Raw genomic sequence first — 114,856 nt, forward strand, 5'->3', positions numbered from 1 at the left:
CGCCCGCCCGAAGCCGCCAACTCCCCGCCCACGCACCGGTGATGCGTCAAGCGACAGGCCGCCTTGTTCCCTTTTCGCGGCAGTGCGACCCTTTAATTGACGATCTTCACCCCACTGTCGGCTCGCGGCTCCCCCAAGATTATTGATTCCGGCAATTCGGGCAAAGCGCCACGCTCGTCGATATCGGTTCGAGCGGTGGATCCCCGCACCGGTAGCCTTGAGGGGTGATTGACCTTCGCCTGCTCCGTGAGGACCCCGACCGTGTTCGCGCCTCCCAGCGCGCCCGTGGAGAGGACGTCGCACTCGTCGACGCCCTGCTCTCCGCCGACGAGCTGCGCAGGTCGTCCGGCATCCGCTTCGACGAACTCCGCTCCGAGCAGAAGTCGCTCGGGAAGCTGATCCCCAAGGCCACCCCCGAGGAGCGTGCCGAGCTCCTCAAGAAGGCCGATCAGCTGAAGTCCGAGGTGAAGGCGGCCGACGCCGCACAGGACGAGGCGGACGCCGAGGCCAAGCGGCTGCTCCTGCTGCTCGGCAACATCGTCCACGAGGACGTGCCGGTCGGCGGCGAGGAGGACTTCGTCGTCCTGGAGACGCACGGCACGATCCGCGACTTCGGCGCGGAGGGCTTCGAGCCCAAGGACCACCTGGAGCTCGGCGAGGCGCTGGGCGCCATCGACATGGAGCGCGGCGCCAAGGTGTCCGGCTCACGCTTCTACTACCTGACCGGCGTCGGCGCGTTGCTCGAGCTGGCCCTGGTCAACGCGGCGATCGCCCAGGCCACCGAGGCCGGCTTCGTCCCCATGCTGACCCCCGCGCTGGTCCGCCCGCGCGCCATGGAGGGCACGGGCTTCCTCGGCCAGGCCGCGGAGAACGTGTACCACCTGGAGAAGGACGACTTCTACCTGGTCGGCACGTCGGAGGTCCCCCTCGCGGCCTACCACATGGACGAGATCCTCGACGCCGACAAGCTGCCGCTGCGGTACGCGGGCTTCTCGCCCTGCTTCCGCCGCGAGGCGGGCACGTACGGCAAGGACACCCGGGGCATCTTCCGCGTCCACCAGTTCGACAAGGTCGAGATGTTCTCGTACGTCGACCCGGCGGACGCCGAGGCCGAGCACCGCAGGCTCCTGGACTGGGAGAAGCAGTGGCTCACCGGTCTCGAGCTGCCGTTCCAGGTGATCGACGTCGCGACCGGCGACCTGGGGTCCTCGGCCTCGCGGAAGTTCGACTGCGAGGCCTGGATCCCGACCCAGGGCAAGTACCGCGAGCTGACCTCCGCGTCGAACTGCGACGGCTTCCAGGCACGCCGGCTCTCCGTCCGTATGCGCGACGGGAAGAAGGTCCAGCCGCTGGCCACGCTGAACGGCACGCTCTGCGCCGTACCGCGCACGATCGTGGCGCTCCTGGAGAACCACCAGCTGCCCGACGGTTCGGTGCGGGTACCGGAGGTCCTCCGTCCGTACCTGGGCGGGCGCGAGCTTCTGGAGCCGGTCTCCAAGTGACCTTCGCGTACAAGCTCGTAGCGACCGATCTCGACGGCACCCTGCTGCGCGACGACCACACCGTCTCCGACCGCACCCGGGAGGCGCTGGCCGCGGTGACCGCGGCCGGCGCCGCGCACATCGTCGTCACCGGACGCGCGGTGCCGTGGACCCGGCACATCCTGGACGACCTGGGCTACGAGGGCCTGGCGGTGTGCGGTCAGGGGGCACAGGTCTACCACGCGGGTGAGCGCAAGCTGCTGACCTCCCTCACCCTGGACCGGCAGCTCGCGGGCCTCGCGCTGTCCAAGATCGAGGCGGAGGTCGGCCCGCTCGCGCTGGCTGCGAGCCGTGACGGCCTGGAGGGCGAGGTGCTGGTCGGGCCCGGTTATCAGGTGCAGGAGGGTCCGCTGCCCGCCGTCTTCATGGCCGACCCCGCCGAGATGTGGACCGCTCCGCTGAACAAGGTCTACATACAGCACCCCGAGCTCGACGACGACGCACTGGCAGAAGTCGCCCGGCAGGCCGTCGGCAGCCTGGTGAACGTCGTCATGGCGGGCCCGGGGGTCGTGGAGATCCTGCCCCTGGGGCTGAGCAAGGCGACCGGCCTCTCGCTCGCCGCCCGCCGGCTGGGACTCAAGGCGGCGGACACCGTGGCGTTCGGTGACATGCCGAACGACATCCCGATGTTCGGCTGGGCGCAGCACGGTGTGGCCATGGCCAACGCGCACGACGAACTGAAGGCCGTGGCACACGAGATCACCGCGTCGAACGAGGACGACGGGATCGCGGTGGTGCTGGAGGAGCTGCTCCGGACGACCACACGCGCGTAGGCGGGGCTCTTCTTCAGGCTCCGGTCTTCGGACTTCGGTCTTCCAGCTCCGGCGGAGGATGCGCGGATCGAACGCGCGCGGGGGTCGCGCCCCGACGACGGCTTAGCAAGCCGCTGCCTTACCACTCGGCCAATCCTCCGGGGGGTGGCCACGCGCGCGACGCGCGGCGGAGGCCACCCGGGGGTCCTGCCGCGGGCGACCGCGGGCAGCTGATGAGGCTACCGCGGTGCCGGCTGCGGACCGCCCTGTCGGGAACACGACGGACTCGGACTCCTGGTCATCGCCGCGCTCCTCTCCCGGTCCTCGTGAACGGCGCCTTCCCGCGCCGTCCCCCTCACTGTGCCGGATACCGGACTCCGGGGGCCAGCCATTTTCCGGTGGCCCCCGGACGTACGTCAGCCGCTCGTACGGCGGCCCAGATCCCTCAGCCGGTGCCCGAGGTCGTCCATGCGGGCATCCAGGCGGATGACGTCGTGCGAGACGTCGGTGAGCCGGATGCTGATCGCACCGACGACCTGGTGCGTGACATCGAGCTTCCGGTCGAGCGAGTCGAGCCGCTGCGACATCCGGCCGAGCACGGGGCCGAGCTCTTGGAGCGCGCTGCCCACGTCGGCGAGGCAGCCCTCGATGCGGGTGACGCGCCGGTCGAGCGAGACGTAGGAGGTCCTGAGGCCCTCCTCCGCGTCCAGCAGGTGCGTCCGGACGCTGCGCGCGATGTCGCTGTCGCGAAGAAGCATGGCGACGTTGAGCACGGTCCTGCGGGTGTAAAGCGTGAGCTGGGTGGGCGCCTGTGGATAACTTTCCGGCCCCTCACCCTTCCATAGGGACATCATGTCCCTATGGAAGGCGCGCAGCTCAGCGCCGCGCACCAGCCTGAGGCCGTTCTCCTCCACCTCGGCGCGGTGGCGCTGGGTCAGCTTCCTGATGACCTCTGTGGATACTTCGAAGTACCGGGCCACCTCCTCTGTGCGAAGGTGAATTCCGTCCGGAAGCATGACAAGGCTCTTGACCTTGTCGAGGACTTCGACGCGCCCCATCTGCTCGACCCGGAGGGCTTTGGATTCGAGCAGGGCGACTTCCGTGGACATGGGTATGCCTCTCGTGCGTGGGAACGACAAGGACAGCCCTGTCCCCGGGCCGAGAGGGCGGAGGTCGCTCATGGTTGCCACTCACTCGATGACCGGCCGGGTGGGCGCTGCCTCACCGCTGCCGGCATTCCCCGAATTCACGAAAGCTCGACGCCACAGATTCCAGTTGCCTCCACGCATCCTGTACAACGAGCCGACAAGCGTACAGTCACGCGACCCGACCGCCCCCGCGCATGGAACAACCCCCGCCCGGTGGGCGGGGGTTGCAGAGGGTGCGGGGCGGTCTCACTCCTCGCCGGCGAGCTTCAGCGCCCGCAGCTTCTGACCCGCGTACCACGTCGCCACGACCGTCACGCCGACCAGCAGGAGGGTCGCGAGCGGCAGGCCGACGTCCGAGGTGATCACGCCCTCCCCGGCGACCTTCTCGGCGACCGAGAGGGACCACTGCTGCACACTGAGCGTCCTGGCCCCCGGCACCAGACTGCCGAAGAGCGCCTCCCACACCAGCGCGTACACGAGTCCGAAGACGACCGCGTGCCGGCTGACCGTGCCGAGCAGCAGGAAGAGCGCGCTGTACGCGATCGAGGCGACCAGCGCCGCGATCGTGTAGGCCACGGCGATCTGACCCCCGTTGCCGTTGAGGATCAGGCCCGCGACGAAGGTGGGCAGCGCCGAGAAGAGCATCGTCACGGCGATGGCGACGATGAGCTTGGTGAAGACGATCGTGGGCCGCTTCACCGGCTTGGCGAGCAGATAGACGATCGAGCCGTCGTCGATCTCCGGCCCGATGGCACCGGTGCCGGCGATGACACCGATGAGGGGGACCATCGTGGCGATGGCGAAACCGCCCAGCACCCCGGAGGCCACACCGTCATCGGCACCGGCGAACGCCCGTACCGCCACGGCGATGGCCACCAGCAGGACCGGCAGGACGAACAGGATGGCGGCCCGGCGCCGGCCGAGCAGGGCCCGGTAGGTGAGCCGGGCGACTGTGGGGTCGTACATGACGCTTCACAGCTCCTTTCAGGCCACTACTCAGGCCGCTACGAGATAGGAAAAGACCGATTCGAGGGACTCGTCGGACGGGGAGACGGTGAGCAGCCGGATGCCGTGTTCGCGCGCGACCTTCGGCAGCAGCGTCGTGAACCGCCCGAAGTCGACCGCTTGGATGCGCAGGGCCTTCTCCGTGACGTCGACCTCGATCCCCGCCGTCGAGGGGTCCGCGATCAGTGCGGCGGCGAGGGCCCGGTCGTCACTGGACCGGACGAGATAGCGGTGCGGCCGGTCCGTCATCAGCCGGCGGATCTTCCGGAAGTCGCCCGACGCCGCATGGCGGCCGGCCACGATCACCTCGATGTGCGAGGCGAGCTGCTCGACCTCCTCGAGGATGTGGGAGGAGAAGAGCACCGTGCGCCCCTCCGCCCCCATCCGGCGCAGCAGCTCCATGAGCTGCATCCGCTGACGCGGGTCCATTCCGTTGAACGGCTCGTCGAGGAGCAGCACCGAGGGGTCGTGGACCAGCGCGGACGCCATCTTCACGCGCTGGCGCATGCCCTTGCTGTACGTCGAGATCTTGCGGTCCTGGGCGTACTCCATCTCGACGGTGGCCAGCGCCTTGTGCGCGGCGGCGTCGCCCAGCCCGTGAAGCTCGGCATTGGCGACGACGAACTCGCGGCCGGTCAGGAAGTCGTACATGCCCTCCCGCTCCGGCACGATCCCGATCGCCTTGTAGACCGCCTCGTTGCGCCAGATCTGTGTGCCGTCGAGCGTCACCTTGCCGGTCGACGGCGCGAGGAACCCGGCCATCATGTTGATCAGCGTGGACTTCCCGGCCCCGTTGGGCCCGAGCAGCCCGGTGACTCCGGGGCCCACGGTCATGCTCACGTCGTTGACGGCGACCACGTTGCCGAACCAGCGGGAGGTGTGGTCGATCTCTATGGTGGTCACAGGCCGACCCTCCGGTAGCGGCGCATCAGTACGGCGTACGAGCCGGCGACGAGCGCGAGAACAACGATCAGATAGACCACACCGGCGGCGGCTCCGGGCCCTTCACCGCCCGGGAAGGCGGAGGAGGCCCCGAGGAACGCGGTCTGCACCCCGTCGATCAGCGTGATGGGCGAGAACAGCCCGAGCCAGGTGACGGCACCGGCCGAACCCGTCTCCCAGGCGATCGCCTGGACCGTGGAGACCGCGCCGTAGGTGATGGTCAGTACGGCGATGACGGCGGCGACACCGAAGCCCCTGCGCGGCGTCAGCGCGGCGACCACCAGCCCGAGCCCGGCGAACAGCACGGAGAGCAGTGCCACCGAGACCATCCCCTGCCCGAAGCCCTTGGTCTGATCCGCCAGGTCGAACTCGGCCAGCAGCGCGCCCACATAGAGGATGACGAGGGGCAGCCCGGTGAGGATGAGCAGGGCGGAGGCCATGGCGGCGAACTTGGCGACGACGTAGTCGACGCGCTCGATCGGCCGCGAGAAGTACAACGGCACGCTCTTGAAGCGGAGGTCCCTCGACACGGACTGCGGTGCCTGGGAGGCGATGAAGAGTCCGATCACGGCCTGCAGGTAGACCGCGAAGTCCGTGTAGTCGATGGGAAGCTTCGTCATGCCGGGCGCGTAGATGGCGACCGCGACGAGGATCAGCGCCACCAGGCACATCACCCCGCACAGAAGCATCGGCAGCACCTTGGACTTGGCGGACCTGCCCAGTCCGAACGAGCCCCGCAGGGACTGCGAGTACAGCGAGCGGCGGGCGTAGGCCCGGCCGAGCCGTGCGCCGTCGTAGGAGCGGTATCCGATGTTGTGGATCCGGGAGGTGTCGCTCCCGGCCGCGGTCCCGGTCTCAGTGCTCATCGCGACCGCTCCCCTTCTGCTGTCCGGCACCCGCTGTCGCGGCCACGGCCGCCCGCAGTGCCTCTTCGGTGCGGAAGACCTCGGCGATGTGATGGCGCCGCTGTTCCATCCGGATGAGACCCAGCCCGAGGCCGGCGACGCTGTCGCGGACCACGTCGTACGTCTCCTCGCCCGTCGCCTCCACCAGGAGGATGTGCCCCGCACCCGGCAGGCCCTCGGCGTCGAGACCGTCGTGTCCGACGAGCTTGATCCCGGCCCCGGTGAGGGCCCGGCGCAACGCGTCCGTACCGTCGGGGTGGGCGTCGCTGTCGGTGACCTCGACGGCCAGCGTCGTGGTCGACTGGGTGAAGTCGCTGGTGGAGCTGGAGCGCAGCAGCGCACCGCCGTCGATGACGACGACGTGGTCGCAGGTCCTCTCGAGCTCTCCGAGGAGGTGCGAGGTGACCAGCACCGAGATGCCGAAGTCGGTGTGGACACGGCGGATCAGACCGAGCATCTCGTCCCGGCCGACGGGGTCGAGGCCGTTGGTCGGCTCGTCGAGGAGGACCAGCTTCGGGTCGTGGACCAGTGCCTGGGCCAGCTTCACCCGCTGCTTCATACCGGTCGAGTAGCCGCCGATGGGGCGGTAGCGCTCCTCGTACAGCCCGACGTGGCGCAGGGTGTCCGCGGTGCGTTCGCGAGCCGCGGTGGGCGGGAGCCCGGACATCCGCGCCATGTGCACGACGAACTCGGTCGCCGAGACGTCGGGGGGCAGGCAGTCGTGCTCGGGCATGTATCCGACCCGCTCCCGGATGGCGCCGCCCTCGGTGGCGACGTCGAGCCCGAGCACCGCGGCCCGGCCTTCGGTGGCGGGGGACAGACCCAGCAGGATCTTGATCAGTGTGGACTTGCCGGCCCCGTTGGAACCCACCAGTCCGGTTACGCCCGGTCCGATGTCCAAGGAGAGCCGGTCAAGCGCGGTCACCCTCGGGAACCGCTTGCTCAGGCTTTCGGTTGCGATCACAGTCACGTCATCGACCGTAGTGGCGCCCGCCACAGGAGTCGTCAGACCAGGCGGCTGGATCCGCGTCAGACTCCAGGAGTACGGACCCGTAGGGGCACGGTACGCGAGGCCCCCTCCGAGGCCGGTACATCCGCACGGCGTTGTCCACAGGTTCGGGGCATCCCTTGACGCGGCCGTCCGTCGGTTGCCACATTCAGCGGTGTCACGTTACGGGCGCGTACCGCAACGCCGGCACTGGACGAGGAGGCGGCGTGGATCTGCGAGGCGCGCGTGAGCGCTGGGTGCGTACGGGCGGGATCGAGCTGTGTGTGGCCGAGCTGGGCGACCCCGCGCTGCCGACGATCGTGCTGGTGCACGGCTATCCGGACAGCAAGGAGGTCTGGTCCGAGGTCGCGGGACGGCTGGCGGAGCGGTGGCACGTGGTGCTCTACGACGTGCGGGGCCACGGCAGGTCGACGGCGCCCGAACCGCTGCGCGGCGGATTCACGCTGGAGAAGCTGACCGACGACTTCCTGGCCGTCGTGGACGCCGTGAGCCCGGACGGGCCGGTCCATGTCGTCGGTCACGACTGGGGTTCGGTCCAGTCCTGGGAATTCGCCACGGTGGAGCGGACCAAGGGCCGCATCGCCTCGTTCACCTCGATGTCCGGGCCTTCCCTCGACCACTTCGGGCACTGGATCAAGCGGCGTGTGTCCCACCCGGACCCCCGCGGCGTGGGGCAGTTGCTCGGCCAGGGCGCCAAGTCCTGGTACGTGTACGCGCTGCACACACCGGTTCTCCCCGAAATGGCCTGGCGCGGGACGCTGGGCAGGCAGTGGCCGCGGATTCTGCGGCGGATGGAGAAGGTGCCCGCGGACGGCTATCCGACGGCATCGCTGCCACGGGACGCGGCGCACGGGGCCTGGCTCTACCGTGACAACATCCGGGCCCGCCTGCGCCGGCCACGCCCGGACGCGTACGCGCACGTGCCCGTGCAGCTGATCACGCCCACTGGGGACGCCTTCCTCTCACCGTCGCTCTACGACGAACTGGACGCGTGGGTGCCCCGGTTGGTCCGGCGCACACTCCCCGCGAAGCACTGGGTGCCGCGCACCAGGCCGGACCAGCTGGCCTACTGGATCAGCGACTTCGTCGGCCAGGAGTCCGGGCGGGAGCCCGCAGGAGAGTTGGCCGGGGAGTCCGGCGGCCAGGGCGCTCCCGCCGGGACCGGGCCGGCGAGGACGCCGACGGCGGGCGCCCATGCGGACCGCTTCTCCGGGCAGTTGGTCCTGGTGACGGGTGCCGCGTCGGGCATCGGGCGGGCCACAGCACTGTCCTTCGCCGAGGCGGGGGCGCGGGTGGTCGCCGTGGACCGGGACGCGGAGGGCGTCGCACGGACGGCGGAGGCGGCTCGGCGAATCGGCGCGACCGCCGCATGGGGCGAGGTGGTGGACGTCGGGGACGAGCAGGCGATGGAGGACCTCGCGGCGAAGGTCGGAGCCGAACTCGGCGTCGTGGACGTCCTGGTGAACAACGCGGGCATCGGCCTGTCCGGATCTTTCCTCGACACGACGAGCGAGGAGTGGAAGAAGGTTCTCGACGTCAATCTGTGGGGAGTCATCCACGGCTGCCGGATCTTCGGCAGGCAGATGGCCGACCGGGGACAGGGTGGCCACATCGTCAACGTCGCCTCGGCGGCGGCCTATCAGCCGTCCCGGGCGCTGCCCGCATACAGCACGTCCAAGGCGGCGGTGCTGATGCTCAGCGAGTGCCTTCGCGCCGAACTGGCCGAGCGGTCGATCGGAGTCAGCGCGATCTGCCCGGGCTTCGTGGACACCGGCATCACCGGAGCGGCACGCTTCGCAGGAGCCGACGAGGGCGAGGAGGCGCGCCTACGGAAGCGAACCGCTCGGCTGTATTCGATCCGCAACTACCCGGCGGAGAAGGTGGCGCAAGCCATTCTCCGGGCCGTGGTGCACAACCGGGCCGTGGTGCCGGTGACGCCTGAGGCGCGTGTCGCGCGACTGCTGTCACGGTTCAGCCCTCGCGTAGTGCGAGGCGTCGCCCGACTGAAGCCTCCCTTGTGATCCGGCGCGCGACTCGTGCCCCCGACTGCCGCGACTCCGCTCTGTGGACGGATTGTTGATCGCGCCCGCGCGCTGCGGTGTCCAACGTCGCCGCTGTCGAAGCTGGTTGCTCATGTGAGGCTTTCTGCACTTCACTTGTCGAGCACCGAACACTCGAATGCTACCAAAGGGCGCCGGTGACAACTTAGTTGACCAAAGCGCTTATAACGTCCGGCATTTGTCCACAGAAGCGCCAAAGACCCTGTGGATAACCGGTGTTGGCTGTGGATCAAACCTGGTTGCGCCCATGGGTGCTGCGAACGCCGGGAGAAATCGACGTGCGCCCGAGGAGATGGCGCGGGCACTCTGTCGGCATGGACGAACGACGCACCGTCAAGGTGTCCAAGTACCTCTCGAAGCACCTGCGGCATGAGCCGGACCGGATCGGGATCAGCCTCGATCCCAACGGCTGGGTGGCCGTGGACGAGCTGCTGCCGGCCTGTGCCGATCACGGATTCCCCCTCACCCGCGACGACCTCGATCACGTCGTGGCAGTCAATGACAAGCGGCGGTTCACCGTGGAGGGCGACCGCATCCGCGCGAATCAGGGCCACTCCGTCCCGGTCGATCTCGGCCTGCCTCCGGCCGAACCGCCGGCGTACCTCTATCACGGCACCGTTGCACGGGTGCTCGGCACGATCCGCGCCGAGGGACTCCGGCCCATGAACCGCCACCACGTCCATCTGTCGCCCGACCGCGAGACGGCGGTCCGTGTCGGCGCCCGGCGCGGCACCCCGGTCGTCCTCACGGTGGACGCCGGCGTCATGTACCGCGCGGGTCACCTCTTCCACGTCAGCGCCAACGGGGTCTGGCTCACCGACTCCGTACCGCCGGCCTACCTGCGCCTGCGTGGATGAAGCGGGTCAGCGTTCCATGCCGCCCAGGCCCGCACGCAGATCACCGAGATTCATGACGGGCTGCAGCGCGACCTTGGAACCCGCGCTGAACAAGGGCTCCATGAGCGGCGGCATCTGGGCGGAGTCCTGCATGTCGAAGACGATCAGGCAGGTGCGCTGACCGTTCTGGATGGTGAAGTACGCCGCTTCGGGCCTGAGCTGCTCGACGACCTCCTCGATGATTTTCGGCATGGTTCCGTCGGCCACCGAGCGGTTCGCGGTCTCGGTGTCCATCTGCGCGGTGAGCAGCATCCTCATGACGACTCAGTCCTTCCGGCGGACCGCACCCGGTGCCGTGGCACACGCGCGGGCAGGCCGACTGCGGATTCCTCTCCAGCGTCGCCCCCACCCGGCAGCCCGGCAACCACTGCCACCCGCCCGGGACAGTGTTCCTCCCCGGCACCGTCCGGCTCCGGGCCGATCAGGCCAACTGCCCCAGGCCCTCGGTGGCGATCGTCTCGAATACGTCGAAGTCCGCGGCGAAGTCCGAGTCCGGGATCGGCCAGTGGAGCACGATCTCGGTGAAGCCCAGCTCCTGGTGGCGACCGGCGAAGTCGACGAAGGCGCCGACAGATTCCAGGGGCCGGCCACGGTCCGGGGTGAACCCGGTGAGCAGCACCTTGTCCAGCTCGGCCACATCCCTGCCGGCGTCGGCACATGCTGCGCCGAGCTTGTCGATCTGGCCGCGTACGGCCTCCACCGACTGCTCCGGAGTGCCCTCCTCGTACAGCTTCGGGTCCCCCGTGGTCACCCACGCCTGCCCGTACCGCGCGGCAAGCCTCAAGCCGCGCGGGCCGGTTGCGGCGACGGCGAAGGGCAGTCGGGGGCGCTGGACACAGCCCGGGAGGTTACGCGCCTCCTCGGCGGAGTAGTGCGTGCCCCGCTCGCTCACCGCGTCCTCGGTGAGCAGCCGGTCGAGCAGCGGGACGAACTCCCCGAACCGGTCCGCACGCTCCTTCGGCGTCCACGGCTCCTGCCCCAGGGCGGTCGCGTCGAAGCCGTTGCCTCCTGCCCCGATGCCGAGCGTGATCCGGCCGCCCGAGATGTCGTCGAGCGAGATCAGCTCCTTGGCCAGCGTCACCGGATGCCTGAAGTTCGGTGATGTGACGAGGGTGCCCAGACGCAGCCGCTCGGTCGCCGTGGCCGCCGCGGTGAGGGTGGGCAGGGCCCCGAACCACGGTCCGTCGCGGAAGGTGCGCCACGACAGATGGTCATAGGTGTAGGCCGCGTGGAAGCCGAGCTCCTCAGCCTTCCGCCACTTGGCGCGGCCTCCCTCGTGCCAGCGGTCGACGGGCAGGATCACGGTGCTCAGGCGCAGGCTCATGCCCCCGACCCTACGTCGGCCGGGAGGGCCTCCCCGGAGGTACGGGAGGCGTCCCTCCGGGGAGACCCTCCCGCCCCTCCACGGCCCGGATTCTCACGACGAGCCGATGGCATATGCCGTTGCCATGTTCTGCAGCTCAAGGACTCGCACACTCAGATGTGCGCCCCTCTGCACGCCCGTGCGACTCCGTACGGGAGAATGGGCGGGTGACCTCAGCTACCGACTCGCCTCTGCCTGCCGTGACCCGGCTGATCGCCACCGATCTGGACGGCACTCTCCTACGCGACGACAAGACGTTGTCGGACCGTACGACCGCCGCCCTGGCAGCCGCCGCAGAGGCCGGGATCGAGGTCTTCTTCGTCACCGGGAGGCCCGCTCGCTGGATGGACGTCGTCAGCCCTTACGTGCAGGCCCACGGCATGGCCATCTGCGCGAACGGAGCCGCTGTCGCCGATCTCCACGAGGGAGAGCTGATCAGGGTCTACCCGCTGGAGCGCGCGGTCGCCCTGACCGTGGTCGAGATCCTGCGCGAGGCCGCCCCGGGGGTCTCGTTCGCCGTCGAACTGACCACCGGCATCCACTACGAACCCGCCTATCCCCCGTTCCACCTGGACCCGGGTGCCACGGTCGCGGTCGCGGAGAAACTGCTCCACGAGGAGGCTCCGGGCACCGGTACGCCGGTCCTCAAGATCCTCGCCCACCACCCCGAGATGGCCCCGGACGCCTTCCTCGCGCTGGCCCGTGAACTGGCGGGGGAGCATGCGTCGTTGACCCGGTCCAGCCCCACCGCGCTGCTGGAGATCAGCGGCCTCGGTGTCTCCAAGGCCGCCACGCTCGCCGCCTGCTGCGCGGAGCGGGGTATCGCTGCCGCCGAGGTGGTCGCGTTCGGGGACATGCCCAACGACGTGGAGATGCTGAGCTGGGCCGGCGCCTCGTTCGCCATGGGCAACGCCCACCCGGCCGCCGTGGCCGCCGCGTCCGGTGTGACGCTCACGAACGACGAGGACGGCGTCGCGGTCGTCATCGAGCGGATCCTCGCCGCTCGCTGAGCCGCCGGCCGGGACGGCCGGGACGGCCGGGACGGCCGGGACGGCCGGGACGGATGTCAGAGCGGGACCTGCCAGGTGACCGTCGTGCCGCTGTCGCCCTCCCCGGCACCCGGGCCGAACCAGCTCGCGCCGCCCAGCGACTCGGCACGCCGTGCGAGGTTGCGCAGGCCACTGCGCCGGCCGCCCTCCGGGATGCCCACCCCGTCGTCGGCGACCGTCAGCCGTACCGCGTCCCGCCCGTCCGGCAGCGCCGCCGTCGCGTCCACCCTCACCTCGACGCGCGAGGCCCGCGCATGGCGGAAGGTGTTGGACAGCGCCTCCCGCAGAGCCGCGATGAGGTTCTTGCCGGCGAGCTCCCCCACCAGTGAGTCGACCGGGCCCACGAAACGGTGCGCGGGCATGAAGCCCAGCGGCACGGCAGCCATGTTGATCTCCCGCAGGACACGGGTCCGCAGCCCCGACGGCGCCTCGGCCGGTTCCTGCTGCAGAGCGAAGATGGCCGTACGGATCTCCTGGATGGTGACATCCAGTTCGTCCACGGCCCGCCCGATCCCGGCCTGCACCGCAGGCACCGGCGAGCGCCGCTGAGCACCCTCAAGCATGATCCCGGTGGCGAACAGGCGCTGGATGACCAGGTCATGGAGGTCCCGGGCGATCCTGTCCCGGTCCTCGTAGACGGCGAGCCTCTCGCGGTCCCGCTGGGCTTCGGACAGCTTCAGAGCCAGCGCGGCCTGGGCCGCGAAGTGGGTGGCCAGCGTCCGCTCCGCACGGGTGAAGGGCCGGCCGCCCCGGGCCCGTGGGATGGAGAGCGCCCCGAGCACCCGCCCACCGCTGCGCAGGGGGAGCAGCATGTGCGGGCCGAACCGGTCCGCCAGGCCGGTCATCATCCGGGGGTCGGTCGCCGAATCGTCCAGGAACACCTCCTCGCCCCGCAGGAGTGCCGCCACCACGGGACTCTCCGGCGGGATGATCACCCCGAGGGAAGCCGACGGCTTGTCCCCGGCGACGGCGACGATCTCCAGCCCTCCCTCCGCGGCCGGAAGCAGCACGATGCCGGCCGCGGCGTCGGCGAGGCGACGCGCCTGTTCGGCGACGACAGCGAGTGCCTCGTCGGCGTCCCCGGCCGAGAGCAGGGCGGTGGTGACGGCCACCGAGCCGTCGATCCACTGTTCACGCTGTCGTGCGGCGTCGTACGTCCGCGCGTGGCCGATGGCGATCCCGGCCTCCGTGGCCAGCACGCGCAGCATGTGCAGTTCGTCGTCGCCGAACGCCTCCCCGCCCCGCTTCTCCATCACGTAGAGGTTGCCGAAGATCTTGCCCTGGACCCGGATCGGGACCCCGAGGAACGTACGCATCCTCGGGTGCGCGGCCGGGAACCCGGCGAAGCGGGGATCCGCCTCCAGGTCTTCCAGCCGGATCGGCACGCCCTCCTCGATCAGTGCGCCCAGCAGACCCGTGTGCCCGTCGGGCGGCCGTCCGATCGCCCGGGCGACCTCCTCCGGCACTCCATGGGTGATGAAGTCGCAGAGACTTTCCCCCGGCCTCTCGACGACGCCGATGGCGGCGTAGCGGGCATGGGCCAGTTCCGCCGCGGTCTCGCAGATGCGCTCCAGTGTGGAGTGGAGCTCCAGGCCGGTGCCGACGGACCTCGTCGCCTCCAGCAGTCGCGGAACCCGAGCGGTCAGCTCCGCGGAGAGCCCGCGCAGGCTGCCGGAGTTCCGCTGCGCGGCTCCCGGCGGGGCGTTCGGATCCTGCTCGGCCATGGCTCGAGCCTAATGAGCATCGAATGGTCCGGAAAGTCGGAACCTGAGCCCGCTCGGCCACGCTCAGGCCCCTGCTGGAGCCACTCAGGCCCGTACGGGAACCACTCAGGCCCCTGCTGGAGCCACTCAGGCCCGTACGGGAACCACTCAGGCCCCTGCTGGAGCCACTCAGGCCCGCACGGGAACCACTCAGGCCCCTGCTGGAGCCACTCAGGCCCGTACGGGAACCACTCAGGCCCGTGCCCGCACCGCCGGCCGCCCTCAGACCCGTACCGGAAGCGGCCGCCCGCGCTCCGGCTCCGTACGCACCGGCTCCCGTTCCCGATCGAGCATCCGGCGCAGCGGTCCGTCCTGCGCGGCCAGAACGGCGTACGGCCCCTGCTGCACCACTCGGCCCCCGTCCAGCACCAGGACCTCGTCCACCGCGTCGAGCCCGGCCAGCCGATGAGTGATCAGCACGGTCGTACGCCCTTCGGTGGCAGCCAGCAGATCAGCGGTGAGGGCGTCCGCCGTCGCCAGGTCCAGGTGCTCGGCGGGTTCGTCGAGCACGAGCACGGGGAAGTCGGCGAGGAGCGCGCGGGCCAGTGCCAGCCGCTGGCGCTGACCCCCCGAGAGCCGGGCCCCGTGCTCACCCACCAGCGTGTCGAGGCCCTCGGGCAGTGAGCGGGCCCACTCCAGCAGCCTCGCCGCGGCAAGAGCCTCCCGCAGCCGGTCGTCCGTCGCGTCGGTGCGGGCGAGCCGCAGGTTCTCGCGGATGGAACTGTCGAACACATGGGCATCCTGGGCGCACAGCCCGACGAAGGTCCGGACCGTGTCGCCGTCCAGCGCGGACGCCTCGACGCCACCGAGGCGGTACGTCCCCTCCCGGGCGTCCAGGAAGCGGAGCAGCACTTGGGCGAGCGTGGTCTTCCCCGAACCGGACTGGCCCACGACGGCGACCCGCTTGCCGGGGTGGAGCGTGAGGTCGACGGAGTGCAGCGCGTCGCGCTCCGCGCCGTCGTACCGGGCCGACAGTCCTCGTACGTCGAGCGGGAAGGGCGAGGCGGGGGGCTCGACGGGGTCCGCCGGCTCCTCCACTGGGACGGGAGCGTCCAGCACCTCGTAGACCCGCTCCGCACTCCGCTCGACCCGCTGGCGGTACTGCACAGCGAGCGGCAGTCCCGTCACGGCCTCGAACGCCGCCAGGGGCGTGAGGACGACCACGGCCAGTTCCACCCCGGCCAGCCGTCCGTCCGACACGGCGGGCAGCGCGACGATCGCCGCGCCCACCACGGTGAGTCCGCAGATCAGGGCGGAGAGCCCCCCGCCCAGCGCGGTGGCGGCCGCCGCGCGTGCGGCGATCCGCGCCAGGACGCCGTCCGCCGCACGCACCTGCTCCCTACGGGCGGGCAGCGCGCCCGCGACGGCCAGCTCGGCGGTCCCACCGAGGAGATCGGCGATCCGGACGGCCAGCGTGGCCCGGGCGGGGGCGAGCCGGCGCTCGGCCCGCCGCGCGCACGCGCCACTCAGCCACGGGACGCCCACGCCCGCGAGGAGCAGCCCCGCCGCCAGCACGGCCCCCGCCTCCGGCAGCAGCCAGCCGGTGAAGGCGACAGCCCCGGTCCCGACCAGCAGCGCGGTCGCCGCGGGCAGCAGCCAGCGCAGCCAGTAGTCCTGCAACTCGTCCACGTCGGAGACCAGCCGGGACAGCAGGTCGCCCCGCCGCGTGGTCCGGAGACCGGCCGGCGCGATGCGCTCGAGCCCGCGGTACACCGCGACCCTGAGCTCGGCGAGCATCCTGAGCACGGCGTCGTGGGACACCAGCCGCTCCGCGTAGCGGAAGACGGCCCGGCCCATGCCGAAGGCCCGCGTCGCGGTCACCGCGACCATCAGATACAGCACCGGGGGCTGCTCGGAGGCGCGCGAGATCAGCCATCCCGAGACGGCCATGAGCCCGACCGACGACCCCACGGCGAGGCTGCCCAGCAGCAGTGCGAGACCCAGCTTCCCGTGCTGGGAACCCGCGGCCTCCCGCACCCGCGCCAGCACTCGGCCCCCGGCCCGGGGCGCGGTGTCCCTGAGCAGCACCGGCTCCGCCGCGCCCGGGCGCCCGCCGCCGTCCGGTCCTCCCGGAGTGCGCTCGGCCTCATCGGGCCCGCGTGTGGCGTCCGTACCGGAAGCCCCCGGCTCCGCTCCGGACTTCCCCGGTTCCAGCGTCACCACCCGGTCCGCGACCGTGAGCAGAGCCGGCCGGTGCACGACCAGCAGCACCGTGCGCCCCGCTGCCAGCCTCCGCACCGCGTCGACTATGCCCGCCTCCGTCTCACCGTCCAGGCTCGCCGTCGGCTCGTCGAGCAGCAGCAGAGGCCGGTCGGCGAGGAAGGCCCGGGCCAGCGCGAGCCGCTGACGCTGCCCCGCCGAGAGCCCCGCGCCGTCCTCGCCCAGGGCCGTCCCCGCCCCGGCCGGCAGCGCGGCCACGAAGTCGTACGCGCCCGCCGCCCGCAGCGCGTCCATGACCGCCGCGTCGTCCGCGTCCGGCCGGGCGAGGCGTACGTTCTCCGCGATCGTCCCGGCAAAGAGGTGAGGGTGCTGAGGCACCCAGGCGATCTGCTCGCGCCAGCGTTCGGGGGAGAGGGCGGCAAGATCGACACCCCCGACCCGGACCCGCCCCTCGTCGGGCGCGGTGAATCCCAGCACCAAGCTGAGGAGCGTGGACTTGCCCACTCCGCTGGGGCCGACCAGCGCGACGGTCTCCCCCTGCTCGACCACGAGGGAGGCGGCGTCCGGAGAGGGCTCGGCGCGGCCCTCGTGCCGGACGGTCACCCCCTCCAGCTCCAGCCGCAGGGACGGGGGCACGTCCTGGCTGCCACCGGCCGGGGGCTCGGTCTCCAGCACGGCGAAGATCTCCTCGGCGGCCGAGAGCCCTTCCGCGGCCGCGTGGTACTGGGCACCGACCTGGCGGATCGGCAGATAAGCCTCCGGCGCCAGGATGAGAACCACCAGCCCCGTGTAGAGGTCGAGCTCTCCGTGGACCAGCCGCATGCCGATCGTCACCGCGACCAGCGCCACGGAGAGGGTCGCCAGCAACTCCAGGGCGAAGGAGGAGAGAAAGGCGATCCGGAGCGTCTTCAGCGTGGCCCGGCGGTACTCCGAGGTGATGCTGCGGATCGATTCGGCCTGCGCCTTGGCCCGGCCGAAGACCTTCAGCGTCGGCAGCCCGGCCACCACGTCGAGAAAGTGCCCGGAGAGCCGTGACAGCAGCCTCCACTGACGGTCCATGCGGGACTGCGTGGCCCATCCGATCAACACCATGAAGAGCGGGATCAGAGGCAGCGTCACCACGATGATCGCCGCCGAGACCCAGTCCTCGGTGACGATCCGCGCCAGCACGGCCACCGGGACGACGACCGCGAGGCCGAGCTGCGGCAGATAGCGCGAGAAGTAGTCGTCCAGAGCGTCGACGCCCCGGGTGGCCAGGGCGATCAGCGACCCGGTGCGCTGCCCGCCCAGCCAGTCCGGCCCCAGACCGGAGGCCCGCTCCATGAGCCGGCCGCGCAGCTCGGACTTGACCGCCGAACTCGCCCGGTACGCGGCCAGTTCGGTCAGCCAGGCCACGAACGCCCGCCCCAGAGCGACGGCGGCGAGGAGAAGCAGCGGCGTGCGGAGCCCGGTGACGGTCAGCCCGTCCTCGAATCCGCCCACCACCACTTCCGCGACGAGCATCGCCTGGGCGATGACCAGGGCGGCTCCGACCAGGCCCAGTGCCACCACGGCGGCCAGGAAGAACCGGGTGGCCCGGGCGTACCGGAGCAGACGCGGGTCGATCGGTTTCACGTGAAACAGCTCCCCAGTGAGCTCATGTCGTTCGCTCGTTCAGTGCGCGTCGGCGATGTGGTGCGTGCCGATGCGCTTGCGGAACACCCAGTACGTCCAGCCCTGGTACAGCAGCACCACCGGAGTGGCGATACCGGCACACCAGGTCATGATCTTGAGGGTGTACGGGCTGGAGGAGGCGTTGGAGACCGTCAGGTTCCAGGCGTCGTTCAGCGAGGACGGCATCACGTTCGGGAAGAGCGTCAGGAAGAGCATGGCGACCGCCGCCGTGATGGTCACCCCGGAGAACGCGAATGACCAGCCCTCGCGTCCCGCCGCGATGGCGCCGATGGCCACGACCAGCGACACGACGGCGGTGATCATCGCCGCCAGGCTCCAGCCGTTGCCGTTGTCCGCCTGCGTCCACGCGAGGAAGCCCAGCGCGAGCAGCGCGGTGGCCGACCCCAGCTTGAAGGCGAGCCCCCGTGCCCGCTCCCTGATGTCCCCGACGGTCTTGAGCGCGGCGAACACCGCGCCGTGGAAGGTGAAGAGGAACAACGTGACCAGCCCGCCGAGAACGGCGTACGGATTGAGCAGGTCCCAGAGGTTGCCGACGTACTCCATGTCGGCGTCGATCTTCACGCCTCGGACGATGTTCCCGAAGGCCACGCCCCAGAGAACGGCCGGGATCAGCGAGGTCCAGAAGATCGCGTGCTCCCAGTTGGTCTGCCACCGCTCCTCGGGCCGCTTGGCCCGGTACTCGAAGGCCACCCCGCGCACGATCAGGCAGAGCAGGATGAGCAGCAGGGGGAGGTAGAAACCGGAGAACAGGGTGGCGTACCACTCGGGGAAAGCCGCGAAGGTCGCGCCGCCCGCGCTGAGCAGCCACACCTCGTTCCCGTCCCAGACCGGCCCGATCGTGTTGATCAGGACCCGACGCTCCTTGCGGTCCCGGGCCAGCAGCTTGGTGAGGACGCCGATACCGAAGTCGAACCCTTCCAGGAAGAAGTAGCCGGTCCACAGGACGGCGATGAGCACGAACCAGACGTCGTGGAGTTCCATCTCTCAGCTCCGCTTGATCTCAGTAGGAGAAGGCCATCGGCCGGTCGGCGTCCTGGTCGTGGCCGCCGATCCGGGTGGGCGGGTTGAGGTCGGCCTCGGTGAGCTCGGGCGGTCCGGCCTTGACGTACTTCAGGAGGAGCTTCACCTCGATGACGGCGAGCACCGCGTAGAGCGCGGTGAACCCGATCATGGAGGTGAGGATCTCCCCCTGCGAGACCCCTGGGGAGACCGCGTCGCGGGTCTGGAACACGCCGTACACCACCCAGGGCTGGCGCCCCATCTCGGTGAAGATCCAGCCCCAGGAGTTGGCGATCAGGGGGAAGAGCATGGTCCAGAGGGCCGTGATCCAGTACAGCCTGGCGAGCTTCGGGCTCAGCGCCTTGTTCCTGAAGAGGACCAGATTCGGTACGTCGTCCTCACCGGTCCGCATCGCCTCCGGCAGCATGAACTTCTTCCGCGTCAGCCATAGCCCCAGGATCCCGAGGCTGAAGGAGGCCATGCCGAAGCCGATCATCCAGCGGAAGCTCCAGAAGGCGACCGGGATGTTGGGCCGGTAGTCGCCCGGGCCGTACTTCTCCTGCTCCGCCTTGTTGATGTCGTTGATGCCGGGGATGTACGAGGTGAAGGTGTCGTCCGCGAGGAAGGACAGCACGCCCGGGATCGAGACCTCGACCGTGTTGTGCCCCTCGGCGACGTCGCCGACCGCGAAGAGCGAGAAGGGTGCGCCCTCCTCGCCCTCCCACAGCGCCTCGGCCGCGGCCATCTTCATGGGCTGCTGCTTGAACATCACCTTGCCGAGGAGGTCACCGCTGACGGCGGTGAGCAGGCCGGCGACCACCACGGTGACCAGTCCGAGTCGCAACGAGGTCCGCATCACACGGATGTGCCTCTTGCGCACCAGGTGGAAGGCGGCGATACCGACCATGAAGGCGCCGCCCACGAGGAACGCGGCGGTGATCGTGTGGAAGAACTGTGCCAGCGCCGTGTTCTGGGTGAGCACGTGCCAGAAGTCCGTGAGCTCGGCGCGCCCGCGCTCCTCGTTGATCCGGTAGCCGACCGGGTGCTGCATCCAGGAGTTGGCGGCCAGGATGAAGAAGGTCGAGAGGATCGTGCCGATGGACACCATCCATATACAGGCGAGGTGGATCTTCTTCGGCAGCTTGTCCCAGCCGAAGATCCACAGCCCGATGAAGGTGGACTCGAAGAAGAACGCGATCAGCGCCTCGAAGGCGAGGGGAGCGCCGAAGACGTCGCCGACGAACCGCGAGTAGTCCGACCAGTTCATGCCGAACTGGAACTCCTGGACGATGCCCGTGACCACGCCCATGGCGATGTTGATCAGGAAAAGCTTGCCCCAGAACTTGGTGGCCCTGAGGTACTTCTCGTTGTCCGTGCGCACCCAGGCGGTCTGCAGGCCGGCGGTGAGCGCGGCGAGAGAGATCGTCAGGGGAACGAACAGGAAGTGGTAGACGGTGGTGATGCCGAACTGCCAGCGCGCCAGGGTCTCTGGTGCCAGAGCCAGGTCCACGACTCTTCTCCTTACGTCGCCGCGATCACGCCGCAGGCTGCCCGTTGAACCACCCGATCATGGGAGGAAACGGGACGCGCTTGTGAACGCGTTCACATTCACAAGCAATTATGGCGCACGTGCATTCGAAGCTGTCGGGTGGGGGTGGTTTCCGGCCGACCGGTCCGGACCACCCGGAACCGGACACACCCCCCCGGACCGAGCACCGGCGGTTTCCGGCCCGGGAAACACGGGGGCCCCGGACCTCGGTGATCGAGGTCCGGGGCCACCGGGGACGCGGGTGGCAGCCGCGCCGCTACCGCTCCCGGCCGAAGGACTCCGCCACCTTCAGGAACACGTCGTTGGCCTCGGCCTCCCCGATCGTGACCCGCACGCCTTCGCCGGCGAACGGCCGCACGACCACACCGGCCCGCTCGCAGACCCCCGCGAACTCGACCGTCCGGTCCCCGAGCCGCAGCCAGACGAAGTTGGCCTGCGACTCCGGAACGGTCCAGCCCTGCCGCACCAGCCCCTCGTACACCCGGGCCCGCTCGCCGACCAGCGATCCGACCCTGCCCAGCAGCTCGTCCTCGGCGCGCAGCGAGGCGACCGCGGCGTCCTGGGCGACCTGGCTGACACCGAACGGAACGGCCGTCTTGCGCAGCGCCGCCGCCACGGGCTCGTGCGCCACCGCGAAGCCGACCCGCAGACCGGCGAGGCCGTAGGCCTTGGAGAAGGTGCGGAGCACCGCGACATTGGGCCGGTCCCGGTAGATCTCGATCCCGTCCGGCACGTCGGCGTCGCGGATGAACTCCTTGTACGCCTCGTCGAGCACGACCAGGACGTCGTCCGGGACGCGGTCGAGGAACCGCTCCAGCTCCGCCCGGCGCACCACCGTGCCCGTCGGGTTGTTCGGATTGCAGACGAAGATCATCCGCGTGCGGTCGGTGACCGCGTCCGCCATGGCGTCGAGATCGTGCACCTCACCCTCGGTCAGCGGCACCTTGACCGACGTCGCGCCGCTGACCTGCGTGATGATCGGGTAGGCCTCGAACGACCGCCAGGCGTAGATGACCTCGTCCCCCGGCCCCGAAGTGGCCTGGAGCAGCTGCTGGGCGACACCGACCGAGCCCGTGCCGGTGGCCAGGTGGGAGACAGGCACACCGAACCTGTCGGACAGCTCGTTCATCAGGCCGGTGCAGGCCAGGTCCGGATACCTGTTGAAGCCGGCGGCCGCGGCGAGCACCGACTCCATCACACCGGGCAGCGGGGGGTACGGGTTCTCGTTGGAGGACAGCTTGAAGGCAACCGGCCCCTCCGCGGACGCCCGCTTGCCCGGCACATACGCAGGGACACCGTCCAGCTCGGCGCGCAGTTTCGGACTCGTCTCGCTCACCGCAGGTCCTCCTCGACCGTCCGTACACATCAATACTGCTCACCTTATGAGGATTGGGCACCTGTGCGAATGGCCGGCTCCGAAATCGTCGCCCCGGACGGGAATCGTCCGTCCCGCACCGCCCCGGCGGGCACCGGGAGGGGGGAGCGTCGCACATTCCGCCGCACGCCGGTCGCTCACTCCGTGGCGCGCATCCCTCGAACAGGTGAGTTGAGACCTCTTCGAGACCTGGACCATTCAGCAGGTTCCTGCACAGCGATGCGCGACACATCGATACCGAAGGCCTCAACGCCCTTGTTTTGCAAGGCATTTACCTCTAAATGATCATGCAAAAACGTGCCTGCCAACGTCTGCATATGCGACCGGCCTGACCTGGCTCCGGCCCCCTACTATCGGCTCGCCATGACAGCAGCAGGGAAGCACCAGGTGAGCCGGACAGAGACGCCCCGGCGCAGCGGCCGGCCAGGACGGGCGGGGATCCGGGATGTAGCCGCCGCGGCCGGCGTCTCCATCACGACCGTGTCCGACGCGCTCAACGGCAAGGGCAGGCTCCCGGATGCCACCCGCAGCCATGTCCGCGAGGTCGCCGAACGGCTGGGCTACCGCCCGTCAGCGGCTGCCCGAACCCTCCGTACCGGCAAGTCGGGGCTCATCGGCCTGACCGTGACCACGTACGGGGATGAACCTTTCACCTTCACCGAATTCGCCTACTTCGCGGAGATGGCGAGAGCCGCCACCTCGGCCGCGCTCGCCCGTGGCTACGCCCTCGTGATCCTCCCCGCCACCTCGCGCCACGACGTGTGGTCGAACGTCGCGCTCGACGGCACGGTCGTCATCGACCCCTCCGACCAGGACCCGGTGGTCACCGAACTCGTCCGCCAGGGGCTTCCCGTCGTCTCCGACGGGCGCCCGGCGGGCACGCTCCCGGTCACCGCCTGGGTGGACAACGACCACCGGGCGGCCGTCCTCGACCTCCTGGACCACCTCGCGGCAGCGGGAGCCCGCCGCATCGGACTGCTGACCGGCACCACCACCGACACGTACACCCGGCTCTCCACCACCGCCTATCTGCACTGGTGCGAGCGGGTCGGCCAGGACCCGGTCTACGAGTCCTACCCGGCCCACGATCCCTGCGCCGGCGCCGTCGCCGCGGACCGCCTCCTCGCCCGCCCCGACCGCCCCGACGCCGTCTACGGGCTCTTCGACCCCAACGGCACCGATCTGCTGGCCGCCGCGCGCCGCTACGGCCTGCGGGTCCCCGAGGACCTCCTGCTGGTCTGCTGCAGCGAATCCACGGTGTACGCGTCCACCGAGCCCCCCATCACCACGCTCTCGCTGAAGCCCCGCAGAATCGGCACGGCCGTCGTCCAGCTCCTCATCGACGCCATCGAAGGAGTCGAACACGACGGCCCGGTGGAGCAGGTGATACCGACGGAGCTCATCGTCCGGACGTCCTCGCAACGGCGTCCGCCACGCACCACCGTCAGCCCTCCGCGATCACCCGCCGGGGACTGAACGGATTAATCCGGACCAAACGGCCGGTGAATCGGATGCTCGCACGGATTCGACACCCCTGGTGCGTCACACAGCACGATCCGCATTCCTATGATGGGCGCACGACACCGCGGACCACCTCTACCAGGCAGGGCCCGTCAGGTGTACGGAGGCGCGACGGTGGTGGAGGGGTCGATGACTCAGGGGGCCGGTCAGGAACCCGTGGTGCGGACAGCGACGTTGCGTGACTTCCGCGTACCGCCGTATGCGCAGGTGCCCGTGCCCGCGCCCTTGCCGCACCCCGGCAACGCCGTGGTGGGCGACGAACCGCCGGAGGGGTACACCCCCACCGAGCGCGATCTTCCCGTGATCAACCGCGGCGACACCGTTCAGGTGGAGACCGTTCCGGAGGCCCGGCCCGCCGCCGACTCCGGCCGCGGCCCGCTGTATGCCGTCGGCGACGTGCACGGCTACTTGGACGAGCTCCTGGCCGCGCTGCGGGAACAGGGCCTCGTCGACGCCGACGGCCGGTGGGCGGCGGGTAACGCCAGGCTCTGGTTCCTCGGCGACTTCACCGACCGCGGTCCGGACGGCATCGGCGTCATCGATCTCGTCATGCGTCTCTCCGCGGAGGCAGCGGCTGCCGGCGGGTACTGCAAAGCGCTCATGGGCAACCACGAACTGCTGCTGCTCGGTGCCAAGAGGTTCGGCGACACTCCCGTGCACTCCGGTGCCGGGACGGCGACCTTCCAGGCCGCCTGGCTGCTCAACGGCGGCCAGAAGACGGACATGGAACGGCTCCAGGACGTCCACCTCCAGTGGATGTCCCGGCTCGACGCGGTGGTCGAGGAGGACGGGCATCTGCTGATGCACTCCGACACGACCGCCTACCTCGACTACGGGTCCACCATCGAGGACGTCAACGACACGGTGCACGCCATTCTCACGCGGAACGACGCCGATGAGTGCTGGGACCTCTTCCGCAAGCTCACCAAGCGGTTCGCCTTCCGCGACGAGGGCGGTGCCGAGGCCGTTCGCGAACTGATGTCGACGTACGGCGGGCAGCGCGTCGTCCACGGTCACAGCCCCATTCCGTATCTCCTCGGAGAGGTCGGGGCGGAGGACGGCGAGGACGTGGCACGGCCCATGGTGGACGGTCCGCACGTCTACGCGGAAGGGCTCGCCATCGCCATGGACGGCGGGGTGACCATGGCCGGAAAGCTGTTGGTCGTCCAACTCCCTCTGCATGACTGACGGTCGCCGGGGAAGACGCATGACGACCCGACACCGTCAGCAGCTGGGCCAATTTCCGGAAACACCCTGTCACCCCGTGCCGTAGGCGCTCTACCATCGGGCGTACCAGTCGCAGGCTCTCCTCCGTTTCCGCCCGATCGTCCGGCCCGTACGGTCGGTCAGGCCCTACGGAGCATCGGGGGATGCACATGAAAAGCGCTCCGCACCTGCTGGCCGAGGACCGCCCCGAGTACGAGCGGATCCTTGCCGACGCGCTGCGTCATGCTCACGAACGGCCGGATCTCGACGGAATCGGCGACCGTCTCAACACCGAACAGCTGCGGACCATGGCGCTCAACGCCACGCCGCTGATCACCGCGGCGGCGGCCACCGAGTACGACCACTACGTGAAGGTACGCGGTGAGCTGCGCGGCCCCGGGGCCCCGGACACCCACGCGTCCGCCCTGGGCGCCGACACGGAGGAATCCGATCCCACGGGCGCCGGCACCCTCGCGGTGATCGCCGTGCTGGCACCGGTCCTCGCGGGTACGGCCGCGCTGATATTCCTGGCCGTCGGCTACCCCCTGAAGGCGCTCAGCCCGGCCCCGTCCTTCGCCGGAACCATGGTCGCCGCCGGGTGGTTCTTCGCCGCCGTCGCCGCCGCCGCCATCCTCGTCGCCGCGGTCGGCCTCCTCGTCACCGCCCTGCGCAACGGCGCCACCGCGCTGCCGGCCATGGACGAGGAGGAGGAGCTGCCGGAGGACGTGGCGCGAGCCCGGGAGGCATGGCGCCACGCTCTGCTGGAACGCGGGATCCTGCCCTTCCTCCGTGACGCGCTGGCCGATCCGACCGCAGGGCCCGCCTCGCGCACGCCTCACCGCTCGCCCAACCGGATCCCGAAGATCGGCTACAGCAGGCCCGACTTCTCCGGACCGGAGGGCGGCCCCTCGGCCGGCCCCCGCCCCACGTTCACCAGCCCCGACTTCACCAGCCCGGACTACGGCGGCCCGGAGCACCAGCCGGAGTGATCCGGCGGGGCCGGCACGGCAGAGGCCGGAACGGCTCGCTGCCGTGCCGGCCTCTGCGGACATCACACCCGGTGAGGAACTCAGATCCCCTGCGGGGCCAGCTTCGGGTTCGGGCCGTACTCGTTGACCTCGCGCGCGCCCTCGGTGCACATGAAGACGAGCAGGATGATGCCGCCCACGAGCGGGACGAACGAGATCAGGATCCACCAGCCGGAGCGGCCTGTGTCGTGCAGGCGGCGCACCACGACGGCTATCGTCGGGATGATCACGGCCAGCAGGTAGATGATGTAAGGAATCTGCGAGTCGATGGCCAAGCCGAGCGCGCTCAGGACGACCGCGACGATGAAGTTGAAGAGTACGAACATCCAGTACTCCTTGCGGCGCGCCCTCCCGCCGAAGCCCGCGTAGTTCTTGAGTACAGCCAGGTACCAGTTCACTGTGCTTCCCTCCCCTGGCGCCCCCGTTCGGGACGCACACCAATTTCGGCCAAGCACAGCGGAAGGTAAAGCACAGATAAGGAAACGGTCAACAGCATTCGGGCGGCCGCGGAAACTTACATCGACCTGCAGCACGGCTGTGTCCATACTGACGCCGAAAGTTCCTCGAAGGCGCGACAGGACGGTGCCGAACGGCTTGAACCAGCCATTGTGGGCACTCTTCATGCCCTATCGACGCAATCTGATGATCAGACAGACGGTCGCTGCCGCCCAGCGTTACACCGGATCGCACGGATGATCCCGCCGGGTGACAGCGTGACGGAGAGCGGCGTCCGCCTGGTGACGGACGACGGTGACCAGCCGTTCGCGGTGGGCTCCGCGGAGGCGGACCGGCCCGGACTGGTGGCCTGACGAGCCCTCCACCGCCGAGGCGGCCGGATCAGCCGGCCGCCCCCGCCGCTGATCCGGCCGCGTCAGCCGGCCGGCCTGCCGCCCGTCTCCGCCAGAGGCAGGTACACGCGGTTGCCGCTCGCCGCGAACTCCCTGGACTTCTCCGCCATCCCCGCTTCGATCGCGGCCTGCTCGTCACCGTGCTCGCGCCGGATGTCGTGGGAGATCTTCATCGAACAGAACTTGGGGCCGCACATCGAGCAGAAGTGGGCCGTCTTCGCCGGCTCGGCCGGCAGCGTCTCGTCGTGGAACTCCCGCGCGGTGTCGGGGTCGAGCGCCAGGTTGAACTGATCCTCCCAGCGGAACTCGAACCGGGCGTCCGACAGCGCGTCGTCCCACTCCTGTGCGCCGGGGTGCCCCTTGGCCAGGTCCGCCGCATGAGCGGCGATCTTGTACGTGATGACCCCGGTCTTCACGTCGTCACGGTTGGGGAGCCCCAGGTGCTCCTTGGGCGTGACGTAACAGAGCATCGCCGTCCCCCACCAGGCGATCATCGCGGCGCCGATGCCCGAGGTGATGTGGTCGTACGCCGGTGCGACGTCCGTGGTGAGGGGACCCAGCGTGTAGAAGGGCGCCTCCTCGCAGATCTCCTGCTGGAGGTCGATGTTCTCCTTGATCTTGTGCATCGGGACATGCCCCGGACCCTCGATCATGGTCTGTACGCCGAACCGCTTGGCGACGGTGTTCAGCTCGCCGAGCGTCCTGAGTTCGGCGAACTGGGCCTCGTCATTGGCGTCGGCGATGGAGCCGGGACGCAGCCCGTCACCGAGCGAGTACGTCACGTCGTACGCCGCGAGGATCTCGCAGAGCTCCTCGAAGTGCTCGTAGAGGAAGGACTCCTTGTGGTGCGCCAGGCACCAGGCGGCCATGATGGACCCGCCGCGCGAGACGATCCCGGTCTTGCGACGGGCCGTCAGCGGGACGTACGGCAGGCGCACTCCGGCGTGCACCGTCATGTAGTCCACGCCCTGCTCGGCCTGCTCGATGACGGTGTCCTTGTAGATCTCCCAGGTCAGCTCCTCGGCACGGCCGTCGACCTTCTCCAGAGCCTGGTAGAGCGGAACGGTGCCGATCGGTACGGGGGAGTTGCGCAGCACCCATTCGCGGGTGGTGTGGATGTTGCGGCCGGTGGAGAGGTCCATGACCGTGTCGGCGCCCCACTTGGTGGCCCACGTCATCTTGTCCACCTCCTCCTCGATCGAGGAGGTGACGGCGGAGTTGCCGATGTTCGCGTTGACCTTCACCAGGAAGCGCTTGCCGATGATCATCGGCTCGGTCTCCGGGTGGTTGACGTTGGCCGGGAGGACCGCCCGGCCCGCCGCGATCTCCTCGCGCACCACCTCGGGTCCGACGTTCTCCCGGATCGCGACGTACTCCATCTCCGGGGTGATCTCGCCCCGGCGGGCGTACGCGAGCTGCGTGACGGGCCGTCCGTCGCGGCTGCGGCGCGGCTGGCGCGGGCGGCCCGGGAAGACCGCGTCCAGGTTGCGCAGACCGCCCCTCGGCGAGGTGTGCCTCAGCCCGTCGTCCTCGGGACGCGCGGGTCGTCCCGTGTACTCCTCGGTGTCCCCCCGGGCGATGATCCAGTTCTCCCGGAGCGGGGCGAGCCCCCGGCGTACGTCGGTGTCGGTGGTGGGGTCGGTGTACGGCCCGGACGTGTCGTACAGCGTCACGTCCTTGCCGTTGGTGAGGTGCACCTGACGGACCGGCACCCGGAGATCCGGGCGTGAGCCCTGGACGTACCCCTTGTGCCAGCCGATGGACTTCCCGGCCTCTTCGCCCTCCGCATGCGGGGCGTTCTGATTCGAGGCAGGCGTGCGTGCGTCCGCTGTGGTCATGAGACCTACTCCCTACGCCGGCATTACCCGGTAACAGGTTCGGCGGTCGGCGCAGCGTGTCCCGTACGGATGTACGGAGGTCAGCGCCCTCTCAGCCCGGTGCTCCGAGCTCCCGCGTGTACAAATGTGCCTCCACGCTAACCTCCGTTCTGGCGTGCTGGCCAGAGGGCCTCCGTGGTTCTTGGGATGATCGCGGGGTGACGTCCACCGGAAGCGCCCCCGAGCCCCACGGCCCCGCATCAGGCAGCACACAGAGTCATGCGCACGGCCACACCCACAGCCACGGTCCTGCCGCACCCGTGTCCAAACACCTGCGCAAGGTCATCGCAGCCGTACTGATCCCCTTCGCCACGGCGGTCCTGGTCGGCCTCGTGGCCTTCTGGCCCGGCGGGGCACCCGCCCATGAGCGCACGGGGGTCGGCTTCGACCGCCAGACCCAGGACGGGCAGGTCACCAAGGTCGTGCGGGTCGACTGTGCGGACGTCAACGCCTCGCAGGTGCCGCCGACCGGAGACACCTCCACCCCGTCGGGACGCGAAGCCGTCAACGAGCAGTCGGGGGAGTGCAAGAAGGCCACGGTCGAGGTGACCACCGGCAAGGACAAGGGCCGTACGTTCGTCGAGGTCGTCCAGCCCGACGCGCCCCGGCAACTGCGCGAGGGCCAGGGGGTGGTCGTCGCGTACGCACCCGACGCACCCCGGGACCTGCAGTACTCGGTGACCGACATCGACCGCTCGTTCCCGATGGCGCTGCTCGCCGGGATCTTCGCCCTCGTGGTGGTCGCGGTGGGCAGGCTGCGCGGCTTGATGGCCCTGATCGCACTCGCCGTGTCGTTCGCCGTACTGACCCTGTTCATCCTCCCGGCGATCCTGCAGGGCTCGAATCCCCTGGTCGTCGCGGTGATCGGGGCCAGCGCCATCATGCTGATCGCCCTCTACACCTGTCACGGGCTGACGGCCCGCACCTCCGTGGCCGTCATCGGCACGCTGATCTCGCTGCTGCTGATCGGGCTGCTCGGCTCGCTCTTCATCGGCTGGGCGAGCCTGTCCGGGAACACCGATGACAACACCGGCCTGATCCATGGGCTGTACCCGGACATCGACATGAGCGGCCTGCTGCTCGCCGGTGTGATCATCGGCTCGCTCGGTGTGCTCGACGACGTGACCGTGACCCAGACATCGGCGGTCTGGGAGTTGCACCAGGCGGACCCGACCATGGGCGTACGCCGGCTCTACAGGGCGGGCATCCGGATCGGGCGCGACCACATCGCCTCGGTCGTCAACACGCTCGTACTCGCCTACGCGGGCGCGGCGCTTCCCCTGCTGTTGCTGTTCTCGATCGCAGAGAGCAGCGTGGGCACGGTGGCCAACAGCGAGCTGGTCGCCGCGGAGATCGTCCGCACGCTGATCGGCTCGATCGGACTGGTCGCCTCGGTGCCGGTGACGACCGCGCTCGCGGCCCTGGTGGTCTCCGCGGACCGCACGGGGCTCGGCGCGGAAGCCGGAGCTCCTGCACCCGCACGGACCGGGAGGGGACGACGCCGCAAGGCGTGAGCCGGGATACCGGACGCATGGACCCGGGGCCACCGGTGACCGGTGGTCAGCCGGGTCTTCCTACTTCAGCCGGCGTTCTGTTCCTTGGCGAGAATGCGGCCCAGCGCCTCTTCCAGATTGCCGTCGAAGTCACCCAGCGTGTGCTCCTGCCCCAACGGCACCAGCTTGTCCGTCCGGTCGAGAAATGCCACAAGAGGTGCCGTGCCGGCCCTGAAGAGCGCACGGTCCGCGCCGACCTGAAGGCGGATGTGTACATCCGACAGTCCTTCGGGCTCGGTCGGGCCGATGTGCACATCGCCGTCACCACTGGGGCTGTTGAGACCGTCGAGCAGCAGCTCACGGCCGAATGCCCAGGTGACGGGGGCGTCACCTGGCAGGTGGAAGGTCATCCGGATCGCATACGGATCACTGACCTCGTACCGGAGCTCCACCGGAATACGGAAGGAGAGCTCCTCGGAGACGAGGAAGCTCATCATGACCTCTGCTTGAACCGACTCGCGCATCGTTCAACCCCGCAGTAGATGAAACTGGCCAGGAATGATCCCCCATGGCCCTATTGACGCCATCGTGGTGCACGCGATAGCAGATCACAAGGAGTGATTTTTCAGATACTGATAGAGAACACGAACGAGCGCAAGAGAGTGGTCACTTCGCAGCGTAGTTGTTCGACTGCGGGGAGCAACCGTTCTTCTTGGTGCAGGGGGAGAGAAACGGCCATGGCCGCCAGGGCGCTACCGACAGTGATCGGAATGGCCGCGCAGACAGTCCCCAGGGCGTACTCCTGCCGTTCGACAACAGGTTCCGTACGTTTCATCGATCTGAGCCGGCTCAGCAACGCCTGACGGTCCCTTACGGAGTAACGCGTCAGCGGCCGGACCGGGTGGCGGTCCAGATGGTCCTCGCGCGCACGCTCGTCGAGCTGCCCGAGGAGACACTGCCCGAGGGCATGGGCATGGCCCGTCTCGCGGAACGAGGCCCACTCGTGCACCGCGGGGACGGCCGGAGTATCCGCCACGGCGACCATCTCGATCTCGCCATCCTTGTACAGGGCGCAGTACACGGGGGCGCCGATGACATCCGCCCAGTGGGCGAGCGACTCGACGATCACCCCGGGGCGCGGCGTCGCGGGGCCTCCCCCCAGCCGCTCGGCCGCGGCTCCGAAAAGGAAGACGCCGTTCTCCCTGCGGAGATACCCCTCATGGGTCAGGGTCCGCAGCAGGTGGTAGGCGGTCGGAAGGGGAAGCCCGGCCTCCCGGGCGAGCTGCTTGGCCGGCGCCCCGTCCCGGTGGGTGCCCACAGCCTCCATAAGTCTCAACGCCCGCTGAACCGAACCGATCAACGTCGGGACAGCGGTACTCGATGCCGTGGTCACAGGTCACCCCCAGGCATGGTGACGGGCTCGCGGCCCACCCGCGGGGGCCGCCCCCACGGGCCCGCCGCGAGCCTGGGGTCCGGAGACCGGACGGTCGCACAAACCACTGGGCAGGATGGTGACGGTCCGTCATTTCCCAGCTGGCGGCAGCGGTACGCCACTGTATCCGTACGTTCAGTCACGAGTGAGGTTTCGACCGTGACTTAGCTCAGCTGGGCTAATCGTCGGATCCCACGACCCGTCACTGTGACGCCGGAACCCCGTGTGCCCGGTCGCCCGGCCGCGGCTCCTACCAGTCGCTGCGCTCGGACGAGGACATGAACTTCCGTACGACGAAGATCAGGCCGCCCACGAGGACGACGAACACCAGCGCCTTGAACAGCAGTCCGATGACGAACCCGACCACACTGGCGATCAGGCCGCCGAACACGACGATCGCGACGAGAGGCACCGCGACCCACTTCACCCACCAGGGCATCCCCGCGAAAATCTCCCGTACCGCCATCGCCGCTACCTCGTCTCTGTGAGTACCTGTCTCGATGCTAGAGGCGCGGGGGTGGCCGGCGGGCGTCCGGGAGCCCTTGAAGTCCCCTGAGCGATCCCCTAGGGAACATCGGGACGCGAGAGCCCCCGCCCCCGGGAAACCGGGTCAGCCTTCGGGCGGGGAGAAGATCACCATCACTCTGAGGTCCTCGGTGATGTGGTGGAACTTGTGAGCGGCGCCCGCCGGTACGTACACGACGCTCCCCCGAGCCACCTGCGTGGTCTCCGTACCGACCGTGATCGAGGCGCGGCCGCTCATGACGAGGTAGACCTCGTCCTGCTTGTGCGGCTGCTGCGGGTCGAGCGCGCCGGCGTCCAGGGCATACAGCCCCACGGACATGTTGCGTTCCCGGATGAACTGCAGATAGGCGCCGTCGTTGGCAGCGCGTTCCGTCTCCAGCTCGTCCAGTCTGAATGCCTTCATCGTCCGTCCGCCCCTCGTACCCGTGCTGCTCTGCTCCGGCGGTGTCCGCCACAGATCATGTCTGCCACGATCAGACACATGAAGAATTTCGTAGTCAAGACGATCGCCAACGCGGGTGCGCTGGCCGTAGCCATCTGGTTGCTCCAGGACATCACGCTGACCGGTGGCAACACCTGGCGCAAGGTGCTCACCCTGATCGTGGTGGCCCTGCTGTTCGGTCTGGTGAACTTCATCGTCAAGCCGGTGGTGAAGCTGCTCACCCTGCCCCTGTTCATCCTGACGCTCGGCTTGATCACACTGGTGGTCAACGCCCTCATGCTGATGCTGACCTCGTGGCTGGCCGGCGTCATCGACGTGAGCTTCCATGTCGAAGGCTTCTGGACCGCGGTCCTGGGCGGGCTGATCATCTCGGTCGTCTCCTGGGCGCTCAACGTGGTGCTCCCCGACGAGGACTGATGCGCCCCTTGATGACACAGTGCAGAAACGGACCGGTGGACGCCGGGGAGAGATGAGGTAGCGACATGAGCACCACGGGCGACGGGACACGGGCGGTACGAGCGGGCCTGCCGGAACCGGAGCAGTACGAGCCCACCCTTCCCGGTCCGGTCTTCGCCGCGCACTTCCATCTGTCCGGCGAGCCGGTCGGCCCCTACACCTACGGCCGGGAGACGAATCCGACCTGGACCCACCTCGAGCGCGCCATCGGCGAGCTGGAGGCACCGGGGGAGCAGGTGGAGACCACGGTCTTCGCTTCCGGGATGGCCGCGATCTCGTCCGTGCTGCTGTCCCAGGCGCGCACGGGGGACGCCGTCGTCCTGCCGAACGACGGTTATCAGGCTCTCCCCCTGGTGCGGGAGCAGCTGGAGGCGTACGGCGTCGAGGTGCGGACCGCTCCGACCGGCGGGGACGCCCAGCTGGAACTGCTCGACGGAGCGAAGCTGCTGTGGATCGAGACCCCCTCCAACCCCGGTCTCGACGTCTGCGACGTGCGCAGGCTGGTGGAGGCCGCCCACGCCTCGGATGTCCTGGTGGCGGTCGACAACACGTTGGCCACCCCTCTCGGCCAGCGTCCCCTCGAACTGGGGGCGGACTTCTCGGTGGCGAGTGACACCAAGGGCATGACCGGGCACGGGGACATCCTGCTCGGCCATGTGAGCTGCCTGGACCCGGAGCTGGCAGCCGGAGTACGGCGCTGGCGCAAGGTGGTCGGCGCCATTCCCGGCCCCATGGAGGCCTGGCTCGCGCACCGTTCGCTGGCCACGCTGCAGCTGCGGACCGACCGTCAGTGCGCGACCGCCCTGACACTGGCCGAGGCCCTGGCCAAGCGGGCGGACGTGGCGGGAGTGCGGTACCCGGGGCTGCCCCAGGACCCTTCGTATCCCACCGCGGTCCGGCAGATGCGGCGCTTCGGCTCGGTGGTCTCGTTCGTGCTGGCGGACAAGGAGACCGCGGAGCGCTTCCTGGCAGGGCTTCGCCTGGTCGACGACGCGACGAGCTTCGGCGGCGTGCGCTCCACCGCCGAGCGACGGGCTCGCTGGGGCGGGGACGCCGTGCCGGAGGGCTTCATCCGGCTCTCGGTCGGTGCCGAGGACCCCGAGGATCTGCTGGCGGACGTGGAGCGGGCGCTGGACGCCGCCGCGCGCTGACCTTCCCTTTCAGCCCCGCGATCCCTGTCGGGCCCGTGGGTCCCCATCGGGCCCGTCCGCCCCTTTCAGATCCTTCGGTCCTGGCAGGACCGGTCCGGGACGGGCGTCCCCGTCAACCCGACCGGTCCTGCTCCGGACGAGTGGTCCGAGCCTCCCCCCTCGTGACTCGGACCACCCCGGTTCCTACGCCGAGAACCGCTTGGACAAGGCTAGTTGACTCTGCGTCAGTGTCCAATCACAGTAGCGACAGCAACCTATCGACATATTTATAGTTGGGGTCGCCGTGAGCGACGGTGCGGGACTGCGCGGTGCCGCGAGAGCTGGAGGGGGCGGACCATGGACCTGGCCCTGCTGCGCACATTCGTCACGGTGCACCGGGCCGGATCATTCACCCGGGCCGCCGCCCTGCTCGGGCTGTCCCAGCCGGCCGTCACCTCGCAGATACGCGCACTGGAGCGTCAGCTGGGCCGCCCGCTCTTCCTCCGCAGGGCCCGCGGGGTGACCCCGACCACCGTCGGCGACGAACTGGCCCACCGGGCCGCCCCTCACCTGGACGCCCTGGTCGACATCGTCGAGGTGGAGCTCGACGCGGAGGCGGGGACGCGCACACTGCACCTGGCGGGCCCCCCGGAGTTCACCTCCGTACGGGCTCTGCCCGCCCTCGCCCCGCTGATCTCCCAGGGGCTCGCGCTGCGCAGCACCTTCGTCGCGAACTCCGAGGAAACCCTGGAAGGGCTGGCGGCCGGACATCATGATATGGCCATCACCACGGCCCGTCCGCGCGGTGGGCTGCTGACGTCGACCACACTCTGCGACGAGGAGCACGTACTGGTCGCCGCGCCGCGTTGGGCAGGGCGCCTGGGGCCCGGCGCGTTGCGCCACAACGGCTCCGTACTCCTGGAGCAGCTGCCGGTGGTCGAGGTACACGAGAGCCTCCCTCTCGTCTCCCGCTACTGGGCGACGGTCTTCGACAGCCGCCCCGCACCCTCCGCCGCCGTGATCGCGCCGGACCTCCGTGCAGTTCTGGAGTGCGCGGCAGCGGGTGCCGGCCTCGCCGTGCTGCCGCGCTATCTGTGCGAGGACGCGCTGGAGCGGGGGGAGGTCGTGGCACTCCTCGACCCGCCGATTCCACCACTGCGCACCTACTTCCTCATCGCGAGGACCGGCACACTCGGTCTCCCGCACATCGCGCGGGCGCACGAGTGGCTGGTGCGCGCCGCCGTCGACTGGTGACCGGTCGGCCGAGAGGAGTTTCAGATCAGGTTTCCTGGGCCACTCTCTTGCCATGACCGAACGTCCAGTGGTCAAGCGCACTGCCCGCGCCGTCCTCCTCGACGGCGATGACCTCATCCTGATCAAGCGCACGAAGCCAGGGGTCGACCCGTACTGGATCACGCCGGGTGGCGGAGTGGAGCCGGAGGACGCCACCGTCGTCGACGCGCTGCACCGCGAGGTCGACGAGGAGCTCGGCGCCAAGATCTTCGACGTCGTGCCCTGCTTCGTGGACACCGTCGAACACATCGCCGGTGGCGGCGTCAAGGGCGTGAAGGTGCAGCACTTCTTCGTCTGCCGACTGGCTTCGATGGACCTGTCGCGTCGCCATGGACCGGAAATCGACGAACCATGCGGTGAGTACGAGATCGTCCGCGTGCCCTTCAGCCGTATCGGTATCGCGGCCGTGCATCTCGTACCCCTGTCGCTGCGGCACTACCTGGACGGCAATATCGAGGGCGTGCGGGCGACGCTCGCCCCCGACCTGGGCTGATCCGGCCGGGGCGGGTACGGCACAGGCAGGGTTACTCCAGCACACGCCGAGGCCAGCGGCCGGGGATACGTTCGCTGTCAGATCACCGCGCACTCCGCGATCGGCGCCGTGTTTCACGTGAAACCACTCCGTGTCCTGGACGCTGCTGCGTCCTTGTCGCCCCCGTAGCAGTGCCCGTGAGTTGGACGGGCCTCACCGCGCCATCGGTACTGAAGCCGTGGGGGCCGACTCGCCGGGACCGACGGGCGCGGCAGGCTCAGCCGTCTGCGCGGCAAGAAGTCGGCCTGGTGTGACAGCACGCCGCTCGAGAGCACCGGAGAGCACCGCCAGAAGCAGCGCGGCCGCCGCTAGGGCGGCGCCGACCCAGTTGGGTGCGGTGTAACCGAACCCGGCCGCGATCACGATGCCGCCGAGCCACGCCGAGAGCGCGTTTCCGAGATTGAAGGCCCCGATGTTGACGGCAGAGGCCAGGGTGGGCGCACCGGCCGCCTGGTCGAGAACGCGCTTCTGGAGCGGCGGAACGGTCGCGAAGCCGAGAGCTCCGATGAGGACGATCGTCACCGCGGCGGTGATCTTGTTGTGCGCGGTCAGCGTGAACAGGGCCAGGACCGCGGCCAGCGCACCGAGCGACACGTACAGCATCGGCATCAGATGGCGGTCGGCGAACTTCCCGCCGAGCAGGTTCCCGCCGACCATCCCGAGCCCGAAGAGGACCAGCAGCCAGGTGACGGAGGACGTCGCGAAGCCGGCGGTCTCCGTCATCATCGGGGTGATGTAGGTGATCGCCGCGAATACGCCGCCGAAGCCCAGGACCGTCATCGCCATGGCGAGCAGAACCTGCACATTGCGGAACGCGGCCAGTTCGTGGCGGATTCGCCCCCCTTGGGGCTTGGGCTGCTCAGGAACGAGCTTCGCCACGCCGAGGAGGCCGAGGACGCCGAGCCCCGCCACGACGAAGAACGTGACGCGCCAGCCGAGGGTCTGGCCTATGAAGGTCCCCAGCGGGACTCCCACGACGTTGGCGACAGTGAGCCCGGTGAACATCATGGCGATGGCACCGGCTTTCTTCTCCGGAGCGACCAGATCCGCCGCGACAACGGATCCGATACCGAAGAAGGCACCATGGGCGAGTGAGGCGATCACTCGTCCGGTCAGCATCACACCGAAGGTCGGGGCGAGTGCGGAGACGACGTTCCCCACGATGAAGAGCCCCATCAGGAGCATCAGCATCCGCTTCCGGGTCACCCGGGTGGACAGGGCGGTCATCAGCGGAGCGCCGAGGACCACCCCCAATGCGTAGCCCGTGACCAGGAAGCCTGCGGTCGGGATCGAAACCTGGAAGTCCGCCGCGACATCGGGAAGCAACCCCATGATCACGAACTCGGTGGTGCCGATACCGAAGGCCCCGATGGCGAGGGCGAGGAGCGCGAGCGGCATGGGAGTGACCCTCCTAGAAGATTGCGCCTGCGTCTTACGAGCGGAAACAATAATTGCAGACGCTGTTTAATTGCAAGCGCGGGCTATTGCGTAGGTGCCCTATCCTGGAGGGAGCAGCTGAGGGAAGCAGCTCCCGTACGGAGGAGAGACCATGACAGCGACAGATCCCGCACTGACGGCCCTCGCCCAGAGCTGGTGCGCGCTCTCCCTGCTCCACGGGAAGATCGAGGCCCGCATCGAACGGGCCCTGCAGACTGGCCACAGCCTCAGCGCCCGTGAGTTCTCCCTGCTCGACGTCCTGAGCCGCCAGCACAGCGGTACCGGCGGGCACCTGCAGATGAAGCAGGTGGCGGACGCCGTGGTGCTGAGCCAGAGCGCCACCACGCGGCTGGTCACCCGGCTCGAGGACCGGGGACTCCTCACCCGCTACCTCTGCGACACGGACCGGCGGGGGATCTACACCGACGTGACCGAAGCGGGTCTCACGCTGCTGAGTGAGGCGCGGCCGACCAACGACACCGCGCTCCGCGCCGCTCTCGACGAGGCTGCCGAGAATCCGGAGCTCGCCCCGCTGGTCCGGACGGTCGAGGCACTGAAGGTCCCTGCCTGAACCGGCCGGTTTGCGTAGTCTGCCGGTCATGAGCGATCTCGACATACGTCCCGCGGCACTCGCGGACATCCCCGCCATCGTGGCCATGCTCGCCGACGACCCACTGGGCGCGCAGCGCGAGTCCCCGGACGACCTCGCTCCGTACCACGCGGCGTTTCGGCGGCTCGCCGACGACCCGAACCAGCATCTGACCGTGGCCGTGCGCCAGGGCCGCGTCGTGGGAACCCTCCAGCTCACGATCGTGCCCGGGCTGTCCCGGCGTGGTGCGACCCGCTCCCTCATCGAGGGCGTCCGCGTCCACGCGGACGAGCGCGGCAGTGGCCTCGGCACGCAGCTCATCCAGTGGGCCGTCGATGAATCCAGGCGTCAGGGCTGCCAGTTGGTGCAGCTGACCTCCGACGCCACCCGCACGGACGCTCACCGTTTCTACGAGCGGCTGGGCTTCACCGCGAGCCATGTGGGCTTCAAACTCACCCTCTGAACCGCAGGGTTGCGGCCAGCTCGGCAGGCAGGGAGATCACGTGCACCACATCGATGACGAGCAGCGCAGGATCAGGCTCGGCCGGCGGCATCTGCTGGCCCCGTCCGCACGGGCGACCTCCGCCGTCGAGGTGGCGGACGCCGTCGTCGCCCTGCATGCGACCGACGCCGCCACCGTCTTCCTTTCCATCTGTGCTCGGCTGACCGACCCCGGGGTCGAGGCGGTGGAGCAGGCGCTCTACGAGGACGTCTCACTGGTGCGGCTGCTCTCCATGCGCAACACGCTGTTCACCGTGTCCACGGCGGCCGCACCCGCCGTCGACGCGTCGAGCGCACGGACCGTGGCCGCCAAGGAGCGCCGGCGGCTCCTCAAGCAGCTGCGGGAGGACGGCCAGGGGCTCGACGAGCGGTGGCTTGCCGATACCGAGCGCCGGACGCTCGCCGCTCTCACCGCTCGGGGCCATGCCACAGGGAGCGAGCTGTCGGCGGCCGTGCCGGCTCTGCGCACGAGGATCACCGTCTTTCCCGGGACGAGGCAGGAAGCGGTGCAGGGAATCGCCACCCGGGTGATCCGGGTGCTGGCCGCCGACGGGCGCATCCGGCGGGACCGGCCGCGCGGTTCATGGACCTCCAGCCAGTTCCGCTGGACTGCGGCCGAACCATGGCCCGCCTCGGATCCCGCAGAGGCCCGGGCCGAGGTGACCAGGCGCTGGCTCCTCTCCTACGGGCCCGCGACCGAAGGCGATCTGAAGTGGTGGACCGGCTGGGGCGTCCGTGAGACGCGCACGGCCCTGGCCGCCGCCGGAGCCGAGGAGGTCATGCTCGACAACGGGTCCATCGGCTGGGTCGCTGCCGGGGATGTCGCCACCGAACCCTCCCTTGAGCCCTGGGTGGCCCTGCTGCCCGGCCTCGACCCGAGCGCGATGGGCTGGGCCGACCGAGGTTTCCACCTGTCCACCGGTCATCGAGCCGCCCTCTTCGACCGTGCCGGCAACATCGGCCCCACGGTGTGGTGGAACGGCAGCATCGTGGGTGGCTGGGCCCAGCGCGCGGACGGCGAGCCGGTGTGGCGCCTGCTGTCCGACGTGGGGCGGGAGGCTTCACAGCTCATCGAGACAGAGGCGGGCCGGCTCTCGGCGTGGGTCGGGGACGCCCGGGTCACTCCACGCTTCCGTACACCTCTGGAACGCGAACTGACGGTCTGACACCGCTCGATCGAGGGCGTTTCACGTGAAACACCGGCCCGCCCCTTCAGAGGGCGAGCCCTCGCCAGCCGCCCTCGTCCACACCGCCGGGGATCGACACGCTCCGGTCGTACGGCTGCCGGGTGAAGACGAACGATCCCAGGTCGAGATGGTCCACCGTGCCGTCACCGGCGCGTACGACCTTGAGCGTCTCCCCCGCGTAGTAACCGTCGAGGCCCGTCCAGGACCCGTCGGGGCGGGCCCGGAACCGGGCCGCGCGGCCGGCGCCCCGCAACGGCTGCAGCTCGAGGCCCCCGTCCACGAGCAGCTTCAGGGCGTGGACCTGCGTGCCCCAGTACCAGGGCCCTGTCAGCGCCAGCAGCTCCTCGTCGACCTCGGGCAGCGGGCGCCAAGGCTCCGGGATCCTCGGCTCCGCGTCGGCGACGATCTGCACGAGCTCCGCAGCCACCACACCGACCCGGGGCCCCGAGGTGGCGTTCGAGAGCACCACGGCCGCCACGTCGTCCTCGACGCTGAACCACAGCGCGGCCAGGAAACCGGGGAGCGATCCCGCATGGCCGAGGAGCGTGCGGCTCCCGGCCCGCACCACCTGAAGCCCGAGGCCGTACGTACCGGCCCAGTCACCCGCTTCGGGCGGAGCCGCGGGAACGCGCATCTCAGCGACCGAGGAAGCGCGGAGAACCCGTTCGTCACCCTCGGCCAGGAAAGCCGCGAAGCGGAGCAGATCCGTGGTGGTCGACCAGAGCTGACCAGCTGGTGCCATCAGGCCGAGGTCCTCCGCCGGCTCGGGCAGCATGACATCGGCCCACGGGTGGACGGCCCAGCCGCCCGCGTGCGGAGCATGCGCCTCCGGGGTCGTACGGTCCATCCCCAGTGGTTCCAGAACCTCGCGGCGCAACACCTTCGCCCAGGCCTCCCCACGCAGCCTCTCCACGAGCGAGCCCAGCAGCGTGTACCCCGGGTTGGAGTAGTGGTGCCCATGGCCCGCCGGGTGGATCAGCGGGCTCTCGCCGAGCACATCCGCCAGCTCCGGGCGCGTGGAGCCCTGGGTCCTCTCCCACCACGGTGCGGGCGTCTCGGCCGCCAGACCTCCGCTGTGGCCCAGCAGTTGGAAGACAGTCAGGTGCCCGGCGTCCGTACCCGGCAGGTGCTTCTCCAGGGGATCGTCCAGATCCAGCAGTCCCTCGTCGCGCAGGCGCAGCACCAGCACAGCGGTGAACGTCTTGGTGATGGAACCGATCCTGAACTGCGTATCGCCGTCGGGCTCGTGGCCGTCCACACAGCTACGGGCACCGCTCCAGGCGATCTTCCCCTCCCTCTGCACGGCGGCGACGAGGGAGGGCGTCCTGCCTTCGGACTGCGCGGTGGCGACACGGTGCAGCAGGGCACGCCGGGTGCTGGGGAGCAGGGTCTCGGAAGAGGTCATGCCCAAGCATGACCCGCGCCTCGTCAGCCTGACGAACCCTTTTGGCGGCCGACGAGCCGACGCAGGAGCCCTCCCGCGTCGCCACGGGCGAGCCGTCCGGTCAGCGTGTGCGGCGGTACGTACTGACGAGCACCCCGCCGCAGACCCGCGCACGAACCCTTCTGCCGGGGGCTAATACCGGCCAGGCCGGGGGTCGGCCGTCACTACAGTCCCGTGTCATGACAACGGTCACCACGCGCACGGTCCGCTACCCTGCCGACGGCCTCACAATGGTCGGGCACCTCGCGCTCCCTGCGGGCGCCGACCGCCGGCCCGCGGTCCTCATCGGTCCGGAGGGGCCGGGCCTGAACGATTTCCAGCGCCGCCGGGCGGACGCACTCGCCGAACTGGGTTACGTCTCACTGGCCTTCGACATCAACGGCGGGCGCTGGTTCACCGACCCGCAGGAGATGCTGGCACGCGTGACCCCCCTGCTCGCCGATCCCGACCGGATGCGGGACATCGGCCACGCGGCACTGGACGTACTGCGCGCCGAGCCACGGACCGACCCCCACCGGATCGCCGCGATCGGCTACGGCACCGGGGGCGCGATCGCACTCGAACTCGGGCGTGACGGCGTCGACCTGCGCGCCATCGGAACGGTCAACGCGACCACCACGGGCCGGCCGGGCGAGGCGGCGCGTATCCGTTGCCCCGTATGGGCGGGAGTCGGATCGGAGGACCCGATCATGCCCGCGCGGCAACGGGAGGCCTTCGCCGCCGAGCTGCAGGCCGCGGGCGTCGACTGGCGCCTCATGGTCTACGGCGGGGCCCTGCACGCCTTCCACCACCCCTCCGTGGACCAGACCGTGCTCCCCGGCGTCGCCTACCACCCGCAGCACGCCGAGCGAGCCTGGCGCGACATCATCGGCCTGCTGGCCGAGTGCCTGCCCCTGACGGAGTGAGCGGGGAGCGCCAGGTCCCGGCCACGTCCACGAAGCCGGTGCGTCAGGTCTGAGCCATGTCCACGAAGCGGGAGTAGTGACCCTGGAACGCCACGGTGATCGTCGCCGTCGGGCCGTTACGGTGCTTCGCCACGATCAGGTCCGCCTCCCCCGCTCGCGGTGACTCCTTCTCGTACGCGTCCTCGCGGTGGAGCAGGATCACCATGTCGGCGTCCTGCTCGATGGAGCCCGACTCACGCAGGTCGGAGACCATCGGCTTCTTGTCCGTGCGCTGTTCGGGTCCACGGTTCAGCTGGGACAGAGCGATGACGGGAAGCTCCAGCTCCTTGGCGAGGAGCTTGAGGTTTCGGGACATGTCCGACACCTCCTGCTGACGGCTCTCCGCCCGTTTGGCGCCGCCTGACTGCATCAGCTGCAGGTAGTCGATGACCACGAGCTTGAGGTCGTTGCGCTGCTTGAGGCGACGGCACTTCGCACGGATCTCCATCATCGAGAGGTTCGGCGAATCGTCGATGTAGAGCGGCGCGGCCGACACGTCCGGCATTCGGCGGGCCAGCCGCGTCCAGTCCTCGTCGGTCATCGTCCCGGAGCGCATGTGGTGGAGCGCCACCCGGGCCTCGGCGGACAGCAGACGCATGGCGATCTCGTTGCGCCCCATCTCGAGGGAGAAGATCACGCTCGGCAGGTTGCTCTTGATCGAGCAGGCCCGGGCGAAGTCCAGTGCGAGGGTGGACTTACCCATGGCGGGGCGGGCAGCGATCACGATCATCTGACCGGGGTGCAGGCCGTTGGTCAGGGCGTCGAGATCGGTGAATCCGGTCGGAACACCTGTCATCTCACCGCTGCGGGAGCCGATGGCCTCGATCTCGTCGAGGGCACCTTCCATGATGTCGCCGAGCGGCAGGTAGTCCTCGCTGGTGCGCTGCTCCGTGACGGCGTAGATCTCGGCCTGCGCGGAGTTGACGATCTCGTCGACGTCGCCGTCGGCCGCGTATCCCATCTGGGTGATCTTCGTGCCGGCCTCGACGAGACGCCGGAGAACAGCCCGCTCGTGGACGATCTCCGCGTAGTACGACGCGTTTGCCGCGGTCGGCACGGACTGGACCAGCGTGTGCAGATACGGCGCTCCGCCGACCTTGGTGATCTCGCCGCGCTTGACCAGTTCGGCCGCCACCGTGATCGGGTCGGCCGGCTCCCCCTTGGCGTAGAGGTCGAGGATCGCCGTGTAGACGGTCTCGTGGGCCGGACGGTAGAAGTCGTGCCCCTTGATGATCTCCACGACGTCCGCGATGGCGTCCTTGGAGAGCAGCATGCCGCCGAGGACCGACTGCTCGGCATCGAGATCCTGGGGAGGCACCCGCTCGAAGCCGGACGACCCGCCGTCCCAGCCGCTCTCCCGGCCCCGCTCGTGCTGCTCGTCGCGCCCCTTGCCCTCGCCGCGGCGCTGACGGGAAACGGGCAGACGGTCACTGGGACCGACATCGGCCCAGGGGTCGTCCAAAGGCTCGGGAATGCTCACCGGGCCACCTCCTCCCGTCCGCTGCGCGGACCTAACCGTGCCACTCTTTCTTACGGCACGGCACCGACAAACAAGACGCCCGACTCCGGTTCCGGCGCGTCAAGTTCTGCGGATTTCCATGCCGGAACGGAGTGCGGGCGCCGCACCACGGTAGGCCGGTCCGCACCGTCAGCCAATCCGGTTATCCACAGGGCATGTGGATGACGGACCAGATGCTGTGGAGAACTCATCCGATCCTGTGCACGGACCGGGGGACAGCACTGTGGACAAACTCATACCCGCCCAACAAAGAGGCTCCTGACCTGCTGTTTCTCAATCCACCGGCTGTGGGGGAGAAAAACTTTTTCCCTCAGCTCGAGATCACTGGAAACGGTCTTCCCGTGAACCAGGAAACCCTGGCCAGGTAAGGACCTCCATGGCATTGCATCTCTTACCTGTGGAAGATTAGATTTACCCCATGACCCAGGCGCACACGGCACAGCCACCCTCCCGCCGTCGGCATGACCGCGAGATCGTCGCACTCGCCGTTCCGGCTTTCGGCGCGCTCGTTGCCGAGCCCCTCTTCGTCATGGTCGACAGCGCCATCGTCGGACATCTGGGAACCCCGCAACTGGCCGGCCTGGCGGTAGCCGCCGCCCTACTGACGACCGCGGTGAGCATCTTCGTTTTCCTCGCCTACGCCACCACAGCTGCGGTCGCCCGCCAGGTCGGCGCGGGGAATCTGGCGTCCGCCATCCGTCAGGGCATGGACGGCATCTGGCTCGCCCTGCTGATCGGTGCCGCTGTTGTCGCTGTCACCCTCCCGCTGGCGCCGTGGCTGGTCGACATCTTCGGGGCGTCCGACACCGCCTCCCCATATGCCATTACGTATCTGCGGATCTCCAGTCTCGGTATCCCCGCCATGCTGGTGGTACTCGCGGCGACGGGTGTCCTGCGCGGACTGCAGGACACCCGGACACCGCTCTACGTGGCCATCGGCGGGTTCGCCGCCAATGGAGCCCTCAATGCCGGTCTCGTCTACGGGGCCGGGCTGGGCATCGCAGGATCCGCATGGGGCACTGTCATCGCCCAGGTGGGCATGGCGCTCGTCTACTTGATCGTCGTGGTCCGTGGAGCCCGTCGACATGGGGCATCGCTACGGCCCGATGCGGCGGGCATCCGAGCGAGTGCCCAGGCAGGGGTGCCTCTCCTGATCCGTACGCTCTCCCTGAGAGCGGTCCTGATGATCGCGACCGCCGTCGCCGCCCGTCTCGGCGACACGGATATCGCCGCGCACCAGATCATCCTGTCGCTCTGGAGTCTTACGGCCTTCGCTCTCGACGCCATCGCCATCGCAGGGCAGGCCATCATCGGCCGCTATCTAGGAGCGGGCGATGCCAAGGGCGCCCGCGAGGCCTGCCGCCGGATGGTCCAGTGGGGGATCGGCTCGGGGGTGGTCCTCGGAGTGGTCATCGTGCTCGCCCGGCCACTTTTCGTCCCCCTTTTCACGGGCGACACGTCCGTGCAGGACACCCTGCTGCCGGCACTGCTCGTCGTGGCTCTCTCCCAGCCGATCTGCGGGGTGGTCTTCGTTCTCGACGGCGTACTGATGGGCGCGGGCGACGGTCGCTATCTCGCCTGGGCGATGGTCCTGACGCTGGCCGTCTTCGCTCCGGCCGCCCTACTCGTCCCCAGCTTCGGAGGCGGCCTCACCGCTCTCTGGGGGGCTATGACGCTGATGATGACCGTCCGGCTGGTGACGCTGTGGATGCGTATGCGCTCCGGTCGCTGGATCGTGACCGGAGCCACGCGTTGAACCGCGTCCACCTGAACAAGAACCGGGTGCGCCGTTTCACGTGAAACCGAGCTGCGGTTTCACGCAACAGCGACGGAGCGATTTCACACGACAGAGCGGTTTCACGTGAAACGACGAAGGGCCGCACCCGGGGGGTGCGGCCCTTCACCTAGCTCTGCTGAGCTGTGCCCTTAGGCAGCAACGACCTCGATACCGAGCTTCGCGGCAACCTCGGGGTGCAGACGGACGGACACCTGGTGTCCGCCGAGCGTCTTGATCGGCGAGCCGAGCTCGACGCGACGCTTGTCGACGTCCGGACCACCGGCGGACTTGATCGCCGAGGCGATGTCAGCCGGGGTGACGGAACCGAAGAGGCGGCCGGCGTCGCCGGAGCGAACAGCCAGACGGACCTTCACGGCCTCGAGCTTGGCCTTGATCTCGTTGGCCTGCTCGATCGTCGCGATCTCGTGAATCTTGCGGGCGCGGCGGATCTGCGCCACGTCCTTCTCGCCACCCTTGGTCCAGCGAATGGCAAAGCCACGCGGAACCAGGTAGTTACGGGCGTACCCGTCCTTGACGTCCACGACGTCGCCGGCGGCACCGAGGCCAGTGACCTCGTGGGTGAGGATGATCTTCATGATTCGGTCACCCTTCCCTTATCGCGCGGTGGACGTGTAGGGCAGCAGCGCCATCTCACGGCTGTTCTTGACTGCCGTGGCGACGTCACGCTGGTGCTGCGTGCAGTTGCCGGTGACGCGGCGGGCACGGATCTTGCCACGGTCGGAAATGAACTTCCGCAGCATGTTCGTGTCCTTGTAGTCCACGTACTGGGTCTTGTCCTTGCAGAACGCGCAGACCTTCTTCTTAGGCTTGCGCACAGGCGGCTTCGCCATGGTGTTTCTCCTGTGTGATCAAGAAGTGGGGTACGAGCAGCCCTAGAAGGGCGGCTCGTCCGAGTAGCCGCCGCCGGAACCGCCGGAGCCGCCGGAGCTTCCGCCCCAGCCACCCCCGCCGCCCTGCTGGCCTCCGCCCTGCTGGCCGCCGGCAGGTGCGTTGGTGGCCCACGGGTCGTCGGCGGGAGCACCGCCGCCGCCCTGCTGGCCACCGCCACCGGGACCGCCGCCCCAGTTGCCGCCACCCTGCTGGCCGCCGCCGTATCCACCCTGGCCGCCGCCCTGGCCACCGCGACCTGTGGTCTTGGTGACCTTGGCCGTGGCGTTCTTCAGGCTGGGGCCGACTTCCTCGACATCCAGCTCGTAGACCGTGCGCTTGACGCCCTCACGGTCCTCGTAGGACCGCTGCTTCAGCCGGCCCTGCACGACGACGCGCATGCCTCGCGTAAGCGACTCCGCGACGTTCTCCGCCGCCTGACGCCAGACCGAGCAGGTGAGGAACAGGCCTTCGCCGTCCTTCCACTCATTGGTCTGACGGTCGAAGATGCGGGGAGTGGACGCGACACGGAACTTCGCGACCGCCGCACCGGACGGGGTGAAGCGCAGCTCGGGGTCGTCGACGAGATTGCCGACGACCGTGATGACGGTCTCGCCTGCCATGGGTGAACCTCTCGGCGGGGATTGCTTCTGGCTGCTTGCTACTCGAACCCGATGACCGCTGAGCTAGATGCTCAGTGGATCTCGGGACGGAGGACCTTGGTCCGGAGGACCGACTCGTTCAGGTTCATCTGTCGGTCGAGCTCCTTGACGACCGCAGGCTCGGCCTGCAGGTCGATGACCGAGTAGATGCCCTCAGGCTTCTTCTTGATCTCGTAAGAGAGACGACGACGGCCCCAGGTGTCGACCTTCTCGACCTTTCCGTTGCCCTCACGGACGACGGAGAGGAAGTTCTCGATCAACGGGGAGACTGCGCGCTCCTCGAGATCGGGGTCGAGGATGACCATCACCTCGTAGTGACGCATGTGGAACCCACCTCCTTTGGACTCAGCGGCCACGGTCGTTCCGTGGCAGGAGGGTCGTGATGCGTAAGCATCAGTGTCTCCGAGTAAAACAGCCGCCACTGACAACACCCGTCTTCGGAGTCGAGGGGAGCTGCAGTGCTGGCTCAAGGCAGACACCGGTGCAGACCGTACAGACTACCCGCAGACCGGCTTCCGGTTGAAATCCGGTGTTCAGGGCGCACAATCGAGACAGATGCGGTGTGAGAGGCGCTACATCGCACCGCCCTTCCGCCAGGAGGTGCTCCATGGCACAGACAGTCCGACCCGCCGGCAGCCGGCCCGCACCCGGCCGGGTGGCCAATGCCCGTCCGGCCACCGGGTCCCTCTTCGCCACGGACGGCAAGCCGCACCCGCTCCAGGAAACACTGATGGTGGTGACCGGCGTCCTCGGCGTCCTCGCGTTCGTGACGGCGATGTTCCACAGTCTGCACCTGCTCAGCTCGTGGGCAGGGCTGATCGGCATCCTGACCGGCGCTTACGGCCAGTACATCTCCAGGACCACCTGGCAGCGGTTCGCCTTCATCCTGGGCATGGGCTCGTCCGGAGTCGGTTTCCTCCTGGGCATGGCGCACGGCGGCCTCTTCGGCGGCGTCATCACCTGACCGGCAGAACCGGGGCCGGCCGCCCCGCAGGGCGCGCGGCCCGGCAATCCCGCGCGGGTGGCGCCCGGTGCGGTCCTGACGGGCCGGGCCGGGCGCCCCTCGGTCACAGTAGGCTTCGGCGCGAGAGCCGGAGCCCCTGACCGATGGGGACACACCTGCCGAGGAGCGCCCCGCATGAGCCTGACCCTGAGGACCATCAGCCGAGAACAGCATCTGGCGTACATCCAGAGTCTGCCCTCGGCCAGTCACTGCCAGGTCCCGGCGTGGGCTGACGTGAAGACCGAATGGCGCTCGGAGAACCTGGGCTGGTTCGACAAGAACGGCGAGATGGTCGGTGCCGGGCTGGTGCTCTACCGCCAGCTGCCCAAGATCAAGCGCTACCTCGCTTACCTCCCCGAGGGCCCGGTCATCAACTGGTACGCCCCCAATCTGGACGACTGGCTCCAGCCGATGCTCGCCCACCTGAAGCAGCAGGGTGCCTTCTCGGTCAAGATGGGCCCTCCCGTGGTCATCCGCCGCTGGGACTCGGCCGCCATCAAGTCCGGCATCCAGGACCCCGACGTGAAGCGGCTGCGTGACGTCGAGGCCAGCCACATCGAGCCCCGCGCCTTCGAGGTCTCGGACCGGCTGCGCAAGATGGGCTGGCAGCAGGGCGAGGACGGCGGCGCCGGCTTCGGCGACGTCCAGCCCCGCTACGTCTTCCAGGTGCCCCTGGCCAACCGCTCCCTCGAGGACGTGCTCAAGGGCTTCAACCAGCTCTGGCGGCGCAACATCAAGAAGGCCGACAAGGCCGGCGTCGAAGTGGTCCAGGGCGGTTACGAGGACCTCGCCGAATGGCAGCGGCTGTACGAGATCACCGCCGTGCGCGACCACTTCCGGCCGCGCCCGCTCTCGTACTTCCAGCGCATGTGGTCGGTGCTCAACTCCGAGGACCCCAACCGCATGCGGCTCTACTTCGCCCGGCACAACGGCGTGAACCTGTCGGCCGCCACGATGCTCGTCGTCGGCGGGCACGTCTGGTACTCCTACGGCGCCTCGGACAACATCGGCCGCGAGGTCCGCCCCTCCAACGCCATGCAGTGGCGCATGCTCCGCGACTCGTACGCGATGGGCGCGACCGTCTACGACCTGCGCGGCATCAGCGACTCGCTGGACGAGACCGACCACCTCTTCGGCCTGATCCAGTTCAAGGTCGGCACGGGCGGGGAAGCCGTCGAATACGTCGGCGAGTGGGATTTCCCCCTCAACAAGCTGCTGCACAAGGCGCTCGATATGTACATGTCGCGCCGCTGAGCGCATCCTGACCACCACCCATCAGTTCCACCCCTCTCTCACCCACACCGCAGCCACCAGAAAGGTTCCGGGCCGGCCATGGCGCTCTCCCTCTACGTCGACACCGCGCGCTGGCGGGCGCACCAGAAGTCCGTACTGGACCAGTTCCCGGGCCTCGTGCCGGTCTGCAAGGGCAATGGCTACGGCTTCGGACACGAGCGCCTGGCCGATGAGGCGATCCGCTTCGGCTCCGACACGCTGGCCGTCGGAACCACGTACGAGGCCGCTCGCATCAAGGACTGGTTCAGCGGCGACCTGCTGGTGCTCACGCCCTTCCGCCGCGGCGAGGAACCGGTACCGCTGCCCGATCGCGTGATCCGTTCCGTCTCCTCCGTGGACGGTGTGCACGCCCTGGTCGGCGCGCGCGTCGTCATCGAGTGCATGAGCTCGATGAAGCGCCACGGTGTGAAGGAGGAGGAGCTGGGCCAGCTGCACGCGGCCATCGAGGACGTACGCCTCGAAGGCTTTGCGCTGCACCTGCCGCTCGACCGCACGGACGGGTCGGACGCGGTCGAGGAGGTCATCACCTGGATGGACCGCCTGCGTGCGGCCCGGCTGCCGCTGCACACGATGTTCGTCAGCCATCTGCGGGCCGAGGAGCTGGCGCGCCTGCGGCAGCAGTTCCCGCAGACCCTCTTCCGCGCGCGCATCGGCACACGGCTCTGGCTCGGCGACCACGAGGCGACGGAGTACCGCGGCGCGGTGCTCGACGTCACGCGCGTCTCCAAGGGGGACCGGTTCGGCTACCGCCAGCAGAAGGCCGCGTCCGACGGGTGGCTGGTCGTCGTCGCCGGCGGAACCTCCCACGGCGTCGGCCTGGAGGCACCGAAGGCCCTGCACGGGGTGATGCCGCGCGCCAAGGGCGTCGCGCGCGCCGGGCTGGCCACGGTCAACCGCAACCTGTCGCCGTTCGTCTGGGCGGGCAAGCAGCGCTGGTTCGCCGAGCCGCCGCACATGCAGGTATCGATCCTCTTCGTGCCCTCGGACGCCCAGGAGCCGAGGGTCGGCGACGAACTGGTGGCCCACCTGCGCCACACCACCACCCAGTTCGACCGCCTCGTGGACCGGTAGCCCCTCAGTCGGAGGCCGTTCTTCCGGCAGTGCCCCACTCCACCCGCGGTCCCTCGGCCGCGGGTGCTGTGTGCTGGTCCGGATGAGCGCGCATCTGCGGGAACGTCTTCCGGTCCGGCGACCCGTCGAGCACCCCGCCCGACGGGTCGTCGGACCCGTCGAGCCTCACGGGATCCCGGTCCGGCCTCAGGATGTCCCTGACGATCAGGGCGCAGAAGTACAGCGTTCCCGCCAGGTGCAGGACGATCGCGACCTGATAGCCGTCCTGCGGCAGCCCCTGGTGCTTGTCACCGCTCGTCGTGTACGCCAGGTAGAACCAGATCCCCAGGAAGTACATGACCTCGCAGGCCTGCCAGACGAGGAAGTCCCGCCAGCGCGGCCTGGCGAGCGCGGCCAGCGGGATCAGCCAGAGCACGTACTGCGGCGAGTAGACCTTGTTCGTCAGGATGAAGGCGGCCACCACGAGGAACGCCAGCTGGGCGAAGCGCGGCCGGTGCCGGGCGGTCAGTGCCAGCCCCGCGATGCCCGCGCACAGCACGGCCATCAGCAGGACCGAGGCCGTGTTCACCGTGGACACGTCGATGGGCCGGCCGGTGCGCTGGGTGATGAGGAGCCAGAAGGAGCCGTAGTCGATCTGCCGTTCCTGGCTGAACGTGTAGAACTTCTTCCACCCCTCGGGGGCGTACAGCATCACCGGCAGGTTGACCACCAGCCAGGCCGCCGCCGCGCCGAGGAGCGCCGTCCCGTACTCCCGCCACTTCCCGGCCCTCCAGCACAGCACCAGCAGGGGCCCGAGGAGCAGTACGGGGTAGAGCTTCGCGGCGGTGGCGAGGCCGATGAGGATTCCGAAGGCCACGCTCCTGCCGCGCGACCACATGAGCATCGCCGCAGCTGTCAGCGCGACGGCGAGCAGGTCCCAGTTGATCGTCGCGGTGAGCGCGAGCGCCGGTGCGAGCGCCACCAGCAGACCGTCCCAGGGGCGCCGCCGGTGCGTACGGGCGACGCACACCGCGAGGATCACGGCGCAGACCATCAGCATGCCCGCGTTGACCATCCAGTACATCTGCTCGCGCTGCTGGGCGGGGTCCGAGGACGGCGTCAGGGTCAGCCAGGACGCGACCTGCATGAAGAGACCGGTCAGGACGGGGTACTCGAGGTACGCCATGTCGCCGCTCAGCCGGTCGAAGTACGGCACGAGGCCGTCGGCGAAGCCGCGGCCGATGTAGAGGTGCGGGATGTCCGAATAGCAGGCGTGCGTGTACTGCGAACTGGTCCCGCGGAACCACGCCCAGTCGTAGCAGGGGACCTTCTGCACCATGCCGAGCGCGAACATCCCGATCATCACGAGCACGATGACGCGCACCGGTGTGAGGGGTCCCGAGCCGAACCGTGCCCAGCGGCCCGCAGGCCCCCCGATCAGTTCACTGCCCGCCGCGGCGATCTCGTCCTGTCGCGTGGGCGGTACGACGGACGGCTCCTGGTGCACGCTCGTGTCTTCTGCGCTTGGCATGCCGCACATCCTGCCGTACGGGGCTGTGGGCGGGCGTTGCCCGCGCCCGGCACACGGAAGGGCCGTCGGCACCTGTGTCAGGTGCCGACGGCCCTTGTCCGCGTGCCCGGGGGCCCATCAGGGGCCCCCGGAGGGCGCGTGGCGTCGACCACGCCGCCCTGAGGGGTCCTAACCGCCGCCGCCGAAGATCCCGCCGCGGCCGTTCTCCTCGCCCTCGGTCGTGCCTTCGGTCTGCCCTTCGGTCGTTCCGGTGTCCGTCCCGCCGTCCGTGGTCCCGGCGTCCGTCCCACCGTCGGTCGTCCCGTCGGTGGTCCCTTCGTTGCCGTTGCCGTTGCCGTTGCCGTCGGTCGTCCCGCCGTCCTGGTTGTTCCTGCACTCCCAGTCGAGCGGCGCGCACGTCTCGCTCGGCGAGGGGGACGTGGACGGCGCTGTGGGAGACGGAGGCGCCGGCTCTTCGCTGGACTCCGACGGCGAAGGCGTCGGGCTCGGCGTCGGGCTCGGGCTGGGACTGGCGCCGCCGCCGTAGAGCGTCTCGCCGATCGGTTCCGGCTTCGGGAAGTTCACGGCCTTCGTGCCCTTCACCGCTTCGGTCATGTAGTCCTGCCAGATCTGCGCCGGGAACGAGGCACCGTGGATCGACTTCTCACCGCCCGTGCCGTACATCTCCAGGAACTCGCGGTTCTTCTTCGTCTCGTCGTCGTCCATCCGGAACATGCTGACGGCCGTCGAGATCTGGGGGGTGTAACCGACGAACCAGGCCGACTTGTTGCCGTCCGTGGTACCGGTCTTGCCGGCCACGTCACGCCCTGGGATCTGGGCCGGACGACCTGTCCCGTTCTCGACGACGTTCTTCAGCACGTCGGTGACGTTGTCCGCGACGACGCTGGGGAACCCCTGCTTGGTCACCGTGTCGTGCTGGTAGATCACGTCGCCCCGGTGCTTGACCTCGGTGACCGAGAAGGGCTCACGCTGCTTGCCGCTGGTGGCGAAGGTGGCGTACGAGCCTGCCATCCGGATGGCGCTCGGCGAGGAGGTCCCGATGGAGAACGAGGGGACGCTCGAGTCCGCCATGTAATCGTCGTCGCGCAGCCCCGCAGCCATGGCCGCCTCCTTCACCTTGTCGGTGCCGACGTCCATGCCGAGCTGGACGTACGGGGAGTTGGCGGATTCCTGCATGGCGTACCGGAGGGTGATGTCCCCGTAGCTGTGGTCACCGTCGTTGGTCTGGAGCCACTCCTTGCCTTCCTTGTTCTGCCAGACCTGGCCGTTGTACAGATTGATCTTCAGCTCGTTGTCGCCGTTGTAGATGCTCTTCGGCGAGACGGGCGTACGCTCCGAGTCGCTCTGCTCCTCGCCCCTCTTGGGGTCCCGCTTCCCGTGCTCCATGGCGGCTGCCAGCACGAACGGCTTGAACGTCGAACCGACCTGCGCACCGGTCGCGTCGGCGTTGTTGGTGTAGTGCTCCGTCGCGTTCTGACCGCCGTACGTGGCGATGATGGCGCCCGTCTTGGTGTCCACCGACGCCCCGCCGAACTCGACGTGCGTGTCCTTGTCGGGCCGCTTCTTCGGGTCGATCTTGGCGTCGTACACCTTCTTGATCGACTTCTCAAGCTCCGCGACCTTCTTCTTGTTGAAGGTCGTGTGGATCTCGTAGCCGCCCTGGGCCAGCTCCTTCTCGGTCACGCCTCGATCATTGTGCGCGAGGAAGTACTTCGTGGCGAGGTCGACCAGGTATCCGGTCTGGCCGCCGAGCTTGGCGTCCTTCTTCGGCGGATCCGGCATGGGGAACTCGGTGAAGGTCGCGCGCTTCTCCGCGCTCAGCCGGCCGTCCTTGACCTCTTCGTCGAGGATCCATTTCCAGCGCCTCTCGGCCCGCTCACGGTTCTTCTCCGGCGTGGCGTTCACCCGGTCGACCTCCGGGGCACCCGCGGGGTCGTAGTAACTCGCGCCCTTGAGCAGCGTCGCGAGGAAGGCGCACTCGCTCTCGTTGAGCTTCTCCGCGTCCTTGCCGTAGTACGTGCGCGCCGCCGCCTGAAGCCCCGAGGCACCCCGTCCGTAGTAGGAGACGTTGAGGTACCCCGCCATGATCTCCTTCTTGCCCACGGTCTCACCGACCTTGAGCGTGATGAAGAGTTCCTTGAACTTCCGGCTCAGGGTCTGGTCCTGCGTGAGCCGCGAGTTCTTCACGTACTGCTGGGTGATCGTGGAACCACCCTGCGTGTCACCACCCTTGGCCATGTTCCAGAAGGCACGGGCGATGCCCATGGGGTCGATGCCCCTGTCGGTCTCGAACGACTTGTTCTCGGCCGAGATGACGGCGTTCCGCATCGCTTCGGGGATCTGGGCGTAATCGATCTCCTGGCGGTTGACGGAACCGCCCGTGGCGACCATCTGCGTATCGTCGTCCCAGTAGTAGACGTTGTTCTGCGCGGTGGCCAGGTCCTTGATCTCGGGCGGCACCACCAGCGCGTACGCGATACCGGCCGCCCCCATCAACAGGCCCAGGAAGCCCAGGCACAGGCCGGAGACCAGCTTCCAGGACGGGACCCAGCGGCGGAAGCCGTACTTGTCGGCACGCGGGTAGTCGATGAAGCGCTTCTTGCCGGACTCGGCACGACCCCGGCCACGGCCTTCGTGACCGCTGCTGTCGCCACCTCCCCGCCGCCGGCCTCCGCCGCGCTGGGCGGCGCGACGGGCCTCGGCTCGGCTGGCGTAAGCCGGCTCGTCACCGTGCGCTCCGGAAGGTGATGCCGATGGCACTCTTCGTGACGACTCGGTGCGACGTCCAGCAGGCTGTTGGGCGGCTCGTCTGGCCGCTGCGCGCCCGCCACCTTGCGGTTGCGACGTTTTGCGACGGTGCTCGCTCATCGAACGACTACTCCTCGGGCAGGCGAGAGCGCCTGGAAGCGGCAGTTGAGATCCGGTCCCCCCGAATTACGGACAAGCCGTGCGGAAGGCTCACCCGCAGTACATCCGACAGTCCGCGATAACTGACGCTCGACGGCGTCTCACGGTTCCCGGTGGTCTGCATGCCGCACAGACTACGCACGGTCAAAAACCTCTGGGGACCGAACTTCACCCCAAATTACGCAAGTCACTCCCTATGAATCGGGGATGTGACGCCGCTCACGAAGCCTCCCCTTGTCGAACATCGCGGGCCGATCTATCGTGCTGATGTATCGAGTCGATACATCAGCACGGCATAAGGTGGGTCCGACGGCCCGTGGAAGTACCAGGCGGAGGAGGAGGCGAAGATGAGCAGACGCTCCGGCATCCTCGAATTCGCCGTACTCGGCCTGCTCCGCGAGTCACCCATGCACGGGTACGAGCTGCGCAAGCGCCTCAACACGTCGCTGGGGATCTTCCGCGCCTTCAGCTACGGCACCCTCTACCCCTGCCTCAAGACGCTGGTCGCCAACGGCTGGTTGATCGAGGAACCGGGAAGCGTCCCGGCGCTACCGCCTGCCACAGGCCGCGGGGTCGCCCCCTCGTCCTCGCTGGCCGGGCGCCGCGCCAAGATCGTGTACCGGTTGACGGCAGAAGGTAAGGAGCACTTCGAGGAGCTGCTCTCGCACACCGGTCCGGACTCCTGGGAGGACGAGCACTTCGCGGCTCGTTTCGCCTTCTTCGGACAGACGGAGCGCGAGGTGCGGATGCGCGTGCTCGAAGGCCGCCGCAGCCGGCTGGAGGAGCGCCTCGAGAAGATGCGCGCCTCTCTCGCCCGCACCCGTGAACGACTCGACGACTACACGCTCGAGCTGCAGCGGCACGGCATGGAGTCCGTGGAGCGCGAGGTGCGCTGGCTGAACGAGCTCATCGAGAGCGAGCGGTCGGGACGGGATCAGCGACGATCCTCGCCCGAGGGCTCCACTCAGCACGACACATCAGGAGAGACGGGCGGCCTGCCCCGGCACCGGGACGACTCCCGGCCGGATCCGTCCGACGACACCAAGTGATATCCCCGCAGATCCGCAAGGCGTCATCGGGGAACACCGAGAACACACAGGGAGCAATCGGCATGGGTTCGGTTCGCGTAGCCATCGTCGGCGTGGGCAACTGCGCCGCCTCGCTGGTGCAGGGCGTCGAGTACTACAAGGACGCCGATCCGGCCGGCAAGGTGCCCGGTCTGATGCACGTTCAGTTCGGCGAGTACCACGTGAGTGACGTCGAGTTCGTCGCTGCCTTCGACGTCGACGCGAAGAAGGTCGGCCTCGACCTCGCGGACGCCATCGGCGCCAGCGAGAACAACACCATCAAGATCGCCGACGTGCCGAACACCGGCGTGACCGTTCAGCGCGGCCACACCCACGACGGCCTGGGCAAGTACTACCGCGAGACGATCGAGGAGTCTGCCGACGCCCCCGTCGACATCGTCCAGATCCTCAAGGACAAGCAGGTCGACGTCCTCGTCTGCTACCTGCCCGTCGGTTCCGAAGTGGCTGCGAAGTTCTACGCGCAGTGCGCCATCGACGCCAAGGTCGCCTTCGTCAACGCTCTCCCGGTCTTCATCGCCGGTACCAAGGAGTGGGCCGACAAGTTCACCGAGGCCGGTGTCCCGATCGTCGGCGACGACATCAAGTCCCAGGTGGGCGCCACCATCACGCACCGCGTGATGGCGAAGCTCTTCGAGGACCGGGGCGTCATCCTGGACCGCACGATGCAGCTGAACGTCGGCGGCAACATGGACTTCAAGAACATGCTCGAGCGTGAGCGCCTGGAGTCCAAGAAGATCTCGAAGACGCAGGCCGTCACCTCGCAGATCCGTGACCGTGAGCTCGGTGCGGACAACGTCCACATCGGCCCCTCGGACTACGTGGCCTGGCTGGACGACCGCAAGTGGGCGTATGTGCGCCTCGAGGGCCGCGCCTTCGGTGACGTCCCGCTGAACCTGGAGTACAAGCTCGAGGTCTGGGACTCCCCGAACTCCGCCGGTGTCATCATCGACGCCGTGCGCGCTGCGAAGATCGCCAAGGACCGCGGCATCGGCGGCCCGATCCTCTCGGCCTCCTCGTACTTCATGAAGTCCCCGCCGGTCCAGTACTTCGACGACGAGGCCCGCGAGAACGTCGAGAAGTTCATCGCCGGCGACGTCGAGCGCTGATCCAGCGGCTCACTGCTTCACGCTTGTCCATGTCGGGGGGTCCCCGGGCAATACGCCCGGAGGTCCCCCGCATGTGTGACCCTTGCACACATGCCTGTCGTGCGTGATCTGGGCGTGCTCCTGCGCCTTCGGAACTTCCGTCGCCTGCTCGCCGTACGACTTCTCTCCCAGTCGGCCGACGGCGTCTATCAGGTCGCGCTCGCCACGTACGTCGTCTTCTCGCCGGAGAACCAGACCACCCCGGGGGCCATCGCCTCCGCCATGGCCGTCCTTCTGCTCCCGTACTCGCTGATCGGCCCCTTCGCAGGAGTCCTGCTCGACCGCTGGCCCCGCCGCCAGGTGTTCCTGTACGGGAACCTGCTGCGAGCCGCGCTGGCCTGCTGCACGGCCCTGCTGCTCCTGAGCTCCGTACCGGACTGGCTCTTCTACATCTCCGCGCTCTGCGTCACCGCCGTCAACCGATTCGTGCTGGCCGGGCTTTCGGCATCTCTCCCTCGCGTCGTCGACACCGAGCGGCTCGTCCTCGCCAACTCCCTCTCCCCGACGGCCGGCACACTGGCCGCCACTGCGGGCGGGGGCCTCGCCCTGGGGATCCAGCTCCTGACGGACGGGTCCGACTCCGCCGTGGTCCTGCTGGGTGCGGTCCTCTACCTCTTCTCGGCGCTGAGCTCCCTGACCTTGCCCCGCACGCTCCTCGGACCGGATCGGGACCTGCACCATGTGCCTCTGCGCGAGGCGCTCGGCACGACGGCCCGGGGGCTCGTCGCGGGCTTGCGCCATCTGGCCGAGCGAAAGGACGCGGCGCACGCCCTCGCGGCCATGACGGTGCTCCGCTTCTGCTACGGAGCGCTGACGGTCATGGTGCTGATGCTGTGCCGCTACGCCTGGTCCGACAGCGAGTCCGACGGTCTCGCCCTCCTCGGCCTCGCGCTCGGCGCGTCGGCGGCGGGGTACTTCGTCGCTGCCCTGATGTCCCCCTGGGCGGTCGGACGCTTCGGGCGGTACGGGTGGCTGGCGGGGTGCGCCGGGGCGGCCGCTGTTCTGGAGCCTGCCCTGGGACTCCCGTTCACCCCCGGCCCGATGCTGGTGGCGGCCTTCGTCCTGGGGCTGGTGACACAGGGAGCGAAGATCGCGACGGACACCGAGGTGCAGACCTCTGTGGACGACGCCTATCGCGGCCGGGTCTTCTCGCTCTACGACGTGCTGTTCAACGTCGCCTTTGTCGCAGCCGCCGGAGCGTCCGCCCTCGCACTCCCCCCTGACGGGCGGTCCGTCGTCGTGGTGCTCAGCGTCGCCGTCCTCTACGCCGCCGTGTCGATGGCAATGATTCATCGGCGGCGGGTGAGCATCGCGCTCCAGCGCGCACAGATCAAGAGGTGAGGGGCGATGTTTCACGTGAAACATCGCCCCTCACCGACTGCACTGACTCACCCTCCGGCGCCCGACGTCACGTTTCACGTGAAACATGACGCGCTCTTCAGTCCTGCGCGGCCCACCACTTCTTGAGGGCATCAATCGCGGCATCGCGCTCCATAGGGCCGTTCTCCAGCCGCAATTCCAGCAGGAAAGCGTAGGCCTTGCCGATCAACGGCCCGGGCCCCACATCCAGGATCTGCATGATCTCGTTGCCGTCCAGGTCGGGCCGGATCGCCTCCAGCTCCTCCTGGTCCTGCAGTTGCGCGATGCGCTCCTCCAGCCCGTCGTAGGTGCGCGACAGGGCGTTCGCCTTGCGCTTGTTCCGCGTCGTGCAGTCGGAGCGCGTCAGCTTGTGCAAGCGGTCCAGCAGGGGCCCCGCATCCCGCACATACCTGCGCACCGCGGAGTCGGTCCATTCCCCGTCGCCGTACCCGTGAAAGCGCAGATGCAGCTCCACGAGCCTGGAGACGTCCTTGACCATGTCGTTGGAGTACTTGAGCTCGGACATGCGCTTCTTGGCCATCTTGGCCCCCACCACCTCGTGGTGGTGGAAGGAGACACGGCCGTCCTTCTCGAAGCGTCGCGTCCTCGGCTTCCCGATGTCGTGGAGCAGGGCCGCGAGGCGCAACACGAGATCCGGGCCGTCCTCCTCCAGGTCGATGGCCTGCTCCAGGACGGTCAGGGAGTGCTCATAGACGTCCTTGTGACGGTGATGCTCATCACTTTCCAGGCGCAGAGCAGGGAGCTCGGGCAGCACCCGGTCGGCGAGGCCTGTGTCCACGAGGAGACCCAGTCCCTTACGGGGGTGGCCGGAGAGCAGCAGTTTGTTGAGTTCCTCACGGACCCGCTCGGCAGAGACGATCTCGATGCGCCCCGCCATGTCCGTCATGGCCTTGACGACGTCGGGAGCCACCTCGAAGTCCAGCTGTGCGGCAAAGCGAGCGGCGCGCAGCATACGAAGAGGGTCGTCGGAGAACGACGCCTCAGGCGTGCCCGGAGTGCGCAGGACGCGCTGAGCCAGATCGTCGAGGCCCCCGTGCGGGTCGATGAACTCCTTCTGCGGCAAGGCGACGGCCATGGCGTTGACGGTGAAGTCACGGCGTACGAGGTCTTCCTCGATCGAGTCGCCGTAGGAGACCTCGGGCTTGCGTGAAGTCCTGTCGTACGCCTCCGACCGGTAGGTCGTCACCTCGATCTGGTAGCCGTCCTTCTGCGAGCCGACGGTGCCGAACGCGATTCCGACCTCCCAGACCGAGTCGGCCCAGGGGCGGACGATCTTGAGTACGTCCTCCGGGCGGGCGTCGGTCGTGAAGTCCAGGTCGTTCCCGAGCCTGCCGAGCAACGCATCGCGGACGGACCCACCGACCAGGGCGAGGCCGAATCCGGCCTCCTGGAATCGGAGAGCGAGGTCGTCGGCGACGGGGGACACCCGCAGCAGTTCGGTGACTGCGCGGTGCTGCACCTGACTCAGTGCACGGGGGCTGTCTTCGTTGGCGTTCGGCACAACAGAAAAGGGTACGTGCACGGACCGGCCCGGGCGTCATCGTTTCTTGCGCCCCTGCGAGACTCTCCCGATCATGTGGCACGGTCCCCGGCACTCAGGTGTCGGGCGCATCGTTACCATGCGGGGACGCAGAGACCGGCAGGGCCGGCACCAGCTGACGACGACGAGGGACGGATACGCGTGGCCGAGGCGGCAGACTTTCAGGGGATGAATCCCTCCCCTGCCCGCCGGTGGCTCCGGCGCACAGCCTCCTTGATCGTCGGGGCGCCACTGATCGCCGGCCTTCTCGCCGGTCCCGCGGCGCCCTCGGCCCAGGCCGAGGAGGCCACGAAGGCCCCGACCGGTTCGCGCACCGTCGATGTGTCCCTGGACACGCTCGCGCCCAGCACACCGGTCGAGGGCGACACGCTCACCGTCTCGGGCACCCTCACCAACAGAGGGAAGAAGACGGTGACGGACTCGGAGGTCGACCTGCGAGTCGGGCCGAGGCTGTCCGGAAGGGGCGCGGTCGACGCGGCCGCCAAACGCACCGGGTACCTGCCCGGTAGTAACCCGGCCAAGCTCGGCGGCGCCTACACGCTGAAGGTTCCCGAACTCGCGGCCGGGGTCAGCCGGGACTTCACCCTCTCCGTACCGGTGGACAAGCTGGATCTGGGCACGGAGGGCGTGTACCAGCTCGGGGTCTCCCTCACGGGCCGTACCACCGACTACGCCTACGACCAGGTGCTCGGCATCCAGCGAACCTTCCTGCCGTGGCAGCCGGAGGACGCCGAGAGCAAGACCAAGCTCACCTTCCTCTGGCCGCTGATCGCGTCGGCGCACATCACAGCGGAGACGGGATCCAACGAACAGCAGACCCCCGTGTTCGCCAATGACGACCTGGCTCTGGAACTCGCTCCCGGCGGCCGCCTGGAACAGCTGGTCTCGCTGGGACGGCAGCTCCCCGTCACATGGGTGATCGACCCGGACCTGCTGGCCTCTGTCGACGCCATGACGAAGAACTACCGGGTGAAGTCCGGCGACACCACGGTCGCGGGCACCAACCAGGCCATCGCCAAGAAGTGGCTCGCGGACCTCCAGACGGCGGTGAAGGAGGGAAAGGTGGTGGCCCTGCCGTTCGCCGACCCCGATCTCGCGTCCATCGCCCACCGCGGCAAGAACGTCTCGGGTGCCCTCGGCCATCTGCAGACCGCGACCGAGGTCGCCGGTACGACGGTGGAGACCGTCCTTCATGTGAAGCCGAGCACCGACTTCGCCTGGCCCGTGGACGGTGCGATCGATCCCTCGGTCGTCGACGTCGCGACCTCCGCCGGGGCGCACAAGGTGATCGCCCGCAGCGACAGCCTTCAAGAGACCGCCGGCCTGCTCTACACACCGACGTCGGCGCGGCCGATCGGTGGTGGCACCACCGCCGTCGTCGCCGACTACAGGCTCTCCACCGCGTTCACCGGCGACATGTCCAAGGCCGGCGCCTCCACCCTGGCCGTCCAGAAGTTCCTGGCCCAGACGCTGGCGGTGACGGAGCAGGCCCCGGACAACGAGCGCAGCATCGTCGTCGCCCCCCAGAGGACGCCCACCGCTGCTCAGGCCCAGAGCATGGCGCGCGCGCTGCAGGCCCTCACGGACGAACACTGGACAGAGCCCCTCGACCTGACGGCCGCAGCGGAGCAGAAGCCCGACGCGCAAGCCGTCACCAAGGTCCCCAGTACCTCCCAGTACCCGAAGAAGCTGCGAAGCCAGGAGCTGCCCACCCAGGCGTTCCAGGACATCAGGACGACGCAGGACTCGCTCGACAGTTTCCAGGTCATCCTGACGCAGCCCGACCGGGTGGTGACCCCCTTCGGGAACGCGATCAACCGCTCCGTGTCGACGTCGTGGCGCGGCAAGCCGCTGGAGGCGCAGCGGTACCGTGACGCAGTCCGCACCTATCTGCAGGGACTCAGCAACGAGGTCCAGCTGATCACGAAGTCGGATGTGACCCTGTCCGGGCGCAGCGCCACGATTCCTGTGACGGTGCAGAACAAGCTGGTCCAGGGTGTCGATCACCTCGTCCTCCGTCTGACGTCGGGCAACGCCACACGGCTCAAGCTCAACGACGGCGGAGCGGTCGCCGAAAAGCCCATCGAGATCGCGGGCGGGCACAGCCAGTCCGTGAAGTTCGACGCCTCGGCCAACGCCAACGGACAGGCCCAGGTCACCGCGCGGCTCTTCACCGCCGACGGCGTGCCGTACGGCGAGGAGATGACCTTCACCGTGAAGGTCTCGGAAGTCACACCGACCGTCCTTCTGGTCATCGCCGGCGGACTGCTGCTGCTGGTCCTGGCAGGCATCAGGATGTACACCCACCGCAAGCGCACGGTCGCGGGCGGAGCAGTGGAGAACAACGGCGGCGAGCCCGAGCAGCCGAGTGACCCGACGCCGGACACCGGTCCGGAAAGCGGGAACCCGTCGGGCCCGGGTGAGAAAGTGGACCGTTGAGCGATGTCTGTCGGGGCCTGTCGGCCGGGGACAATGAGGTGGGGTTTCGATGAACGCGCCGTACGACGGTGACCGCGGCCAGGGCGCGGGCGGAGCTGGGTCTTCCAGCGGTCCGCCGGTGCCGCCGGGCGCCGGGCAGGACGGAGAGGCACCCGACCCGTATCTGCAGCACGCGTACGACCACGACCCGTACCGTGCCCAGGACCTCGCCGCGCAGGACCCGGTGGCGGAGGCGCTCTACGACCGGGCCTCGCATCCGCCGCCGCCTCCCGGCACCTACCAGGAGCCGCAGGCCCTCTACCAGCAGCCTCCCGCCGCCCAGTACGCCCCGGACCCCCGGATCTGGGCCCAGACGCCGCCACCGGAGCCCGCAGGCCCTTCCAGGCACCTTCCGTACGGCGATCACGCGGCGACCACCCAGTACGTAGGGGTGGACGACCTGGTCACCCAGGCCTCCGGCGATCGTGGGGAGCAGGACGCCTTCGCGCACCTCTTCCGTGACCAGGAGGGGTCGGGCAGGCCTCCCGGCCCTCCGGCCGAGCCCGAGGCGGCCCCGGCACCCGTCCCGCCGAAGTCCGGAGGTCGTGCCGCCGGAATACTGAAGTCCAGTGCGGTGATGGCGGCCGGCACCCTGGTGTCCCGGCTCACCGGCTTCGTCCGCAGCCTCGTGATCACCGCGGCGCTGGGTGCCGCGATGCTCGGTGACAGCTTCACCATCGCGTACACCCTGCCGACGATGATCTACATTCTGACCGTGGGCGGTGGGCTGAACTCGGTCTTCGTTCCCCAGCTCGTCCGGTCCATGAAGGACGACGAGGACGGCGGCGAGGCCTTCGCCAACCGGCTGCTGACACTGGTCATGGTCGCCCTCGCCGTGATCGTCGCCCTCGCCGTCTTCGCTGCGCCGTGGCTCATCCACATGATGTCGCCGACGATCGCGAACAAGGAGGCCGCCAACAGCGTCGCAGTCACCTTCGCCCGCTACTGCCTGCCCACCATCTTCTTCATGGGCATCCATGTGGTCATGGGCCAGATCCTCAACGCCCGCGGGAAGTTCGGCGCGATGATGTGGACCCCGGTCCTCAACAACATCGTCATGATCTTCACCTTCGGCCTGTTCATCTGGGTCTACGGCACCTCAGCGGAATCCCGGATGGGCGTGGAGACGATCCCGCCCGAGGGGGTCCAACTGCTGGGCATCGGCACCTTGCTCGGTCTGGTCGTGCAGGCCCTGGCCATGATCCCGTACCTCCGTGAGGCGGGATTCCGCTTCCGTCCCCGCTTTGACTGGAAGGGCCACGGACTCGGGAAGACGCTCAAGCTCGCCAAGTGGACCGTCCTGTTCGTGCTGGCCAACCAGGCAGGCGTCATCGTCGTCACCCAACTGGCGACCGCGGCGGGCAGCCTCTCCGGTAAGGACGGCACAGGCTTCCTGGCCTACTCCAACGCCCAGCTGATCTGGGGCATGCCGCAGGCCATCATCACCGTCTCGGTCATGGCGGCCCTGCTGCCCCGCATCTCCCGCGCCGCCCATGACAACGACCCGGGAGCCGTCCGCGACGACATCTCGCAGGGCCTGCGCAACTCGGCGGTGGCCATCGTCCCGGTCGCCTTCACCTTCCTCGCGCTCGGCCTGCCGATGTGCACCCTGCTCTACGCCTCCAGCGGCACCGAGGCAGCACGGTCGATGGGCTTCATCCTGATGGCGTTCGGCCTCGGCCTCATCCCGTACTCCGTGCAGTACGTCGTACTCCGCGGCTTCTACGCGTACGAGGACACCCGCACCCCCTTCTACAACACGGTGATCGTGGCAGCGGTCAATGCCGCGGCTTCCGCCCTCTGCTACGTGATTCTTCCGGCGCAGTGGGCAGTCGTGGGAATGGCGGCCTCCTACGGGCTGGCCTACGCGGTCGGTGTCGGCATCGCCTGGCGACGGCTCAGCAACCGCCTCGGCGGAGACCTCGACGGAGCCCGTGTGGTGCGCACCTATGCCCGTCTCTGCCTCGCCGCGATCCCTGCGGCGGTGGTCGGCGGCGGCGTGGGCTTCGCGCTTCTGAAGGCCCTCGGCGAAGGAGCCGGCGGCTCCGTGGTGGCATTGGTCTGTGGCAGCGTCGTCCTCCTGGGCATCTTCTTCGTCGCTGCGAAGAAGATGCGTATCGAGGAGCTCAACGGCATGGTCGGCATGGTCCGGGGACGGCTCGGACGCTGAATGGGTCCCGAGCCGCACAACCATCGCCGGACACCGCGTGTCGTGCATAGCGCCGGAGTGTGGGCACAATTGGCGTGACTGTGCAGAGCTGGCTGGCATCGCGCAACGGATGGGGAGGCAGGAACGACGGTGGCGGAACGTAGCACGGCTGCCGTCGACGTGGCCGACAACGGCGGCGACGAGCCGCTGACCGCCAAGGCGGACGCGGCCACGACCGACGGGACGGCACAAACCCAGGACTCAGAGGACACGGGCCCCCAGGAAGCGGAGAGTGGGAGCGACAGCTCGGACACCGTGCCTGCGTCGCCCGACCTGCACAGCGGTCACAAACTGGCCGGGCGGTACCGCCTCGAGGAGTGCGTCACCCGACTGGACGGATTCAGCAGCTGGCGTGCTGTCGACGAGAAGCTACGGCGCGCGGTAGGCGTTCACCTCCTTCCCGCCGAGCATCCGCGCGCCCGCTCGGTGCTGGCCGCGGCCCGCTCCTCGGCACTGCTGGGTGACCCGCGCTTCGTCCAGGTCCTGGACGCCGTGGAAGAGGACGACCTCGTCTATGTCGTCCACGAATGGCTCCCCGACGCCACCGAGCTCACGGCGCTGCTGGCCGCAGGCCCCTTCGAAGCCCACGACGCCTACCAGCTCGTGAGCCAGATCTCCCAGGCCATGGCGGCCGCACACCGCGAAGGGCTCGCGCATCTGCGCCTCACCCCCGGCGCCGTGCTGCGCAGCTCGACAGGTCAGTACCGGATCCGCGGCCTGGCCGTGAACGCCGCGCTGCGCGGCATCACCGCAGCCCAGCCGCTGCGCACCGACACCGAGGCCATCGGCGCACTGCTCTATGCCGCCCTCACCCGGCGCTGGCCCTACGAGAGCGATGCCTACGGTCTCACCGGGCTCCCCAAGGACCTGGGGCTGATCCCCCCGGACCAGGTGCGGGCGGGCGTCCACCGCGGTCTCTCCGAACTGGCCATGCGCGCCCTCGCCAACGACGGCGCAACCGCGTCGCGGCAGGAACAGCCGTGCACCACCCCGGACGAGCTGGCGAAGGCCGTCGCGGCCATGCCCCGCATCCTGCCCCCGGAACCCGCCTTCACGGCGCCGCCGGAGTACCAGCGCACGACGTACCAGCAGGGCACCTACGGGCGCCCTTCGGTACGGCCCACTTCGGCCACCCAGCCCGTCATCGTTGCTCCTCCTCCCCCTCTCCAGAGCCGCACGGGCAAGGCGCTCAAGTGGGCCGTCTCCGCGCTGCTCATCGCCGCTCTGGGACTCGGCAGCTGGCAGCTGGCAGAAACGGTGCTCAACCGGGACAACGACTCCGGGGAACCGACTCCCACCCAGACCGCCGAGGACGGGACTGACGACAACAACGCTGTCGAGCCCAGCAAGCCCGTCACCATCGCCAGCGCCCAGGACTACGATCCGCTCGGCTCGGACGGCTCCGAGAAGCCCGCCTCGATAAAGAACAGCTACGACGGGGACGCGAGCTCCTACTGGAGCACGGACGGCTACTTCAGTGCCGACTTCGGACGGCTCAAGGAAGGCGTCGGAGTCGTCCTCGATCTCGGCAAGGTGCAGCAGGTGGGCAACGTGGAGGTGTCCTTCCTCGGCGGCAGCACATCCGTGGAGCTGAGGACGACGGGCAACTCGTCCGTTCCTCAGCTGCCGGACGGTTTCACCAAGAGTGCGAAGGGATCCGGAACAAAGGTGTCCCTCAAGCCCGACAAGCCGGTGCAGGCACGGTACCTTCTGGTCTGGCTGACCAAGCTGCCTCTGAGCGACGACGGCAACTACAGGGGCAAGATCTCGGACATCAAGATTACGAGCTGACGGCGCACGTGCACAGCTGAAGTCGCCAGGGGGAGGGGGCCCACCGTTGAACGACGCCGGAATGGCCGACATCAGCGATAAGGATCTCTTGGCCCAGCACGTTGCAGGCGACCCTGAGGCCTTCGGCGAGCTCGTGCGACGACACCGTGACCGCCTCTGGGCCGTGGCCCTGCGCACACTGGGCGACCGTGAGGAAGCAGCCGACGCCGTGCAGGATGCCCTTGTCTCCGCGTTCCGTGCTGCCCATACCTTCCGTGGCCAGTCCGCGGTGACCACATGGCTGCACCGGATCACCGTCAATGCCTGCCTGGACCGCGCCCGGAAGGCCGCCTCCCGGAAGACCGCGCCGGTCGACGACACCGAGCGGCTCGACCAGCTCATGGAGCCGCACGAATCCGCGGAGGCTCCCGCTGAGCGACAGGACCTGCACCGAGAGCTCCTGGCCGCACTGGCCACCCTGCCCGCCGAGCAACGTGCCGCGCTCGTCCTTGTGGACATGCAGGCCTACCCCGTTGCCGAGGCTGCCCGCATCCTCGACGTACCGACCGGGACCGTGAAGAGCCGCTGTGCGCGTGGCCGGTCCAGACTCCTCCCCCTGCTGACGCATCTGCGAACCAACAGAGAGGACGGCAAGGACGTCTCCATGGAAAGGAACCGGACGCAGGGACCATCCGTCCCACCGGCGTCAGGACCAAGAGACGCAGGCAATGGTGATCCTGCCGGAGTGAAGGGTGGAGGTGGGCTCGCATGACATCCACGGCCGACACGGCTCGGCATCCGGACATCTCCGAGATCTCCGACCTCACCGAAGGTCTCCTCCAGCCGTCCCGCGAAGCAGAACTCCGCCGCCACCTCGACGCCTGCGAAGACTGCGCCGATACCCACGCCTCGCTGGAAGAGATCCGATCGCTACTGGGGGAGCGAGAGCCACTCCTTGAGCGCATGCCTGAAGATGTGGCCGACCGCATCGACGCGGCGCTGGCCTCCGAAGCTGCGACCATCGCTCAGGCACCCACCGTCGAGCCTGCTGTTTCACGTGAAACAGCAGCAGACGTCAGTACGGCAACTCCTCGGCCGGCGGGACGCCCGCGTGGCGCCACAGGACCCGGCCGGAGTCCGGCCCGCCGTCGTCGCCGCACCGTGATCCTGGGCACCGCCTTCGGTGCTGCCGCAGTCGGCATGAGTGTCTTCCTGCTCCAGTCCGTCCAGGTGTCCCAGGACTCGGCCGGCAAGATGGCTGACAGCGGAGTCAGCGCTGCGGACAGGAGTCAGGACGACTTCTCGGAAGGAACGCTGGAAGGCCGCGTCCATACGCTTCTGGGCGAGTCGGGCGCGTCCGAGTCTGCCGGGGACGCGGGCAGGCCGTCGATGGATACCAAGTCCTCCCCGGGAGATCTGTCCCCCGGAGCCGAGTCCCCACGTACACCCCTGCGCGCGCCGATCGTGGATATTCCGCCCTGCGTCCAGCAGGGAACCGGCCGGGAGGCCCCCGCGCTGGCGGTGGAAGAGGGAAGCTACGAGGGCACGGCTGCCTTCCTCGTCGTGCTGCCCGATGCGACTGACCCTTCTCGCGTCCAGGCCTACGTCGTCGACGCCGCCTGTGTGAATTCCACGCCTGCGGCAAAGGGCCACCTGCTGCTCACGCACTCCTACGCACGCCCCTGAGGTCCTTGCCGGGAGCCGGACCGGTATTTCGGGAATGCATGCCCCGTAGGATCCGTTGGGTGGGGTGAGAGTCGTGGAACCGACCCCAGTAGGCAGTAGGCAGTCTGCAGAGACGAGGAAGAACCCGTGAGCGACGTCCGTAATGTGATCATCATCGGCTCCGGGCCGGCTGGTTACACCGCCGCCCTGTACACCGCTCGCGCGTCGCTGAAGCCGCTGGTGTTCGAGGGCGCCGTCACCGCCGGCGGTGCACTGATGAACACCACCGACGTGGAGAACTTCCCGGGCTTCCAGGACGGAATCATGGGACCTGAGCTCATGGACAACATGCGCGCACAGGCTGAGCGCTTCGGCGCCGAGCTCATCCCCGACGATGTGGTCTCCGTCGACCTCTCCGGGGACGTCAAGACCGTCACGGACACCGCAGGCACGGTGCACCTCGCCAAGGCCGTCATCGTCACCACGGGCTCCCAGCACCGCAAGCTCGGCCTGCCCAACGAGGATGCGCTCTCCGGACGCGGGGTCTCGTGGTGTGCCACCTGCGACGGCTTCTTCTTCAAGGACCAGGACATCGCCGTCGTCGGTGGCGGTGACACCGCCATGGAAGAGGCGACCTTCCTTTCCCGGTTCGCCAAGTCCGTCACGATCGTGCACCGCCGCGACTCCCTGCGCGCCTCCAAGGCCATGCAGGATCGCGCCTTCGCCGATCCGAAGATCAAGTTCGCGTGGAACAGCGAGGTTGCCACAGTCCACGGGGACCAGAAGCTGTCCAGCCTCACCCTGCGCAACACCCAGACCGGTGAGACCTCGGAGCTTCCCGTGACCGGCCTGTTCATCGCTGTCGGCCATGACCCCCGCACGGAGCTCTTCAAGGGCCAGCTCGACCTCGACGACGAGGGCTACCTCAAGGTCGACGCTCCCTCGACGCGTACCAACCTGAAGGGTGTCTTCGGCGCCGGCGACGTCGTCGACCACACGTACCGACAGGCCATCACGGCAGCCGGTACCGGTTGCTCGGCTGCTCTCGATGCTGAGCGGTTCCTGGCCGCGCTCTCCGACGAACAGCCCGCCGAGCCGGAGAAGACCCCGGCAGTCTGACTGATCCCCCGAATCCCCACCCCGCGAAGTTAAGGAGGTCGCCGTGGCCGGCGCCCTGAAGAACGTGACTGACGACTCCTTCGATGAGGACGTCCTGAAGAACGACAAGCCGGTACTGGTGGACTTCTGGGCCGCCTGGTGCGGCCCCTGCCGCCAGATCGCTCCTTCCCTGGAGGCCATCGCGGCTGAGTACGGCGACGAGATCGAGATCGTCAAGCTCAACATCGACGAGAACCCGGCCACCGCGGCGAAGTACGGCGTGATGTCGATCCCCACGCTGAACGTGTACAAGGGTGGCGAGGTCGCCAAGACGATCGTCGGCGCCAAGCCGAAGGCCGCGATCATCCGCGACCTCGAGGGCTTCATCGTCCAGAAGTAGCGCCTGGCTGTTTCACGTGAAACGGGTCCACCCCTCGGGGTGGACCCGTTTCGCATGTACGTCCCGTTCTGCATGGCCGGGCGCGCTGCTCGCGCCTCGGTCATGGATCGGGTCTCCGGACTCAGAGAGGGCGGAGCGCCGGCTCCTTCTGTACAGCGCCCAGCAGCCTGTCCAGTGCCAGCTCGACGTCTTCCTTCCAGGACAGCGTCGTACGCAGCTCAAGCCTCAGCCGCGGATGCGCAGGGTGAGGACGCACCGTCTTGAAGCCGACCGCGAGCAGGTGATCCGCAGGCAGCACGCACGCCGGCTCCTTCCAGCGGGCGTCGCCGAAGGCCTCGATCGCCTTGAAGCCGCGTCGCAGCAAGTCCTTGGCGACTGTCTGCACCATCACGCGCCCCAGCCCTTGTCCCTGGAAACCCGGCACGATCAACGCGGTCATCAGCTGCACGGCATCGGGGGAGACAGGGCTGGTGGGGAACGCCGTGGAGCGGGGAACGTACGCAGGCGGCGCGTAGAGGACGAAGCCTGCCGCGACATCGTCCACATAGACGACCCGTCCGCAGGAGCCCCACTCCAGCAGCACGGCGGAGATCCAGGCTTCCTTCTCGAGTTCAGGCCTTCCTGCCTTTACCGCAGCTTCCCCGCTGACCGGATCAAGTTCCCAGAAGACACACGAGCGGCAGCGCCTGGGGAGATCCGGAAGGTTGTCCAGTGTGAGCGGTACGAGCCGTCGCCCCATGTAGGCGGTTCCTCACTTCCTTCGGCCGCCGCATCACGTGCGGATGCCAGCGCGCTCCGTTCTCGGAACAGGCTGCCGACGAACCCCCCGACGGCACCAAGCCCCAAACCGACTGTCACCAGGTGGCTGCGATTCACTGATCGCACGGCCCCCGCCTCCTCTGAGGTGGATCACGGTGGTGGATACGCCATACCAGAACGCATCGTATCCACCCAGAGGTGATGGGGATACCGAGAGACGGCAAAGGGCGGGCCGAGTTCCGGAGATCCTCCCGAACCCGGCCCGCCCTCGGCCGTCCTGCCGGCTCAGGCCTCGTCGGCCTCGGCCTGCTCTTCCTCGATGCTCCGCTCCAGCACCCGTCCCTCACCCGGAGCAAGGCTGCCGAGAATGCGGTCCAGATCCTCCATCGAGGCGAACTCGACGACGATCTTTCCCTTCTTCTGCCCGAGGTCGACCTTCACCCGCGTCTCGAACCGGTCGGAGAGGCGGGAGGCAAGATCGGTCAGAGCCGGCGAGACCCGGCCTCCGGCCCTGGGCCCCCGAGGCTTCGCGGAACTGGTCGGCTCAGAACCCAGAAGGTTCACGATCTCCTCGACCGCCCGCACCGACAGCCCCTCGGCCACGATGCGATGTGCCAACCGGTCCTGCTCCTCGTTGTCGTCCACCGAGAGCAGTGCCCTCGCGTGGCCGGCCGAGAGGACTCCTGCCGCCACTCTGCGCTGTACCGGCGGCGAGAGCCGGAGCAGACGGAGCGTGTTCGACACCTGCGGACGGGACCGGCCGATCCTGTCCGCCAGCTGATCATGCGTGCACTTGAAGTCCTTCAGCAGCTGGTCGTACGCCGCCGCCTCCTCCAGAGGATTCAGCTGAGCCCGGTGCAGGTTCTCCAGGAGTGCGTCGAGCAGCAGCTTCTCGTCGTCCGTCGCGCGGACGATGGCCGGGATGCGCTCCAGACCGGCTTCGCCGCACGCCCTCCAACGGCGCTCACCCATGATGAGCTCGAAGCGGTCGTCGTCGACCTTGCGTACGACGACGGGCTGGAGGAGACCGACCTCCTTGATGGAGGTGACCAGCTCGGCCAGAGCGTCCTCGTCGAAGACCTCGCGTGGCTGCCTGGGGTTCGGCGTGATCGAAGACAGGGGGATCTCAGCGAAGTACGCCCCGGCTGAATCGGTCTGCTCGGTGGCGGGATCCTGCTCGCCGACAGGAGAACTCGGCTCCGGAACCAATGTGCCGGAAGGGAGGGCCGCCAGTTTCGCGGCAGCCACCCCACGCTCGGCGGTCAGGATGGGCGACGCGCCCCCCGCATTCCCGCCGGACGCCGGGCTCGCGACCTGCTTCTCCTGCGGAGCTGCGGGAATCAGTGCACCGAGCCCACGCCCCAGCCCTCTACGACGCTCACTCACTGCATGCCCTCCGAATGGCTCTGCTGACTGTTCTGGACGCCCGTGTGGGCAGGTTCGCCCGTCGGGGCGTGCTGGGCCTCGTAATGCACTCCGACGCCTCTCAGCGCGATCTCGCGGGCCGCTTCGAGGTAGGACAGGGATCCGCTGGAGCCCGGGTCGTATGTCAGGACGGTCTGCCCGTAGCTCGGCGCCTCCGAGATCCGCACTGAACGCGGGATGCTGGTCCGCAGGACTTCCTTACCGAAGTGGCTGCGCACCTCCTCCGCGACCTGTGAGGCAAGCCTGGTCCTGCCGTCGTACATGGTGAGCAGGATCGTCGAGACGTGGAGATCGGGGTTCAGATGCCCCCGGACCAGGTCGACGTTGCGAAGCAGTTGCCCGAGGCCCTCCAGTGCGTAGTACTCGCACTGGATCGGGATAAGCACCTCTGCTCCTGCCACGAGCGCATTGACTGTCAGCAGTCCCAGCGAGGGCGGGCAGTCGATGAGGATGTAGTCCAGCGGCTGGTCATACGCCTGGATGGCCCGCTGCAGCCGGCTCTCCCGCGCCACCAGCGATACCAGCTCGATCTCCGCACCGGCGAGATCGATGGTCGCCGGCGCACAGAAGAGGCCTTCGACATCCGGGACCGGCTGAACGACTTCGGAGAGCGGCATGCTCTCCACCAGAACGTCGTAGATGGAGGGGACTTCCGCGTGATGGTCGATCCCCAGAGCTGTGGAGGCGTTCCCCTGCGGGTCGAGGTCCACCACCAGGACGCGTGCACCGTGCAGCGCGAGCGAAGCGGCGAGGTTGACCGTCGAGGTCGTCTTCCCCACACCGCCCTTCTGGTTGGCCACGACCATGACGCGTGTCCGGTCAGGCCGCGGCAGCCCCTCGCCGGCGCGGCCGAGGGCCTCGACCGCCAGCTGGGCCGCACGACCAATGGGTGTGTCGTCCATCGGCGGCGGTGTTTCACGTGAAACACCGTCCCCCAGGGACTCGGTACGGGGACCGGGGACCGGATCGGTCATCGGTCCCGCGATGTTGGCGTCGGACCGCAAGGATTCACTCTCCTCGACTTCAGGCTCGCAATGAACAGAGCCTGCCATGCTTTCGGGGTCGTGAACCAGCGAGGCCGACTCTTCTGTGGATGAATCCGGTTCTGTGGACAACTCGGTAGCCCGTAGGGGCTTGCGGTCGCGCGGCGCGGCAGCCGCACGACCGCGACCGATGATTCCCTGCAGCAGAGAGCGACGTTTCACGTGAAACACGATGCCTGCGCGGCACTGCGGCGGACTCCCGACACTCCGCAGCCTCCACATATCACTGCTTGCATGGAGCATCTGCCCAAAAAGGCCAGCAGCACCCTAAAGGCAACACATCAGGCTCACTGGACCGCCGCCGGCCCAGCACTCATCGTCGTCGGCGTGTCCGCCCCACCCGTGCGGCCTTGGCTCGCTTTGCGGCGAACCTCACACCGCCGGGGCTCTCCCCGACCACCACACGCACCACCGTGGACGCCGGGTCCACCAGGCCCTCACCGACCTGCAGCACCTCGGTCTCCACCACTCCGAGCTTACTCAGAGCAGCCCGGGCCCCCTGGATCTCTTCCTCGGCCGTGCCCCCCTTGAGCGCCAGCATCTCTCCGTAGGGGCGGAGCAGAGGCACCCCCCATCCGGCGAGCCTGTCGAGCGGGGCGACCGCCCGGGCCGTCACCACGTGAACCGGCTGAAGTGTCCCCAGCACCTCCTCGGCCCGGCCGCGGACGACCGTCACATGATCCAGGCCCAGGAGCTCGACGACCTCCTGGAGGAAATTCGTGCGCCGCAGTAGCGGCTCGAGCAGCGTGATCTTGAGGTCGGGGCGTACCAACGCGAGCGGAATACCGGGAAGGCCTGCCCCCGACCCCACATCGCACACCGTGACACCCTCGGGGACCACCTCGGAGAGCACCGCGCAGTTCAGCAGGTGGCGCTCCCACAGGCGGGGCACCTCGCGCGGGCCGATCAGACCGCGCTTGACGCCGGCGTCCGCGAGGAGCTCCGCATACCTGACAGCCTCTGGGAAGAACTCACCGAATACCGCCTGCGCCTCCTTGGGCGCCTGAGGGAGCTCTGCTTCCTCCGTCACGGGGGACCGTCCTTCCGTACCGCTCTAGCACGCTGACTATCAGGCTGACAAAGATCGGCCCCGCCTGCGAACAGACGGGGCCGACAGTACAAAGATCCGGTCAGGCCGGGAGAACGACGACGAAGCGCTGAGGCTCCTCGCCCTCGGACTCGCTGCGCAGACCCGCGGCCGCGATCGCGTCGTGCACGACCTTGCGCTCGAACGGCGTCATCGGCTCGAGCTTCACCGGCTCGCCCGAGCTCTTGACCTCGTCCGCGGCCTTGGCACCGAGGGCGGCCAGGACCTCACGCTTCTTGGCACGGAAACCGCCGATGTCCAGCATCAGCCGACTGCGGTCCCCGGTCTCGCGGTGAACGGCCAGGCGCGTCAGCTCCTGGAGCGCCTCCAGCACCTCACCATCGCGGCCCACAAGCTTCTGCAGGTCACGCGCCGAGTCGCTGATGATCGAGACCGCGGCCCGGTCCGCCTCCACGTCCATGTCGATGTCACCGTCGAGGTCGGCGATGTCGAGCAGGCCTTCGAGGTAGTCAGCCGCGATCTCCCCCTCCTGCTCGAGGCGGGTCAGAGTGTCGCTGCCCTCAGCGGCCGTGGTGGTGGTGCCTTCCGTCACGGATGGACTCCTTCTTACTTCTTGGACGGGTGCTTGGGCCGCTGCGGACCCTTGCGCTGTCCGGACTTGGCTTGGCGTGAGGAGCCGGCCGCGGCGCGCTTGGCCGCCGGCTTCGGCTTGTCGTCCTGCGGTGCGTCCTGCTTCTCCAGCGAGGTCTTGGATTCCGAGCCCGTGGAGTCGGTCGCCTTGTCCGCACCGGGATGCGTGGCAGCGGTGTGGCGCTTCGCCTTGGTCTGACGCTTGGGCTGCTGCCGCTTGGGCGCGGCCCCGCCCTCGGCCTCGAGAACGGCGGCTTCGCTCTTCGCGACCGTCCCGTCCTCCTGGGCCGCGAGGCCGAGCTTGCCCAGACCGGTGATGAACTTGCGCTCGATGTCGTTGCGGTCGGGTCCCTTGGCGACGACCCGCTTGACGGTGTTGCGCCGCGTCCGGCCACGCACCTCACCATGGGCGGTCACGCTCTTCAGCACGCGGTTCAGGTACTGGTCCTGCGCCTTGCTGCCGGGAGTCGGGTTCTGGTTGATCACGTACATCTGCTGACCCATGGTCCAGACGTTGGTGGTCAGCCAGTACACGAGGACACCGACGGGGAAGTTGATGCCCATCACGGCGAAGATCACCGGGAAGATGTACATCAGCATCTTCTGCTGCTGCATGTACGGGGTCTTCACCGTCAGGTCGACGTTCTTCGTCATCAGCTGGCGCTGCGTGAAGAACTGCGACGCGGACATCATCACGATCATGATCGCGGTCACGACACGGACGTCGGTCAGGGAAGCGCCGAGCGCCTGCACCTTCTCCTCGCTGTCCATGAACTTCGCGGCCAGCGGAGCGCCGAAGATGTGTGCCTGACGGGCGCTGTCCAGCAGCGGCTGGTCGATGACACCGATCGTCTTGCCCGAAGCGATGGCCGAGAGCACGTGGTACAGGGCGAAGAAGAACGGGGACTGCGCCAGGATGGGGAGGCACGAGGAGAGCGGGTTGGTACCCGTCTCCTTGTACAGCTTCATCATCTCTTCGGACTGACGCTGTTTGTCGTTCTTGTAGCGCTCCTGGATCGCCTTCATCTTCGGCTGGAGCACCTGCATGTTCCGGGTCGACTTGATCTGCTTGACGAAAAGCGGGATCAGACAGATCCGGATCAGGATCACCAGGGACACGATGGACAGGCCCCAGGCCCACCCCGTGTCATCGCCGAACAACGCTCCGTACAGCTTGTGGAACTGGACGATGACCCACGAAACAGGTGTGGTGATAAAGCTGAACAGACTGGCAATCGTGTCCACTAATCAGGCTCCTTGAGCTTTGGGCGAGGTCTCTGTGGCCGGGCTCAGGGGTTCGGAGACCGACCCCCCGGAAGGCACATCGGCGGCGGAGTCCCCGCCCTTGCCGCCACGCACACAGTTGCGCAGCATTTCGTGCCAACGCGGACGTTTGCGTGGCGGTACGTAATCCACGCCGCCGGGTGACCACGGATTGCAACGCAGGATGCGCCATGCGGTCAGCGCTGTTCCCTTGATCGCACCGTGCCGGTCGATCGCCGTATATCCATAGTGGGAACACGACGGGTAGTAGCGGCAGACGGGCCCGAGGAGCGGGCTGATCGTCCACTGATACAGCTTGATGAGAGCCAGCAGCGGGTACTTCATCGCGCACCCCTTCCCAGCAGCCGCTGAAGGGCGGCGTCCAGGTCTCGGGCCAGCTGTGCATGGTCGGCGTCACCCGATCCGGGCAGCGCTCGTACGACAACAAGGCTACCGGGGGGCAGCTGAGCGAGCCGATCGCGGACCAGATGGCGAAGCTTCCGCTTCACCGCGGTGCGAACGACCGCTCCCCCCACTGCTTTGCTGACAACGAAACCCGCACGCGGCGGGGGAACACTCTCCCCTGTCACGTGCGGGTCCGTAACACCGCTGCGTAGGTGCACGACGAGTAGCGGACGCCCGGCTCGGCGTCCTCGTCGTACCGCGGTCGCGAAGTCCTCGCGCCGCCTCAGCCGATTCTCGGTAGGCAGCACGTCATGGACCTGTAAGCGATCAGGCGGACAGGCTGCTGCGGCCCTTGCCACGGCGGTTCGCGAGAATCGCGCGGCCGGCACGGGTACGCATACGCAGCCGGAAGCCATGGGTCTTGGCGCGACGACGGTTGTTCGGCTGGAAGGTGCGCTTGCTCACTCGGGGGCTCCAGAAATGATTCGTGTGTTGGCGGGACATCGCCTGGCTGTCACCGTGCGCCCACGAGGAACTCGCGTAAACGCCTTAGTGCACCGCTTCACAATCACAGATCGTGATGTTTGCCCATCGGAGGCAGGCGGCAGCAGCCATCGACAACTCGACCTGGTCACGGTACGCGCGGCTACGCCATCCGGTCAAACCGGCCTCACGCCACCCCCTGCTGTACACAGCCTGTGGACAACAACTTGAACCGCGCGGGTCGGCCTGACTACCGTGGCTGAACTCCGGTTCTTTTCCTTCCTGCCTGCCGGGCCTCACCCGACCCGACCCATCCGTCCCGAGAAGTACACATTCGTGGGACATGCGAGAGAGCGTGCCTTGTGGCTGACGTACCTGCCGATCTTGCCGCAGTGTGGCCGCGAGTGCTGGAACAACTCCTCGGGGAGGGCCAGCAGGGCATCGAGCCGAAGGACAAGCAGTGGATCGAGCGCTGCCAGCCCCTGGCACTCGTCGCCGACACCGCGCTGCTGGCCGTACCCAACGAGTGGGGGAAGCGTGTCCTTGAGGGCCGCCTCGCCCCGCTGATCAGCGAGACGCTCACCCGTGAGTGCGGGCGGCCGATCCGGATCGCGATCACGGTCGATGATTCCGCGGGCGAGCCCCCCGCTCCGCCGGCGCCCCCGATGCACCAGTCCCACCCAGGACAGCAGTCCCACCGCTACCAGGGACCGCAGCACGACGAGCCCTCGCGCGGCGACGGGTACGACAGCTACGGCCCCAGGTCCTCCGACGACGGCATGCCGACGGCCCGCCCCGCCTACCCGGACTACCAGCAGCACCGCCCCGAGCCCGGCGCCTGGCCCCGGGTCCAGGACGACCTCTCCTGGCAGCCCCGGCACGGCGGCTACCAGGACCGTGACCCGTATGCGAGCCCGCGCCCCCAGCAGCCGCAGCACGACTACCGCCCGCAGCCGCCCGAGCACCAGGGTTACGAGCAGCAGCGGGACAGCCGCGACCGCCACGAACTGCAGGACCAGCCGCCCCAGCACCGCCAGGGCGGCCCCGGGACCGGAAGGAGCGGCGGCGGCCACATGGGCACGCAGTCCGCACCCCCGCCCGGGACCGGCGAGCCGCACGCCCGGCTGAATCCGAAGTACCTCTTCGACACCTTCGTGATCGGGGCCTCCAACCGCTTCGCGCACGCGGCCGCGGTCGCCGTCGCCGAGGCACCCGCGAAGGCGTACAACCCCCTCTTCATCTACGGGGAGTCGGGGCTCGGCAAGACCCATCTCCTGCATGCCATCGGGCATTACGCACGGAGCCTCTACCCGGGGACCCGGGTGCGGTACGTGAGCTCCGAGGAGTTCACCAACGAGTTCATCAACTCGATCCGCGACGGCAAGGGCGACACCTTCCGCAAGCGTTACCGCGACGTGGACATCCTCCTGGTCGACGACATCCAGTTCCTGGCGAGCAAGGAGTCGACGCAGGAGGAGTTCTTCCACACCTTCAACACGCTCCACAACGCCAACAAGCAGATCGTGCTCTCCTCCGACCGGCCGCCCAAGCAGCTCGTGACCCTCGAGGACCGGCTGCGCAACCGGTTCGAGTGGGGCCTCACCACCGATGTGCAGCCGCCGGAGCTGGAGACGCGCATCGCGATCCTCCGTAAGAAGGCGGTGCAGGAACAGCTCAACGCCCCGCCGGAGGTACTGGAGTTCATCGCGTCCCGGATCTCGCGCAACATCCGCGAGCTGGAGGGCGCGCTGATCCGGGTGACGGCGTTCGCCAGCCTCAACCGGCAGCCCGTGGACCTCGGTCTGACCGAGATCGTGCTCAAGGACCTGATCCCCGGCGGCGAGGACTCCGCTCCCGAGATCACCGCGCCGGCCATCATGGCGGCGACGGCGGACTACTTCGGGCTGACGGTGGAGGACCTCTGCGGGTCCTCGCGCAGCCGGGTCCTGGTGACGGCACGCCAGATCGCCATGTATCTGTGCCGCGAGCTCACGGACCTCTCGCTGCCCAAGATCGGCGCCCAGTTCGGCGGCCGGGACCACACCACGGTGATGCACGCCGACCGGAAGATCCGGGCGCTCATGGCGGAGCGCCGCTCCATCTACAACCAGGTCACCGAGCTCACCAACCGCATCAAGAACGGCTGACGGGCCCGCACCGGCCAGGACAGCACAACAGCGCGCCCCGGGCGCCCCGCGAGGACCTCACGACGTCCTCGCGGGGCGCCCTTCTCCGTCACGGGCTGCTGAGAGCGGGCTCCGGAGTCCGGCGCGCGGTGCCCCTGGGACGGCCTTCGGGGCCTCCGGCGCACACGATCCAGCTCGACTCCATGGCCTCCGAAACGGCTCGGGCCCTCTGAAGTGTTCGAATACAGGCCCCGGACCAGCGCTTCTCCACAGAAGGAGGAGGAATCCGGCGTCCACAGCCTGGGGACTGCGAAGTTGTCCATATTGCGTCCACAGGGTCTGCTGTCGATACTCCATCAGGCCAGGTCACATGCCTGGGGATTTGTGGTCAACGATGATCCACAGCCTGTGGACAGAAAATTCGTCCACAGGGCCCTGATGATGTTGTCCACCGGCGGCCCACAGGCGCAGCCCGGTTGTCCCCAGCTTCTCCACACCCCTGTCCACTGTTCGGCAACCCGACACCGCCTTTCACTGCCGAGAGTGAAAGGCGTCACACGAAGACCCTTGGTTGAGCTGTGGGGAACGTGGGTAAAGCTGGGGACAGCCCTGGGGAGAAGTCACCCCGCCCTGTGCATCGGGTGTGCAGAACTTTCGCGTGTCCACAGAAGCGCCGAGTTGTCCACCGGCGCCACCCACAGGGTCGGTGGACAAAAAATAGGCTCTGACCTGCGAAAACGACGTTATCCACGGTTTCCACAGGGCCTACTACTACTACCACTCAGAGTTAGCCAGGAATCCGCTTCGAAGTGGGGCCTGTGCACAACTTGAGTGGCGAGCTCCGCGAACCTCTTGGTGCGACTTGACCCCGAGCAGCAACGAGTGTCGGTGCCGTACGTCAGACTGGACCCCGGCGGCCTCCCCCAGCCCTTGGGCAGGGAGACCCCCGACCAGACGACGAAGGCCAGCAGGGCGAGCGAGCAACAGCAGGAGGCGGTTCCGGTGAAGATCCGGGTGGAGCGCGATGTACTCGCGGAGGCGGTGGCCTGGGTGGCCCGCAGCCTCCCGGCCCGTCCGCCGGCGCCCGTTCTCGCGGGCCTTCTGCTGAAGGCCGAGGACGGAGCTCTCAGCTTCTCGAGCTTCGACTACGAGGTCTCCGCCAAGGTCTCGGTGGACGCCGAGGTCGAGGAGGACGGCACGGTGCTCGTCTCCGGCCGTCTTCTCGCCGACATCTGCCGCGCCCTGCCGAACAGGCCTGTGGAGATCTCCACCGACGGTGTGCGCGCCACGGTGGTCTGCGGCTCCTCTCGGTTCACACTCCACACACTGCCTGTGGAGGAGTACCCGGCACTGCCGCAGATGCCGACCGCCACGGGCACCGTCCCCGGCGAGGTCTTCGCCTCCGCGGCGGCCCAGGTCGCCATCGCGGCCGGGCGGGACGACACCCTGCCCGTCCTGACCGGCGTGCGGATCGAGATCGAGGGCGAGACCGTCACCCTCGCGTCGACCGACCGCTACCGCTTCGCGGTCCGCGAGTTCCTGTGGAAGCCGGAGAACCCCGACGCCTCCGCGGTGGCCCTGGTGCCCGCCAAGACGCTGCTGGACACCGCCAAGGCACTGACCAGCGGTGACACGGTGACGCTGGCGCTGTCCGGCTCGGGCGCGGGCGAAGGTCTCATCGGTTTCGAGGGCGCCGGCCGCCGTACGACCACGCGCCTGCTCGAGGGCGACCTCCCGAAGTACCGGACGCTCTTCCCCACCGAGTTCAACTCGGTCGCGGTCATCGAGACCGCCCCGTTCGTCGAGGCCGTGAAGCGTGTGGCGCTCGTCGCCGAGCGCAACACCCCGGTGCGCCTCAGCTTCGAGCAGGGTGTGCTCATCCTGGAGGCCGGTTCCAGCGACGACGCACAGGCTGTGGAGCGCGTCGACGCCGTGCTCGAGGGTGACGACATCTCGATCGCCTTCAACCCGACCTTCCTGCTGGACGGGCTCAGCGCGATCGACTCCCCGGTCGCGCAGCTCTCCTTCACGACGTCGACCAAGCCCGCCCTGCTCAGCGGCCGGCCGGCCGTCGACGCCGAGGCCGACGACGCGTACAAGTACCTGATCATGCCGGTCCGCCTCTCGGGCTGATCCGGCGGTCGTCCCTGTCATGGCAGTTTCCGGCGGGCAGGCTCAGCGCAGAGCGCGCCCTCCGTGCTGCACCCCGCCGTGCTGTCCCGGCCGGGCGTAGGCTCGGTCCTGGGTACGAATCGGCACAACGCTTAAGGAATCTCTGATGGAGCTCGGTCTCGTCGGCCTCGGCAAGATGGGCGGCAACATGCGCGAGCGCATCCGCCGCGCAGGGCACACGGTCATCGGCTACGACCGCAACCCGGACGTCGCCGATGTCCACAGCCTCGAAGAGCTTGTGGGCAAGCTCAAGGGCCCGCGTGTCGTGTGGGTGATGGTCCCGGCCGGTGCCGCGACCCAGTCGACCATCGACGAGCTGGCCGATCTGCTGTCCCCGGGCGACGTCGTCGTGGACGGCGGGAACTCGCGCTGGACCGACGACGAGAAGCACGCCGTCGAGCTGGGCATCAAGGACATCGGCTTCGTCGACTGCGGCGTCTCCGGTGGTGTCTGGGGCCTGGAGAACGGCTACGCCCTGATGTACGGCGGGACCGAAGAGAACGTCGCGAAGGTCCAGCCCGTCTTCGACGCGCTCAAGCCCGAGGGTGACTTCGGTTCGGTCCACGCGGGCAAGGTCGGCGCCGGCCACTTCGCGAAGATGGTCCACAACGGCATCGAGTACGCCATGATGCAGGCCTACGCCGAGGGCTGGGAGCTCCTGGAGAAGGTCGACTCCGTCACCGACGTGCGCGAGGTCTTCCGCTCCTGGCAGGAGGGGACGGTCATCCGTTCCTGGCTGCTCGACCTGGCGGTCAACGCGCTGGACGACGACGAGCACCTCGACCAGCTCCGTGGTTTCGCGGCGGACTCCGGCGAGGGCCGGTGGACGGTCGAGGCCGCCATCGACAACGCGGTCCCGCTGCCCGCGATCACCGCGTCCCTCTTCGCGCGCTTCGCCTCGCGTCAGGACGACTCGCCGCAGATGAAGATGATCGCCGCGCTGCGCAACCAGTTCGGCGGCCACGCGGTCGAGAACAAGAAGTAGCCAGCGGCACAGCAGCACACAGCAGAGCACGCAGTCGGAAGGGTCGGCGACCATGCACGTCACGCATCTCTCGCTGGCCGACTTCCGCTCGTACGCCCGGGTCGAGGTTCCTCTCGACCCGGGCGTCACCGCGTTCGTGGGGGCCAACGGACAGGGCAAGACCAATCTGGTGGAAGCGGTCGGCTATCTGGCGACGCTCGGCAGTCACCGGGTCTCGTCCGATGCCCCTCTGGTGCGCATGGGTGCGGAGCGCGCCGTCGTACGGGCCGCTGTCACCCAGGGGGAGCGCTCGCAGCTGATCGAGCTCGAGCTCAATCCCGGCCGCGCCAACCGGGCCCGTATCAACAGGTCGTCGCAGGTCAGGCCGCGGGACGTGCTGGGCATAGTGCGGACGGTGCTCTTCGCCCCGGAGGACCTGGCCCTGGTGAAGGGTGACCCGGGTGAGCGCAGGCGCTTCCTGGACGAGCTGATCACGGCGCGCTCCCCCCGCATGGCGGGGGTCCGCTCCGACTACGAGCGGGTGCTGAAGCAGCGCAACACCCTGCTGAAGTCGGCGGCCATGGCCCGCAGGCACGGCGGCCGGTCCATGGATCTGTCCACCCTGGACGTGTGGGACCAGCACCTGGGCCGGGTGGCGGCGGAGCTGCTGGCGCAGCGGCTGGACCTGATCGCGACCCTGCAGCCGCTGGCGGACAAGGCGTACGCGGACGTGGCCCCCGGCGGCGGCCCCGTCGCCCTGGAGTACCGCAGCTCGGTCGGTGCCGACGTGGAGCCCGCGCGCACCCGTGAGGAGCTGTACGAGCAGGTGATGGCGGCCCTGGCCGAGGCGCGCAAGCAGGAGATCGAGCGCGGGGTGACCCTGGTCGGCCCGCACCGCGACGACCTGGTGCTCGGCCTGCGCGGCATGCCGGCGAAGGGGTACGCGAGTCACGGCGAGTCCTGGTCGTACGCCCTGGCCCTGCGGCTGGCCTCGTACGATCTGCTCCGCACCGAGGGCAACGAGCCGGTGCTGGTGCTCGACGACGTGTTCGCCGAACTGGACGCGCGCCGTCGCGAGCGGCTGGCCGAGCTGGTGGCCCCCGGTGAACAGGTGCTGGTGACGGCGGCCGTGGACGACGACGTCCCGGGTGTGCTGGCGGGAGCCCGGTACGCCGTGTCCGCCGGTGCGGTGGAGCGGCTGTGAGCGGCCCGGACGAGCGGGGCGCGCCCCCTCCGGGACAGGCGAAGCCGGCCGGAGGAGATCCGGGTCCGGTGAAGCCGCCGGAGGTGTCCGGCGTGGATCTGGCGCGGGTGGCCCTGCGGGCCGCGAAGGAACAGGCCCGTGCCCGGGGCGCCGCTGCGCAGCAGAAGAATCAGGCGAGGCGGGGTGGCGGCCTGCGGTCGGGCGCGCGGTCCGACGGCCGTGACCCGCTGCCGCTGGGGTCGGCGATCAACCGGCTGATCACCGAGCGGGGCTGGGAGACACCGGCGGCCGTCGGCGGTGTGATGGGCCGCTGGCCGCAGATCGTCGGTGACGATCTGGCCAACCACTGTGTTCCCGTGCGGTACGACGAGGATCCGGCCGAGCGGGTGCTGACCGTGCAGTGCGACTCGACGGCGTGGGCGACGCAGCTCCGGCTGCTGGCCCCGCAGCTCGTGGCCCGGCTGAACACGGACCTGGGCCACGGCACCGTGCGGATGATCAAAGTGCTCGGTCCGGGCGGTCCACCGCGCAGATTCGGCCCTCTGCGGGCTCCTGGGAGCAAGGGGCCGGGCGACACCTACGGCTGAGCAGGCCTTTTCCTCATCCGGAGCCTTCGGACACCGGTCGGCGCCGAGGAAGGCCCTGGCTGCGCTTCACCCACGTATGCCCCACTTCGCCGACGGCTTGGCGTTTCCGGTCTGTACAGCTATGGGGGGATTTGTTCACCGTGAGGTAGGTGGGGTGTCCCTCACCGTAGCGAGAGGTTGACAGCCCGAAGCGCGCAAAGCCCTCGTGAGCCCCCCGGGGCCCCTTCCTGAATATGGGGAGTCGTCAGCCGCTCATTCAGGGCGGCACATGCGTACTCAGGCACCGGCAAACCCCCATTCATGTCGGCGCTACCGGTAGACTGGTGGACAATCCCGCTTCCTCGCGGGAGTCGTCGATACAAGCCGAACGACGCAGCCGCTCCCGCCAGCCGGAGAACGGCCTGTGCTGTGCCAGAAAGGGCGCTTCGTGGCCGATTCCGGCAACCCCAACGAGAACATCCCGTCCACAGCCGGTGAGCACGGCGAGGTCACCGCCTCGTACGACGCCAGCGCGATCACCGTGCTCGAGGGCTTGGACGCGGTCCGCAAGCGACCCGGTATGTACATCGGGTCCACCGGTGAGCGCGGTCTCCACCACCTCGTGCAAGAGGTTGTCGACAACTCGGTCGACGAGGCCATGGCCGGGCACGCGGACACCATCGACGTCACGATCCTCGCCGACGGCGGGGTGCGCGTGATCGACAACGGCCGCGGCATCCCGGTCGGCATCGTGCCGTCCGAGGGCAAGCCGGCCGTCGAGGTCGTCCTCACCGTGCTGCACGCCGGCGGCAAGTTCGGCGGCGGCGGTTACGCCGTCTCCGGCGGTCTGCACGGCGTCGGTGTGTCCGTCGTCAACGCCCTCTCCACACGGGTGGCGGTCGAGGTCAAGACGGACGGCTACCGCTGGACCCAGGACTACAAGCTCGGCGTCCCGACTGCCCCGCTGGCCCGTAACGAGGCCACCGAGGAGACGGGGACGACCGTCACCTTCTGGGCCGACGGAGACGTCTTCGAGACCACCGACTACTCCTTCGAGACCCTCTCGCGCCGCTTCCAGGAGATGGCGTTCCTCAACAAGGGACTCACCCTCAAGCTCACCGACGAGCGGGCGGCGGCGAAGGCCACGGCGGGCGCGGACAGCGCCGAGGTGGTCGACGTCCCCGACGAGGAGTCGACCCGCACGGTCACGTATCACTACGAGAACGGCATCGTCGACTTCGTCAAGTACCTCAACTCCCGCAAGGGCGAGCTCATTCACCAGTCGGTGATCGACATCGAGGCCGAGGACAAGGAGCGTCTCCTCTCGGTCGAGATCGCCATGCAGTGGAACACGCAGTACACCGAAGGCGTCTACTCCTTCGCCAACGCGATCCACACGCACGAGGGCGGCACGCACGAGGAGGGTTTCCGCGCGGCGCTGACCTCGCTGGTCAACCGCTACGCGCGTGACAAGAAGCTGCTGCGCGAGAAGGACGACAACCTCACCGGTGAGGACGTCCGCGAGGGCCTGACGGCGATCATCTCGGTGAAGCTGGGCGAGCCCCAGTTCGAGGGTCAGACGAAGACCAAGCTGGGCAACACCGAGGCGAAGACCTTCGTCCAGAAGGTCGTCCACGAGCAGCTGACGGACTGGTTCGACCGGAACCCCAACGAGGCCGCCGACATCATCCGCAAGGGCATCGCGGCGTCCACGGCCCGTGTCGCCGCCCGCAAGGCGCGTGACCTGACGCGGCGCAAGGGGCTCCTGGAGAGCGCCTCGCTGCCCGGCAAGCTGAGCGACTGCCAGTCCAACGACCCGACGAAGTGCGAGATCTTCATCGTCGAGGGTGACTCCGCCGGTGGTTCGGCGAAGTCCGGCCGTAACCCGATGTACCAGGCCATCCTGCCGATCCGAGGCAAGATCCTGAACGTCGAGAAGGCCAGGATCGACAAGATCCTTCAGAACACCGAGGTCCAGGCCCTGATCTCGGCCTTCGGCACCGGGGTCCACGAGGACTTCGACATCGAGAAGCTCCGCTATCACAAGATCATCCTGATGGCGGACGCCGACGTCGACGGCCAGCACATCAACACCCTGCTGCTGACCTTCCTGTTCCGCTTCATGCGGCCGTTGGTCGAGTCCGGGCACGTGTACCTCTCGCGCCCGCCGCTCTACAAGATCAAGTGGGGCCGTGACGACTTCGAGTACGCGTACTCGGACCGGGAGCGCGACGCCCTGGTGGCGCTCGGCAAGCAGAACGGCAAGCGGATCAAGGAAGACTCGATCCAGCGCTTCAAGGGTCTCGGTGAGATGAACGCCGAGGAGTTGCGCGTCACCACGATGGACGTCGACCACCGTGTGCTCGGCCAGGTCACGCTGGACGACGCGGCGCAGGCGGACGACCTGTTCTCGGTGCTGATGGGTGAGGACGTCGAGGCGCGGCGCTCCTTCATCCAGCGCAACGCCAAGGACGTCCGCTTCCTCGACATCTGAGTCGGCCGTACAAGCAAGCCGCAGCCGCAGCGCGAAAGGACTTTGACCAGCAATGGCCGACGAGAACACCCCTGTGATGCCCGAAGAGGAGCCCGCCGTCCCGGGCGTGGGCATGCGTGTCGAGCCCGTGGGGCTCGAGACGGAGATGCAGCGCTCCTACCTCGACTACGCGATGTCCGTCATCGTGTCGCGTGCCCTGCCCGACGTGCGGGACGGCCTGAAGCCCGTCCACCGCCGGGTGCTGTACGCGATGTACGACGGCGGCTACCGGCCCGAGAAGGGCTTCTACAAGTGCGCCCGTGTCGTCGGTGACGTCATGGGTACGTACCACCCGCACGGCGACTCCTCGATCTACGACGCGCTCGTGCGTCTGGCGCAGCACTGGTCGATGCGCATGCCGCTGGTGGACTCCAACGGCAACTTCGGTTCCCCGGGCAACGACCCGGCCGCGGCCATGCGGTACACCGAGTGCAAGATGATGCCGCTGTCCATGGAGATGGTCCGGGACATCGACGAGGAGACCGTCGACTTCCAGGACAACTACGACGGCCGCAACCAGGAGCCGACGGTTCTGCCGGCGCGCTTCCCGAACCTCCTGGTGAACGGTTCCGCGGGCATCGCGGTCGGTATGGCGACCAACATCCCGCCGCACAACCTGCGTGAGGTCGCCGCCGGCGCGCAGTGGTACCTGGAGCACCCGGAGGCCTCGCACGAGGAGCTCCTGGACGCCCTCATCGAGCGGATCAAGGGCCCGGACTTCCCGACCGGCGCGCTCGTCGTGGGCCGCAAGGGAATCGAGGAGGCCTACCGCACGGGCCGTGGCTCGATCACGATGCGGGCGGTCGTCGCGGTCGAGGAGATCCAGAACAGGCAGTGCCTGGTCGTCACGGAGCTCCCGTACCAGACCAACCCCGACAACCTCGCGCAGAAGATCGCCGACCTGGTGAAGGACGGCAAGGTCGGCGGCATCGCTGACGTCCGGGACGAGACGTCCTCGCGTACGGGCCAGCGCCTGGTCGTCGTGCTGAAGCGTGACGCGGTCGCCAAGGTGGTGCTGAACAACCTCTACAAGCACACCGACCTCCAGTCGAACTTCGGCGCGAACATGCTGGCGCTCGTCGACGGGGTGCCGCGCACCCTGTCGATCGACGCGTTCATCCGCCACTGGGTGACGCACCAGATCGAGGTCATCGTCCGGCGTACGAAGTTCCGGCTGCGCAAGGCGGAGGAGCGGGCGCACATCCTGCGCGGCCTGCTCAAGGCGCTGGACGCGATCGACGAGGTCATCGCACTCATCCGGCGCAGCAACACGGTGGAGATCGCGCGCGAGGGCCTGATGGGCCTGCTGGAGATCGACGAACTGCAGGCGAACGCGATCCTGGAGATGCAGCTGCGCCGTCTGGCCGCGCTGGAGCACCAGAAGATCACCGCCGAGCACGACGAGCTCCAGGCGAAGATCAACGAGTACAACGAGATCCTGGCCTCGCCCGCGAAGCAGCGTCAGATCGTCAGTGAGGAGCTGGCGGCGATCGTCGACAAGTTCGGCGACGACCGGCGCTCCAAGCTGGTCCCCTTCGACGGTGACATGTCCATCGAGGACCTGATCGCCGAGGAGGACATCGTCGTCACCATCTCGCGCGGTGGCTACGTAAAGCGCACGAAGACGGACGACTACCGCTCGCAGAAGCGCGGCGGCAAGGGCGTACGGGGCACGAAGCTCAGGGAAGACGACATCGTCGACCACTTCTTCGTGTCGACGACCCATCACTGGCTGCTGTTCTTCACGAACAAGGGCCGGGTCTACCGGGCCAAGGCGTACGAACTGCCGGATGCCGGCCGGGACGCACGTGGCCAGCACGTCGCGAACCTGCTGGCGTTCCAGCCGGACGAGCAGATCGCCCAGATCCTGGCGATCCGCGACTACGAGGCCGCGCCCTATCTGATCCTGGCCACCAAGGGCGGTCTGGTGAAGAAGACCGCGCTGAAGGACTACGACTCCCCGCGGTCGGGCGGCGTCATCGCGATCAACCTGCGGGAGACCCAGGACGGCGGCGACGACGAACTCATCGGCGCCGAGCTGGTGTCGGCCGAGGACGACCTGCTGCTCATCAGCAGGAAGGCCCAGTCGATCAGGTTCACCGCGACGGACGACGCGCTGCGCCCGATGGGCCGCGCCACCTCGGGCGTGAAGGGCATGAGCTTCCGCGAGGGCGACGAACTGCTCTCGATGAATGTCGTCCGGCCCGGTACGTTCGTGTTCACCGCCACCGACGGCGGGTACGCGAAGCGGACCGCGGTCGACGAATACCGCGTCCAGGGTCGTGGCGGTCTGGGCATCAAGGCCGCCAAGATCGTCGAGGACCGCGGATCGCTCGTCGGCGCACTGGTGGTGGAGGAAGCGGACGAGATTCTCGCCATCACGCTCGGCGGTGGTGTGATTCGTACGCGAGTCAATGAAGTCAGGGAGACGGGCCGTGACACCATGGGCGTCCAACTGATCAATCTGGGCAAGCGTGATGCCGTCGTCGGTATCGCGCGCAACGCCGAGGCCGGTCGTGAGGCCGAAGAGGTCGACGGGACCGATGAGGCCGAAGGCGCCACGGTCGGGGCCGATGCCGCGAGCGTGGACGAGGGCACAGCCGAGGGCACGGCGCCTTCGGCCGGGGAGCACGAGGAGTAGAGCGTGAGTGGAGCCACGGGCGCCGGTTCGGCCGCTTCCGGAGCAGGCGCGCACGGCGCCCGTGGCCCTGCCACGGACTCCCAAGGGGGCACTGTGACGGACACTCGGGGACCTCAGCCGCAGTACGAGGGTTACGCGACCGGGCCGTTGCCCGGCGAGCGCGAGCCCGCGGCGGGACAGGCGGGTCCCTACCACCCGCCGCAGGCGTACCCGTCCCCTGCGGGCGGTACGCAGGGCGGCGGAACTCAGGGCGGTGTACAGGGCGCGGGCGGAGCGCAGGCGACCCGGCTGCCCCGGACCGGGGCGCGGACGACTCCGCGTACCCGTAAGGCGCGACTGCGGGTGGCTAAGGCCGATCCGTGGTCGGTGATGAAGGTCAGCTTCCTGCTCTCCATCGCGCTCGGCATCTGCACGGTGGTCGCGTCCGCCGTGCTGTGGATGGTGATGGACGCCATGGGCGTCTTCGAGACCGTGGGCGGCACGATCAGCGAGGCCACCGGCTCGAACGAGAGCAACGGCTTCGATCTGCAGTCGTTCCTCTCGCTGCCGCGCGTCCTCATCTTCACGTCGGTCATCGCCGTGATCGACGTCGTGCTGGCCACCGCGCTGGCGACGCTGGGCGCGTTCATCTACAACCTGTCGGCCGGCTTCGTCGGTGGCGTGGAGCTCACTCTCGCCGAGGACGAGTAGGACGCCGGGTATCGATTTTGGGACTGGCCCCGACGTGCGCTAATCTTCAGAAGTCAGCGCAGCAGCGCGGCGGGGCTATAGCTCAGTTGGTTAGAGCGCATCCCTGATAAGGATGAGGCCACAGGTTCAAATCCTGTTAGCCCCACCAGCACGAAGGCCCCTCACCGGAAACGGTGGGGGGCCTTCCGCATGTCCGGGAAGTGCAGGCGCCCCGGGCCGACCCGGAGATCCGGAGATCCGGAGATCCGGACGTGACCGGGGCCCGGGGAAGCTGGACGCCGTCCCGTACGGCCCGGGGAAGGGCCGTACGGGACGGCTGCGGGACGGCTGTGGCGGGGACGCGTACGGAGGCACGGAAAAGGCCCCCGCCGGTGTGAACCGGGTCAGGGGCCTGGGTGGCGTTCGCGGCGCCCTCAGGGTGGCAGCGGGGCCGAGTGCCCGGCGGGTGCGGCGCTGTGGGCGGAGCGGGTGCTGTTCGTCGCCTCGGCGGCGTCCGTGGTGTCGGCGGACAGCTGGCGGGTGGCGGGCGAGGAGCCGTGCGCCTCGGCGCGGATGCGCTGCTTCATCGTGGGTGGCAGCGCCCTGTCACGCGGAAGGGTCCATCGCACCGACGGCGTGGTCGCGGTTGCCGGGTTCGCACCCGTGTGCTCGTGGCTCGTGACCGCCGGCTCCGCGGCCGCGGCCTGAGCGGTGGCGAGGCCCAGCGACGCGAGAAGGGCGAAGAAGGCGGTGATGAAGGCGGTCCAGATGCTCTTGACCCTGAAGGTGCTCATGGCCCCTCGCTTTCAGGTGGTCCGGTTTGCTTACCTTTCCGATGATGTGGATCCGGCCCCCGGAAACCGGGACCGACGCCCCCGGTGCGCCGATCTTCCGATGAACACCACTCTTATGGTTCAACCGGCTCGGAAAACCCGCTCCGGGGCTCCCGAGGGGCCTCGACAGGGTCCCGACCGAGCGGTGAGCGGGTGCCGGGGAGGTCACCGATCGGTATCGGTCGGTGTGTATAGTCGGGCGGCAGAAGTCCCTTACGTCAAGGAAAGACGAGGTCGCGCGGTGAAGAAGCTTCTCCTGGTCGCACTGGCCGCCATCGGCGGGCTCCTCGTGTACCGCCAGATCCAGGCGGATCGCGCCGAGCAGGATCTGTGGACGGAGGCGACCGACTCCGTGCCCGCAGGTTCAGGTGTGTGAGACGGAACAGTCTGCTAAAAGCCCCGGCCGCCGAGCGGCCGGGGCTTTCTGCTGCCCGGGGCCGTGACGGCCGCACCCCTGGGTTCACCTAAGTAAATAATCCGGTTGCGTCAGCAATGTACGGCGATGTCGGCCGCTCCCGGGCGCGGGGCCCCGGCACCGGCGAAGCGGCCGGGCGGTACGAAGGCGGGCAATGGCGGCAGTACGGCAGGGCCCGCAGACAGCGGTGGTAGGGGCGGGGCAGGATGGACCGGCATCGCGGCCGGCGCCGGACCGGTCGCCGTGACCGCCAAGTCCCTGCTCGGACGCGGACGGCGCGGGGCAGGTACGCAGACGACGAGGGGGAGCGCGTGAACAGGCAGCGCGACAGGGGCCGGGTGACGCTCGCGACGCTCGCGGCGGTGTGCGCGGTGGCGGCGCTGCCGGGGCAGGCGCACGCGGCCGACGGCCCCGCGGCGTACACCTTCGATCCGGCTGCGGAGACGGTCCGGGGCACGGAGTCCAACGCCGACGCGGCCGAGCTGAAGCCGGGGTCGGTCTACAGGAGCTCCATCGGGCAGGGGCAGAAGCTCTACTACCGCCTGGAGCTCGACGACAGGACGGATGCCTACGTCTCCGCGGTGGCGGTCCCGAAGGGCGGCGGAAAGGTCGCCTACGGGGACGGGATCACGATCAGCATGAGGGACCTGGACGACAACCGGTGCAGTTCCGGGGACGCGGCCTTCGAGTCGGCACAGTTCCCCCGCCCGATCGCGGCCTACGCCCACCGGACCGTGGAGAAGGACAGCACCACGTGCGCGGCAGGTGGCACGTACAACGTCCTGATCGAGCGGGAGAGCAAGGCGACGTCGTCCCCCGCAGCCTGGGACCTGGAGCTGCGCTTCGAGAACGAACCGGCGCTCAAGGACGCGAAGTCGATGCCGACCGAGGCGCCGGAGAACTGGCCCTCCGCCTCGCCGACGCCGCCCGCCGGCAAGCAGAAGCGTTCCGGGGGCAGCGGTTTCCACGACGCCACCAGCCTGGACACCGGTGAATGGGCCGACACCATCACGCCGGGACAGACCCGCTTCTACCGGGTCCCTGTGGACTGGGGGCAGCAGCTCTTCGCCACGGCCGCGCTGAGCAACAGCGGCAAGTCGACGGAGTACCTCGGCAACGCCCTGGCTCTGGCCCTGGACAACCCGGCACGCGGCCATGTGGACGACGCGACGCTGTCGTACTCCGGGACGCCCAACTCGGTGGCCCTGGACCCGCTTCCGCCGGTGGCGTACGAGAACCGCTACGACTCGGGCGCCGATGTCAGCGCGATGCGCTTCGCGGGCTGGTACTACCTGTCGGTGACGCTCTCGCCCGAGGTCGCCGAGCACTACGGTGACGGGGCCCTCGGGCTGACGCTCAAGGTGAAGGTCGTCAACGACAGCGAGCCGTCGCCCTACCAGGGGGATGCCGGGATCTTCGGGGTCACGGACGACGACCGGGACATGGCCGAGAGCGGCCGGAGCGCGCCCGAGGCCGGGGAGAGCGCCACGATGAAGATGGTCGCCGCGACGGGTATCGGCGCGGGATCCGTGCTGGTGCTGGGACTCGGGGCGTGGACCCTGCTGGCCAGGCGCCGGACGGCTCCGGCCGCTGTGCCGCCGGGCGTGGGCGGGCAGCCGCCGGTCGGCGGGCCACCGCAGTCCTGGTAGGCGGCGCGGACGTCCGGGAGGGCACTCAGGACTGGGTGAGCGCCCAGATCCCCACCGCGAAGCAGATCAGCGCCACCACCAGCACCGGGACCGCCACCTTCGGGGACGGTCCCGGCCGCTTCGCGGGGGCCGGGAGCGGGGCGGCCGGTGCGACGTGCTGAGGAGCCTGCGGGTGCTGAGCGGTGTACGGGCGCGTGGGCGTGGTCCCGTACGGCACGGCGGCCGTGGCGGCCTGGGCGAGACCCGGGGCCGCGTCGGAGGCGTAGGGGGACGCCGCGTGGGCCGGCGGCGGGGCGGACGACGGCGTCCGCGGCTGCGCCGGGTGAGGGACCGGGGCGGGCTGCTGCGGGGGTGGCGCGAGATGGAAGCTGCCCGTCTCCGACATCGACGGGGGAGGGGCGTACGGCTGCTGCCCCGGCGTGCCCTGCGCGGGGGCGTAGGGCTGCTGTCCCTGGCCCTCCTGCGCGTACGTCTGCTGCGACGGCTGAGGTGGGTGCGGTGGTGCCCCGGCGGCCTGTGCGGGCGACCGCGGCCCGTCGCCGGGCGTCCCGGGGCCGGTGGCGGGTCCCTCGGGGCCGAATCCCTCGGGCAGCGGGCCGATCTGGTCGAACACCTCGACCCGTTCGTCGTCCGGGCCGGGCTCCGGCAGCATCTCGACCGCCGCCGTCAGCGCCTTGCGGGCCCCTGTGGCCGTACGGAAGCGGGCGTGCGGGTCCGGCTGCAGCAGGCCGGCGAGAACCTGCCACAGGGGCTCCGGCACGCCCTGGGGCGCCCCCGGGGTGCCGTGCGCGGCGAAGTACTCGATCAGCGCCTTGGAGTCCGGCTTCCGGCCCTCCAGCAGATACAGCGCGACGAGCCCGACGGCGAAGAGGTCCGCCGGGAAGTCGGGCTCCGCTCCCATCATCTGCTCGGGCGCGAAGTAACCCGGCGTGCCCACCACATAGTTGGTCTCCGTCAGCCGCGGCTCACCCTTCCGCATCGAGATGCCGAAGTCGGAGAGCCGCAGATGCGGACGGCCCGTACCGGTGGCCTCCATAAGGATGTTGGCCGGTTTGATGTCGCGGTGCACGACCCCCTCGGCGTGCACCGTGGACAGCCCGGACAGCAGCTGGTCGAGCAGGAGACAGACGAACCGCGGGGGCAACGGACCGTAGTCGCCGATGACATGGGCCAGCGAACCGCCGCTGACCAGGTCCATCGTGAACAGGACCTTGTCGTCGTCGGCGGCCCAGCTGGCCGGGGCGAGAACATGCGGATGCTCGATCCGCAGCGCCTGCTCACGGACGAAGCGCAGCAGCGTGTGCGCGTCGCTCTGCTGCAGGACCTTGGCCGCCACGTACCGGCGGCGGCGGTGGTCCCACGCGCGCCAGACGGCGCCGACCCCACCACGTCCGATCGGATCGACCAGCTCGTACCGACCAGCGAAGACCTCACCCATTGCGCTGCGCCCGCTCCCGTTCCCGTTTCGGTTCGTGCCCCGGCTGTCGGGATACTGCCACGGCCGGCCGCCCCGGGGGGCGGCCACGGGCCCTAGCTCTGGTGGCCCTCGTAGTGCGCGACCGCGTCAGCGGTGCGCCCCGCTCCGTACACCCTGAGGAACTCTGCCAGCTCGGGGTGGGCCGGGGCGAGGGAGTCCGCCGCATCGATGATGTCGCCGGCCGCGGCGACCGACCGCAGCAGCGACTGGATCTCACGGACCACACGCCGCACGGTGGGTGCGCCACCCGTGGTGGAGGTCTGGCCGGTGTTGGTCAGGACGGAACCGCCCTGCGACTTCTTGATCTCTTCCATCCGGTCGGTGGCCTCTCCCGCGCTCACACTGCCGTCCGCCACCTGGCTCGCCAGCTCCTGAAGCGCCTGGACCCGCTGGACGACCGCGGGGTTACCGATCTTCGCCCGCTGGCCGCTCATCAGCTGGGAGAGCATGGGAGCGGACAGCCCGAGCACCGCCGCGAGGCGTGCCTGGTTGAGGCCGAGGTCGTCGATCAGCCTGCGGAAGAGCGCCCCCAACGGCTCTCCGTACCAGCTGCGCTGGAGCTCCCGGGCTCTAGCCGTCGCCTCTTGCTGCGCTGCGTCCATTGCGTCTCCCCTTCGCTGCGGCTTCGCTGCTGCGAACCTCGTCGTGCATCTTACGGAGAGCTGTTGCGGGCCGGGAGCCCCAATCCTTTTGCAGGATTCGGGGGGTCACCCGGTACTCTGTTCTGCGACGGACGCCGCGGCGTGGTTTTGTTCGTGATGTCCGGCTTTTCGGGGCCTTAGCTCAGTTGGTAGAGCGCTGCCTTTGCAAGGCAGATGTCAGGAGTTCGAATCTCCTAGGCTCCACAGAAGAACGCCCCTGACCCGCTTCACAGCAGGTCAGGGGCGCTTTTGCTTTTTACGGAGAGGGGGCGCCGGAAGACCCTGAGGTCCTCCGGCGCCCCTCTCTCACGCGTGGTGCGCCGCGTGCTCAGCGGCGGTCGTCGCTGTCGCCTTCCGCGGTGTCCGATCCGGCCTCGTCCTGCTTGGCGCGGACCTCCGGGTCGAGCACGGTCGAGCCGCTGCCGTCGACCGAGGTGAGGGGGGCGCGGTCGTCGCCCACCTCGGTGGGGGCGGGCGGCTCGACCAGCCAGTCCGGATTGGCCTGCTTGTCCCACCACTTCCAGGCGGCGAAGGCCCCGCCGGCCAGGGCACCCAGTACGAGGAAGCCCTTGACCGCCCGGCCCGCCCTGGCCCGCCGCTCGTGCTTCCTGACGAGCTTCTGGATCTCCTTGGCCGTCACCTGGCCCCGGAGAGCGGCCAGTGCGGCGGTGCTGCGGGCGGTGGCCTCCTCGGCCATGGGGCGGCTCGCGGCCACCGCGTACTCGACGCGCGGCACGGTGTAGTCCGCCGCCGTGCGGGCGGCGTTGCGCGTCCGGGCCGCGGCCTTCTGCGCGGCCTCGTCGACCTTGGGGGGTACATGGGTGAGCGCCTGTTCGATACGCGGTGCGAGGTGTGCGCCGTACTGGACGCGGGCCTGCGCGGCTGCCTTCGACACCTTGGGCGCGATCCGCGCACGAGCCTCGTGCGCGTAGTGCGTGGCCTGTTCCTTGGCCGTGTCGGCGTAAGGCGCCACCACTTCCGCGGCGTGCTGCGCGCTGTCCTTCGCCGAGTAGGTTGCGGCGCGCACGCTGTCGATGCGGGTCACGGGATCCTCCTCATTGGTGGCGGGTAGGTACTCCGCCTATCCACCCAATTCGAAATCATGCCCGCTGACGCCTTGGGCGCCATGCGGGACGGGCATCCGGGTCATGAACGTCATTCTCTGGCAATACGGTGCAAGGGGAGCGTGCCGCCGACGATGCCACGGTTCGTGTCCGCGCGCTCCGTGTCGTCGGGCACTTGGCCGCATTTATCCCGCAGGAAGTGTGGGAAAGGTGCAGGAAAGCGAGCAACAAGGTGAGTGCCGCCCTTCCCGGTGCTGTGACCGCGCTGTGGACCGGCTTCCCCGTGCAAGGATCGGTGGTCATCAGCGGAGACTTACGGAAGGCAGACCGTGGCCGAGCAGCTTTACGCCACTTTGAAGACCAGTCGGGGCGACATCGAGATCCGGCTGCTGCCGAACCACGCGCCCAGGACGGTCAGGAACTTCGTCGAGCTCGCCCAGGGTGAGCGTGAGTGGACCGACCCGGAGACCGGCCGGAAGTCCACCGACAAGCTGTACGACGGCACTGTCTTCCACCGTGTCATCAGCGGTTTCATGATCCAGGGCGGCGACCCCCTGGGCAACGGCACGGGCGGCCCCGGATACGAGTTCGGCGACGAGTTCCACCCGGACCTCGCCTTCGACAAGCCGTATCTGCTGGCGATGGCCAACGCCGGACCGGGCACCAACGGGTCGCAGTTCTTCGTGACCGTGTCGCCCACCGCCTGGCTGACCGGCAAGCACACCATCTTCGGCGAGGTCGCCGGAGAGGCGGGCAAGAAGGTCGTGGACGCCATCGCGGCGGCTCCGACCAATCCGCGCACCGACCGTCCGCTCCAGGACGTGGTGATCGAGTCGGTCGTCATCGAGACCCGGTGATCCGAGGGGCGGCCGGTCTTCGAGGCCGCTGAACCGAACGGCCGCCGCCCTTGCGGGAACCAACCGCCCTGCTCGTCCGTACTGTTACATAACGGGCGAGCGGGGCGGTCGCATGTGTGCCCCCTGCACGGACGAGGACCGAAGGGGCCGTGACCGATGGACCAGCAGCCGCCGGAAGACCAGGACAGGTCCGCGGCCGCGGACGGGCCCACCACGTGTTACCGGCATCCGGGCAGGGAGACGGGGATCCGCTGCACGCGGTGCGAGAGGCCGATCTGTACGGACTGCATGATCGAGGCGTCGGTCGGCTTCCACTGCCCGGAGTGCGTCCGTCGGGGTTCCGGCACGGGCCACCACCCCGCGGCGAACCGGCCGCGGACCCTGGCGGGCGGAAGCGTGGCCGCCGACCCCAGACTGGTCACCAAGATCCTGCTCGCCGTAAACCTCGCCGTCTTCGTCGCGGTCTCGGTCGGTGGCCGCTCACTGCTCGACGACCTGCTGCTGTTCGGCCGTGCCTACTCGGGCGATCCGTCGGCCGGCGTCGAAGGCGTGGCGGAGGGGCAGTGGTACCGGCTGGTGACGTCGATGTTCCTGCACCAGGAGGTGTGGCACATCGCGTTCAACATGCTGGGGCTGTGGTGGCTCGGAGGGCCTCTGGAGGCCGCGCTGGGCCGTGCCCGGTACCTCGCGCTCTACCTGCTGTCGGGGCTGGCCGGCAGCGCTCTCACCTACGCGGTCGCGGACCCCGGGCAGGGCTCGCTCGGCGCCTCGGGGGCGGTCTTCGGGCTGCTGGGTGCCACGGCCGTGCTGATGCGCCGGATGAACTACGACATGCGGCCGGTGATCGCGCTCCTCGTGGTGAACCTGATCTTCACCTTCAACCCGTGGGGCGGGATCGCCTGGCAGGCGCACGTCGGTGGACTGGTCGCCGGGGCGCTGCTCGCGATCGCCATGGTCCACGCACCCCGGGAGCGCCGGAATCTCGTGCAGTACGGCGCCTGCGGGCTGGTCCTCGTGGCGGTCGTGGCGACCGTCCTCGTCCGGACGGCTGTGCTCACCTGAGCGGAATCCGTTGCTCCAGCGGCGCGGTTGTCCACAGAGTGTGCCGGATCTTGTGCATGACGTGGGGAACAGGTGTGCCCCTTGTCGCTGGACCGGGTTTTACCAGTCAGGACAAGGGGCGTACCCTCGCGCGATGCGTAAGTGTGTAGTCACACCGGCGTCAACTTCGAGGGAAGTTATCCACAGATCGTCTGACCTTTTCCCCCACCTGTGGATAACTCTGTGGGTAACTTCAGGGCAGAGCTACTTCCGCTGCGTGGAGGCGGTTACTTCCACTGCGTGGAGACTCCGAAGCCACCGGCGATGAAGCCGAAGCCCACCACGATGTTCCAGTTGCCGAGAGCGTCGACCGGCAGGTCGCCCTCGGTGACGTAGAAGACCACGATCCAGGCCAGACCGATCAGGAAGAGCGCCAGCATCACCGGCGCGACCCAACTGCGATTGGTCAGCTTTATGCTCGTCGACTGCTTGGCCGGCGGAGGCGTGAAATCTGCCTTCTTGCGGATACGTGACTTCGGCACGAGGGACTCTCCTGTCGATGCGCTGCGTGACCGCGCAGGGATCTGTGGCTGGCGCCGGGGCGCGAGGGGGAATGCTGCCTCCCCGGGGCGTCCGTTAGCGTAGTGCTTCCGTGGCGCCTAAGGAGATAAGGGTACGTTGAGCAATTCTGCCGACTCTCCTCGAGGCCCGGCCGGGCGCATGTCCCGATGGCCGGTCCAAGGCCTCACCGCCGCCGTTTTCGCACTGGCCGGGCTGATCTTCGTCACCAGTGCCAATACGGCCAAGGGGACCGATATCCGGACCGACTCCTCTTTGCTGAAGCTCTCCGACCTCATTCAACAGCGCAGCGAGAACAACGCGGAGCTGGACGAATCGACCGCTTCCGTGCGCGCGGACATCGACACGCTCGCCCGGCGCGACGACGGGAGCACCCGCGCCGAGGACGCCGAACTCGACGCGCTGGAGAAGGCCGCGGGCACCACGGAGGTCACTGGGGAGGCGCTCTCCGTCACGCTGAACGACGCCCCGCCCGACGCCACCGCCAACCCCGGGTACCCCGAGCCGCAGCCCAATGACCTGGTGATCCACCAGCAGGACCTGCAGGCCGTCGTCAACGCCCTCTGGGAAGGCGGCGCCCGCGGGATCCGGGTGATGGACCAGCGGCTGATCTCCACCAGTGCGGTGCGCTGCGTCGGCAACACGCTGATCCTTCAGGGGCGGGTCTACTCGCCTCCCTACAAGGTCACCGCCGTCGGTGACACCGGGAAGCTGCGGCAGGCGCTCGACGACTCCACCGCCATCCAGAACTACCAGCTGTACGTGAAGGCGTACGGGCTGGGATGGAAGGTCGAGGAGGACGACAAGCTGACGCTCCCCGGCTATTCGGGCACCGTCGACCTCCACTACGCCCAGCCGGTGGAGTAGCCCGCGAGGGCCCGCGCGGCACTGTGACGCACGTCCGCCCGAGCGGCTTTCCACAGCTGACCCACGCCTGTGCCCCGGCCGTTTAGTCTGGTGCCGTACCGAATGGAGGCAACAGCATGTACGGCTGGATCTGGCGGCACCTGCCGGGCAACGCATGGGTGCGGGGCTTCATCTCGCTCGTGCTCGTCCTGGCCGTTGTCTACGCGCTCTTCCAGTACGTCTTCCCGTGGGCGGAGCCTCTGCTCCCGTTCGGTGATGTGACGGTGGACGGCGAAGGCACCAGCGGAGCGGGGTCCGGTCAGTGAGCGCACGCATTCTCGTCGTCGACAACTACGACAGCTTCGTCTTCAACATCGTCCAGTACCTCTACCAGCTCGGTGCCGAGTGCGAAGTCGTGCGCAACGACGAGGTGACCACGGCGCACGCCGAGGACGGCTTCGACGGTGTCCTGCTGTCGCCCGGTCCGGGTACACCCGAGCAGGCGGGGATCTGCGTCGAGATGGTCCACCACTGCGCGCGGAGCGGGGTGCCGGTCTTCGGCGTCTGCCTGGGGATGCAGTCGATGGCCGTCGCGTACGGCGGTGTGGTGGACCGCGCGCCGGAGCTGCTGCACGGCAAGACCTCCCCCGTGCTGCACGAGGGAAAGGGCGTGTTCGCCGGTCTGCCGACCCCGTTCACGGCGACGCGCTACCACTCGCTCGCCGCCGAGCCGGCGACTGTCCCGCCCGTGCTGGAAGTCACCGCCCGCACCGCCGACGGCACCATCATGGGGCTGCGCCACCGCGAACAGGCTGTCGAGGGCGTGCAGTTCCACCCCGAATCGGTGCTCACGGAGCACGGTCACCTGATGCTCGCCAACTGGCTGGAGCAGTGCGGTGACGAGGGCGCGGTCGCGAGATCGGCGGGGCTCGCCCCGGTGGTGGGCAAGGCCGTCGCGTGACCTCACTCCGCCCCTCCGCCGGGCAGGAAGGCCCGTACGCCCAGGGTGCGTACGAGCCCGACGGCACGTTCGAAGCGGCGGTGGAGCAGCTCGCGGACCCGCTGAACGATCCGCTGCCGGGGCAGCGGCCCACAGACCCGTCGGCGGGGCAGCACACCTCACCCTGGTTCCGGGCGGAGGGTCCCCAGGACGGCGGGCCGCAGCAGACGCCCCGGACGGCGCCCCAGGCGCCCGCGGAGGCCCCGGGCGAGTGGTACGACCCGGAGGGGTACCGGAGGGACTGGTACGGGCACCAGGGGCCGGAAACAGCTCCTGCGGCACCGACCGTCCAGGGCACCGCGGTGATACCCGGTCAGGGGACGCCTTCCCCGGTCCCGGCCGCGGCTGACCCGGGCCCGGTGGATGCGTTCGCCGGCGTCCGCCCGGACCCCGCGCGGACCGTCGACGACGTCGGTCCGGTCCTGCCCGACGAGACCATGGCGCTGCGGACCGCCGACACCCGGAGAGCGCCGGAGCCGGACGGACCCGACACATCCGGGCCCTCTCCCGAACCGCTGCCGACAGGCGGCCGGGCCGAGCGCCGCCGGGCGGCCAAGGGGCAGGGACGACGGCGGGGTGAACCCCGGCGCGCGGCGGAGCCCGAGGCGGCGGGGCCCGCGGTCCCGATGTCACGGCTGGAGGCCCGTCGCGCGGCACGCGCCGCCAAGGACAGCCCGGCCGTCGTCGCCAGCCGGGTCGTCGGCGAAGTGTTCATCACCTTCGGTGTGCTGATGCTCCTGTTCGTCACGTACCAGCTGTGGTGGACCAACGTCCGCGCCGACCAGATCGCCGGCCGGGAGACGAACAAGATCCAGGACGACTGGGCCAACGGCGAGCGCAGCCCGGGGGTCTTCGAGCCCGGCCAGGGGTTCGCCATCATGCACATCCCCAAGCTGGACGTGGTCTCCCCGATCGCGGAGGGAATCGACAAGGAGAAGGTTCTCGACCGCGGCATGATCGGTCACTACGCCGAGGGCAAGCTGAAGACAGCGATGCCTTCGGACGAGCAGGGGAACTTCGCGGTGGCCGGTCACCGCAACACCCACGGCGAGCCCTTCCGTTACGTCAACAAGCTCAAGCAGGGCGACGCGATCGTGGTGGAGACGCAGGACGCCTACTACACGTACGAGATGACCAGCATCCTTCCGCAGACGTCGCCGTCCAATGTGGCCGTGATCGACGAAGTGCCCCAGGGATCAGGCTTCACCGGCCCGGGCAGGTACATCACGCTGACGACGTGCACCCCGGAGTTCACGAGTACGTACCGAATGATCGTGTGGGGCAAAATGGTCGAGGAACGGCCGCGCAGCATGGGGAAGCCCGACGCGCTCGTCGGCTGACGCGAGCTGGACGACATCACGACAGGGACGGGTGCGGTGGCAGCGAGGACCGAGCAGGAAGAGCGCACCGACGAGCCGGCGGCCCCGGTCCGGAGCAGGAACCGCCATCCCGTCGCGACGGCGGTGAGTCTCTTCGGTGAACTGCTGATCACCTCCGGTCTGGTGCTGGGCCTGTTCGTCGTCTACTCGCTGTGGTGGACCAACGTGCTGGCCGACCGTGAGGCGGACAAGCAGGGCAGCACCGTCCGCGACCGCTGGGCGGGCGGCCCGGGAGAGCTGGACACCAGGGACGGCATCGGCTTCCTGCACGTCCCCGCCATGAAGAACGGCGAGGTGCTGGTCAAGAAGGGCACCGACACCGAGACGCTCAACAACGGCATCGCCGGCTACTACACGGAGCCCGTGAAGTCGGCGCTCCCCTCGGACGCGCAGGGCAACTTCTCACTCGCCGCGCACCGGGACGGGCACGGTGCCAAGTTCCACAACATCGACAAGCTGAAGAAGGGTGACGCGGTCGTCTTCGAGACCAAGGACACCTGGTACGTCTACAAGGTCTTCGCGGAGCTGCCGCAGACGTCGAAGTACAACGTCGACGCGATCGCCCCGGTGCCCAAGGAGTCGGGCGTGAAGAAGGCCGGCCGCTACATCACGCTGACCACGTGCACCCCGGTCTACACCTCGAAGTACCGCTACATCGTCTGGGGCGAGCTGGTGCGGACCGAGAAGGTGGACAGGGACCGCACGAAGCCGGCGGAGCTGCGGCAGTAGTCACGGACGCACGCACAGGGCCCCGGTCACCGTTGAGGTGACCGGGGCCCTGTGCGTGTGGCGTACGGCGCTACGCGGGTCAGTCGCGCGAGCCGGACCGGCCGCCGATGATGTCGCCGCCGATGGTGGTGAGGGTGACCGTGGTGCCCTTGGCGACCGGGGCGTTGGCGCCCGGGTCGGCCTGGATCACCATGGCGTTCGGCTTGTCGGACGAATTGGGCGCGAGTGCGACCACCAGTCCCAGCCCTTCGAGCGTGCCTTTCGCCTGCTGGAACCGCTGCCCGACGATGTCACCCGGGATGGTGACCTGCTCGGGCTGCTCGGGCTGGGCCGGGCCCTTGGAGACCTTCAGGACGATCTGAACGTCCTTGGCCTGCTCGCTCGGGCCCGTGGGGGTCTGCTCGATGACCGTCCCGGCGGCCTCCTCCGAGTCGACGTCCTGCTTCGACACGTTGGTGAACCCGAGGCCGTTCAGCTGTGCCACGGCCGCGTCGTAGGAGCGGGTGCGCACGTCGGGCATCGGCACGGTGGCCTCCTTGGCCACGGTGATCGTGACCTCGGTGTCCTTCTCGACCTTCGAACCGGCCTCGGGATCCTGGGAGATGACCGTGTCCAGGGTCTTCTCGGACTCGGCGGTCTCGACGTTCACCGTGAAGCCCGCGTCCTCCAGCTTCTTACGGGCGCTGTCCTCGGTCTTCTCCAGGACGTCCGGGACCTCGACCTTGGGGGCGCCGGTGGAGACGACGACCGTCACGGTCTCGCCCGTCTCCATCTTCTCGCTCGCGGACGGGGACTGGCTGCAGATCTTGCCCTTCTCCTGGTTCGCGCAGGGTTCCTTGGAACCGACCGCCAGTTTGACCTCGGCGTTCTCCGCGCGCCCCTGGGCCTGTTCCATCGTGGAACCGATCAGGTTCGGCACGTCGACCTTGCCACCGCCGCCGTCGGTGGAGCTGAAGACCGTACGGCCGATGAGGATCGCGCCGATGAGCACCAGGATGCCGGCGACGACCAGGAGGATCGTCGAGGTGTTGCTCTTCTTCTGGCGCCGTCGGCCCGGGCGGTCGTCGTAGCCGTAGCCGCCGTCGTCCGGATTGACCGGGGGCAGCATGGACGTCTGGGCGCCGCCCTGGTCCGCGGCCCGCAGGGCGGTGGTGGGCTGGTCGTTGTTGTAGCCGTCGTACCCGCCGTAACCCGCCGCTCCCATGGCCGCCGTGGCCGCGACCGGCTGGCCGTCGAGGCAGGCCTCGATGTCGGCCCGCATCTCGTCGGCCGACTGGTAGCGGTAGTCGGGGTCCTTGGTCAGCGCCTTCAGGACGATGGCGTCCATCTCGGGCGTGATCTCGGGGTCGAAGTTACTCGGAGGCTGAGGCTCCTCACGTACGTGCTGGTACGCGACCGCGACCGGCGAGTCCCCGACGAACGGTGGACGGACCGCGAGCAGCTCGTAGAGCAGACAGCCGGTGGAGTACAGGTCGGAGCGTGCGTCGACCTGCTCGCCCTTGGCCTGCTCCGGGGAGAGGTACTGGGCGGTGCCGATGACCGCGGCGGTCTGGGTCATCGTCATGCCGGAGTCGCCCATGGCGCGGGCGATACCGAAGTCCATGACCTTGACCTGGCCGGTGCGCGTCAGCATGACGTTCGCCGGCTTGATGTCGCGGTGGACGATCTGGGCGCGGTGCGAGTACTCCAGGGCCTGGAGAATCCCGACCGTCATCTCCAGGGTCCGCTCCGGCAGCAGCCTGCGGCCGGAGTGCAGGAGCTCTCTGAGCGTCGATCCGTCGACGTACTCCATCACGATGTACGGGATGGAGACACCGTCGACGTAGTCCTCGCCGGTGTCGTAGACGGCCACGATCGCGGGGTGGTTGAGCGAGGCGGCCGACTGGGCCTCACGGCGGAACCGGGCCTGGAAGGACGGGTCGCGGGCGAGGTCGGCCCGGAGCGTCTTCACAGCGACGGTGCGGCCGAGCCGGGTGTCGTGCGCGAGGTAGACCTCGGCCATGCCACCACGGCCGAGCACCGAGCCCAGCTCGTACCGGCCGCCGAGGCGACGCGGCTCTTCCATAACTGATCCAGCCCTCTCCGTCAGTCCCGACCGCACCCGTGTGTGGTCCGGCGGTGCGCTGTTCGCGCATACGCTACCGGGCACGCCCGGCGTGATCGGCCCGCACCCGTCAGCTGATATCCGACCGGTATCCCAATGTGCTGGTGTGAACAGAAGTTGTGACGGGTGTCACTACTTTCCGTCGAGTACCGCCTTCATCACGTTCTTGGCGATCGGAGCGGCCAGCCCGCCGCCGGAGATGTCGTCCCGGTTGGCGTTGCCGTCCTCGACCACCACGGCGACGGCGACCGGGGAGCCGCTGTCGGTCTTGGCGTACGAGATGAACCAGGCGTACGGCTTCTCGCTGTTGTTGAGGCCGTGCTGGGCGGTACCCGTCTTGCCACCGACGGTGACGCCGTCGATCTGCGCGTTGGTTCCCGTGCCGTCCTCGACCACGCTCTCCATCATCTGCTGCACCTTCTGGGCGTTCTCACCCGAGAGCGGCTCGCTGAGCTGCTCCTTCTCGTGCGTGTAGATGACGTCCAGGTTGGGCGCCTGGCGCTGGGCGACCATGTACGGCTGCATGAGCTTGCCGTCGTTGGCGATCGCGGACGCCACCATGGCCATCTGGAGCGGGGTCGTGCGGTTGGACGCCTGGCCGATGCCCGCCATGGCGTTCTGCGGCCGGTTGTCCTTCGGGTAGACGCTCGCGTCGGCGCGGACCGGCATGAAGACCTCTTCGTTGAAGCCGAACTTGTCGGCCTGTTCGATCATCTTCTCGTTGCCGAGGTCGTCGCTCATCTTGCCGAAGACGGTGTTGCAGGAATAGCGCAGCGCCACCCGGAGTGAGGCGTCCTTGCAGGGGATGTTCCCCTCGTTCTGCAGGAGGTTGGTCGACAGCGGGAGCCGCCAGGGCAGCGGGGAGTCCGTCTTGGCGTCGATGTCGGTGTAGAGGCCGTTCTCCAGCGCCGCGGCGGCCGTGACGACCTTGAACGTCGAGCCGGGCGGGTAGGTCTCCCGCAGGGCCCGGTTCAGCATCGGCTTGTCCTCGTCCTTGAGCAGCTTCTGCCGGGCGTCCGAGTCCTTCATGGAGTTGCCCGCGAAGACCGACGGGTCGTACGAAGGGGTGCTGGCCAGCGCCAGGACGGCGCCGGTCTGCGGATCGAGCGCGGCGACGGCGCCCTTCTTGTCGCCGAGTCCCTCGAAGGCGGCCTTCTGCGCGGCGCCGTTGAGGGTGGTGACGATGTTTCCGCCGGTCTTCTTCTCGCCGGTGAACATCGACAGGGTGCGGTCGAAGAACAGGTCGTCGCTGTTGCCGGTGAGGATGCCGTCCTCGATGCTCTCCAGCTGCGAGGAGTCGAAGGCCTGCGAGGAGTAGCCGGTGACGGGCGCCCACATGGGGCCGTTCTTCCAGACCCGCTTGTACTTGAAGTCGCTGTCCGTGGTCTCGACGGAGCCCGTGACGGGTTCGCCGTCGACGATGATGTTGCCGCGCTCGTGGGCGTAGCGCTCGATCTGGACGCGACGGTTGTGCTCGTTCGCGTTGAGCTCGTCGGCACGGACGTACTGGATGTAGTTCGTGCGGACCAGCAGGGCCAGGACGAGGACGCCGCAGAAGATCGCGATCCTGCGGAGCGGCTTGTTCACGGTCGGACCACCTGGGTCATCTCGGCATCCGGGGACGGCGCGGGGGCCGGGGCGGGACGTCGTGCCGTATCGCTGATTCTGATCAGGATCCCGATGAGCGCCCAGTTCGCGATGACCGACGAGCCGCCGGCCGCGAGGAACGGCATGGTCATACCGGTCAGCGGGATGAGCCCCATGACACCGCCGGCGACGACGAAGACCTGGATGGCGAAGGCGCCGGAGAGACCGATCGCGAGGAGCTTGCCGAAGGGGTCGCGCGCGGCGAGCGCGGTGCGGACGCCCCGTTCGACGATCAGACCGTAGAGGAGGAGGAACGCCATCATCCCGGCGAGTCCGAGCTCTTCGCCAACGGTGGCGAGGATGAAGTCGGTGTTGGCCGCGAAGAGGATGAGGTCGGGGTGGCCTTGGCCCAGCCCGGTACCGAGTGTTCCACCGGAGCCGAAGGCCATGAGGACCTGAGCCATCTGCTCACTGGCCTGGTGGGTGCCCCAACCCGCGAACGGATCGAGCCATGCCGTCACGCGGTCCTGGACGTGTGGCTCGAACGAGGCAACACCCACCGCACCGGCGGCGGACATCGCCAGGCCGAACACGATCCAGCTGGTGCGCTCGGTGGCCACGTACAGCATGACCACGAACATGCCGAAGAACAGCAGCGAGGTACCGAGGTCCGTCTCGAATACCAGGATAAGGATCGACATCGCCCAGATCATCAGGATCGGTCCGAGGTCGCGACCACGAGGGAGATACATACCCATGAAGCGGCGGCTGGCGAGAGCCAGAGCGTCGCGCTTGACCATCAGATAGCCGGAGAAGAACACCGCGATGATGATCTTCGCGAACTCCCCTGGTTGGAGGGACCCGACGCCGGGGATGGTGATCCAGATCTTCGCGCCGAACTGAGACGGGAAGAACATGGGGAGGATGAGCAGGACCAGAGCCACCACCATGGAGATGTACGTGTAGCGCTGGAGGATGCGGTGGTCCTTGAGTAGGAGTAGAACCCCGATGAAGAGTGCCACACCTACTGCGGAGAAAATCAACTGTTTCGAAGCGGCCGGGGCGAAGCTCGGCAGCCTGAGCAGCCGCTCCGACTGGTCCAGCCGCCAGATGAGCGCCAGACCCAGCCCGTTCAGCAGGGTGGCCAGCGGAAGCAGCAGCGGGTCCGAGTACGGGGCGAATCTGCGGACCGCCAGATGTGCCACACCGCCGAGCAGTGCGAGCCCCAGCCCGTAGCCGAGCATGCCGGCGGGCAGTTCGCCGTTGAGGGCGAGGCCCACGTTGGCGTACGCGAACACCGAGATCAGGACGGCGAAGGCGACCAGTACCAGCTCGGTGTTACGGCGGCTCGGCGCGTCGATCGCGCCGATGGTGGTCGTGTTGGTGACAACGCTCATGTGCTGAAGGCCCCCTACGGCTTACTGCTTACCGCACTGCAGGGCCAGCTTCTTCTCTTCCTCCGAGAGGCTGGGGCCGGGAGTGGGAGTCGCGGTCTTGGTCCCCTTGGTGGGGGACGTGGCTGACGTGCTGTCGGAGGCGTTGCCGGTCTCGCCCTTGTCCTTCGCGGCATTGGTGTCCGCCTCGGCCGCGCGACGCTGCGCGTCCTTCTTGCAGGCGGAGGCCTGTGCGTCGAGTTCGCTGAGCTTCTTGCGGGCCTCGGTGAGGTTGCCCTGGGAGATCGTCGCCTCGACCCGCTTGCGCCAGTACGGCGGGAGGTACTTGAGTTCGATCTCGGTGTCCTCCTCGACCTTCGAGAGGGACACCCAGGCGAGGTCCTGGCTGATTCCGCGGTACAGCGCGACGTTGTCGTCCTTCGTGCCCACGTAGAACTGCGTCTGGGTCCAGCGGTATCCGCCGTAGACGCCACCGCCGATGACGGCCAGCGCGAGCACGATGTAGAACGACCGCTTCAGCCACCTGCGGCCACCGCGCGGCTTGACGAAGTCGTCGTCGGCGTACGAGTTGAAGGCGCCGTCCGGGCCGGAGCCGTAACCCACGTCGTCACCGCTGCCAGGGGGGCCGAAGCCTCCGGCCGGCGGCGGCACGGGGCGGCCGAGGCCTGCCGCCCGGCCCGCCGGGGTCTCCATGGCGCGGCCGTCGTTCGCCTGGGCGGCCTGGTTCTCCGCGACGGCGCCGACGATGACCGGGGTGTCGTTGAGCTGCCCGGCCAGGGTGTCGTTGCTTTCGACGTCCAGGACGTCGGCGACGATGCAGGTGATGTTGTCGGGACCGCCGCCGCGCAGGGCGAGCTGGATGAGGTCCTGGATGGTCTCCTGAGGGCCCTGGTAGCTGGCCAGGGTCTCTTCCATCGTCTGGTGGGAGACGACGCCGGAGAGACCGTCCGAGCAGATCAGATAGCGGTCACCGGCGCGGACCTCCCGGACGGAGAGATCGGGCTCCACATGGTCGCCGCTGCCCAGTGCCCGCATCAGCAGGGAGCGCTGCGGGTGGGTGGTGGCCTCTTCCTCGGTGATTCTGCCCTCGTCGACGAGACGCTGCACCCAGGTGTGGTCCTGGGTGATCTGCGTCAGGACGCCGTCCCGCAGGAGGTAGGCACGGGAGTCGCCGACGTGGACGAGGCCGAGACGCTGACCGGTCCAGAGCAGGGCCGTGAGCGTCGTGCCCATGCCCTCCAGCTGGGGGTCCTCCTCGACCATGACGCGCAACTGGTCGTTGGCCCGCTGGACCGCGGTGCCGAGCGAGGTGAGGATGTCGGAGCCCGGGACGTCGTCGTCGAGCTGCACGAGCGTGGAGATCACCTCGGAGCTGGCGACCTCTCCGGCCGCCTGGCCGCCCATGCCGTCGGCGATGGCGAGGAGGCGGGGGCCGGCGTAGCCGGAGTCCTCGTTGCCTTCCCGGATCATGCCCTTGTGCGATCCGGCGGCGAAGCGCAGGGACAAGCTCATGCGCACCTCGCCCGTCGGTTCGGGGTACAGCCGGTCTCGAGCCACACTGCCCACCCTCCGGTCGGGAGCCGGGCCGGGTCCGTCGTCAGGACCGCGGCGGCTCGCTCGCTCCGCTCGCTCATTGTCGTACTACTTCCGCAGCTCGATGACGGTCTTGCCGATGCGGATCGGCGCGCCCAGCGGAACAGGTGTCGGGGTGGTGAGCCGGGTCCGGTCGAGATAGGTGCCGTTGGTGGACCCGAGATCCTCGACGATCCACTGGCCGTCACGGTCCGGGTAGATCCTGGCATGCCTGCTGGACGCGTAGTCGTCATCCAGCACGATTGTTGAATCGTGCGCCCGGCCCAGGGTGATGGTCTGGCCCTGGAGCGCGACGGTCGTGCCGGTGAGCGTGCCCTCGGAGACCACCAGCTTGGTGGGTGCCCCGCGGCGCTGGCGCCCGGACTGCTGGCGCTGCTGAGGAGGTGCTGCTTGCTGTTGGCGTCCCTGCTGGGGACGGGCGTCAGCGGCAGAGCGGCGTGAGCCGCGCTGCGTGACACGCGTACCGAACAGGTCGCTGCGAATGACCTGGACGGCCACGATTACGAATAGCCACAGAACGGCCAGGAAACCTAGCCGCATGACCGTCAGGGTCAGCTCTGACATTGCCCCCGCTTCACCCTTCGGCTTGCCGGTAAACGATGGTGGTGCTGCCCACGACGATCCGCGAGCCGTCGCGGAGCGTAGCGCGGGTGGTGTGCTGCCCGTCTACCACGATGCCGTTGGTAGACCCGAGATCCTGGATCGTCGAGGGCGTTCCGGTCCGGATCTCACAGTGCCGGCGCGATACGCCGGGGTCGTCGATCCGCACGTCGGCGTCGGTGCTTCGTCCCATCACCAACGTCGGGCGGGAGATCTGATGGCGGGTGCCGTTGATCTCGATCCAGCGCCGCACCTGGGCGTCCGGCATGGGGCCGGACGCGGCCGGCGGGCGCCAGTCGCTGGAAGGGCCTCCTGAGCGTCCCGCGCCCGGCGGCGGGGCCGCGGGCATGGGAGGAGCGGATGCCGGCGGGTAGCCGTAGCCGCCCTGCCCCTGAGGGGTGGCGGGGCGGTTCGGCTGGGCGTAGGGAGCGGGGCCGCCCTGCTGGCCCTGCTGTGACGAACTCGACGCCAGGGTTCGGCTGCGTACGCGGTAGAGACCCGTGTCGAGGTCGTCCGCCTTCTCCAGGTGGACCTTGATCGGGCCCATGAAGGTGTACCGCTGCTGCTTGGCGTAGTCACGTACGAGGCCGGACAGCTCGTCCCCCAGCTGGCCGGAGTACGGGCTGAGCCGCTCGTAGTCCGGGGTGCTGAGCTCGACGATGAAGTCGTTGGGCACGACGGTCCGCTCGCGGTTCCAGATCGAAGCGTTGTTGTCGCACTCGCGCTGAAGGGCGCCCGCGATCTCGACCGGCTGCACCTCGGACTTGAAGACCTTGGCGAAGGTGCCATTGACAAGACCTTCGAGACGCTGCTCGAAACGCTTCATGACTCCCATGGGGCACCTCCTCCGGTGTCGTCATCCCTGCACTGCTTACTGATCGTATCCACGCGTGGGGAAATCGGCTGGTTCCCCTTGTCTGCACAGTGGATGAGTGTCACCTCTCACACGGATCGTAGAGGTGCCCTCCTGACAGTGTCCCGCACTCCGGGTGCACTCAGGAGGAGTGGGGCCAGGCTTTCCGCGTTCCCGGTTCCCCTCGTGGGTCCGGCGAAACAACGGATGTGAATCCACCCTGTCCAGCGTGCTAATCTTCCGTTTGTCGCCAGGCGCTCACACCACTGGGTGAGAGAGTCTGAAAGCACCACTCATGCGCGAGTGGCGGAACGGCAGACGCGCTGGCTTCAGGTGCCAGTGTCCTTAGGGACGTGGGGGTTCAAATCCCCCCTCGCGCACAACAGGCAGTCGCTTGTGACCGCCTGGTTGGTTCGACAGAACCCCCGCACCGGAGAGATTCGGTGCGGGGGTTCTTCGTTGTGTGGACTCTTTGGTACGTGGTCGAGCCGGGCGTGGCTGAGGGGGCTGCCGGGCGTGGCTGAGAGGGCTGTGAGGAAGCCCGCACCCCTCGCGGGCAGGGCCCGGGGCGGCTTCTGTTTCACGTGAAACGTCGGATCCGCACCAAAGCGGCCTTTCGTGCGGGCCCGCCCGGCAGGGCCGGCTCAGGCGGCGAGGCGGGCTGCGAGAGCCTTGGCCTTCTCTGCGGCGTCGCTGAACGCCCGGGCGCGGGAAGCGTCGGCGAGGGGGATGAGTTCGGCCATCTCGGGCTTCGAGTGGGCCAGCGTCAACTCGGGGACGATGAAGTCGACTTCGGCCCCCAGCATGCTCGTCAACACCTTCTCCAAGTAGTTCTGGACGAACTCGAACCCCTCGCGCGGCGTGCCGGGGGCGTACGAGCCGCCTCGGCTGGCCACAACGGTGATGGGCGTGCCGGCTACAGGGCCCTCGGGGCCTGAGTTGTGGCCCACGATGATCACCTGGTCGAGCCACGCCTTGAGCGTGGACGGGATGGAGAAGTTGTACATCGGCGCACCGATGAGCACGGCGTCCGCAGCGGCCAGTTCGGCCGCCAGTTCCCCGCGCAGGGGGTCCTCGGCGCCGGCGGCCACGGCCGAGGCGTCCAGGTGGGGCAGGGGGGCGGCGGCGAGATCGCGGTGGATGACCTCTCCGTCGGGGTGCTGTTCGCGCCAGGCGGTGACGAAGGCGGCGGTGACCTCACGTGACGTGGAGCCCTGGGGGAAAACGGCGGAGTCGAGGTGCAGAAGCGTGGCCATGGGGATCTCCGTAGGGGTCGGACGGTGCGGATCGGTGTGGGCCACGGTGATGGTCGTGGCAGGCGAGCCATTCAACTCTTCAGTACGTGACTAGTAATAGCATAGCTACTTACTTTTCATAAGTCCCCAACTCCGGCGCAGTACTCTGGAGGCATGGCGGATCACAGCGAGCAGGCCTGTCGGCAGGTGGACAGGAGCATCACGCGCGTCTTCGAGCTGTTCGGGAAGCGCTGGACGGGCCCGATCGTCTCGGTGTTGATGCAGCAGCCGGTGCACTTCGCGGATCTGCGTCGGGCGATTCCGGGCATCAGTGAGCGGATGCTGTCGGACCGGCTGTCCGAGCTGGGGGCGGCCGGTCTCGTCGTGCGTGAGGTCGACGAAGGGCCGCCGCTGCGGGTGGCATACCGGTTGACGGAGGCCGGTGCCGCGATGGGGCCCGCTCTCAAGGAGCTCGGGCGGTGGGCCGACACCTATCTCGGCGGCCCGAGGGGCTGCTGACCTGTTGCCCGGGCGTCCGATCGGCTGCTGATCCGCCGCCGGGCCGTCCTACGGCGGGCGTCTGTCAGGGCGTGGCGTCTTCGCCCGCCGCGTTGTAGCGCAGCAGGTACTCCGCGAACTGTCCGAGATCGTCCGACGTCCACGCTCCGAGGCGTTCCCGGTAGGCGGTGCGCCGACTGGCCTGGGTCGAGGTGAGCGCCTGGATGCCGGCGTCGGTGGGGTGCAGCACCTGGATGCGCTGGTCGTCCGGGTCCGGATGGCGCTCGACCAGGCCGAGCTTCTCCAGTGCCGCCACCTGTCGGCTGACCGTCGACTTGTCCAGCATGTAGTGCGCCGCCAGATCGGTCGCGCGGCAGCCGTGCCGGTCGTCGATGTGGGCGAGCAGCGTGTACGAGACCAGGGGCAGGTCCGGGTGGAGCCGCGCTGCGGCCGAGCGTGCGCGGCGCGCGAAAGCGGTCAGCTCGCGCTGGATGACGTCCAGCGACTCCTCGCGTTCCCGGGGGGTGTCTGCCACATGAATCACCTTCCCAAATTTTAGTTGTATGCTACAACGAGAGGAGTAGTTGTAAAAGCCAACAATTGGAGGAGTGGTCGAATGTCCGCAGATCCGAGCTCCGCCTCCGGCTCAACCGCCGGTGCGCTGCGTCATGTGCTCAGCCATCTGGTTACGCCGCTGCTGATGTGCATCGGCATGGGGCTTGCCTATCTGGGGGCCTTTCACGCCCCGGAGCCGCACGACCTGAGGGTGGACGTCGTCGGCTCGGGAGCAAGCGCGCAGGTACTTGCCCAGACCTTGCAGGACAAGGGCGACGGCGCGTTGAGCGTGCGTACCGTAGCGGACCGCGACATCGCCGTGGATCATCTGAGGACGCAGCGGAGTTACGGCGCGTACGTGCCGGGCGGCAGCCCTGAGCTCATGGTGGCCACCGCCTCGTCGGACACCAGCGCGACGGTGGTCCAGAAGGTGTTCACCGAGGTGGCCGCGGAGCAGGGGGATCCGCTCGAGGTGACGGACGTGGCGCCCACGGCGGATGGCGATCCGACCGGCCAGGGGATCTTCTTCCTTCTGGTGGCGGTCAGTATCGGGTCGTACGCCTCGGTCGCGGTGATCGGCGGGGCGGGGGCGGTCCTGGCCCTGCGGATCAGGGCCGGGCTGGCCGTCGCCACCTCGTTCGCGGTGAGTCTGATCGGAGCCGCGTTCGCGGGGCCGGTGTTCGGTCTGGTGAACCACGGCCTCGGCGGGCTCTGGGCGATGGCGTGGCTCTATTCGGCGGGGATCCTGCTGATCGGAGTGGGGCTGCACACCTTTCTCAAGCGGTGGACGACGCTCGGCGTGATGCTGCTCTTCGTCATGCTCAACTTCACGAGTTCCGGAGGCATCTTCCGGCCGGAGGTCCAGCCGGGCTTCTTCGGTGCCCTGCACTCCTTCTGGAACGGCGCGGGCTTCGTCGAAGGAGTGCGTAGCCACGTGTACTTCGGCGGGCACGCCCTCGGCGGTCACCTGCTGGTACTGGCTCTGTGGTTCGTCGCCGGGCTGGCCGTCCTGGGCTTGGCCGGCCTGGCCGAGGCGAGGCGGCGTCGCGTGGAGGCCGAGACGGCGCGTGAGGCGGCCCGGGTGCGGGCTGCGGCCGGGGCCGAGGAGGAGATGGAGGAGGCCGTGGGGGTGTGACGGTCCGGTGCCAGGGCCGGGCCGCGGGCCTGGCCAGGCTGAGCCGCGGGCCTGGGCAGGTCCAGGGCGCCCCGTGCCGGTCGGGGTGCCACGTCCAGGGAGCTGGGAATCTTCGGTGAGCAGGCCCGGGTCCGGCCTCTGCGAGAGGTTGTCCACAGGCCGGACCAGGGTTGTCCACAGGGGCAGACGGTTGTGACGGACGGTTGTACCGTCGTCCGCAGTTGATGGCGGCCGGACGGGACGGCTGAACGAGGCGGGGGAGGCGGCGCACCATGGGCGAAGTCGAGGCGACGGTGCCGGCGGGGCGGATGTCGGGGGGCGGGCGTATCCCGGTCGTACCCGGATTCGCCCGGCGCCTGGCCGGAGGGATGCCGTCCGGATCCGGGCCGGCCTCGTCCGGGGCGGCTTCCCCGAAGGCGGCGGGCAAGGCTCTGAGGCTCGATGTGCCCCGGTCCGCGCACAGTTCGCTGGACCTGCCCGCCGGGAGACCGGACGCGGTCCAGGCGGTGGAGGAGTCGAATCAGGGCCGGGTGCCCGGCCTGATGCCCATACGGGTGGGGCGGATGGCCGCGACACCGTTCGCGTTCCTGCGCGGCTCGGCCGGTCTGATGGCGCACGACCTCATGGGTACTCCGGTCACGGGCGTCGGCGCCCAGCTCTGCGGTGACGCGCACGCGGCCAACTTCGGGCTGTACGGCGACGCGCGCGGCAACCTGGTCATCGATCTCAACGACTTCGACGAGACCGTGTTCGGCCCCTGGGAGTGGGATCTCAAGCGGCTCGCCACCTCGCTGGTGCTCGCGGGCCGGGAGGCGGGGGCGGACGAGGACACCTGTCGGCAGGGTGCGTACGACACGGTGGGCGCGTACCGCCGCACCATGCGTCTGCTGGCGGGGCTGCCCGCACTCGACGCGTGGAACGCCATCGCGGACGAGGAGCTCGTCTCGCACACCGACGCCCGGGACCTGCTCGGGACGCTGGAGCGGGTTTCCGCCAAGGCGCGGAACAACACGAGTGCCCGCTTCGCCGCCAGGTCCACGGAGGAGTGCGAGGACGGCGGTCGCCGATTCGTCGACTCACCACCGGTGCTGCGCCGTGTGCCCGACGCGGAGGCGGCGGCCGTGGCGGCGGGGCTGGAGGGTTACGTCGGGACGATCTCCGCAGACAGGGTTCCCCTGCTGGCCCGTTACGCGATCCACGACGTGGCGTTCCGGGTGGTCGGCACGGGAAGCGTGGGAACCCGGTCGTACGTGGTGCTGCTGCTCGACCACCGTGGCGAAGCGCTGGTGCTGCAGGTGAAGGAAGCCCGCCCGTCCGTTCTCTCCCCCTGTCTCCGGAGCATCGGCTTCGAGGTGCCCGATGTGGTGCACGAGGGGCGCCGGG

At 68.7% G+C, this 114,856-nt stretch carries 101 protein-coding genes and 4 tRNA genes (1 of these 105 running past the window's edge); 54 read left to right on the forward strand and 51 right to left on the reverse strand.

Annotated features, from left to right (window positions below; translation table 11 throughout):
• The first annotated feature begins 224 nt into the window (after window positions 1–224).
• Together serS and ACZ32T_RS14455 are read left to right on the forward strand one after the other, a co-directional pair.
• Window positions 225–1,502 carry a serine--tRNA ligase gene (gene serS, locus ACZ32T_RS14450; protein WP_467271586.1) on the forward strand — a complete coding sequence of 426 codons (1,278 nt, stop codon included), beginning with the start codon at window positions 225–227 and terminating at the stop codon, window positions 1,500–1,502.
• Window positions 1,499–2,314: an HAD family hydrolase gene (locus ACZ32T_RS14455; RefSeq protein WP_467271588.1), complete on the forward strand. Its 816-nt coding sequence runs from the start codon at window positions 1,499–1,501 to the stop codon at window positions 2,312–2,314. The genes serS and ACZ32T_RS14455 overlap by 4 nt, the downstream gene beginning before the upstream one ends.
• A gap of 52 nt (window positions 2,315–2,366) precedes the next feature.
• Here the strand turns inward: ACZ32T_RS14455 and ACZ32T_RS14460 are convergent.
• From ACZ32T_RS14460 to ACZ32T_RS14485, 6 genes are all read right to left on the reverse strand, one after another.
• Window positions 2,367–2,453, reverse strand: a tRNA-Ser gene (locus ACZ32T_RS14460).
• A 256-nt stretch (window positions 2,454–2,709) separates the two neighbouring features.
• Entirely contained in the window at window positions 2,710–3,402 is a 693-nt protein-coding gene (locus tag ACZ32T_RS14465; protein WP_467271590.1) for a hypothetical protein, read from the reverse strand.
• Between the two features lie 285 nt (window positions 3,403–3,687).
• Window positions 3,688–4,407: an ABC transporter permease gene (locus ACZ32T_RS14470; RefSeq protein ID WP_467271592.1), complete on the reverse strand. Its 720-nt coding sequence runs from the start codon at window positions 4,405–4,407 to the stop codon at window positions 3,688–3,690.
• Between the two features lie 30 nt (window positions 4,408–4,437).
• The gene (locus ACZ32T_RS14475) at window positions 4,438–5,349 is read right to left on the reverse strand and encodes an ABC transporter ATP-binding protein (RefSeq protein WP_401628069.1); all 912 of its coding nucleotides are present in this window, start codon (window positions 5,347–5,349) and stop codon (window positions 4,438–4,440) included.
• On the reverse strand, window positions 5,346–6,254 hold the full coding sequence (locus ACZ32T_RS14480; protein WP_467271594.1) for an ABC transporter permease: 909 nt from the start codon (window positions 6,252–6,254) through the stop codon (window positions 5,346–5,348). The genes ACZ32T_RS14475 and ACZ32T_RS14480 overlap by 4 nt, the downstream gene beginning before the upstream one ends.
• The gene (locus ACZ32T_RS14485) at window positions 6,244–7,257 is read right to left on the reverse strand and encodes an ABC transporter ATP-binding protein (RefSeq protein ID WP_467367586.1); all 1,014 of its coding nucleotides are present in this window, start codon (window positions 7,255–7,257) and stop codon (window positions 6,244–6,246) included. The genes ACZ32T_RS14480 and ACZ32T_RS14485 overlap by 11 nt, the downstream gene beginning before the upstream one ends.
• 251 nt (window positions 7,258–7,508) lie before the next feature.
• On the opposite strand from ACZ32T_RS14485, the gene ACZ32T_RS14490 reads away from it, so the two are divergent.
• A complete protein-coding gene (locus ACZ32T_RS14490; protein ID WP_467271596.1) occupies window positions 7,509–9,323 on the forward strand; it encodes an SDR family oxidoreductase in 1,815 nt (604 codons plus the stop codon).
• Window positions 9,324–9,676: 353 nt separating this feature from the next.
• Window positions 9,677–10,219 carry an RNA 2'-phosphotransferase gene (locus ACZ32T_RS14495; protein ID WP_467271598.1) on the forward strand — a complete coding sequence of 181 codons (543 nt, stop codon included), beginning with the start codon at window positions 9,677–9,679 and terminating at the stop codon, window positions 10,217–10,219.
• Between the two features lie 6 nt (window positions 10,220–10,225).
• Here ACZ32T_RS14495 and ACZ32T_RS14500 read toward each other — a convergent pair whose 3' ends face one another.
• Window positions 10,226–10,516, reverse strand: coding sequence for a hypothetical protein (locus ACZ32T_RS14500; protein WP_467271600.1), 291 nt, complete (start codon window positions 10,514–10,516; stop codon window positions 10,226–10,228).
• Window positions 10,517–10,679: 163 nt separating this feature from the next.
• Window positions 10,680–11,582, reverse strand: coding sequence for an LLM class flavin-dependent oxidoreductase (locus ACZ32T_RS14505; protein ID WP_467367107.1), 903 nt, complete (start codon window positions 11,580–11,582; stop codon window positions 10,680–10,682).
• 206 nt (window positions 11,583–11,788) lie between these two features.
• On the opposite strand from ACZ32T_RS14505, the gene ACZ32T_RS14510 reads away from it, so the two are divergent.
• On the forward strand, window positions 11,789–12,631 hold the full coding sequence (locus ACZ32T_RS14510) for a Cof-type HAD-IIB family hydrolase (RefSeq protein WP_467271604.1): 843 nt from the start codon (window positions 11,789–11,791) through the stop codon (window positions 12,629–12,631).
• A gap of 56 nt (window positions 12,632–12,687) precedes the next feature.
• Here the strand turns inward: ACZ32T_RS14510 and ACZ32T_RS14515 are convergent, their stop codons facing one another.
• The 5 genes from ACZ32T_RS14515 to hisC all read right to left on the reverse strand — a co-directional run bounded on the left by ACZ32T_RS14515 (window position 12,688) and on the right by hisC (window position 22,151).
• Window positions 12,688–14,394, reverse strand: a complete 1,707-nt coding sequence (locus ACZ32T_RS14515; protein ID WP_467367109.1) for a sensor histidine kinase — start codon at window positions 14,392–14,394, stop codon at window positions 12,688–12,690.
• Between the two features lie 261 nt (window positions 14,395–14,655).
• Window positions 14,656–18,207 carry a thiol reductant ABC exporter subunit CydD gene (gene cydD / locus ACZ32T_RS14520; RefSeq protein WP_467367111.1) on the reverse strand — a complete coding sequence of 1,184 codons (3,552 nt, stop codon included), beginning with the start codon at window positions 18,205–18,207 and terminating at the stop codon, window positions 14,656–14,658.
• 39 nt (window positions 18,208–18,246) lie between these two features.
• Window positions 18,247–19,248 carry a cytochrome d ubiquinol oxidase subunit II gene (gene cydB, locus ACZ32T_RS14525; RefSeq protein WP_467367113.1) on the reverse strand — a complete coding sequence of 334 codons (1,002 nt, stop codon included), beginning with the start codon at window positions 19,246–19,248 and terminating at the stop codon, window positions 18,247–18,249.
• Window positions 19,249–19,267: 19 nt separating this feature from the next.
• Window positions 19,268–20,776 carry a cytochrome ubiquinol oxidase subunit I gene (locus ACZ32T_RS14530; protein ID WP_467271611.1) on the reverse strand — a complete coding sequence of 503 codons (1,509 nt, stop codon included), beginning with the start codon at window positions 20,774–20,776 and terminating at the stop codon, window positions 19,268–19,270.
• 295 nt (window positions 20,777–21,071) lie between these two features.
• Window positions 21,072–22,151 (reverse strand): histidinol-phosphate transaminase, encoded by a 1,080-nt coding sequence (gene hisC, locus ACZ32T_RS14535; RefSeq protein ID WP_467271613.1) that lies wholly within the window; start codon window positions 22,149–22,151, stop codon window positions 21,072–21,074.
• 402 nt (window positions 22,152–22,553) lie between these two features.
• Here hisC and ACZ32T_RS14540 point away from each other — a divergent pair, with 402 nt between their 5' ends.
• The 3 genes from ACZ32T_RS14540 (at window position 22,554) to ACZ32T_RS14550 (ending at window position 25,906) form a co-directional block, all read left to right on the forward strand.
• Complete coding sequence (locus ACZ32T_RS14540; RefSeq protein WP_467271615.1) at window positions 22,554–23,666, forward strand: LacI family DNA-binding transcriptional regulator; 1,113 nt, start codon at window positions 22,554–22,556, stop codon at window positions 23,664–23,666.
• A gap of 174 nt (window positions 23,667–23,840) precedes the next feature.
• Window positions 23,841–24,899, forward strand: coding sequence for a metallophosphoesterase (locus tag ACZ32T_RS14545; protein ID WP_467271617.1), 1,059 nt, complete (start codon window positions 23,841–23,843; stop codon window positions 24,897–24,899).
• A 182-nt stretch (window positions 24,900–25,081) separates the two neighbouring features.
• Window positions 25,082–25,906 (forward strand): hypothetical protein, encoded by an 825-nt coding sequence (locus tag ACZ32T_RS14550; RefSeq protein WP_467271618.1) that lies wholly within the window; start codon window positions 25,082–25,084, stop codon window positions 25,904–25,906.
• An 80-nt stretch (window positions 25,907–25,986) separates the two neighbouring features.
• Here ACZ32T_RS14550 and ACZ32T_RS14555 read toward each other — a convergent pair whose 3' ends face one another.
• Together ACZ32T_RS14555 and thiC are read right to left on the reverse strand one after the other, a co-directional pair.
• Window positions 25,987–26,343 (reverse strand): DUF805 domain-containing protein, encoded by a 357-nt coding sequence (locus ACZ32T_RS14555; RefSeq protein ID WP_467271620.1) that lies wholly within the window; start codon window positions 26,341–26,343, stop codon window positions 25,987–25,989.
• A 473-nt stretch (window positions 26,344–26,816) separates the two neighbouring features.
• A complete protein-coding gene (gene thiC, locus ACZ32T_RS14560) occupies window positions 26,817–28,631 on the reverse strand; it encodes a phosphomethylpyrimidine synthase ThiC (RefSeq protein ID WP_467271621.1) in 1,815 nt (604 codons plus the stop codon).
• 197 nt (window positions 28,632–28,828) lie between these two features.
• Between thiC and ACZ32T_RS14565 the strand changes: the two genes are divergently transcribed.
• Entirely contained in the window at window positions 28,829–30,184 is a 1,356-nt protein-coding gene (locus tag ACZ32T_RS14565) for a YibE/F family protein (RefSeq protein ID WP_467367115.1), read from the forward strand.
• 65 nt (window positions 30,185–30,249) lie between these two features.
• Here the strand turns inward: ACZ32T_RS14565 and ACZ32T_RS14570 are convergent, their stop codons facing one another.
• The 4 genes from ACZ32T_RS14570 to ACZ32T_RS14585 all read right to left on the reverse strand — a co-directional run bounded on the left by ACZ32T_RS14570 (window position 30,250) and on the right by ACZ32T_RS14585 (window position 32,523).
• Entirely contained in the window at window positions 30,250–30,687 is a 438-nt protein-coding gene (locus ACZ32T_RS14570) for an SsgA family sporulation/cell division regulator (RefSeq protein ID WP_073750747.1), read from the reverse strand.
• Between the two features lie 101 nt (window positions 30,688–30,788).
• Complete coding sequence (locus ACZ32T_RS14575; protein WP_467271625.1) at window positions 30,789–31,556, reverse strand: IclR family transcriptional regulator; 768 nt, start codon at window positions 31,554–31,556, stop codon at window positions 30,789–30,791.
• Between the two features lie 289 nt (window positions 31,557–31,845).
• On the reverse strand, window positions 31,846–32,061 hold the full coding sequence (locus tag ACZ32T_RS14580; RefSeq protein WP_467271627.1) for a DUF5326 family protein: 216 nt from the start codon (window positions 32,059–32,061) through the stop codon (window positions 31,846–31,848).
• A gap of 144 nt (window positions 32,062–32,205) precedes the next feature.
• On the reverse strand, window positions 32,206–32,523 hold the full coding sequence (locus ACZ32T_RS14585) for a cupin domain-containing protein (RefSeq protein ID WP_467271629.1): 318 nt from the start codon (window positions 32,521–32,523) through the stop codon (window positions 32,206–32,208).
• A gap of 78 nt (window positions 32,524–32,601) precedes the next feature.
• On the opposite strand from ACZ32T_RS14585, the gene ACZ32T_RS14590 reads away from it, so the two are divergent.
• The 4 genes from ACZ32T_RS14590 (at window position 32,602) to ACZ32T_RS14605 (ending at window position 35,934) form a co-directional block, all read left to right on the forward strand.
• Window positions 32,602–32,979 carry a phage holin family protein gene (locus ACZ32T_RS14590; protein ID WP_467271631.1) on the forward strand — a complete coding sequence of 126 codons (378 nt, stop codon included), beginning with the start codon at window positions 32,602–32,604 and terminating at the stop codon, window positions 32,977–32,979.
• Between the two features lie 65 nt (window positions 32,980–33,044).
• Window positions 33,045–34,169 (forward strand): cystathionine gamma-lyase, encoded by a 1,125-nt coding sequence (locus ACZ32T_RS14595; RefSeq protein ID WP_467367117.1) that lies wholly within the window; start codon window positions 33,045–33,047, stop codon window positions 34,167–34,169.
• A gap of 336 nt (window positions 34,170–34,505) precedes the next feature.
• Complete coding sequence (locus ACZ32T_RS14600; RefSeq protein WP_467367119.1) at window positions 34,506–35,402, forward strand: LysR family transcriptional regulator; 897 nt, start codon at window positions 34,506–34,508, stop codon at window positions 35,400–35,402.
• Window positions 35,403–35,454: 52 nt separating this feature from the next.
• Window positions 35,455–35,934, forward strand: coding sequence for an NUDIX domain-containing protein (locus ACZ32T_RS14605; protein WP_467367120.1), 480 nt, complete (start codon window positions 35,455–35,457; stop codon window positions 35,932–35,934).
• Between the two features lie 192 nt (window positions 35,935–36,126).
• On the opposite strand, the gene ACZ32T_RS14610 is transcribed toward ACZ32T_RS14605, so the two are convergent.
• Window positions 36,127–37,371, reverse strand: coding sequence for an MFS transporter (locus ACZ32T_RS14610; protein WP_467271639.1), 1,245 nt, complete (start codon window positions 37,369–37,371; stop codon window positions 36,127–36,129).
• Window positions 37,372–37,522: 151 nt separating this feature from the next.
• On the opposite strand from ACZ32T_RS14610, the gene ACZ32T_RS14615 reads away from it, so the two are divergent.
• Genes ACZ32T_RS14615 through ACZ32T_RS14625 form a run of 3 tightly spaced genes read left to right on the forward strand, consistent with a single transcriptional unit; the run spans window position 37,523 to window position 39,666 of the window.
• On the forward strand, window positions 37,523–37,981 hold the full coding sequence (locus ACZ32T_RS14615) for a MarR family winged helix-turn-helix transcriptional regulator (RefSeq protein ID WP_467271640.1): 459 nt from the start codon (window positions 37,523–37,525) through the stop codon (window positions 37,979–37,981).
• Window positions 37,982–38,009: 28 nt separating this feature from the next.
• On the forward strand, window positions 38,010–38,462 hold the full coding sequence (locus ACZ32T_RS14620; RefSeq protein WP_467271642.1) for a GNAT family N-acetyltransferase: 453 nt from the start codon (window positions 38,010–38,012) through the stop codon (window positions 38,460–38,462).
• A gap of 40 nt (window positions 38,463–38,502) precedes the next feature.
• Complete coding sequence (locus ACZ32T_RS14625) at window positions 38,503–39,666, forward strand: winged helix DNA-binding domain-containing protein (protein WP_467367122.1); 1,164 nt, start codon at window positions 38,503–38,505, stop codon at window positions 39,664–39,666.
• 46 nt (window positions 39,667–39,712) lie between these two features.
• Here ACZ32T_RS14625 and ACZ32T_RS14630 read toward each other — a convergent pair whose 3' ends face one another.
• The gene (locus ACZ32T_RS14630) at window positions 39,713–41,092 is read right to left on the reverse strand and encodes a serine hydrolase domain-containing protein (protein WP_467367124.1); all 1,380 of its coding nucleotides are present in this window, start codon (window positions 41,090–41,092) and stop codon (window positions 39,713–39,715) included.
• Between the two features lie 218 nt (window positions 41,093–41,310).
• On the opposite strand from ACZ32T_RS14630, the gene ACZ32T_RS14635 reads away from it, so the two are divergent.
• The gene (locus ACZ32T_RS14635) at window positions 41,311–42,036 is read left to right on the forward strand and encodes a dienelactone hydrolase family protein (RefSeq protein ID WP_467271648.1); all 726 of its coding nucleotides are present in this window, start codon (window positions 41,311–41,313) and stop codon (window positions 42,034–42,036) included.
• Between the two features lie 43 nt (window positions 42,037–42,079).
• Here the strand turns inward: ACZ32T_RS14635 and dnaB are convergent, their stop codons facing one another.
• Complete coding sequence (gene dnaB, locus ACZ32T_RS14640; RefSeq protein ID WP_356709443.1) at window positions 42,080–43,537, reverse strand: replicative DNA helicase; 1,458 nt, start codon at window positions 43,535–43,537, stop codon at window positions 42,080–42,082.
• A gap of 475 nt (window positions 43,538–44,012) precedes the next feature.
• Between dnaB and ACZ32T_RS14645 the strand changes: the two genes are divergently transcribed.
• On the forward strand, window positions 44,013–45,350 hold the full coding sequence (locus ACZ32T_RS14645) for an MATE family efflux transporter (protein WP_467367126.1): 1,338 nt from the start codon (window positions 44,013–44,015) through the stop codon (window positions 45,348–45,350).
• A gap of 170 nt (window positions 45,351–45,520) precedes the next feature.
• Here ACZ32T_RS14645 and rplI read toward each other — a convergent pair whose 3' ends face one another.
• The 4 genes from rplI to rpsF all read right to left on the reverse strand — a co-directional run bounded on the left by rplI (window position 45,521) and on the right by rpsF (window position 47,244).
• A complete protein-coding gene (gene rplI / locus ACZ32T_RS14650) occupies window positions 45,521–45,967 on the reverse strand; it encodes a 50S ribosomal protein L9 (protein ID WP_014155197.1) in 447 nt (148 codons plus the stop codon).
• An 18-nt stretch (window positions 45,968–45,985) separates the two neighbouring features.
• On the reverse strand, window positions 45,986–46,222 hold the full coding sequence (gene rpsR, locus ACZ32T_RS14655) for a 30S ribosomal protein S18 (protein WP_003967857.1): 237 nt from the start codon (window positions 46,220–46,222) through the stop codon (window positions 45,986–45,988).
• Window positions 46,223–46,264: 42 nt separating this feature from the next.
• Window positions 46,265–46,882: a single-stranded DNA-binding protein gene (locus ACZ32T_RS14660; protein WP_375147162.1), complete on the reverse strand. Its 618-nt coding sequence runs from the start codon at window positions 46,880–46,882 to the stop codon at window positions 46,265–46,267.
• A 71-nt stretch (window positions 46,883–46,953) separates the two neighbouring features.
• A complete protein-coding gene (gene rpsF / locus ACZ32T_RS14665; RefSeq protein ID WP_031090355.1) occupies window positions 46,954–47,244 on the reverse strand; it encodes a 30S ribosomal protein S6 in 291 nt (96 codons plus the stop codon).
• A gap of 284 nt (window positions 47,245–47,528) precedes the next feature.
• Between rpsF and ACZ32T_RS14670 the strand changes: the two genes are divergently transcribed.
• The 3 genes from ACZ32T_RS14670 to ACZ32T_RS14680 all read left to right on the forward strand — a co-directional run bounded on the left by ACZ32T_RS14670 (window position 47,529) and on the right by ACZ32T_RS14680 (window position 50,288).
• Complete coding sequence (locus ACZ32T_RS14670; RefSeq protein WP_467271651.1) at window positions 47,529–47,885, forward strand: hypothetical protein; 357 nt, start codon at window positions 47,529–47,531, stop codon at window positions 47,883–47,885.
• A gap of 174 nt (window positions 47,886–48,059) precedes the next feature.
• Window positions 48,060–49,178, forward strand: a complete 1,119-nt coding sequence (locus tag ACZ32T_RS14675) for a lipid II:glycine glycyltransferase FemX (RefSeq protein WP_467271653.1) — start codon at window positions 48,060–48,062, stop codon at window positions 49,176–49,178.
• Window positions 49,179–49,256: 78 nt separating this feature from the next.
• Complete coding sequence (locus ACZ32T_RS14680; protein WP_356709038.1) at window positions 49,257–50,288, forward strand: alanine racemase; 1,032 nt, start codon at window positions 49,257–49,259, stop codon at window positions 50,286–50,288.
• Window positions 50,289–50,292: 4 nt separating this feature from the next.
• Here ACZ32T_RS14680 and ACZ32T_RS14685 read toward each other — a convergent pair whose 3' ends face one another.
• Together ACZ32T_RS14685 and ACZ32T_RS14690 are read right to left on the reverse strand one after the other, a co-directional pair.
• A complete protein-coding gene (locus ACZ32T_RS14685) occupies window positions 50,293–51,798 on the reverse strand; it encodes a glycosyltransferase family 87 protein (protein ID WP_467367128.1) in 1,506 nt (501 codons plus the stop codon).
• Window positions 51,799–51,966: 168 nt separating this feature from the next.
• A complete protein-coding gene (locus ACZ32T_RS14690) occupies window positions 51,967–54,666 on the reverse strand; it encodes a transglycosylase domain-containing protein (RefSeq protein WP_467367130.1) in 2,700 nt (899 codons plus the stop codon).
• A gap of 386 nt (window positions 54,667–55,052) precedes the next feature.
• Here ACZ32T_RS14690 and ACZ32T_RS14695 point away from each other — a divergent pair, with 386 nt between their 5' ends.
• The 3 genes from ACZ32T_RS14695 (at window position 55,053) to ACZ32T_RS14705 (ending at window position 58,279) form a co-directional block, all read left to right on the forward strand.
• Entirely contained in the window at window positions 55,053–55,754 is a 702-nt protein-coding gene (locus ACZ32T_RS14695) for a PadR family transcriptional regulator (protein ID WP_104791773.1), read from the forward strand.
• Between the two features lie 62 nt (window positions 55,755–55,816).
• Complete coding sequence (locus tag ACZ32T_RS14700) at window positions 55,817–56,899, forward strand: inositol-3-phosphate synthase (RefSeq protein WP_467271661.1); 1,083 nt, start codon at window positions 55,817–55,819, stop codon at window positions 56,897–56,899.
• A 90-nt stretch (window positions 56,900–56,989) separates the two neighbouring features.
• Window positions 56,990–58,279 carry an MFS transporter gene (locus tag ACZ32T_RS14705; RefSeq protein ID WP_467271663.1) on the forward strand — a complete coding sequence of 430 codons (1,290 nt, stop codon included), beginning with the start codon at window positions 56,990–56,992 and terminating at the stop codon, window positions 58,277–58,279.
• 97 nt (window positions 58,280–58,376) lie between these two features.
• Here the strand turns inward: ACZ32T_RS14705 and ACZ32T_RS14710 are convergent, their stop codons facing one another.
• On the reverse strand, window positions 58,377–59,819 hold the full coding sequence (locus ACZ32T_RS14710) for a CCA tRNA nucleotidyltransferase (protein ID WP_467266268.1): 1,443 nt from the start codon (window positions 59,817–59,819) through the stop codon (window positions 58,377–58,379).
• Between the two features lie 180 nt (window positions 59,820–59,999).
• Between ACZ32T_RS14710 and ACZ32T_RS14715 the strand changes: the two genes are divergently transcribed.
• The 7 genes from ACZ32T_RS14715 to trxA all read left to right on the forward strand — a co-directional run bounded on the left by ACZ32T_RS14715 (window position 60,000) and on the right by trxA (window position 69,478).
• Window positions 60,000–62,297, forward strand: coding sequence for a DUF6049 family protein (locus ACZ32T_RS14715; RefSeq protein WP_467367134.1), 2,298 nt, complete (start codon window positions 60,000–60,002; stop codon window positions 62,295–62,297).
• Window positions 62,298–62,346: 49 nt separating this feature from the next.
• Window positions 62,347–64,506 (forward strand): murein biosynthesis integral membrane protein MurJ, encoded by a 2,160-nt coding sequence (murJ, locus tag ACZ32T_RS14720; RefSeq protein WP_467266272.1) that lies wholly within the window; start codon window positions 62,347–62,349, stop codon window positions 64,504–64,506.
• Between the two features lie 129 nt (window positions 64,507–64,635).
• Window positions 64,636–66,336, forward strand: coding sequence for a protein kinase family protein (locus tag ACZ32T_RS14725; protein WP_467367136.1), 1,701 nt, complete (start codon window positions 64,636–64,638; stop codon window positions 66,334–66,336).
• Between the two features lie 61 nt (window positions 66,337–66,397).
• Window positions 66,398–67,087, forward strand: a complete 690-nt coding sequence (gene sigM / locus ACZ32T_RS14730) for an RNA polymerase sigma factor SigM (protein WP_467266754.1) — start codon at window positions 66,398–66,400, stop codon at window positions 67,085–67,087.
• A complete protein-coding gene (locus ACZ32T_RS14735) occupies window positions 67,084–68,001 on the forward strand; it encodes an anti-sigma factor family protein (RefSeq protein ID WP_467367138.1) in 918 nt (305 codons plus the stop codon). Before sigM ends, ACZ32T_RS14735 begins: the two co-directional genes overlap by 4 nt.
• Before the next feature lie 126 nt (window positions 68,002–68,127).
• Window positions 68,128–69,099, forward strand: coding sequence for a thioredoxin-disulfide reductase (gene trxB / locus ACZ32T_RS14740; protein ID WP_467266278.1), 972 nt, complete (start codon window positions 68,128–68,130; stop codon window positions 69,097–69,099).
• Window positions 69,100–69,142: 43 nt separating this feature from the next.
• Window positions 69,143–69,478: a thioredoxin gene (gene trxA, locus ACZ32T_RS14745; RefSeq protein WP_467266280.1), complete on the forward strand. Its 336-nt coding sequence runs from the start codon at window positions 69,143–69,145 to the stop codon at window positions 69,476–69,478.
• Between the two features lie 121 nt (window positions 69,479–69,599).
• Here trxA and ACZ32T_RS14750 read toward each other — a convergent pair whose 3' ends face one another.
• The 9 genes from ACZ32T_RS14750 to rpmH form a co-directional block, all read right to left on the reverse strand.
• Window positions 69,600–70,217 carry a GNAT family N-acetyltransferase gene (locus tag ACZ32T_RS14750; RefSeq protein WP_356709064.1) on the reverse strand — a complete coding sequence of 206 codons (618 nt, stop codon included), beginning with the start codon at window positions 70,215–70,217 and terminating at the stop codon, window positions 69,600–69,602.
• A 305-nt stretch (window positions 70,218–70,522) separates the two neighbouring features.
• The gene (locus tag ACZ32T_RS14755; RefSeq protein ID WP_467266282.1) at window positions 70,523–71,623 is read right to left on the reverse strand and encodes a ParB/RepB/Spo0J family partition protein; all 1,101 of its coding nucleotides are present in this window, start codon (window positions 71,621–71,623) and stop codon (window positions 70,523–70,525) included.
• Entirely contained in the window at window positions 71,620–72,714 is a 1,095-nt protein-coding gene (locus ACZ32T_RS14760; protein ID WP_467266757.1) for a ParA family protein, read from the reverse strand. Before ACZ32T_RS14760 ends, ACZ32T_RS14755 begins: the two co-directional genes overlap by 4 nt.
• A 304-nt stretch (window positions 72,715–73,018) precedes the next feature.
• Complete coding sequence (gene rsmG / locus ACZ32T_RS14765) at window positions 73,019–73,735, reverse strand: 16S rRNA (guanine(527)-N(7))-methyltransferase RsmG (RefSeq protein WP_329230755.1); 717 nt, start codon at window positions 73,733–73,735, stop codon at window positions 73,019–73,021.
• A gap of 100 nt (window positions 73,736–73,835) precedes the next feature.
• A complete protein-coding gene (locus ACZ32T_RS14770; RefSeq protein WP_393763648.1) occupies window positions 73,836–74,345 on the reverse strand; it encodes a Jag family protein in 510 nt (169 codons plus the stop codon).
• A 14-nt stretch (window positions 74,346–74,359) separates the two neighbouring features.
• Window positions 74,360–75,628: a membrane protein insertase YidC gene (gene yidC / locus ACZ32T_RS14775; protein WP_467266285.1), complete on the reverse strand. Its 1,269-nt coding sequence runs from the start codon at window positions 75,626–75,628 to the stop codon at window positions 74,360–74,362.
• Window positions 75,629–75,631: 3 nt separating this feature from the next.
• Window positions 75,632–75,991: a membrane protein insertion efficiency factor YidD gene (gene yidD / locus ACZ32T_RS14780; protein WP_099173275.1), complete on the reverse strand. Its 360-nt coding sequence runs from the start codon at window positions 75,989–75,991 to the stop codon at window positions 75,632–75,634.
• Window positions 75,988–76,359 (reverse strand): ribonuclease P protein component, encoded by a 372-nt coding sequence (rnpA, locus tag ACZ32T_RS14785; RefSeq protein ID WP_104787397.1) that lies wholly within the window; start codon window positions 76,357–76,359, stop codon window positions 75,988–75,990. Before rnpA ends, yidD begins: the two co-directional genes overlap by 4 nt.
• Before the next feature lie 19 nt (window positions 76,360–76,378).
• Complete coding sequence (rpmH, locus tag ACZ32T_RS14790) at window positions 76,379–76,516, reverse strand: 50S ribosomal protein L34 (protein ID WP_003967884.1); 138 nt, start codon at window positions 76,514–76,516, stop codon at window positions 76,379–76,381.
• Between the two features lie 380 nt (window positions 76,517–76,896).
• Here rpmH and dnaA point away from each other — a divergent pair, with 380 nt between their 5' ends.
• The 9 genes from dnaA to ACZ32T_RS14835 all read left to right on the forward strand — a co-directional run bounded on the left by dnaA (window position 76,897) and on the right by ACZ32T_RS14835 (window position 89,578).
• The gene (gene dnaA, locus ACZ32T_RS14795) at window positions 76,897–78,681 is read left to right on the forward strand and encodes a chromosomal replication initiator protein DnaA (protein WP_467266288.1); all 1,785 of its coding nucleotides are present in this window, start codon (window positions 76,897–76,899) and stop codon (window positions 78,679–78,681) included.
• 981 nt (window positions 78,682–79,662) lie between these two features.
• Entirely contained in the window at window positions 79,663–80,793 is a 1,131-nt protein-coding gene (gene dnaN, locus ACZ32T_RS14800) for a DNA polymerase III subunit beta (RefSeq protein ID WP_250288631.1), read from the forward strand.
• A gap of 145 nt (window positions 80,794–80,938) precedes the next feature.
• On the forward strand, window positions 80,939–81,817 hold the full coding sequence (gnd, locus tag ACZ32T_RS14805) for a phosphogluconate dehydrogenase (NAD(+)-dependent, decarboxylating) (RefSeq protein WP_124277886.1): 879 nt from the start codon (window positions 80,939–80,941) through the stop codon (window positions 81,815–81,817).
• Window positions 81,818–81,869: 52 nt separating this feature from the next.
• Window positions 81,870–83,000: a DNA replication/repair protein RecF gene (gene recF / locus ACZ32T_RS14810; RefSeq protein ID WP_356709079.1), complete on the forward strand. Its 1,131-nt coding sequence runs from the start codon at window positions 81,870–81,872 to the stop codon at window positions 82,998–83,000.
• A complete protein-coding gene (locus ACZ32T_RS14815; RefSeq protein WP_467367140.1) occupies window positions 82,997–83,587 on the forward strand; it encodes a DciA family protein in 591 nt (196 codons plus the stop codon). Before recF ends, ACZ32T_RS14815 begins: the two co-directional genes overlap by 4 nt.
• Window positions 83,588–83,990: 403 nt before the next feature.
• Window positions 83,991–86,060, forward strand: coding sequence for a DNA topoisomerase (ATP-hydrolyzing) subunit B (gene gyrB, locus ACZ32T_RS14820; RefSeq protein WP_104787390.1), 2,070 nt, complete (start codon window positions 83,991–83,993; stop codon window positions 86,058–86,060).
• A gap of 52 nt (window positions 86,061–86,112) precedes the next feature.
• Entirely contained in the window at window positions 86,113–88,740 is a 2,628-nt protein-coding gene (gene gyrA / locus ACZ32T_RS14825; protein WP_467367142.1) for a DNA gyrase subunit A, read from the forward strand.
• 93 nt (window positions 88,741–88,833) lie between these two features.
• Window positions 88,834–89,430, forward strand: a complete 597-nt coding sequence (locus ACZ32T_RS14830; RefSeq protein ID WP_467266294.1) for a DUF3566 domain-containing protein — start codon at window positions 88,834–88,836, stop codon at window positions 89,428–89,430.
• Between the two features lie 71 nt (window positions 89,431–89,501).
• A tRNA-Ile gene (locus tag ACZ32T_RS14835) sits at window positions 89,502–89,578 on the forward strand.
• A 265-nt stretch (window positions 89,579–89,843) separates the two neighbouring features.
• Here the strand turns inward: ACZ32T_RS14835 and ACZ32T_RS14840 are convergent.
• On the reverse strand, window positions 89,844–90,203 hold the full coding sequence (locus ACZ32T_RS14840; RefSeq protein WP_467266296.1) for a DUF6344 domain-containing protein: 360 nt from the start codon (window positions 90,201–90,203) through the stop codon (window positions 89,844–89,846).
• Window positions 90,204–90,483: 280 nt separating this feature from the next.
• Here ACZ32T_RS14840 and ACZ32T_RS14845 point away from each other — a divergent pair, with 280 nt between their 5' ends.
• Together ACZ32T_RS14845 and ACZ32T_RS14850 are read left to right on the forward strand one after the other, a co-directional pair.
• Window positions 90,484–90,618, forward strand: a complete 135-nt coding sequence (locus tag ACZ32T_RS14845; RefSeq protein ID WP_003958712.1) for a DLW-39 family protein — start codon at window positions 90,484–90,486, stop codon at window positions 90,616–90,618.
• A 350-nt stretch (window positions 90,619–90,968) separates the two neighbouring features.
• Window positions 90,969–92,306 (forward strand): hypothetical protein, encoded by a 1,338-nt coding sequence (locus tag ACZ32T_RS14850; protein ID WP_467367144.1) that lies wholly within the window; start codon window positions 90,969–90,971, stop codon window positions 92,304–92,306.
• Between the two features lie 25 nt (window positions 92,307–92,331).
• On the opposite strand, the gene ACZ32T_RS14855 is transcribed toward ACZ32T_RS14850, so the two are convergent.
• Together ACZ32T_RS14855 and ACZ32T_RS14860 are read right to left on the reverse strand one after the other, a co-directional pair.
• Window positions 92,332–93,744, reverse strand: a complete 1,413-nt coding sequence (locus tag ACZ32T_RS14855; protein ID WP_467367146.1) for a serine/threonine protein kinase — start codon at window positions 93,742–93,744, stop codon at window positions 92,332–92,334.
• Window positions 93,745–93,836: 92 nt separating this feature from the next.
• On the reverse strand, window positions 93,837–94,385 hold the full coding sequence (locus ACZ32T_RS14860; RefSeq protein WP_103760647.1) for a helix-turn-helix domain-containing protein: 549 nt from the start codon (window positions 94,383–94,385) through the stop codon (window positions 93,837–93,839).
• A 170-nt stretch (window positions 94,386–94,555) separates the two neighbouring features.
• Between ACZ32T_RS14860 and ACZ32T_RS14865 the strand changes: the two genes are divergently transcribed.
• Window positions 94,556–94,628: transfer RNA gene (locus ACZ32T_RS14865), tRNA-Ala, on the forward strand.
• A gap of 124 nt (window positions 94,629–94,752) precedes the next feature.
• On the opposite strand, the gene ACZ32T_RS14870 is transcribed toward ACZ32T_RS14865, so the two are convergent.
• Window positions 94,753–95,469: a DUF5324 family protein gene (locus tag ACZ32T_RS14870; RefSeq protein WP_467266305.1), complete on the reverse strand. Its 717-nt coding sequence runs from the start codon at window positions 95,467–95,469 to the stop codon at window positions 94,753–94,755.
• 348 nt (window positions 95,470–95,817) lie between these two features.
• On the opposite strand from ACZ32T_RS14870, the gene ACZ32T_RS14875 reads away from it, so the two are divergent.
• Window positions 95,818–96,345, forward strand: coding sequence for a peptidylprolyl isomerase (locus ACZ32T_RS14875; protein WP_467266307.1), 528 nt, complete (start codon window positions 95,818–95,820; stop codon window positions 96,343–96,345).
• Between the two features lie 156 nt (window positions 96,346–96,501).
• Entirely contained in the window at window positions 96,502–97,407 is a 906-nt protein-coding gene (locus ACZ32T_RS14880; protein ID WP_467266309.1) for a rhomboid family intramembrane serine protease, read from the forward strand.
• A 266-nt stretch (window positions 97,408–97,673) separates the two neighbouring features.
• On the opposite strand, the gene crgA is transcribed toward ACZ32T_RS14880, so the two are convergent.
• On the reverse strand, window positions 97,674–97,928 hold the full coding sequence (gene crgA, locus ACZ32T_RS14885; protein ID WP_033296748.1) for a cell division protein CrgA: 255 nt from the start codon (window positions 97,926–97,928) through the stop codon (window positions 97,674–97,676).
• Between the two features lie 178 nt (window positions 97,929–98,106).
• Between crgA and ACZ32T_RS14890 the strand changes: the two genes are divergently transcribed.
• The 5 genes from ACZ32T_RS14890 (at window position 98,107) to ACZ32T_RS14910 (ending at window position 101,919) form a co-directional block, all read left to right on the forward strand.
• Window positions 98,107–98,832, forward strand: coding sequence for a DUF881 domain-containing protein (locus tag ACZ32T_RS14890; RefSeq protein ID WP_467266312.1), 726 nt, complete (start codon window positions 98,107–98,109; stop codon window positions 98,830–98,832).
• A 116-nt stretch (window positions 98,833–98,948) separates the two neighbouring features.
• Window positions 98,949–99,137: a hypothetical protein gene (locus ACZ32T_RS14895; protein WP_099173291.1), complete on the forward strand. Its 189-nt coding sequence runs from the start codon at window positions 98,949–98,951 to the stop codon at window positions 99,135–99,137.
• A complete protein-coding gene (locus ACZ32T_RS14900) occupies window positions 99,134–99,772 on the forward strand; it encodes an aminodeoxychorismate/anthranilate synthase component II (RefSeq protein WP_467367148.1) in 639 nt (212 codons plus the stop codon). Before ACZ32T_RS14895 ends, ACZ32T_RS14900 begins: the two co-directional genes overlap by 4 nt.
• Entirely contained in the window at window positions 99,769–101,151 is a 1,383-nt protein-coding gene (locus tag ACZ32T_RS14905; RefSeq protein WP_467367150.1) for a class E sortase, read from the forward strand. Before ACZ32T_RS14900 ends, ACZ32T_RS14905 begins: the two co-directional genes overlap by 4 nt.
• A 36-nt stretch (window positions 101,152–101,187) precedes the next feature.
• Entirely contained in the window at window positions 101,188–101,919 is a 732-nt protein-coding gene (locus tag ACZ32T_RS14910) for a class E sortase (RefSeq protein ID WP_467367152.1), read from the forward strand.
• 79 nt (window positions 101,920–101,998) lie between these two features.
• On the opposite strand, the gene pknB is transcribed toward ACZ32T_RS14910, so the two are convergent.
• The 6 genes from pknB to ACZ32T_RS14940 form a co-directional block, all read right to left on the reverse strand.
• Entirely contained in the window at window positions 101,999–103,984 is a 1,986-nt protein-coding gene (gene pknB / locus ACZ32T_RS14915; protein ID WP_467367154.1) for a Stk1 family PASTA domain-containing Ser/Thr kinase, read from the reverse strand.
• Between the two features lie 171 nt (window positions 103,985–104,155).
• Window positions 104,156–105,610, reverse strand: coding sequence for a peptidoglycan D,D-transpeptidase FtsI family protein (locus ACZ32T_RS14920; RefSeq protein ID WP_467266324.1), 1,455 nt, complete (start codon window positions 105,608–105,610; stop codon window positions 104,156–104,158).
• Entirely contained in the window at window positions 105,607–107,007 is a 1,401-nt protein-coding gene (locus ACZ32T_RS14925) for an FtsW/RodA/SpoVE family cell cycle protein (protein WP_467367156.1), read from the reverse strand. Before ACZ32T_RS14925 ends, ACZ32T_RS14920 begins: the two co-directional genes overlap by 4 nt.
• A gap of 21 nt (window positions 107,008–107,028) precedes the next feature.
• Window positions 107,029–108,516, reverse strand: a complete 1,488-nt coding sequence (locus ACZ32T_RS14930) for a Stp1/IreP family PP2C-type Ser/Thr phosphatase (RefSeq protein ID WP_467367158.1) — start codon at window positions 108,514–108,516, stop codon at window positions 107,029–107,031.
• 129 nt (window positions 108,517–108,645) lie between these two features.
• Complete coding sequence (locus tag ACZ32T_RS14935; protein WP_467266332.1) at window positions 108,646–109,161, reverse strand: FHA domain-containing protein FhaB/FipA; 516 nt, start codon at window positions 109,159–109,161, stop codon at window positions 108,646–108,648.
• A gap of 10 nt (window positions 109,162–109,171) precedes the next feature.
• The gene (locus ACZ32T_RS14940) at window positions 109,172–110,032 is read right to left on the reverse strand and encodes an FhaA domain-containing protein (protein ID WP_467266334.1); all 861 of its coding nucleotides are present in this window, start codon (window positions 110,030–110,032) and stop codon (window positions 109,172–109,174) included.
• A 315-nt stretch (window positions 110,033–110,347) separates the two neighbouring features.
• Between ACZ32T_RS14940 and ACZ32T_RS14945 the strand changes: the two genes are divergently transcribed.
• A tRNA-Leu gene (locus ACZ32T_RS14945) sits at window positions 110,348–110,430 on the forward strand.
• A gap of 264 nt (window positions 110,431–110,694) precedes the next feature.
• Here ACZ32T_RS14945 and ACZ32T_RS14950 read toward each other — a convergent pair.
• Window positions 110,695–111,306, reverse strand: a complete 612-nt coding sequence (locus ACZ32T_RS14950; protein WP_467266336.1) for an FMN-dependent NADH-azoreductase — start codon at window positions 111,304–111,306, stop codon at window positions 110,695–110,697.
• A 153-nt stretch (window positions 111,307–111,459) separates the two neighbouring features.
• On the opposite strand from ACZ32T_RS14950, the gene ACZ32T_RS14955 reads away from it, so the two are divergent.
• Window positions 111,460–111,804 (forward strand): winged helix-turn-helix transcriptional regulator, encoded by a 345-nt coding sequence (locus ACZ32T_RS14955; RefSeq protein WP_467367160.1) that lies wholly within the window; start codon window positions 111,460–111,462, stop codon window positions 111,802–111,804.
• Window positions 111,805–111,868: 64 nt separating this feature from the next.
• Here the strand turns inward: ACZ32T_RS14955 and ACZ32T_RS14960 are convergent, their stop codons facing one another.
• Window positions 111,869–112,318 (reverse strand): MarR family winged helix-turn-helix transcriptional regulator, encoded by a 450-nt coding sequence (locus tag ACZ32T_RS14960; protein WP_467367162.1) that lies wholly within the window; start codon window positions 112,316–112,318, stop codon window positions 111,869–111,871.
• Window positions 112,319–112,399: 81 nt separating this feature from the next.
• Here ACZ32T_RS14960 and ACZ32T_RS14965 point away from each other — a divergent pair, with 81 nt between their 5' ends.
• Window positions 112,400–113,473, forward strand: a complete 1,074-nt coding sequence (locus ACZ32T_RS14965; protein ID WP_467367165.1) for a hypothetical protein — start codon at window positions 112,400–112,402, stop codon at window positions 113,471–113,473.
• Between the two features lie 272 nt (window positions 113,474–113,745).
• Window positions 113,746–114,856, forward strand: partial view of a DUF2252 domain-containing protein gene (locus ACZ32T_RS14970; RefSeq protein WP_467367167.1) — the 5' portion only. The gene runs 359 nt beyond the window's last position; 1,111 of the gene's 1,470 nt are visible here — the first part of the coding sequence; its start codon is at window positions 113,746–113,748; its stop codon lies off the right edge, out of view.

This window comes from Streptomyces sp. NPDC023573 (assembly GCF_055559735.1).

Coding starts and splice junctions, on each gene's coding strand:
- ACZ32T_RS14465 (WP_467271590.1), bottom strand. CDS start 3,402: ATGTCCACGGAAGTCGCCCTGCTCGAATCCAAAGCCCTCCGGGTCGAG.
- ACZ32T_RS14470 (WP_467271592.1), bottom strand. CDS start 4,407: ATGTACGACCCCACAGTCGCCCGGCTCACCTACCGGGCCCTGCTCGGC.
- ACZ32T_RS14480 (WP_467271594.1), bottom strand. CDS start 6,254: ATGAGCACTGAGACCGGGACCGCGGCCGGGAGCGACACCTCCCGGATC.
- ACZ32T_RS14495 (WP_467271598.1), top strand. CDS start 9,677: ATGGACGAACGACGCACCGTCAAGGTGTCCAAGTACCTCTCGAAGCAC.
- ACZ32T_RS14500 (WP_467271600.1), bottom strand. CDS start 10,516: ATGAGGATGCTGCTCACCGCGCAGATGGACACCGAGACCGCGAACCGC.
- ACZ32T_RS14505 (WP_467367107.1), bottom strand. CDS start 11,582: ATGAGCCTGCGCCTGAGCACCGTGATCCTGCCCGTCGACCGCTGGCAC.
- ACZ32T_RS14515 (WP_467367109.1), bottom strand. CDS start 14,394: ATGGCCGAGCAGGATCCGAACGCCCCGCCGGGAGCCGCGCAGCGGAAC.
- cydB (WP_467367113.1), bottom strand. CDS start 19,248: ATGGAACTCCACGACGTCTGGTTCGTGCTCATCGCCGTCCTGTGGACC.
- ACZ32T_RS14540 (WP_467271615.1), top strand. CDS start 22,554: ATGACAGCAGCAGGGAAGCACCAGGTGAGCCGGACAGAGACGCCCCGG.
- ACZ32T_RS14545 (WP_467271617.1), top strand. CDS start 23,841: ATGACTCAGGGGGCCGGTCAGGAACCCGTGGTGCGGACAGCGACGTTG.
- ACZ32T_RS14550 (WP_467271618.1), top strand. CDS start 25,082: ATGCACATGAAAAGCGCTCCGCACCTGCTGGCCGAGGACCGCCCCGAG.
- thiC (WP_467271621.1), bottom strand. CDS start 28,631: ATGACCACAGCGGACGCACGCACGCCTGCCTCGAATCAGAACGCCCCG.
- ACZ32T_RS14570 (WP_073750747.1), bottom strand. CDS start 30,687: ATGCGCGAGTCGGTTCAAGCAGAGGTCATGATGAGCTTCCTCGTCTCC.
- ACZ32T_RS14580 (WP_467271627.1), bottom strand. CDS start 32,061: ATGGCGGTACGGGAGATTTTCGCGGGGATGCCCTGGTGGGTGAAGTGG.
- ACZ32T_RS14585 (WP_467271629.1), bottom strand. CDS start 32,523: ATGAAGGCATTCAGACTGGACGAGCTGGAGACGGAACGCGCTGCCAAC.
- ACZ32T_RS14590 (WP_467271631.1), top strand. CDS start 32,602: ATGAAGAATTTCGTAGTCAAGACGATCGCCAACGCGGGTGCGCTGGCC.
- ACZ32T_RS14595 (WP_467367117.1), top strand. CDS start 33,045: ATGAGCACCACGGGCGACGGGACACGGGCGGTACGAGCGGGCCTGCCG.
- ACZ32T_RS14600 (WP_467367119.1), top strand. CDS start 34,506: ATGGACCTGGCCCTGCTGCGCACATTCGTCACGGTGCACCGGGCCGGA.
- ACZ32T_RS14605 (WP_467367120.1), top strand. CDS start 35,455: ATGACCGAACGTCCAGTGGTCAAGCGCACTGCCCGCGCCGTCCTCCTC.
- ACZ32T_RS14610 (WP_467271639.1), bottom strand. CDS start 37,371: ATGCCGCTCGCGCTCCTCGCCCTCGCCATCGGGGCCTTCGGTATCGGC.
- ACZ32T_RS14615 (WP_467271640.1), top strand. CDS start 37,523: ATGACAGCGACAGATCCCGCACTGACGGCCCTCGCCCAGAGCTGGTGC.
- ACZ32T_RS14620 (WP_467271642.1), top strand. CDS start 38,010: ATGAGCGATCTCGACATACGTCCCGCGGCACTCGCGGACATCCCCGCC.
- ACZ32T_RS14630 (WP_467367124.1), bottom strand. CDS start 41,092: ATGACCTCTTCCGAGACCCTGCTCCCCAGCACCCGGCGTGCCCTGCTG.
- ACZ32T_RS14635 (WP_467271648.1), top strand. CDS start 41,311: ATGACAACGGTCACCACGCGCACGGTCCGCTACCCTGCCGACGGCCTC.
- ACZ32T_RS14645 (WP_467367126.1), top strand. CDS start 44,013: ATGACCCAGGCGCACACGGCACAGCCACCCTCCCGCCGTCGGCATGAC.
- rplI (WP_014155197.1), bottom strand. CDS start 45,967: ATGAAGATCATCCTCACCCACGAGGTCACTGGCCTCGGTGCCGCCGGC.
- rpsR (WP_003967857.1), bottom strand. CDS start 46,222: ATGGCGAAGCCGCCTGTGCGCAAGCCTAAGAAGAAGGTCTGCGCGTTC.
- ACZ32T_RS14660 (WP_375147162.1), bottom strand. CDS start 46,882: ATGGCAGGCGAGACCGTCATCACGGTCGTCGGCAATCTCGTCGACGAC.
- rpsF (WP_031090355.1), bottom strand. CDS start 47,244: ATGCGTCACTACGAGGTGATGGTCATCCTCGACCCCGATCTCGAGGAG.
- ACZ32T_RS14670 (WP_467271651.1), top strand. CDS start 47,529: ATGGCACAGACAGTCCGACCCGCCGGCAGCCGGCCCGCACCCGGCCGG.
- ACZ32T_RS14675 (WP_467271653.1), top strand. CDS start 48,060: ATGAGCCTGACCCTGAGGACCATCAGCCGAGAACAGCATCTGGCGTAC.
- ACZ32T_RS14680 (WP_356709038.1), top strand. CDS start 49,257: ATGGCGCTCTCCCTCTACGTCGACACCGCGCGCTGGCGGGCGCACCAG.
- ACZ32T_RS14685 (WP_467367128.1), bottom strand. CDS start 51,798: ATGCCAAGCGCAGAAGACACGAGCGTGCACCAGGAGCCGTCCGTCGTA.
- ACZ32T_RS14690 (WP_467367130.1), bottom strand. CDS start 54,666: ATGAGCGAGCACCGTCGCAAAACGTCGCAACCGCAAGGTGGCGGGCGC.
- ACZ32T_RS14695 (WP_104791773.1), top strand. CDS start 55,053: ATGAGCAGACGCTCCGGCATCCTCGAATTCGCCGTACTCGGCCTGCTC.
- ACZ32T_RS14700 (WP_467271661.1), top strand. CDS start 55,817: ATGGGTTCGGTTCGCGTAGCCATCGTCGGCGTGGGCAACTGCGCCGCC.
- ACZ32T_RS14705 (WP_467271663.1), top strand. CDS start 56,990: ATGCCTGTCGTGCGTGATCTGGGCGTGCTCCTGCGCCTTCGGAACTTC.
- murJ (WP_467266272.1), top strand. CDS start 62,347: ATGAACGCGCCGTACGACGGTGACCGCGGCCAGGGCGCGGGCGGAGCT.
- sigM (WP_467266754.1), top strand. CDS start 66,398: ATGGCCGACATCAGCGATAAGGATCTCTTGGCCCAGCACGTTGCAGGC.
- ACZ32T_RS14735 (WP_467367138.1), top strand. CDS start 67,084: ATGACATCCACGGCCGACACGGCTCGGCATCCGGACATCTCCGAGATC.
- ACZ32T_RS14750 (WP_356709064.1), bottom strand. CDS start 70,217: ATGGGGCGACGGCTCGTACCGCTCACACTGGACAACCTTCCGGATCTC.
- ACZ32T_RS14760 (WP_467266757.1), bottom strand. CDS start 72,714: ATGGCAGGCTCTGTTCATTGCGAGCCTGAAGTCGAGGAGAGTGAATCC.
- yidD (WP_099173275.1), bottom strand. CDS start 75,991: ATGAAGTACCCGCTGCTGGCTCTCATCAAGCTGTATCAGTGGACGATC.
- gnd (WP_124277886.1), top strand. CDS start 80,939: ATGGAGCTCGGTCTCGTCGGCCTCGGCAAGATGGGCGGCAACATGCGC.
- recF (WP_356709079.1), top strand. CDS start 81,870: ATGCACGTCACGCATCTCTCGCTGGCCGACTTCCGCTCGTACGCCCGG.
- gyrA (WP_467367142.1), top strand. CDS start 86,113: ATGGCCGACGAGAACACCCCTGTGATGCCCGAAGAGGAGCCCGCCGTC.
- ACZ32T_RS14840 (WP_467266296.1), bottom strand. CDS start 90,203: ATGAGCACCTTCAGGGTCAAGAGCATCTGGACCGCCTTCATCACCGCC.
- ACZ32T_RS14855 (WP_467367146.1), bottom strand. CDS start 93,744: ATGGGTGAGGTCTTCGCTGGTCGGTACGAGCTGGTCGATCCGATCGGA.
- ACZ32T_RS14860 (WP_103760647.1), bottom strand. CDS start 94,385: ATGGACGCAGCGCAGCAAGAGGCGACGGCTAGAGCCCGGGAGCTCCAG.
- ACZ32T_RS14880 (WP_467266309.1), top strand. CDS start 96,502: ATGGACCAGCAGCCGCCGGAAGACCAGGACAGGTCCGCGGCCGCGGAC.
- ACZ32T_RS14890 (WP_467266312.1), top strand. CDS start 98,107: ATGTCCCGATGGCCGGTCCAAGGCCTCACCGCCGCCGTTTTCGCACTG.
- ACZ32T_RS14895 (WP_099173291.1), top strand. CDS start 98,949: ATGTACGGCTGGATCTGGCGGCACCTGCCGGGCAACGCATGGGTGCGG.
- pknB (WP_467367154.1), bottom strand. CDS start 103,984: ATGGAAGAGCCGCGTCGCCTCGGCGGCCGGTACGAGCTGGGCTCGGTG.
- ACZ32T_RS14925 (WP_467367156.1), bottom strand. CDS start 107,007: ATGAGCGTTGTCACCAACACGACCACCATCGGCGCGATCGACGCGCCG.
- ACZ32T_RS14930 (WP_467367158.1), bottom strand. CDS start 108,516: ATGAGCTTGTCCCTGCGCTTCGCCGCCGGATCGCACAAGGGCATGATC.
- ACZ32T_RS14935 (WP_467266332.1), bottom strand. CDS start 109,161: ATGTCAGAGCTGACCCTGACGGTCATGCGGCTAGGTTTCCTGGCCGTT.
- ACZ32T_RS14940 (WP_467266334.1), bottom strand. CDS start 110,032: ATGGGAGTCATGAAGCGTTTCGAGCAGCGTCTCGAAGGTCTTGTCAAT.
- ACZ32T_RS14950 (WP_467266336.1), bottom strand. CDS start 111,306: ATGGCCACGCTTCTGCACCTCGACTCCGCCGTTTTCCCCCAGGGCTCC.
- ACZ32T_RS14955 (WP_467367160.1), top strand. CDS start 111,460: ATGGCGGATCACAGCGAGCAGGCCTGTCGGCAGGTGGACAGGAGCATC.
- ACZ32T_RS14965 (WP_467367165.1), top strand. CDS start 112,400: ATGTCCGCAGATCCGAGCTCCGCCTCCGGCTCAACCGCCGGTGCGCTG.